Annotated in this window: 103 protein-coding genes and 1 riboswitch (2 of these 104 only partly in view); of the genes, 55 read left to right on the top strand and 48 right to left on the bottom strand. The window is 73.0% G+C overall.

Annotation, left to right across the window (positions count from 1 at the left end):
* The 3 genes from AB0H75_RS35990 to AB0H75_RS35980 all read right to left on the bottom strand — a co-directional run.
* Positions 1 to 1,756 carry the 5' portion of an HAD-IC family P-type ATPase gene (locus tag AB0H75_RS35990; RefSeq protein WP_367804119.1) on the bottom strand. The gene continues 410 nt to the left of window position 1, outside the view, so the window shows 1,756 of its 2,166 coding nt (coding positions 1–1,756); it begins with the start codon at positions 1,754 to 1,756; its stop codon lies beyond the left edge, outside the window.
* A 189-nt stretch (positions 1,757 to 1,945) separates the two neighbouring features.
* Complete coding sequence (gene plsX, locus AB0H75_RS35985) at positions 1,946 to 2,965, bottom strand: phosphate acyltransferase PlsX (protein WP_367804118.1); 1,020 nt, start codon at positions 2,963 to 2,965, stop codon at positions 1,946 to 1,948.
* Between the two features lie 150 nt (positions 2,966 to 3,115).
* Entirely contained in the window at positions 3,116 to 3,673 is a 558-nt protein-coding gene (locus AB0H75_RS35980; RefSeq protein ID WP_367804117.1) for a DUF1707 domain-containing protein, read from the bottom strand.
* Positions 3,674 to 4,311: 638 nt separating this feature from the next.
* Here AB0H75_RS35980 and AB0H75_RS35975 point away from each other — a divergent pair.
* Entirely contained in the window at positions 4,312 to 5,532 is a 1,221-nt protein-coding gene (locus AB0H75_RS35975; protein ID WP_367804116.1) for a hypothetical protein, read from the top strand.
* Positions 5,533 to 6,063: 531 nt separating this feature from the next.
* Here AB0H75_RS35975 and AB0H75_RS35970 read toward each other — a convergent pair.
* The 3 genes from AB0H75_RS35970 to AB0H75_RS35960 all read right to left on the bottom strand — a co-directional run bounded on the left by AB0H75_RS35970 (position 6,064) and on the right by AB0H75_RS35960 (position 8,188).
* Positions 6,064 to 6,237, bottom strand: coding sequence for a hypothetical protein (locus tag AB0H75_RS35970; RefSeq protein WP_367804115.1), 174 nt, complete (start codon positions 6,235 to 6,237; stop codon positions 6,064 to 6,066).
* 165 nt (positions 6,238 to 6,402) lie between these two features.
* Complete coding sequence (locus tag AB0H75_RS35965; RefSeq protein WP_367804114.1) at positions 6,403 to 7,260, bottom strand: ABC transporter ATP-binding protein; 858 nt, start codon at positions 7,258 to 7,260, stop codon at positions 6,403 to 6,405.
* A complete protein-coding gene (locus tag AB0H75_RS35960) occupies positions 7,253 to 8,188 on the bottom strand; it encodes an ABC transporter permease (RefSeq protein ID WP_367804113.1) in 936 nt (311 codons plus the stop codon). The genes AB0H75_RS35965 and AB0H75_RS35960 overlap by 8 nt, the downstream gene beginning before the upstream one ends.
* A gap of 606 nt (positions 8,189 to 8,794) precedes the next feature.
* On the opposite strand from AB0H75_RS35960, the gene AB0H75_RS35955 reads away from it, so the two are divergent.
* The 5 genes from AB0H75_RS35955 to AB0H75_RS35935 all read left to right on the top strand — a co-directional run bounded on the left by AB0H75_RS35955 (position 8,795) and on the right by AB0H75_RS35935 (position 14,363).
* Positions 8,795 to 10,303 (top strand): ABC transporter substrate-binding protein, encoded by a 1,509-nt coding sequence (locus AB0H75_RS35955; protein WP_367804112.1) that lies wholly within the window; start codon positions 8,795 to 8,797, stop codon positions 10,301 to 10,303.
* 124 nt (positions 10,304 to 10,427) lie between these two features.
* A complete protein-coding gene (locus AB0H75_RS35950; RefSeq protein WP_367804111.1) occupies positions 10,428 to 11,372 on the top strand; it encodes an ABC transporter permease in 945 nt (314 codons plus the stop codon).
* Positions 11,365 to 12,309 carry an ABC transporter permease gene (locus tag AB0H75_RS35945; protein ID WP_367804110.1) on the top strand — a complete coding sequence of 315 codons (945 nt, stop codon included), beginning with the start codon at positions 11,365 to 11,367 and terminating at the stop codon, positions 12,307 to 12,309. Before AB0H75_RS35950 ends, AB0H75_RS35945 begins: the two co-directional genes overlap by 8 nt.
* Positions 12,310 to 12,325: 16 nt before the next feature.
* Positions 12,326 to 13,363, top strand: a complete 1,038-nt coding sequence (locus tag AB0H75_RS35940) for an ABC transporter ATP-binding protein (protein ID WP_367804109.1) — start codon at positions 12,326 to 12,328, stop codon at positions 13,361 to 13,363.
* The gene (locus AB0H75_RS35935) at positions 13,350 to 14,363 is read left to right on the top strand and encodes an ABC transporter ATP-binding protein (RefSeq protein ID WP_367804108.1); all 1,014 of its coding nucleotides are present in this window, start codon (positions 13,350 to 13,352) and stop codon (positions 14,361 to 14,363) included. The genes AB0H75_RS35940 and AB0H75_RS35935 overlap by 14 nt, the downstream gene beginning before the upstream one ends.
* Positions 14,364 to 14,408: 45 nt before the next feature.
* On the opposite strand, the gene AB0H75_RS35930 is transcribed toward AB0H75_RS35935, so the two are convergent.
* The 5 genes from AB0H75_RS35930 to AB0H75_RS35910 all read right to left on the bottom strand — a co-directional run bounded on the left by AB0H75_RS35930 (position 14,409) and on the right by AB0H75_RS35910 (position 18,729).
* Entirely contained in the window at positions 14,409 to 15,602 is a 1,194-nt protein-coding gene (locus AB0H75_RS35930; protein WP_367804107.1) for a lipid-transfer protein, read from the bottom strand.
* Complete coding sequence (locus AB0H75_RS35925) at positions 15,599 to 16,018, bottom strand: Zn-ribbon domain-containing OB-fold protein (protein ID WP_367804106.1); 420 nt, start codon at positions 16,016 to 16,018, stop codon at positions 15,599 to 15,601. The genes AB0H75_RS35930 and AB0H75_RS35925 overlap by 4 nt, the downstream gene beginning before the upstream one ends.
* Before the next feature lie 25 nt (positions 16,019 to 16,043).
* Positions 16,044 to 17,213 (bottom strand): S8 family serine peptidase, encoded by a 1,170-nt coding sequence (locus tag AB0H75_RS35920; protein WP_367804105.1) that lies wholly within the window; start codon positions 17,211 to 17,213, stop codon positions 16,044 to 16,046.
* Entirely contained in the window at positions 17,210 to 17,776 is a 567-nt protein-coding gene (locus AB0H75_RS35915) for a hypothetical protein (protein WP_367804104.1), read from the bottom strand. The genes AB0H75_RS35920 and AB0H75_RS35915 overlap by 4 nt, the downstream gene beginning before the upstream one ends.
* A 146-nt stretch (positions 17,777 to 17,922) precedes the next feature.
* A complete protein-coding gene (locus tag AB0H75_RS35910; protein ID WP_367804103.1) occupies positions 17,923 to 18,729 on the bottom strand; it encodes an S-adenosyl-l-methionine hydroxide adenosyltransferase family protein in 807 nt (268 codons plus the stop codon).
* Between the two features lie 116 nt (positions 18,730 to 18,845).
* On the opposite strand from AB0H75_RS35910, the gene AB0H75_RS35905 reads away from it, so the two are divergent.
* Genes AB0H75_RS35905 through AB0H75_RS35895 form a run of 3 tightly spaced genes read left to right on the top strand, consistent with a single transcriptional unit; the run spans position 18,846 to position 20,572 of the window.
* On the top strand, positions 18,846 to 19,145 hold the full coding sequence (locus AB0H75_RS35905; protein WP_367804102.1) for a DUF3263 domain-containing protein: 300 nt from the start codon (positions 18,846 to 18,848) through the stop codon (positions 19,143 to 19,145).
* 51 nt (positions 19,146 to 19,196) lie between these two features.
* On the top strand, positions 19,197 to 19,952 hold the full coding sequence (otsB, locus tag AB0H75_RS35900) for a trehalose-phosphatase (protein ID WP_367804101.1): 756 nt from the start codon (positions 19,197 to 19,199) through the stop codon (positions 19,950 to 19,952).
* A 38-nt stretch (positions 19,953 to 19,990) separates the two neighbouring features.
* On the top strand, positions 19,991 to 20,572 hold the full coding sequence (locus AB0H75_RS35895; RefSeq protein ID WP_367804100.1) for a hypothetical protein: 582 nt from the start codon (positions 19,991 to 19,993) through the stop codon (positions 20,570 to 20,572).
* Between the two features lie 15 nt (positions 20,573 to 20,587).
* Here the strand turns inward: AB0H75_RS35895 and AB0H75_RS35890 are convergent, their stop codons facing one another.
* Positions 20,588 to 22,012, bottom strand: coding sequence for a trehalose-6-phosphate synthase (locus tag AB0H75_RS35890; RefSeq protein ID WP_367804099.1), 1,425 nt, complete (start codon positions 22,010 to 22,012; stop codon positions 20,588 to 20,590).
* Positions 22,013 to 22,043: 31 nt separating this feature from the next.
* Here AB0H75_RS35890 and AB0H75_RS35885 point away from each other — a divergent pair, with 31 nt between their 5' ends.
* From AB0H75_RS35885 to AB0H75_RS35860, 6 genes are all read left to right on the top strand, one after another.
* Positions 22,044 to 22,598 (top strand): RNA polymerase sigma factor, encoded by a 555-nt coding sequence (locus AB0H75_RS35885; RefSeq protein ID WP_367804097.1) that lies wholly within the window; start codon positions 22,044 to 22,046, stop codon positions 22,596 to 22,598.
* A gap of 79 nt (positions 22,599 to 22,677) precedes the next feature.
* Positions 22,678 to 22,819: riboswitch (SAM riboswitch) on the top strand.
* A gap of 13 nt (positions 22,820 to 22,832) precedes the next feature.
* On the top strand, positions 22,833 to 24,068 hold the full coding sequence (gene thrC / locus AB0H75_RS35880) for a threonine synthase (RefSeq protein ID WP_367804096.1): 1,236 nt from the start codon (positions 22,833 to 22,835) through the stop codon (positions 24,066 to 24,068).
* Between the two features lie 23 nt (positions 24,069 to 24,091).
* Positions 24,092 to 24,367, top strand: coding sequence for a MoaD/ThiS family protein (locus AB0H75_RS35875; protein ID WP_367804095.1), 276 nt, complete (start codon positions 24,092 to 24,094; stop codon positions 24,365 to 24,367).
* 240 nt (positions 24,368 to 24,607) lie between these two features.
* Positions 24,608 to 24,808, top strand: coding sequence for a cold-shock protein (locus tag AB0H75_RS35870; protein ID WP_020546479.1), 201 nt, complete (start codon positions 24,608 to 24,610; stop codon positions 24,806 to 24,808).
* 334 nt (positions 24,809 to 25,142) lie between these two features.
* On the top strand, positions 25,143 to 26,771 hold the full coding sequence (gene groL, locus AB0H75_RS35865; RefSeq protein WP_367804094.1) for a chaperonin GroEL: 1,629 nt from the start codon (positions 25,143 to 25,145) through the stop codon (positions 26,769 to 26,771).
* Between the two features lie 156 nt (positions 26,772 to 26,927).
* A complete protein-coding gene (locus AB0H75_RS35860) occupies positions 26,928 to 27,260 on the top strand; it encodes a hypothetical protein (protein WP_367804093.1) in 333 nt (110 codons plus the stop codon).
* A 63-nt stretch (positions 27,261 to 27,323) separates the two neighbouring features.
* Here the strand turns inward: AB0H75_RS35860 and AB0H75_RS35855 are convergent, their stop codons facing one another.
* The gene (locus AB0H75_RS35855) at positions 27,324 to 27,854 is read right to left on the bottom strand and encodes a YbhB/YbcL family Raf kinase inhibitor-like protein (RefSeq protein WP_367804092.1); all 531 of its coding nucleotides are present in this window, start codon (positions 27,852 to 27,854) and stop codon (positions 27,324 to 27,326) included.
* A 96-nt stretch (positions 27,855 to 27,950) separates the two neighbouring features.
* Positions 27,951 to 29,972 carry an AAA family ATPase gene (locus AB0H75_RS35850; RefSeq protein WP_367804090.1) on the bottom strand — a complete coding sequence of 674 codons (2,022 nt, stop codon included), beginning with the start codon at positions 29,970 to 29,972 and terminating at the stop codon, positions 27,951 to 27,953.
* Positions 29,973 to 30,170: 198 nt separating this feature from the next.
* On the opposite strand from AB0H75_RS35850, the gene AB0H75_RS35845 reads away from it, so the two are divergent.
* Positions 30,171 to 30,503, top strand: coding sequence for a hypothetical protein (locus tag AB0H75_RS35845; protein WP_367804089.1), 333 nt, complete (start codon positions 30,171 to 30,173; stop codon positions 30,501 to 30,503).
* A 230-nt stretch (positions 30,504 to 30,733) separates the two neighbouring features.
* On the opposite strand, the gene AB0H75_RS35840 is transcribed toward AB0H75_RS35845, so the two are convergent.
* From AB0H75_RS35840 to AB0H75_RS35830, 3 genes are all read right to left on the bottom strand, one after another.
* Complete coding sequence (locus tag AB0H75_RS35840) at positions 30,734 to 32,380, bottom strand: DNA repair helicase XPB (protein WP_367804088.1); 1,647 nt, start codon at positions 32,378 to 32,380, stop codon at positions 30,734 to 30,736.
* Positions 32,381 to 32,451: 71 nt separating this feature from the next.
* Positions 32,452 to 32,808, bottom strand: a complete 357-nt coding sequence (locus AB0H75_RS35835) for a hypothetical protein (RefSeq protein WP_367804087.1) — start codon at positions 32,806 to 32,808, stop codon at positions 32,452 to 32,454.
* 77 nt (positions 32,809 to 32,885) lie between these two features.
* A complete protein-coding gene (locus AB0H75_RS35830) occupies positions 32,886 to 34,376 on the bottom strand; it encodes a class I adenylate-forming enzyme family protein (protein ID WP_367804086.1) in 1,491 nt (496 codons plus the stop codon).
* Between the two features lie 314 nt (positions 34,377 to 34,690).
* Here AB0H75_RS35830 and AB0H75_RS35825 point away from each other — a divergent pair, with 314 nt between their 5' ends.
* A complete protein-coding gene (locus tag AB0H75_RS35825) occupies positions 34,691 to 36,049 on the top strand; it encodes a hypothetical protein (RefSeq protein ID WP_367804085.1) in 1,359 nt (452 codons plus the stop codon).
* 74 nt (positions 36,050 to 36,123) lie between these two features.
* Here AB0H75_RS35825 and AB0H75_RS35820 read toward each other — a convergent pair whose 3' ends face one another.
* Positions 36,124 to 38,475 (bottom strand): helicase-associated domain-containing protein, encoded by a 2,352-nt coding sequence (locus AB0H75_RS35820; RefSeq protein WP_367804084.1) that lies wholly within the window; start codon positions 38,473 to 38,475, stop codon positions 36,124 to 36,126.
* 45 nt (positions 38,476 to 38,520) lie between these two features.
* On the opposite strand from AB0H75_RS35820, the gene AB0H75_RS35815 reads away from it, so the two are divergent.
* The gene (locus AB0H75_RS35815; protein ID WP_367804082.1) at positions 38,521 to 39,288 is read left to right on the top strand and encodes a hypothetical protein; all 768 of its coding nucleotides are present in this window, start codon (positions 38,521 to 38,523) and stop codon (positions 39,286 to 39,288) included.
* A gap of 4 nt (positions 39,289 to 39,292) precedes the next feature.
* On the opposite strand, the gene AB0H75_RS35810 is transcribed toward AB0H75_RS35815, so the two are convergent.
* Positions 39,293 to 39,910 (bottom strand): TetR/AcrR family transcriptional regulator, encoded by a 618-nt coding sequence (locus AB0H75_RS35810; protein ID WP_367804081.1) that lies wholly within the window; start codon positions 39,908 to 39,910, stop codon positions 39,293 to 39,295.
* Positions 39,911 to 39,944: 34 nt separating this feature from the next.
* Positions 39,945 to 40,415: a hypothetical protein gene (locus tag AB0H75_RS35805; protein ID WP_367804080.1), complete on the bottom strand. Its 471-nt coding sequence runs from the start codon at positions 40,413 to 40,415 to the stop codon at positions 39,945 to 39,947.
* Between the two features lie 113 nt (positions 40,416 to 40,528).
* Between AB0H75_RS35805 and AB0H75_RS35800 the strand changes: the two genes are divergently transcribed.
* Together AB0H75_RS35800 and AB0H75_RS35795 are read left to right on the top strand one after the other, a co-directional pair.
* Positions 40,529 to 41,146: an HAD family hydrolase gene (locus tag AB0H75_RS35800; protein ID WP_367804131.1), complete on the top strand. Its 618-nt coding sequence runs from the start codon at positions 40,529 to 40,531 to the stop codon at positions 41,144 to 41,146.
* A gap of 90 nt (positions 41,147 to 41,236) precedes the next feature.
* A complete protein-coding gene (locus tag AB0H75_RS35795) occupies positions 41,237 to 41,632 on the top strand; it encodes a cold-shock protein (RefSeq protein WP_367804079.1) in 396 nt (131 codons plus the stop codon).
* Between the two features lie 21 nt (positions 41,633 to 41,653).
* Here the strand turns inward: AB0H75_RS35795 and AB0H75_RS35790 are convergent, their stop codons facing one another.
* Complete coding sequence (locus tag AB0H75_RS35790) at positions 41,654 to 43,228, bottom strand: MFS transporter (RefSeq protein ID WP_367804078.1); 1,575 nt, start codon at positions 43,226 to 43,228, stop codon at positions 41,654 to 41,656.
* Between the two features lie 187 nt (positions 43,229 to 43,415).
* On the opposite strand from AB0H75_RS35790, the gene AB0H75_RS35785 reads away from it, so the two are divergent.
* Positions 43,416 to 44,216 carry a DUF3027 domain-containing protein gene (locus AB0H75_RS35785; protein ID WP_367804077.1) on the top strand — a complete coding sequence of 267 codons (801 nt, stop codon included), beginning with the start codon at positions 43,416 to 43,418 and terminating at the stop codon, positions 44,214 to 44,216.
* Positions 44,217 to 44,359: 143 nt separating this feature from the next.
* Positions 44,360 to 47,395: a hypothetical protein gene (locus AB0H75_RS35780; RefSeq protein WP_367804076.1), complete on the top strand. Its 3,036-nt coding sequence runs from the start codon at positions 44,360 to 44,362 to the stop codon at positions 47,393 to 47,395.
* A 27-nt stretch (positions 47,396 to 47,422) separates the two neighbouring features.
* Here AB0H75_RS35780 and AB0H75_RS35775 read toward each other — a convergent pair whose 3' ends face one another.
* Together AB0H75_RS35775 and AB0H75_RS35770 are read right to left on the bottom strand one after the other, a co-directional pair.
* Positions 47,423 to 48,910, bottom strand: coding sequence for an alpha/beta hydrolase (locus AB0H75_RS35775; protein ID WP_367804075.1), 1,488 nt, complete (start codon positions 48,908 to 48,910; stop codon positions 47,423 to 47,425).
* A gap of 154 nt (positions 48,911 to 49,064) precedes the next feature.
* Positions 49,065 to 49,277, bottom strand: coding sequence for a DUF2530 domain-containing protein (locus AB0H75_RS35770; protein WP_367804074.1), 213 nt, complete (start codon positions 49,275 to 49,277; stop codon positions 49,065 to 49,067).
* Positions 49,278 to 49,361: 84 nt separating this feature from the next.
* Here AB0H75_RS35770 and AB0H75_RS35765 point away from each other — a divergent pair, with 84 nt between their 5' ends.
* From AB0H75_RS35765 to thpR, 4 genes are all read left to right on the top strand, one after another.
* Positions 49,362 to 50,816 (top strand): NCS2 family permease, encoded by a 1,455-nt coding sequence (locus AB0H75_RS35765; RefSeq protein WP_367804073.1) that lies wholly within the window; start codon positions 49,362 to 49,364, stop codon positions 50,814 to 50,816.
* Positions 50,817 to 50,956: 140 nt separating this feature from the next.
* Positions 50,957 to 51,409, top strand: coding sequence for a MarR family winged helix-turn-helix transcriptional regulator (locus tag AB0H75_RS35760; protein WP_367804072.1), 453 nt, complete (start codon positions 50,957 to 50,959; stop codon positions 51,407 to 51,409).
* A gap of 23 nt (positions 51,410 to 51,432) precedes the next feature.
* Positions 51,433 to 52,656 carry an MFS transporter gene (locus AB0H75_RS35755; RefSeq protein WP_367804071.1) on the top strand — a complete coding sequence of 408 codons (1,224 nt, stop codon included), beginning with the start codon at positions 51,433 to 51,435 and terminating at the stop codon, positions 52,654 to 52,656.
* Positions 52,657 to 52,690: 34 nt separating this feature from the next.
* Positions 52,691 to 53,248, top strand: a complete 558-nt coding sequence (gene thpR, locus AB0H75_RS35750; protein WP_367804070.1) for an RNA 2',3'-cyclic phosphodiesterase — start codon at positions 52,691 to 52,693, stop codon at positions 53,246 to 53,248.
* A gap of 97 nt (positions 53,249 to 53,345) precedes the next feature.
* Here thpR and AB0H75_RS35745 read toward each other — a convergent pair whose 3' ends face one another.
* Positions 53,346 to 54,314, bottom strand: coding sequence for an aldo/keto reductase (locus tag AB0H75_RS35745; RefSeq protein WP_367804069.1), 969 nt, complete (start codon positions 54,312 to 54,314; stop codon positions 53,346 to 53,348).
* A 75-nt stretch (positions 54,315 to 54,389) separates the two neighbouring features.
* On the opposite strand from AB0H75_RS35745, the gene AB0H75_RS35740 reads away from it, so the two are divergent.
* Positions 54,390 to 55,415, top strand: coding sequence for a hypothetical protein (locus AB0H75_RS35740; RefSeq protein ID WP_367804068.1), 1,026 nt, complete (start codon positions 54,390 to 54,392; stop codon positions 55,413 to 55,415).
* Positions 55,416 to 55,433: 18 nt separating this feature from the next.
* Here AB0H75_RS35740 and AB0H75_RS35735 read toward each other — a convergent pair whose 3' ends face one another.
* Positions 55,434 to 55,808 carry a hypothetical protein gene (locus AB0H75_RS35735; RefSeq protein ID WP_367804067.1) on the bottom strand — a complete coding sequence of 125 codons (375 nt, stop codon included), beginning with the start codon at positions 55,806 to 55,808 and terminating at the stop codon, positions 55,434 to 55,436.
* Between the two features lie 43 nt (positions 55,809 to 55,851).
* Here AB0H75_RS35735 and AB0H75_RS35730 point away from each other — a divergent pair, with 43 nt between their 5' ends.
* The 5 genes from AB0H75_RS35730 to AB0H75_RS35710 all read left to right on the top strand — a co-directional run bounded on the left by AB0H75_RS35730 (position 55,852) and on the right by AB0H75_RS35710 (position 60,618).
* Positions 55,852 to 56,523, top strand: a complete 672-nt coding sequence (locus AB0H75_RS35730; RefSeq protein WP_367804066.1) for an HAD family hydrolase — start codon at positions 55,852 to 55,854, stop codon at positions 56,521 to 56,523.
* A gap of 58 nt (positions 56,524 to 56,581) precedes the next feature.
* Positions 56,582 to 57,772, top strand: coding sequence for an L-2-hydroxyglutarate oxidase (lhgO, locus tag AB0H75_RS35725; protein WP_367804065.1), 1,191 nt, complete (start codon positions 56,582 to 56,584; stop codon positions 57,770 to 57,772).
* A 16-nt stretch (positions 57,773 to 57,788) separates the two neighbouring features.
* Complete coding sequence (locus AB0H75_RS35720; protein ID WP_367804064.1) at positions 57,789 to 58,481, top strand: response regulator transcription factor; 693 nt, start codon at positions 57,789 to 57,791, stop codon at positions 58,479 to 58,481.
* Between the two features lie 29 nt (positions 58,482 to 58,510).
* Positions 58,511 to 59,893, top strand: coding sequence for a sensor histidine kinase (locus AB0H75_RS35715; RefSeq protein ID WP_367804063.1), 1,383 nt, complete (start codon positions 58,511 to 58,513; stop codon positions 59,891 to 59,893).
* A 65-nt stretch (positions 59,894 to 59,958) separates the two neighbouring features.
* On the top strand, positions 59,959 to 60,618 hold the full coding sequence (locus AB0H75_RS35710) for a response regulator transcription factor (protein ID WP_367804130.1): 660 nt from the start codon (positions 59,959 to 59,961) through the stop codon (positions 60,616 to 60,618).
* Here the strand turns inward: AB0H75_RS35710 and AB0H75_RS35705 are convergent.
* Together AB0H75_RS35705 and AB0H75_RS35700 are read right to left on the bottom strand one after the other, a co-directional pair.
* Positions 60,585 to 61,322, bottom strand: coding sequence for a GntR family transcriptional regulator (locus AB0H75_RS35705; RefSeq protein ID WP_367804062.1), 738 nt, complete (start codon positions 61,320 to 61,322; stop codon positions 60,585 to 60,587). The two genes, AB0H75_RS35710 and AB0H75_RS35705, sit on opposite strands and share 34 nt — an antisense overlap.
* Positions 61,323 to 61,326: 4 nt before the next feature.
* Positions 61,327 to 61,779, bottom strand: a complete 453-nt coding sequence (locus AB0H75_RS35700) for a UTRA domain-containing protein (protein WP_367804061.1) — start codon at positions 61,777 to 61,779, stop codon at positions 61,327 to 61,329.
* A 125-nt stretch (positions 61,780 to 61,904) separates the two neighbouring features.
* Between AB0H75_RS35700 and AB0H75_RS35695 the strand changes: the two genes are divergently transcribed.
* The 3 genes from AB0H75_RS35695 (at position 61,905) to AB0H75_RS35685 (ending at position 65,862) form a co-directional block, all read left to right on the top strand.
* Positions 61,905 to 62,093 carry a hypothetical protein gene (locus AB0H75_RS35695; RefSeq protein ID WP_367804060.1) on the top strand — a complete coding sequence of 63 codons (189 nt, stop codon included), beginning with the start codon at positions 61,905 to 61,907 and terminating at the stop codon, positions 62,091 to 62,093.
* Positions 62,094 to 62,257: 164 nt separating this feature from the next.
* On the top strand, positions 62,258 to 64,039 hold the full coding sequence (locus AB0H75_RS35690; RefSeq protein WP_367804059.1) for an ABC transporter: 1,782 nt from the start codon (positions 62,258 to 62,260) through the stop codon (positions 64,037 to 64,039).
* On the top strand, positions 64,036 to 65,862 hold the full coding sequence (locus AB0H75_RS35685) for a YfjP family GTPase (RefSeq protein ID WP_367804058.1): 1,827 nt from the start codon (positions 64,036 to 64,038) through the stop codon (positions 65,860 to 65,862). The genes AB0H75_RS35690 and AB0H75_RS35685 overlap by 4 nt, the downstream gene beginning before the upstream one ends.
* A 15-nt stretch (positions 65,863 to 65,877) precedes the next feature.
* Here AB0H75_RS35685 and AB0H75_RS35680 read toward each other — a convergent pair whose 3' ends face one another.
* The 4 genes from AB0H75_RS35680 to tdh all read right to left on the bottom strand — a co-directional run bounded on the left by AB0H75_RS35680 (position 65,878) and on the right by tdh (position 69,621).
* The gene (locus AB0H75_RS35680) at positions 65,878 to 66,279 is read right to left on the bottom strand and encodes a hypothetical protein (RefSeq protein WP_367804057.1); all 402 of its coding nucleotides are present in this window, start codon (positions 66,277 to 66,279) and stop codon (positions 65,878 to 65,880) included.
* Between the two features lie 68 nt (positions 66,280 to 66,347).
* Positions 66,348 to 67,370 carry a LysR family transcriptional regulator gene (locus AB0H75_RS35675; protein ID WP_367804056.1) on the bottom strand — a complete coding sequence of 341 codons (1,023 nt, stop codon included), beginning with the start codon at positions 67,368 to 67,370 and terminating at the stop codon, positions 66,348 to 66,350.
* Between the two features lie 53 nt (positions 67,371 to 67,423).
* Entirely contained in the window at positions 67,424 to 68,593 is a 1,170-nt protein-coding gene (locus AB0H75_RS35670; RefSeq protein ID WP_367804055.1) for a glycine C-acetyltransferase, read from the bottom strand.
* A complete protein-coding gene (gene tdh, locus AB0H75_RS35665) occupies positions 68,593 to 69,621 on the bottom strand; it encodes an L-threonine 3-dehydrogenase (RefSeq protein ID WP_367804054.1) in 1,029 nt (342 codons plus the stop codon). Before tdh ends, AB0H75_RS35670 begins: the two co-directional genes overlap by 1 nt.
* A gap of 131 nt (positions 69,622 to 69,752) precedes the next feature.
* Between tdh and AB0H75_RS35660 the strand changes: the two genes are divergently transcribed.
* Positions 69,753 to 70,949 carry a Gfo/Idh/MocA family protein gene (locus tag AB0H75_RS35660; RefSeq protein ID WP_367804053.1) on the top strand — a complete coding sequence of 399 codons (1,197 nt, stop codon included), beginning with the start codon at positions 69,753 to 69,755 and terminating at the stop codon, positions 70,947 to 70,949.
* A 12-nt stretch (positions 70,950 to 70,961) separates the two neighbouring features.
* Positions 70,962 to 71,201, top strand: coding sequence for an RNA polymerase sigma factor (locus AB0H75_RS35655; RefSeq protein WP_367804052.1), 240 nt, complete (start codon positions 70,962 to 70,964; stop codon positions 71,199 to 71,201).
* A gap of 68 nt (positions 71,202 to 71,269) precedes the next feature.
* Here the strand turns inward: AB0H75_RS35655 and AB0H75_RS35650 are convergent, their stop codons facing one another.
* From AB0H75_RS35650 to AB0H75_RS35620, 7 genes are all read right to left on the bottom strand, one after another.
* Positions 71,270 to 72,346: an SPFH domain-containing protein gene (locus AB0H75_RS35650; protein WP_367804051.1), complete on the bottom strand. Its 1,077-nt coding sequence runs from the start codon at positions 72,344 to 72,346 to the stop codon at positions 71,270 to 71,272.
* Positions 72,347 to 72,348: 2 nt separating this feature from the next.
* Complete coding sequence (locus tag AB0H75_RS35645; protein ID WP_367804050.1) at positions 72,349 to 72,780, bottom strand: NfeD family protein; 432 nt, start codon at positions 72,778 to 72,780, stop codon at positions 72,349 to 72,351.
* Between the two features lie 71 nt (positions 72,781 to 72,851).
* A complete protein-coding gene (locus tag AB0H75_RS35640) occupies positions 72,852 to 74,048 on the bottom strand; it encodes an Ig-like domain-containing protein (protein WP_367804049.1) in 1,197 nt (398 codons plus the stop codon).
* A 79-nt stretch (positions 74,049 to 74,127) separates the two neighbouring features.
* The gene (gene fahA, locus AB0H75_RS35635) at positions 74,128 to 75,231 is read right to left on the bottom strand and encodes a fumarylacetoacetase (RefSeq protein WP_367804048.1); all 1,104 of its coding nucleotides are present in this window, start codon (positions 75,229 to 75,231) and stop codon (positions 74,128 to 74,130) included.
* Positions 75,228 to 76,031, bottom strand: a complete 804-nt coding sequence (locus AB0H75_RS35630) for a hypothetical protein (RefSeq protein ID WP_367804047.1) — start codon at positions 76,029 to 76,031, stop codon at positions 75,228 to 75,230. Before AB0H75_RS35630 ends, fahA begins: the two co-directional genes overlap by 4 nt.
* Positions 76,028 to 77,200, bottom strand: a complete 1,173-nt coding sequence (locus AB0H75_RS35625; RefSeq protein WP_367804046.1) for a homogentisate 1,2-dioxygenase — start codon at positions 77,198 to 77,200, stop codon at positions 76,028 to 76,030. The genes AB0H75_RS35630 and AB0H75_RS35625 overlap by 4 nt, the downstream gene beginning before the upstream one ends.
* Before the next feature lie 80 nt (positions 77,201 to 77,280).
* Complete coding sequence (locus AB0H75_RS35620; protein ID WP_367804045.1) at positions 77,281 to 77,910, bottom strand: IclR family transcriptional regulator; 630 nt, start codon at positions 77,908 to 77,910, stop codon at positions 77,281 to 77,283.
* 112 nt (positions 77,911 to 78,022) lie between these two features.
* On the opposite strand from AB0H75_RS35620, the gene AB0H75_RS35615 reads away from it, so the two are divergent.
* Both AB0H75_RS35615 and AB0H75_RS35610 read left to right on the top strand, forming a co-directional pair.
* Positions 78,023 to 78,658, top strand: coding sequence for a hypothetical protein (locus AB0H75_RS35615; RefSeq protein ID WP_367804044.1), 636 nt, complete (start codon positions 78,023 to 78,025; stop codon positions 78,656 to 78,658).
* Between the two features lie 88 nt (positions 78,659 to 78,746).
* The gene (locus AB0H75_RS35610) at positions 78,747 to 79,214 is read left to right on the top strand and encodes a hypothetical protein (protein WP_367804043.1); all 468 of its coding nucleotides are present in this window, start codon (positions 78,747 to 78,749) and stop codon (positions 79,212 to 79,214) included.
* Here the strand turns inward: AB0H75_RS35610 and AB0H75_RS35605 are convergent.
* A complete protein-coding gene (locus AB0H75_RS35605) occupies positions 79,199 to 80,473 on the bottom strand; it encodes an MFS transporter (RefSeq protein WP_367804042.1) in 1,275 nt (424 codons plus the stop codon). The two genes, AB0H75_RS35610 and AB0H75_RS35605, sit on opposite strands and share 16 nt — an antisense overlap.
* A gap of 155 nt (positions 80,474 to 80,628) precedes the next feature.
* Here AB0H75_RS35605 and AB0H75_RS35600 point away from each other — a divergent pair, with 155 nt between their 5' ends.
* The 6 genes from AB0H75_RS35600 to AB0H75_RS35575 all read left to right on the top strand — a co-directional run bounded on the left by AB0H75_RS35600 (position 80,629) and on the right by AB0H75_RS35575 (position 89,104).
* Entirely contained in the window at positions 80,629 to 82,296 is a 1,668-nt protein-coding gene (locus AB0H75_RS35600) for a fatty acyl-AMP ligase (RefSeq protein WP_367804041.1), read from the top strand.
* Positions 82,289 to 84,730 (top strand): MMPL family transporter, encoded by a 2,442-nt coding sequence (locus tag AB0H75_RS35595; protein ID WP_367804040.1) that lies wholly within the window; start codon positions 82,289 to 82,291, stop codon positions 84,728 to 84,730. Before AB0H75_RS35600 ends, AB0H75_RS35595 begins: the two co-directional genes overlap by 8 nt.
* Positions 84,727 to 86,112 (top strand): MFS transporter, encoded by a 1,386-nt coding sequence (locus AB0H75_RS35590; protein WP_367804039.1) that lies wholly within the window; start codon positions 84,727 to 84,729, stop codon positions 86,110 to 86,112. Before AB0H75_RS35595 ends, AB0H75_RS35590 begins: the two co-directional genes overlap by 4 nt.
* Before the next feature lie 10 nt (positions 86,113 to 86,122).
* Positions 86,123 to 87,319 (top strand): glycosyltransferase, encoded by a 1,197-nt coding sequence (locus AB0H75_RS35585; protein ID WP_367804038.1) that lies wholly within the window; start codon positions 86,123 to 86,125, stop codon positions 87,317 to 87,319.
* A gap of 55 nt (positions 87,320 to 87,374) precedes the next feature.
* A complete protein-coding gene (locus tag AB0H75_RS35580; RefSeq protein ID WP_367804036.1) occupies positions 87,375 to 88,661 on the top strand; it encodes a hypothetical protein in 1,287 nt (428 codons plus the stop codon).
* A gap of 110 nt (positions 88,662 to 88,771) precedes the next feature.
* Complete coding sequence (locus AB0H75_RS35575) at positions 88,772 to 89,104, top strand: hypothetical protein (protein WP_367804035.1); 333 nt, start codon at positions 88,772 to 88,774, stop codon at positions 89,102 to 89,104.
* Positions 89,105 to 89,151: 47 nt separating this feature from the next.
* Here the strand turns inward: AB0H75_RS35575 and AB0H75_RS35570 are convergent, their stop codons facing one another.
* Positions 89,152 to 90,216, bottom strand: a complete 1,065-nt coding sequence (locus AB0H75_RS35570) for an alpha/beta hydrolase (RefSeq protein ID WP_367804034.1) — start codon at positions 90,214 to 90,216, stop codon at positions 89,152 to 89,154.
* Positions 90,217 to 90,458: 242 nt separating this feature from the next.
* On the opposite strand from AB0H75_RS35570, the gene AB0H75_RS35565 reads away from it, so the two are divergent.
* The gene (locus AB0H75_RS35565) at positions 90,459 to 96,287 is read left to right on the top strand and encodes a beta-ketoacyl synthase N-terminal-like domain-containing protein (protein WP_367804033.1); all 5,829 of its coding nucleotides are present in this window, start codon (positions 90,459 to 90,461) and stop codon (positions 96,285 to 96,287) included.
* A complete protein-coding gene (gene ccrA, locus AB0H75_RS35560) occupies positions 96,284 to 97,597 on the top strand; it encodes a crotonyl-CoA carboxylase/reductase (RefSeq protein ID WP_367804032.1) in 1,314 nt (437 codons plus the stop codon). Before AB0H75_RS35565 ends, ccrA begins: the two co-directional genes overlap by 4 nt.
* On the opposite strand, the gene AB0H75_RS35555 is transcribed toward ccrA, so the two are convergent.
* The 3 genes from AB0H75_RS35555 to AB0H75_RS35545 all read right to left on the bottom strand — a co-directional run bounded on the left by AB0H75_RS35555 (position 97,572) and on the right by AB0H75_RS35545 (position 100,092).
* Complete coding sequence (locus tag AB0H75_RS35555; protein WP_367804031.1) at positions 97,572 to 98,840, bottom strand: PucR family transcriptional regulator; 1,269 nt, start codon at positions 98,838 to 98,840, stop codon at positions 97,572 to 97,574. The genes ccrA and AB0H75_RS35555 overlap by 26 nt on opposite strands.
* Positions 98,841 to 98,969: 129 nt before the next feature.
* Positions 98,970 to 99,170 (bottom strand): EF-hand domain-containing protein, encoded by a 201-nt coding sequence (locus AB0H75_RS35550; RefSeq protein WP_367804030.1) that lies wholly within the window; start codon positions 99,168 to 99,170, stop codon positions 98,970 to 98,972.
* 43 nt (positions 99,171 to 99,213) lie between these two features.
* Positions 99,214 to 100,092 (bottom strand): LysR family transcriptional regulator, encoded by an 879-nt coding sequence (locus AB0H75_RS35545; protein ID WP_367804029.1) that lies wholly within the window; start codon positions 100,090 to 100,092, stop codon positions 99,214 to 99,216.
* A gap of 62 nt (positions 100,093 to 100,154) precedes the next feature.
* On the opposite strand from AB0H75_RS35545, the gene AB0H75_RS35540 reads away from it, so the two are divergent.
* Positions 100,155 to 101,138, top strand: coding sequence for an aldo/keto reductase (locus AB0H75_RS35540; protein ID WP_367804028.1), 984 nt, complete (start codon positions 100,155 to 100,157; stop codon positions 101,136 to 101,138).
* A gap of 19 nt (positions 101,139 to 101,157) precedes the next feature.
* Here the strand turns inward: AB0H75_RS35540 and AB0H75_RS35535 are convergent, their stop codons facing one another.
* The gene (locus AB0H75_RS35535; protein WP_367804027.1) at positions 101,158 to 102,282 is read right to left on the bottom strand and encodes an FAD-dependent oxidoreductase; all 1,125 of its coding nucleotides are present in this window, start codon (positions 102,280 to 102,282) and stop codon (positions 101,158 to 101,160) included.
* Between the two features lie 52 nt (positions 102,283 to 102,334).
* Between AB0H75_RS35535 and AB0H75_RS35530 the strand changes: the two genes are divergently transcribed.
* A complete protein-coding gene (locus tag AB0H75_RS35530) occupies positions 102,335 to 103,033 on the top strand; it encodes a TetR/AcrR family transcriptional regulator (RefSeq protein WP_367804026.1) in 699 nt (232 codons plus the stop codon).
* 3 nt (positions 103,034 to 103,036) lie between these two features.
* Here the strand turns inward: AB0H75_RS35530 and AB0H75_RS35525 are convergent, their stop codons facing one another.
* Positions 103,037 to 103,558, bottom strand: a complete 522-nt coding sequence (locus AB0H75_RS35525) for a hypothetical protein (protein WP_367804025.1) — start codon at positions 103,556 to 103,558, stop codon at positions 103,037 to 103,039.
* 154 nt (positions 103,559 to 103,712) lie between these two features.
* Here AB0H75_RS35525 and AB0H75_RS35520 point away from each other — a divergent pair, with 154 nt between their 5' ends.
* Positions 103,713 to 104,645 (top strand): nucleoside hydrolase, encoded by a 933-nt coding sequence (locus AB0H75_RS35520; RefSeq protein WP_367804024.1) that lies wholly within the window; start codon positions 103,713 to 103,715, stop codon positions 104,643 to 104,645.
* 28 nt (positions 104,646 to 104,673) lie between these two features.
* Positions 104,674 to 106,335 (top strand): alpha-amylase family protein, encoded by a 1,662-nt coding sequence (locus AB0H75_RS35515; RefSeq protein ID WP_367804129.1) that lies wholly within the window; start codon positions 104,674 to 104,676, stop codon positions 106,333 to 106,335.
* A gap of 4 nt (positions 106,336 to 106,339) precedes the next feature.
* Here the strand turns inward: AB0H75_RS35515 and AB0H75_RS35510 are convergent, their stop codons facing one another.
* Entirely contained in the window at positions 106,340 to 106,936 is a 597-nt protein-coding gene (locus tag AB0H75_RS35510) for a TetR/AcrR family transcriptional regulator (protein WP_367804023.1), read from the bottom strand.
* A 66-nt stretch (positions 106,937 to 107,002) separates the two neighbouring features.
* On the opposite strand from AB0H75_RS35510, the gene AB0H75_RS35505 reads away from it, so the two are divergent.
* Positions 107,003 to 107,770 carry an alpha/beta fold hydrolase gene (locus AB0H75_RS35505; RefSeq protein ID WP_367804022.1) on the top strand — a complete coding sequence of 256 codons (768 nt, stop codon included), beginning with the start codon at positions 107,003 to 107,005 and terminating at the stop codon, positions 107,768 to 107,770.
* A gap of 36 nt (positions 107,771 to 107,806) precedes the next feature.
* Positions 107,807 to 109,558 (top strand): bifunctional UDP-sugar hydrolase/5'-nucleotidase, encoded by a 1,752-nt coding sequence (locus AB0H75_RS35500; RefSeq protein WP_367804021.1) that lies wholly within the window; start codon positions 107,807 to 107,809, stop codon positions 109,556 to 109,558.
* Here the strand turns inward: AB0H75_RS35500 and AB0H75_RS35495 are convergent.
* On the bottom strand, positions 109,530 to 109,895 hold the full coding sequence (locus tag AB0H75_RS35495; RefSeq protein WP_367804020.1) for a hypothetical protein: 366 nt from the start codon (positions 109,893 to 109,895) through the stop codon (positions 109,530 to 109,532). The two genes, AB0H75_RS35500 and AB0H75_RS35495, sit on opposite strands and share 29 nt — an antisense overlap.
* A gap of 31 nt (positions 109,896 to 109,926) precedes the next feature.
* On the opposite strand from AB0H75_RS35495, the gene AB0H75_RS35490 reads away from it, so the two are divergent.
* On the top strand, positions 109,927 to 110,148 hold the full coding sequence (locus tag AB0H75_RS35490; protein ID WP_367804019.1) for a hypothetical protein: 222 nt from the start codon (positions 109,927 to 109,929) through the stop codon (positions 110,146 to 110,148).
* On the opposite strand, the gene AB0H75_RS35485 is transcribed toward AB0H75_RS35490, so the two are convergent.
* Complete coding sequence (locus AB0H75_RS35485; protein WP_367804018.1) at positions 110,140 to 111,042, bottom strand: acyl-CoA desaturase; 903 nt, start codon at positions 111,040 to 111,042, stop codon at positions 110,140 to 110,142. The genes AB0H75_RS35490 and AB0H75_RS35485 overlap by 9 nt on opposite strands.
* A gap of 239 nt (positions 111,043 to 111,281) precedes the next feature.
* Here AB0H75_RS35485 and AB0H75_RS35480 point away from each other — a divergent pair, with 239 nt between their 5' ends.
* Positions 111,282 to 111,567 carry the beginning of an FAD-dependent monooxygenase gene (locus AB0H75_RS35480; RefSeq protein ID WP_367804017.1) on the top strand. The gene runs 1,031 nt beyond the window's last position, so only the first 286 of its 1,317 coding nucleotides appear in the window; the start codon lies at positions 111,282 to 111,284; its stop codon lies off the right edge, out of view.

Below are 111,567 nucleotides of genomic sequence, written 5' to 3'. Positions count from 1 at the left end.
CCAGGAAGAACGCCGGGATGCCGATGGTCAGGGCGTTGACCAGGGTCGAGTGGCGGGGCGCGAACGGGAACATCACCCCGGCCACGCCCACGGCCAGCGACAGCACGATGGCGTAGAAGGTCTTGGTGAGGAAGAGGTTGGAGACCCGCTCGATGTTGGCCAGCACCCGCCGGCCCTCGCCGACGACGTGCGGCAGGGTCGCGAACCTGTCGTCCAGCAACACCACCTGCGCGACGGCCTTGGTGGCCGGGCTGCCCGCGCCCATGGCGATGCCGAGGTCGGCGTCCTTGAGCGCCAGCACGTCGTTGACGCCGTCGCCGGTCATGGCCACGGTGTGGCCGCGTGCCTGGAGGGCGGTGACGAACTTGCGCTTCTGCTGGGGGCTGACCCGGCCGAAGACGGTGTGGCTGTCGAGCAGCTCACCCAGCTTCTCCTGGTCGTCGTCGGGAAGGGTGCGGGCGTCCAGGGCGCGGTGGCCGTCGGGGATGCCGAGGCCGGTGGCGATGGCGGCGACCGCCTCGGGGTTGTCGCCGGAGATGACCTTGACGGCGACGCCCTGCCGGGCGAAGTAGCGCAGGGTCTCGTCGGCGTCGGGGCGTACGCGCTGCTTGAGGGTGACGAGCGCGACGGGTTCGAGCGCCGCCTCGCCGTCGGGGCCGGGCAGCCGGTCGGCGCGGCACAGCGCGAGCACGCGCGCGCCGGTGGTGGCCAGCTCGGCGGCCCGGTCGTAGCCGTCGCCGTCACGCAGCAGGACGTCGGGGGCGCCGAGCACCCAGGCGCCGTGCTCGCCGAAGTCGGTGCCGCTCCACTTGCGGGCGGAGGAGAAGGGCACGCTCTCCCGGGCCGTCCAGCCGTCGCCGGGGGCGGCGAAGCGGGCGCGGATGGCCTGGGCGGTGGGGTTGGGCCGGGGGTCGGCGTGGGAGAGCGCCGCCAGGGCGTCCTCCACGGGGTGGCCGTCGCGCAGCGGCAGCACCTCGTCGAGGTCCATGCCGCCGGCGGTGAGGGTGCCGGTCTTGTCCAGGCACAGGACGTCCACCCGGGCCAGGCCCTCGATGGCGGGCAGCTCCTGGACCAGGCAGCGGCGCCGGCCGAGGCGCACGACGCCGACGGCGAACGCGATCGAGGTCATCAGCACCAGACCCTCGGGGATCATGGTGACGATGCCGGCGACCGCGCCGGTGATGGCGGTGCTGAAGTCGACCGAGCTGTTGAGCTGGCTGTAGATCAGCAGGGCGCCGATGGGGACGACCAGCCAGGTGATGTACTTGATGAAGTTGGAGACGCCCTCGCGCAGCTCGGAGTGGGCGAGATGGAACTTGCTGGCCTCCTCGGCGAGCCGGACGGCGTAGGCGTCGGTGCCGACCTTCGTGGCCACGAACGCCCCCGAGCCGGCCACCACGAAGCTGCCCGACAGCACCTGGTCGCCGGGCTGCTTGTGGACGGGGTCGGCCTCGCCGGTCAGCAGCGACTCGTCCGCCTCCAGCCCGTCGGAGCGCACCACCTCGCCGTCGACCAGCAGGCGGTCGCCGGGGCCGAGCAGGATCAGGTCGCCGAGGACGACGTCCTGCGGGGGGATCTCGCGTTCGGCGCCGTCGCGCCGCACCCGTACGGGTGCCTCGTTGATGACGGCGAGCTTGTCGAGCGTGCGCTTGGCCCGCAGCTCCTGGACGATGCCGATGAGCGCGTTGGCCACGATGACCAGCCCGAACAGGCCGTCCTGCCACTCGCCGAAGATCAGGATCAGCGCCCAGAGCACGCCGATGACCAGGTTGAACAGTGTCAGGACGTTCGCCCTGAAGATGGCGCTGAAGGATCTGCTGGAACGGCGCGGGACGTGGTTCGGTTTCGCCGCCGCCGCTTGAGCAGAAGAGAGCCCGTCCACCGTTGAGGTGAGCCCGACCACATAACCCCCTGTATCTGTGGATCGGACTCACAGACTACGGGGTCACCAGAGCCTGTGGGAGCGGTGTGATGCGGCTATTCTCTCGCCGATCCGGGCGACGATCCCATTGGCGGACAAATCGGAGGCGAGCTGGCACGCCGCGCTGATGGCCGGCGCCCTGGAGGAGCCGTGAGCGATCACCACGGTGCCGTTCAGCCCGAGCAGCACGGCCCCGCCGTACGCTTCCGCGTCGAGGCGGCGGCGCAGCTCGCGCAGGCGGGAGCGTTGCAGGGCGGCGCCCAGCCGGGCGACCGGGCTCTCGCCGAGGCTGGCGCGCAGCTCGGCGAAGGCGTAGCGGACCGCGCCCTCCATCGTCTTGAGCGCGACGTTGCCGGTGAAGCCGTCGGTGGTGATCACGTCCACCTTGCCGGTCAGCAGGTCGTGGCCCTCGACGTTGCCGGTGAAGCGCAGGCCGGGGGAGCTCTGGAGCAGCTCGCCCGCGCGCTTGGCGAGCTTGTTGCCCTTCTCGGGCTCGCTGCCGATGGTGAGCAGGCCGACCCTGGGCTCGGCGACGTCGTAGGCCAGCTCGGCGTAGGCGGCGCCCAGGTGGGCGAACTGCACCAGCATCTCGGGCTTGACGTCGGCGTTGGCGCCGGCGTCCACGAGCAGGGTCGGATGGGGGAGCGTGGGCAGCGCGACCGCGATCGCCGGGCGCAGCACGCCCTGCTGCGCCTTGAGCCGCAGCCGCCCGGTGGCGACCACGCCCGCGGTGGAGCCGGCCGACACCAGGGCGCAGGCGTCGCCGCGGCGGACGAGGTGGCAGGCGACCGCGATGCTGGAGCGGGGGCGGCGCAGGCTGGCCAGCGCGCCCTCGTTCATGGCCAGGGCCTCCTCGGCCCGGACGATGGGCACCTCTTTGGTGGCGTCGTGGTCGGCGAGCGCCTCGTAGAGCACGCGGGGGGAGCCGACGAGCACGACCGGCAGGCCGCGCTCGCGCACGGCGTGCACCGCGCCCGCCACGATCTCGTGCGGCGCGTGGTCGCCGCCCATGGCGTCCAGCGCGACGGGCTTGCTGTCGGACAATCCTCACCTCTACGGCATCGCGCCCGCCGTCACGGCATGGCCGGTACGCGGGCTCGGTACGTCCGCATCATTGGCGAGGCAGCTGCCAGGTTAACCGGCGGGTAGGGCTGCTGGTTCCCGCGCCGCGGCGCAGCCCTTCGGCCGGGCTCCTCAGCCGAGGTTCCAGTCCGTCTTCGCCCGGGACACGATGACCTTGGAGAAGGCCGACTTCCCGGTGACCCTGATGAGCGGCCCGTCCGCCTGCGAGCCGCCGGTCACCAGGCGCTTGCCGAAGACGGAGCCGCCCTCGTCCACGACGTGGGCGTTCTCGGGCACGCGTACGATCAGCTTGCTGAACCAGGCGTCGGCCTCCAGGGTGATCTCCCGGCCGGGGAGCACGGCGTCCGACAGGTCGATGACCAGGGCGCCGAAGCGCGCGGAGAGCTTGGTGTGGCGGGAGGCCACCCAGCGCCCCCTCCGGATGATCTTGCTGAACGTCGAGCCGATGACCTGCCGCTCGACGGCGGCGGGAACGCCGGACGCGGAGACCTCCGGCAGGTCCCGGGTCAGGGGGACGAGCTCGCCGACCGTGGTCGCCGAGTAGGCGACGTCGAGGCGGTCGGCGTGCTCGACGCTGGTGAGTCGTCCTGCGGCGAGTGCCTCGCTCAGGATCGCGGCCACCCGGTCGCGGTCGGCGTCCGAGGCGCGCAGCGTGGTTTCGTCGGTCACGAACGGGAGTCTACGACGAATCGCGATATGTCGCGAGTATCCGGCGCGCCCGCGTGAAGCCCCGGGAAATCCGGCTGAGGGTGCGCGCGGTCGCGACGGTGCCGCCCTTCAGGACGAACGCCTACGTCGTGGAGGAACTCGTGGACCGGCCGGCACCAGGTCGCCGGCCCGTGCCGCGCCGTCCGCGGCCCCTCCATTTCGAACCGGCCGGGGCGCCGCTGCCGGTCTGAACGGCCGCGCCGGATAATCCATCGCGCCCGGCTATTGCGCCGCGTCCCGGCCCGCGAACAATTGATTTCACGGCCTCCATTGTTCGCGGGCCGAGGGCGTTCCATATCAGCTGCTGGACGCGTTCACAAGCGCTCGTGCGCTATCGGAAACAAGACCCGCCTATTTCCCGTTTTGTCTCCCCGCTCAACGCTCCCCCTTTACTCGGTAACCGGCCTGCAAACCCCTGTCACATGGGCATTCATGCGCCTGCGGGCGATCACGCCGGGTGATACAACTGCTGGCGTAGCTCAGCCGGGACGGCACGCTTCGTGTGGTGCCCATAGCGTGCGCGCCGCGGCATACGGGGGTTATCGATTCGCATTTCCACCGCATTCGAGAGCGATCGATCACGAGCCGGGAAGGCAATCATGAATCGAGTAGTCAAGGCGGCGGTAGCCGCTACAGCATTCGGTCTGGCGGCGGCTCTGGCCGTTCCCGCCCAGGCCGAAGTCCGATACGACACAGCCAGGCACGCGCCCGCGGACGGCCCGGGCGGGGGCACCAGCGTCGCAGGCAGTCCCCTCGGAGGTCTCCTGGGCGGCCTGGCCGGAGGCGGGCTGGGCGGCGGGCTCCTGGGCGGGTTGCTCGGAGGAGGCAAGGCCAAGTCGGGCGGCCAGGTGAGCCGCGAGCTGACCGAGGCCGAGAAGGACGCCCTCGCCGAGGGCAAGCAGAACGGCCCGAGGGGCTGGGCCGAGACGGCCAACTCCGCCGAGGACGCCACGAGGGCCGGCCGCCCGATCCCCGAGCTGTCGCCGATCCTCAGCGGGATCCCGCTCGGCGGGGGCGGCCTGACCGAGTCGCTGCCCCTGCTGTCGGGCGCGAGCCGCATGGCGAGCCCGGCGGCCACCACCGTCAAGCAGAGCAAGGGCCAGCCCACGGTCAAGGACACCGAGCACGGCCCGTTCCACATCGTCACCGGCCTGGTCAGGAACAGCCTGGGCGCGATGAGCAAGCTGCAGAGCAACGGCATGCTGGACGGCGCGGCCCTGCCCGGCGCGCAGACCGGCGACGCCGCCGGCGGGCTGCCGGTCGGCGGCATGCACGGCCTGTCGGACCAGACCGTCAGCGGCCTGACCGGCGGCCTGACCGGCGGCGGCCTGACGGGCGGCCTGACCGGCGGGGGCCTTCCGCTGGAGGGGCTCCTCGGCGGCGGCTCGCCCCTGGGCGGCCTCATCGGCGGCGGCTCGCCGCTGGGCGGGCTGGGCGGGCTGACCGGCGCCCCGGCCGGCGCCCCGGCCGGCGGCCTGGCCGCGCCCGCGCGCGGCTTCGACTCCCTGTCGAACGGCGCCGCGCGGCTGGGCCTGGCCCAGGCCGCCCTGCGGGCGCTGCCGTACAAGAACAAGAGCGAGCTGGCCCCGGCCATCGGCCAGGTCGCGCCGGCCGAGTCGGCCGCGATGGCCGAGGCGCTGCCCGCCACCGCCCGCAACATGACCGTCGAGGAGCTGGCCCCGCTCGCCGAGGACGCCGGCGCCCTCGTCCAGACCAACGGGACCAAGGCCGTCGGCGGCTACGCCGACGTGATGACCGCTCTCGGATGGACCACCGACGCGCTGACGAGCTCGGTGCGGGACACCTGGAATCGCGGCTGAACGAGCGCGATGGAGGCGGTGATGAGCGCGGCCGGCCGAGGGCCGGCATGGCGGTTCGCGGGCGTCCTAGGTGCCAACGCTCGGGAACCGGTTGTGCCGGCGGCGAGGCGGTCTCGTTCCACCCCCCAGTGGTCCCCTGACGGCGTGATATCCCCCGGGCCGGAGCCTCCGGCCGGGACGCCGTCGCACTGAAGCGGCAGCTTCTCGGGACGCCCTCAAGGTGCCGGGCTACCGAGGCGCTGGCGCGCGTGGGTTACGAGCCTCCCGCGGCAAGCGGGCGGTCTCAATGACGGGCTCGGGCGGACGCGCCCTGGCCCGGGCTCGGGCAACGCCGTTTTCTTGCAGGGCAACGGCGCCCCCGGGCCCCGCCGCCGACCCGATCCGGGTCGGCGGCACTTCTTTTTTCCGGGGCGCCTTCCGGTTTTCCCGGGGCCGCCTTCCGGCGCCCCGCGGCCTCCGTGGCGCCTGTTGCCGCTGTACGGCTCTGAGACGGTCGTGGAGCGGCTCGTCGCTTTTCCGGGTCTTCGGGGCTCAGGGCAGGCGGACGCCCGTGCGGCGGGCTATCTGCGCCTGCAGCCTGGCCATCTGCCAGTGCAGCTCGATGAGTTGCTCGGCGAGCTGCATCCGCGGGATCTCGGACACGTCCTCGGTGGCCAGGTGGTCGATCGCGGCCGAAAGCTCGCCCATCGCGCGCCCCCACTCCATCACCGGTCCTCGGCTCGAATTGACGTTCGAATCCTAGCGGAACGCGCGGCCCGGTGTCAGTCTTCAGCCCCTCGCGCCGCGGGCGTTTCGCGCCCGGCGGGAAGCGGGGGCGCACACGCGAGAGCGCCGCGCCCGGCGGTGGGCGCGGCGCTCGCGGGCGGAGGGTCAGCCCTTGTTGTAGGCGGCGATGACTTCCTTGGGGTCGCCGTCCATGCGGATCTTGCCCTTGTGCAGCCAGATGACCCGGTTGCAGGTCTCCTCGATGACGCGCAGGTCGTGGGCGACGAGGAAGACCGTGCCGGCCGACTCGCGGATCTGCCGGATGCGCTCCTCGCTCTTCTTGCGGAACTCGCGGTCGCCGGTGGCGAGGGCCTCGTCGATGAGCAGGACGTCGTGGGTCTTGGCCGAGGAGATGGCGAAGCGCAGGCGGGCGCCCATGCCGGAGGAGTAGGTGGACATCGGGAGCTGCACGAACTCGTCGATGCCGGAGAAGTCGACGATCTCCTGGTATTTCTCCCGGACCTCGGCCGGGGACATGCCCATGGCGTAGCAGCCGAGCACGATGTTGCGCTCGCCGGTCAGCTCGCGCATGAGGGCCGCGTTGACGCCCAGCAGCGAGGGCTGGCCGTCGGTGTAGACGGCGCCCTTGTGCGGGGGCAGCAGGCCCGCGATGGCGCGCAGCAGGGTGGACTTGCCCGAGCCGTTGCGGCCCACGATGCCGATGGCGTCGCCGTGGTAGGCCACGAACGTCACGCCCTTGACCGCGTGGACCTCCTTCATCTGCGGGCGGCCCTGGCGCTTGATCAGGCGCGTGAGGGCGTTGACCGCGTTGCCCTTCTCGGCGTCGGAGGCCGCGCCGTAGACGCGGTAGACGATGTGGAGGTCGTCGACGATGACGGTCGGCGTGCCCGTGGGGACGTCGAGGGGGGATTTGCCCGTGGTCTTGGGGCGCGCCTTGGCGCCCTCGCCGGGGACGGCGGGCTCGTCGCCCTTCACTTGCTGCAGCTCCTTGGTCTCAGCCACGCCCGTACCTCTCCTCGGCCCGCCAGAAGTACCAGAAGCCGAATCCGAGAGCGAACACCGCCCAGAATACGCAAGACATCCACACCATTGTCGGCGGGTGCTGGCCGTACTGTGGATTGTGGCTCTTGATCAGGATCTCCCGCATCCACTCGATGTAGGAGGCCGCGGGGTTGAGGTACATCACGTCGGCCACCCACTGGGGCAGCCCGGCGGAGCCGACGACCTTGGCCTGGATCGAGAAGAAGACGCCCGAGGCGTACAGCCAGGTGCGCGTGATGAACGGCAGGAGCTGGTTGAGATCGCGCATCGAGGCGCCCAGACGGGCCACGACGAGCCCGGCCCCGATGTTGAACATCGTCTGCAGGAGCAGCACCACCGGGATCATGAGCCAGAACCAGGTGGGGAACTCCTGCGTGGCGACCACGAGCACGAGGAGCACGCTCATCGAGATGGCGAGCTGCTGCAACTCCTGGATCGTGTACGCCAGCGGCAGCGAGGCGCGGGGGAAGTGCAGGGCCCGGATCATCGACAGGTTGCCGGAGATCGACTTGGCGCCCGCGGTGACCGTGCGCTGCGTGTAGGTGAAGACGAACATCCCGGTCAGCAGGAAGGCCGGGTAGTTCTGGATGTTCTTGCTGCCGCCCAGGATGATGCCGAACATCACGAAGTAGATCGCGGCGTTGAGCAGGGGTGTCAGCACCTGCCACAGCTGGCCCAGGGTCGAGTTGGAGTACTTCGAGACGTTGCGCGAGGTCGCGTACGTCAGGATGAAGTGTCGCCGCTCCCACAGCTGGCGCATGTAGACAGGGAACCTCGGCCGCGCGATGGCACGGCGAAGCCCGTATCTCTTGGCGAGCTTGGCCAGCGGCTCCTGCCCGCTCCGGCCGCCCGCCTGGGCGTCCGCGACAGCGGATTCCGGCTGGCTCATGGCAAGGACTCTATTGGATCCAGGTCGATGGGGTGCCTGTCGCGCGGAACGGCGACAGACAGTTGGACGGTGTCTCGGAGACGTTGGGTTCCAAGGCGTCGTCAAGACCTGCTCAACCGTAGCCCAGGCGGGCGGGCCACAGCGGCTCGGACGCGCCCACTCTCCGATAGGGGGTATTTTTCATCGTCTGTTCACGTCCTGGTCGAACCGGTACCTGGGGGTTTGTACGATTTACTCCAGATCGGGCTCAATGTCTGTGACGCTGGATAGGCGTACGTGTGACCGAACTGCAACGCGCCAGAGACTCCCTGGTGGCAAGTAGTGAGGGATAGTCGCGATCGACTGGCAGGGCGTACAGCTGGCTTGACATTGTCGGCCAAACCCGGGGGGATACCAGGACCTCCCCGTGAGGCTGCTCACGAACACGCAGCTCAGCGCTGCACGCCCACTGTAGAGGGAGGAATTTTCTTTACCATGCGTGTTACTAAGGGCGCACAGATCGTCGCCGGTACCGCGCTGCTCGCCCTCGCGGTTGCCGCGTGTGGCGGCGGTGCCACGGAAAACGGCGGCACTGCCGCGGGCGGCGGCGCCGATACGCCGGTCCGCATGGAGCTCGGTGAGCCTCAGGAGCTGCTGGTTCCGTCCAACACCACCGAGTCCGAGGGCTCCGAGGTCCTCGCGGCCGTGTTCGACCCCCTCGTCACCTACGACGAGAACAAGAACCCCGTCGAGGCCGCCGCCGAGTCGATCACGACCGAGGACCAGAAGGTCTGGACGATCAAGCTCAAGTCCGGGTACACCTGGCACAACGGCGAACCCGTCGTGGCCCAGAACTACGTGGACGCCTGGAACTACGCCGCCAACCAGGAGAACGCCCAGAGCGCCGGCTACTTCTTCGGCCGCGTGGACGGCTTCGCCGACCTCAACCCGGGCGAGGGCAAGCAGGTCACCGCCAAGGGCATGAAGGGCCTGGAGGTCGTGGACGACACGACGTTCAAGGTCACCCTGACGGCGCCGTTCTCCCAGTTCAAGACCATGCTCGGTTACACCGCGTTCTACCCGCTGCCCAAGGCCGCCTTCGGCTCCGACGGCAAGGTGACGCAGCAGTTCGGCGAGCAGCCCATCGGCCAGGGCCTGTTCAAGGTCGACAAGCCCTACAAGAAGGGCACCGACCAGAGCATCGAGCTGTCCGTGTACGACAAGTTCCCGGGCAAGAAGCCGAGCAACTGGACCAAGCTGCAGTTCAAGCTCTACACCGACTCCGACGTCGCCTTCAACGACCTGATGGCCGACAACCTGGACATCCACGACTCGCTCGGCCCGGCGGCGATCGCCCAGGCCAAGTCCTCCCTCGGCGAGCGTTACCAGGACCAGCCGGACGCCGGCGTCGGCTACATCGGCGTGCCGCTGAAGTACAACGCCGACTTCAACAAGGTGGACGTCCGCAAGGCCATCTCGATGGCCATCGACCGGAAGACCATCGCCGAGACCGTCTTCTCCGGCACCCGCTCCCCGGCCGACGACTTCATCAACCCGGCCATCGCGGGCTACCGCCAGGGCGCGTGCAAGGCCTGCACGTACAACCCGGCCGAGGCCAAGAAGCTGTACGAAGCCGCGGGCGGCCCCAAGACGCTGGAGATCGGCTACAACGCCGACGGCCCGCACAAGGAGTGGATCGAGGCCGTCGCGAACAACCTCCGCGCCAACCTGGGCATCGAGGCCACCGCCAAGCCGTTCGAGAAGTTCGCCAGCATCCTGGACGAGCTGAAGGCCAAGAAGTACAAGGGCCTGTTCCGCATGGGCTGGGCCATCGACTACCCGTCGGCCGAGAACTACCTGACGCCCATCTTCAGCAAGGGCGCCATCGCGACCGGCTCGAACTACGGCGGCTACGAGAACGACAAGTTCGACGCCCTGATCGCCCAGGGCGACCAGGCCTCGTCGGTCGAGGAGGGCCTGAAGTTCTACCAGCAGGCCGACGACATCCTCAATGCGGAACTGCCGTACATCCCGGTGTACTTCTACCGGAACAACTCCGGCTACTCCACGAAGGTCAAGAATGTCCACATCAACCTGAACAACCAGGTCGAGTGGGCTGACGTCGAGAAGGCTTGACGTTGTTCCCGGGGGCGGGCGCGGACGCCGCGCCCGCCCCTGCAGGGGTAAGCGAGGAGGCGGCTCCCCGGCCGTACCCATAGGGTCGAGGGAGTGGCCTTCTCGCCATGTACGGGAGGCTTAAATGGGCCGTTACATCATCAGACGTCTGCTCCAGTCGATCCCCGTGTTGCTGGGTGCCACCCTGCTCATCTTCGCCATCGTCTTCGCGCTGCCCGGCGACCCCATCGCGGCGCTGGCGGGCGAGAAGCGGGCACTACCCAACATCGTCGCGATCCTTCGTGAGCAGTACCATCTCAATGATCCGCTGTTGCTCCAGTACTGGTACTACATCAGCGGCATCCTCTTCCGCGGCGACTTCGGCTCCACCTTCGCCGACATCCCCGTGACGCAGATCATCGCGGGGAAGATCCAGGTCACCATCAACCTGGCGATCACCGCGCTGATCATCGAGGCCGCCATCGGCGTGGGTCTGGGCCTGTGGGCGGCGCTGAAGCGCGGCAAGGCCATCGACACCATGATCCTCGCCTCGACGCTGCTGCTGATCTCGGTGCCGACCCTGGTGTCCGGATTCATCCTGCAGTTCATCCTCGGCGTGAAGCTCAAGCAGTGGACCGGGCTCGACGTCTTCCCGATCGCGGGCATCTCCGAGGGCTTCCGCAGCTACCTGCTGCCGGGCTTCGTGCTCGCCGGCGTGTCGATCGCGTACCTGACCCGGCTGACCAGGACCAGCCTGGCCGAGACGCTGCGCGCCGACTTCATCAGGACGGCCACCGCGAAGGGCCTGCCCCGGCGGCGGGTCGTCGGCCGGCACGCCCTGCGCAACGCGCTGATCCCGCTCATCACGTTCCTGGGCGCCGACCTCGGCAGCCTCATGGGCGGAGCGATCATCACCGAGAGAATCTTCAACCTGCCGGGCATCGGCAACCAGCTCTACATGTCGGTGTACCTCAGGGAGCAACCGGTGGTGGTCGGTATCGTGACCATGCTGGTCCTGGTGTACATCCTGGCCAACCTGGTCGTGGACGTGTTGTACGCAGTGCTCGACCCGAGGATCCGTTATGAGTGACTTCCGACCGGACGGGCCTGTCCTCGCACCCGAGGAGACCCCCGTACAGCAGCCGCAGAAGAAGGAGAAGGCGGCCAGGCCGGCCAGCCTGTGGTCCGACGCCTGGCACGACCTGCGGCGGCGGCCCATCTTCATCCTCTCGCTGATCATCATCGCGGTGCTGTTGCTGATGGCCCTGTGGCCGTCGCTGTTCAGCTCGGTCGACCCGTTCAACGCCAGGACGTGCGAGCTGGCCACGGCCCGCCAGGGGCCCAGCGCCGGTCACCCGTTCGGCCGCGACAACCTGGGCTGCGACCTGTACGCCCGCACCATCTACGGGGCGGCCAACTCGCTGATCATCGGCATCAGCACCACGGTGTTCGCCGCGATCATCGGCGGGCTCATGGGCCTGATCGCCGGCTACTTCGGCGGCGCCGTGGACAGCGTGGCCTCGCGCATCACCGAGATCTTCTTCGCCATCCCCAGCGTCCTCGGCGCGCTGCTCATCGGCTCGACCTTCCGTGACCAGGGGCTGGGCATCTGGCTGGTGGTCGCGGCGCTGACCGTGCTGGGCTGGCCGATGACGTTCCGGATCATGCGGGCGGCGGTCATCACCGCCAAGTCCCAGGACTACGTGGTCGCCGCCAGGGCGCTCGGCGCGGGGCCGGCCCGGATCATGTTCAGGCACCTGCTGCCCAACGCGCTCGCCCCCGTGATCGTCGTGGCGACGATCAACCTGGGCGGGTTCATCGCGGCCGAGGCCGCGCTGTCGTACCTGGGCGTGGGCGTGCAGCCGCCGGAGATCTCGTGGGGTCTCATGATCGCCGACGCGCAGCGCCGCTTCCTGGAGGCGCCGTTGCCGCTGATCTTCCCGGCGGTCTTCCTGAGCATCACGGTGCTCGCGTTCATCATGCTGGGCGACGCCGTGCGCGACGCGCTCGACCCGAAGCTCAGGTAGAAGGGGGGAGCGAACAGTGAGTAAGACGACGTCAGCGGACGTGTTGCCGGTCGAGGGAGGACTCGGCAACGAACCGCTGCTCGCGGTGGACAACCTGCACGTGGAGTTCCACACCAGGGCGGGGGTCGTACGCGCCGTCAACGGCGTGAGCTACACGGTCAACCCCGGTGAGACGCTGGCGGTGCTGGGCGAGTCGGGCTCGGGCAAGTCGGTGACCGCGCAGGCGATCATGGGCATCCTGGACATGCCGCCCGCGCACATCCCCAAGGGGGAGATCCGCTTCAAGGGCACCGACGTGCTCAAGCTGTCGGAGGAGGCCCGCACCCAGGTGCGCGGCCAGCGCATCGCCATGATCTTCCAGGACGCGCTCTCCGCGCTCAACCCGGTCTTCACCGTGGGCTGGCAGATCAGCGAGATGTTCCGGGTGCACCGGGGCATGTCCAAGGGCGAGGCCATGAAGAAGGCCGTCGAGCTGATGGACCGCGTCCGCATCCCGGCGGCCAGGCAGCGCGTCAACGACTACCCGCACCAGTTCTCCGGCGGCATGCGGCAGCGCATCATGATCGCGATGTCGATCGCGCTCGACCCCGAGGTGCTCATCGCCGACGAGCCGACCACGGCGCTCGACGTGACCGTCCAGGCGCAGATCATGGAGCTGCTGGCCGAGCTGCAGCGCGAGAGCCAGATGGGCCTCATCCTGATCACCCACGACCTGGGCGTCGTGGCGGACGTGGCCGACAAGATCGCCGTCATGTACGCCGGGCGCATCGTCGAGAACGCCCCCGTCCACGACATCTACCGGGCGCCCGCCCACCCGTACACCAAGGGCCTGCTGGACTCGATCCCCAGGGTCGATCTCAAGGGCCAGGACCTGTACGCGATCAAGGGCCTGCCGCCCAACCTGCTCGAACTGCCGACCGGCTGCGCGTTCAACCCCCGGTGCCCCTACCGGCAGGGCAACTGCGTGACCGACGTCCCCCCGCTGTATCAGATCAGCGGCACGCGCGGCAGCGCCTGCCACTACTGGAGGGAGGTCCTCGATGGCGATCGGTGACAAGATCCTGGAAGTGCGCGACCTGGTCAAGCACTTCCCGCTGACCCAGGGCATCCTCTTGAAGCGGCAGATCGGCGCGATCAAGGCCGTGGACGGCGTCTCGTTCGACCTGCACAAGGGCGAGACGCTGGGCATCGTGGGCGAGTCGGGCTGCGGCAAGTCCACGCTGGCCAAGGTGCTGATGGCGCTGGAGCGGCCGACGTCCGGCTCGGTGGTGATCAACGGCCAGGACATCGGCCGGGCCAAGGGCGCCGACCTCAAGCGCATGCGGCGCAACATCCAGATGGTCATGCAGGACCCGTACACCTCGCTGAACCCCCGGATGACCGTGGGCGACATCATCGGGGAGCCGTACGAGATCCACACCGAGGTGGCGCCCAAGGGCGACCGGCGCAAGAAGGTGCAGGAGCTGCTGGACGTGGTCGGCCTCAACCCCGACCACATCAACCGCTACCCGCACCAGTTCTCCGGCGGCCAGCGGCAGCGCATCGGCATCGCCCGCGGGCTGGCGCTCCAGCCCGAGATCATCGTGTGCGACGAGCCGGTGTCCGCGCTCGACGTGTCGATCCAGGCGCAGGTGATCAACCTGCTGGAGCGGCTGCAGAACGAGTTCGGGCTGGCCTACATCTTCATCGCGCACGACCTGTCCGTGGTGCGGCACATCTCCGACCGGGTCGGGGTGATGTACCTGGGCAAGTTCGTGGAGCTCGGCAAGGACGTCGAGATCTACGACCGGCCCGCGCACCCGTACACGCAGGCGCTGCTGTCGGCCGTGCCGGTGCCGGACCCGGAGGGGCGCGAGCAGCGGGAGCGGATCATCCTTCAGGGCGACCCGCCCTCGCCGGCCAACCCGCCGTCGGGGTGCCGGTTCCGTACGCGGTGCTGGAAGGCGCAGGAGATCTGCGCCGAGGAGGAGCCGCTGCTGCAGATCCGGCCGGGGACCACCCACGAGAGCGCCTGCCACTTCGCGGAGACGCACGACGTGGTGCACGTCGGCTGATCGGATCGTGGAAAGGGCCCTCCGGAGTCGTCCGGGGGGCCTTTCTCATCGGGTGACGACGATCGCGCTGCCGTGGCCGAAGAGCCCCTGGTTGGCCGCCAGCCCGGCCTTGGCCCCCGGGACCTGGCGGGGGCCCGCCCGGCCGCGCAACTGGTCGGCCAGCTCGCAGAGCTGGGCGATGGCCTGGGCGGGGATCGCCTCGCCGAACGAGGCCAGGCCCCCCGAGGGGTTGACCGGGACGCGGCCGCCCAGCGCGGTGACGCCGTCGCGCAGCAGCTTGCCGGCCTCGCCGGGCGGGCACAGGCCGATGTCCTCCACCCAGTCCAGCTCCATCGCCGTGGACAGGTCGTAGACCTCGGCCAGGGACAGCTCCGCCGGGCCGAGCCCGGCCTCCTCGTAGGCGGCGTGCGCGACGGCCGCGCGGAAGGGCCGCTCGGGCGGCGGGACGGCGGCGCAGGAGTCGGTGGCGAAGTCGGGCAGCTCCAGGAGCGTGCCGGGGAAGGTGGGGGTGACGGTCGAGACGGCGGCCAGGCGCACCAGGTCCCCGGCGGGGGCGTGGCGGCGGGCGTACGAGCGCGAGGCCAGCACCACGGCCGCGCCGCCGTCGGAGGTGGCGCAGATGTCCATCAGGCGCAGCGGGTCGGCCACCACCGGCGAGGCCAGCACCTCCTCCGTGGTGACGGCCCCGCGGTAGCGGGCCATCGGGTTGAGCGCGCCGGCGCGGGCGTTCTTGACCTTGACGGCGGCGAAGTCGTACGGGGTCGAGCCGTGCAGGGCCATGCGGCGGCGCGCGTACAGGCCGAAGTAGGCCGGGTTGGTGGCGCCGAGCAGGCGGAAGCGCAGCCAGTCGGGGTCGTCGGGGCGCTCGCCGCCCACCGGCTTGAAGAAGCCCTTCGGAGCCGAGTCGGCCCCGACGACCAGGGCGACGTCGCACAGCCCCGCCAGGATCCTGGTGCGGGCGAGGTCCACGGCCTGGGCGCCGGAGGCGCAGGCGGCGTAGCAGGAGGCGATCCTGGCGCCGGTCCAGCCGAGCGCCCTGGCGTAGGAGGCGCCGGCGACGAAGCCCGGGTAGCCGTTCCTGATGGTGTCGGCGCCGACGAGGTACTGGACGTCGGGCCAGGTGAGGCCGGCGTCCTGGAGCGCCGCGCGGGCGGCGGCGAGGCCGTACTCCAGGAAGGGGCGGCCCTGCTTGCCCCAGGGGTGCATGCCGGTGCCCAGCACCACGACGTCGCCGCTCACGAGGCCCGCCTCCACATCCACACCAGCGGCCCGTCGGCGAGCGGCCCCGCGGTGAGCTCCAGCTCCATGCCGACCTCCAGCTCGTCCACGGTCAGGCCGGCGACCTGGCCGAGCACCACGATGCCGCCGCCCTCCGCGCGCGGCCCGTCGAGCTCCACGGCCGCCAGCGTGACCGGCACGTACGGCCGCGCCGCCACGTAGGGCGCGGGCGGCGGGTACGCGGCGTTCGTGTACGACCAGACGCGCCCCCGCCGGGGCAGCCGGACGGCCTCCGTGCCGCCGCCCGCGCACCAGGGGTTGGGACAGGACCCGGGCCGGGGCGGGAAGCAGACGGTGCCGCACCCCGCGCACCGGGTGCCGAGCAGCACGGCCCCGTCGCCCTCCACGGCGAACCAGCCCTCGATCGCGTACGCCATGGCCGGAGTATCGCACAAGCGCTTGCTAGGGTGAATCCCCGCCGCGCCCCTTCCGCCGCCAGTGCGCCACCACCATCCGCACCGACAGGAACACCAGCAGCCCCACCATGCCCGCGACCACCGCCGTCCGGCCGGCGGGAGCGGGCGCGCCGGGCCCCGGCCCGAAGTACGGGCCCGGCCGGGCGGGCGGGGCGGCGGGCGCGCCGAGCCGGGCGGCCACGCGCAGCGCCAGCGGGGCGTCGGCCACCCCGTGCCCGTAGGAGCGGTCGTAGCCGCCCGGGGGACGCCTCCTGGTGCCCCGCTCGACGGCCGTGCGCACGTCGTGCGGCGAAAGGCCGGGGAAGGCCGACCTGACCAGGGCCACGATGCCCGCCACCAGGGCCGCGGCCGAGCTGGTGCCGTCGCCCACCACGTACGAGCGGGCCCCGTCGGCGGTGACGATCTCCGTGCCGGGCGCGACGACCGACAGGTAGTCCTGCCGGTTGGAGAAGCGGGCCACCCGGAACCGCCGGTCCACCGCGCCCACGGCGATCACCCCGGGGTAGGCGGCGGGGAAGTTCTTGCGGTTGACGGTGTCGCCGTCGTTGCCCGAGGAGGCCACCAGCACCGCGCCCCTGCCGAGCGCGTACTGGACGGCCTCCTCCTCGGCCGCCGAGCCCTCCCACGCCCCGCTGCCGCCGCCCAGCGACATGCTGATGACGCCGGCGCCGTGGTCGGCGGCGTACCGGATGCCCCGGGCGAGGGAGTCGCGCCCGTCGGGGGGCTGCCGGGCGCGCAGCGGGTCGCCGCTCTCCAGGGTGACCCTGATGGACAGGATCCTGGCGGCGGGGGCGACGCCGATGACGCCGTACAGGCGGCCGGGGCCGTGCCCGCGCCCGGCGATCAGGCCGGCCATCGCGGTGCCGTGGTGGCCCCACTGCCCGGAGCCCGGCGCGGCGCCGGTCAGGTCGGGGCCCTGGACGACGGCGCCCGCCAGGTCGGGGTGGCGGGCGTTGACGCCGGTGTCGAGCACGGCGACCAGCACGCCCTCGCCCCTGCTGTGCCGCCACGCCTCGGGCAGCCGCAGCGCGCCGAGCTGCCACTGCCCGGCGCGGGCGGACGCGCCGACGTCGTCGGCGGCGCCGCGGGCCGGGAGCACGAGCACGAGCACGAGCACGCAGGCGGCGGCCAGGAGGGCGGCGAAGAGGCGGCTCATCGGGTGAGCGCCCCCCGCAGGGTGGCCGCGAGCTGGAGCGCGATCTCGCGCAGCCGGGGCTCGGCCACCTCGCCCCGCCGGTACGGGCGGCCGTCGGCGTACCCGGCGGCCACCCCCACCAGGTAGGGCTCGCGGGAGCCGAGCAGCACCCCGGTGACGTACTGCCGCCGCCCGAACCGCGCGGCCGCCCCGCCGGGGAAGGCCACGGGGCGCACGGTGGGCGGCCGCGGCACGCTGCTCATGGCGGTGCTCCTGACGGCGCTCGTGGCGGGCCGGTCGAGCACGGCGATCCCGGCGGTGGCGACGTAGGTGCGGGTGCTGTCGGTGTAGGTGGCGCGCAGCGCGGTGCGGCAGGCGGCGGCCACCGCGCCGCGGTGGAAGGCGGCCGGGCAGGACGTCTCGGGGGCGATGCCGAGCAGCACGTACGTGACCCGCGCCCCGGACGGGCTGACCCCCGCGATCGCGGCGGGGAAGACCCGCTCGACCGGCCAGGTGTGCCAGCGCTCTGACACGGAGGGCTGGGGCGCCGGCCAGAGCGCGGCCACGAGGGCGAGGAGCAGCACAGCGGAGAGGTGGTACACGGCGGGTCTCGAGCGGGGAAGGAGGGACGCTCGACTTGACCGGCATTCTGACACGCGGCCACCGGTTCGATCCGACGCTTCGGTAAACAGTCCGATACGTGGAGTGATTCTGATTTGTGGCTTTGATGCTAATGCGTGGGCGAAAGTCGGACATGCGCACCCGGGGGCAGCCCCAGCCGCTGCGCCGCGTCGCCGCTGTTGACCGCGATCGCCACCAGCCCGGCCGAGTCCGCGAAGGCCACCAGCTCGCCCGGCGGCACCGCCGCGTACGTCTCGCGGTAGGGCAGCGAGAGCCGCCGCCGCCCGAGCCACACCCCCAGCGTGTCGCCGACCTCGACGCCGAGCGCCCGCAGGTCGCCGGCCGCGATCGACAACTGCGTGTTGCCGTAGCGGTCCACCGAGACCACCTCGCCCTCCACCGAGCCGTCGCGTAGCTGCGAGGTCGGCTCCGGCAGCGTCACCAGCCGGTCCAGCGGCACGGCGGGGCCCAGCTCGGCCGGGTCCAGGCCGCCCCAGAGCCGCCCCGCGACCGGCGCGAACACGTCACGACCCGGGAAGGTGGGCGACACCGGGTGCAGGAAGTGGGCCTCGTTGCGGATCTCGTACGCCGACCGGGCCCCGCCGCTGGCGCGCACCGCCCACGACAGCAGCCCGTTGTCCGGGCCGACGAACACCCGGCCGCCCGCCTCCACGGCCACCGCGCGCCGGCCGCCCCCGGTGCCGGGGTCCACCGCGCCGACGTGGACGCCGCGCGGCAGGTACGGGACGGTCTGGGCGAGGATCGCCGCGCCGCGCCGCACGTCCCCCGGCGGGACCAGGTGACACACGTCGATCACGCGGGCCTGCGGGGCGATCCCGGCGATCACCCCGTGGCAGGCGGCCACGTAGCCGTCTTCGAGTCCGTAGTCGGTGAGGAGCGTGATGACGGAGGTCACACTTCGTGACTGTACGTCCCCCGATCCGCCATGAACAGCCGCACTTCGCCCATTACGATGGGCCACGGGCCGCGTGCGTGCGACGAGAGCGCCCACGCCCCCAAGAGGAGGACACCATGGGAGCACCGCTCAACGGTGACAGCGCTGCCCAAGAGCCACCCCGACAGCCACTCACGGAACGCGACATCGAGCTCCTCGCCTTCGAGCGCCAGTGGTGGCGCTACGCGGGCGCGAAGGAGCAGGCCATCAAGGAGACCTTCGGGTTCTCCGCCACGCGCTACTACCAGGTGCTCGGTGAGTTGATCGACAGGCCGGAGGCGCTGGAGCACGATCCCATGCTGGTCAAGCGGCTGCGCCGGTTGCGCGCCACCCGCCAGCGTGACCGGGCGGCCAGACGGTTCGGCATGCGCCCCTGATCGGCTGGGTAAGGCAGCCGCGTGGCGAACATCCCTGGAATTGAAGCAATCTTGAAGGACCCCGCGGGGGCCGTGATCGGGCTCGACTTCGACGGAACCCTGGCGCCCATCGTGCCCGATCCGGCCGCCGCCGCGATCCATCCCGAGGCTCCCGCCGTCCTGGCCGAGCTCGGCGCGCACGTCCTGGCCGTGGCCATCGTGACGGGACGGCCGCCGGCCACCGCGCTGGAGCTGGGGCCGGGGCTGGCCGACGTGCCCGGGCTGGTCATCCTGGGCCACTACGGTTTCGAGCGCTGGGAGAACGGCCGGATCTCCGCGCCGCCACCGCCGCCCGGCGTGCCCCGGGTGCGGGCCGAGCTGCCGCTGCTGCTCGACTCGCTCGGCCTCCAGGACGTCGCGGTCGAGGACAAGGGCCGGGCCGTCGCGGTGCACACCCGCCGCAGCGCCGACCCCGAGGGCGCGCTGGCCGCGCTGCGCGAGCCGCTGGCCCGGCTCGCCGGGCAGCACGGGCTGGTGGTCGAGCCGGGCCGCCTGGTGCTGGAGCTGCGGCCGCCGGGCATGGACAAGGGCCACGCGCTCGGCATGTTCCTGGCCGAGCGGGACGCCCGGTCGGTGCTGTTCGTCGGCGACGACCTGGGAGACCTCGCGGCCTTCGACGCGGTGCGGGCCTCCGGCCTGCCCGGCGCGACCGTGTGCAGCGGCTCGGCGGAGGTGACCGCGCTGGCCGAGCAGGCCGACATCGTGGTGGACGGGCCGGACGGGGTGGTGGCGCTGCTCGCCGAGCTTGCGTCCGCTTTCAACCGTTGATGAGTGGTTTGCAAGTCGCGATCCCTAGAGTCGGGCGCATGTTCAAGCGTTCCCTCGCCGTCGCGGCCGCCGCCGCGGCCACCGTCCTGACCGCCGCCCTCCCCGCGCAGGCCGCCACCGCGCCCGCCCAGGCGCTCAAGCTGCGGGCCGGCCTGACCCTCTACATCCCCATCCGGTGGGTCGTCCACCGTTTCGGCGCCGACAACGTGCAGGTGGTGACCGGTAAGTGCGGCAAGCCGAAGGGCTGGGGCACGCCGGAGTGCGACGCCTTCTACATCCTCGGCCCGTCGTACATCAAGCGCGGGGCGGAGGGCTTCGGCCCCTACACGGGCAAGAACCCGTTCTACACGGCGAGCGACGTGCAGCCCTGCCCGTACGAGGACAAGTGGGGCGAGTCCATCGGCTCCAAGGTCACGCGCGGCCTGCGCCAGGTCGGGCCCGGCCACAAGGCCGCCTACAACGCCTGGAAGGCCACCTGCGTCACCTACGACCGCGGCACGACCAAGGGCCACTTCACCCAGCGCGAGTGGTATCTGCCGAAGAGCAAGATCCTCGTCGTCGACCAGTGGAACACGCCCGGCCTGGCCGACACGCTCAAGCACGCCGACTGGTCACGCTAGCGCCACGCCGACTGGTCACGCTAGCGCGTCGAGCTGGGCGGCGAGCCACTTCTGGGGTGGCAGGGCGGTGGCCGCGGCGCGCAGCTTGTCGCGCCGCGTCCGCCGCTCGTCCTCCGGCATGACCAGCGCCCGGTGCAGGGCGGTGGCCGTGCCGCTGATGTCGTAGGGGTTGACCACGAGCGCGTGCGGGCCCAGCTCGGCCGCGGCGCCCGCCTCCCTGGAGAGCACCAGCGCGCAGCGCGGCGACAGCACCGGGCCCTCCTTGGCCACCAGGTTCATGCCGTCGCGGATCGGGTTGACCAGCAGCACGTCGGCCATGCGGTAGGCGGCCAGCGAGCGCGGGTAGTCGTCGTTGACGTTGAGTATGAGCGGGTCCCAGTCCTCGGTGGCGAACTCGTCCTCGATCTCCTGGGCGCAGCGCTGCACCGAGGCGGTGTACTCGCGGTATTCGGGCAGGTCGTGCCGGCTGGGGTAGGCGAAGGCCAGGTGCACCACGCGGCCGTGCCACTCGGGATGGGCCGCCAGGAACTCGCCGTAGGCCGCCAGGCCGCGCACGATGTTCTTCGACAGCTCGGTGCGGTCGATGCGGACGATGAGGCTGCGGTCGCCGACCTGCTCCCTGATCGCCGCCATGTGCGACTCGACGTCGGGCTCGCGGGCCCGCTCCCACAGCGCCGCGCCGTCCACCCCCAGGCTGTGGACGCCGATCCGGGTGGTGCGGCCCTCGTAGGTGACGCTGCGGGCGGCGCGGTCCACCTCGGCGCCGAGCAGCGCCTCGCAGCAGTCCATGAACGCCGCCGCCCACCTCCCGGCCAGGAACCCGGCGTGGTCGGCGCCCAGGATGCCCTCCAGGACCTCGCCGGCCACCTCGTCGGGCAGCAGGGAGAAGTATTCGGGGGGCGCCCAGGGGGTGTGGCTGAAGTGGGCGATGCGCAGGTCGGGCCGCTCGGCCCGGAGCATGGCGGGAGTCAGCGTCAGGTGGTAGTCCTGGACCATCACCCGCGCGCCGTGCCCGGCCTCCTCGGCCAGGGCGAGCGCGAAGGCGCCGTTGTAGTCGCGGTAGGAGTCCCATTCGCGGCCGAAGCGGCCGCCGAAGTTGGGCGCGTTGGGGATGTCGTAGAGCAGGTGGTTGACGAACCACAGGGTGGAGTTGGCCACGGCGTTGTAGGCGCGGTGGAAGGTGGCCGCGGGGATGTCGAGCATGCGCAGCGGGCCCGTGTCGTAGCCGCCCTGGTCGAGCCGGCCGCCGGGGGAGGCGCGCACGGCGCTGCGGTCGTCGTCGGACAGCGCGGCGCAGACCCACAGCACGCCGTCCTTCTTGGCCACGCCGGACAGCCCGCTCACCAGGCCGCCCCCGCCGCGCCTCATGATGAGAACGCCGTCGTCGGAGACGGTGAAGGAGACCGGCCCTCTGTTGGAGGCCACCAGGACGCTGTTCATCGAAGCTCCCTTCGATCATAGGATCCCAGCTATGGCGCTTGATGAGCTAACCGAGGAACTCGCCCGATCCGCCGCAGCCGGAGATCATCGCGCGCTCGGCGAGCTGCTGGCCAGGATCGAGCCCGACGTGATGCGCCACTGCTCCCGGATCCTGCCCTATCACCAGGACGCGGAGGAGGCCTCACAGGACACCCTGCTGGCCGTGGCCCGCAACATCGGCCGCTTCGAGGGCCGCGCCAGGTTCAGCACCTGGCTGCACATCGTGACGGCCAACTGCGCGCGCACCACCTACCGGTCGCTGAAGCGCAGGGCCGCCGAGCAGACCTCCGAGGAGCTGCCGATGCAGAAGCCCGACGTGCGGCGGGTCAGCGTGATCGCCGGCTCCCGGCTCGACCTGCTCGACGCGATGGAGGCGCTGGAGGCCGACAAGCCCGACCTGGCGCAGGCGCTGGTGCTGCGCGACATCGTGCAGCTCGACTACAACGAGGTGGCCGAGCAGCTCGGCATCCCCCTGGGCACCGCGAAGTCGCGCATCCACCAGGCCCGCAAGTACGTCCAGGCGGTGCTGGGTGACGACTATCGCTGAGACGGGTTGTCCCACATGTTGAGACGGGTGGTAATTTCGGACAGTTGATTGGGTAGAGTCCAGTTCAACAACTTCATATTGCTCATCCAGAGGGGTGGAGGGACCGGCCCTGCGAAGCCCCGGCAACCCTCCCGGCTTTCGACTCGCGACCTGGCGAGGCCGACCGGGACAAGGTGCCAATTCCGGTTCGCGGTCAAGGTGGCCGCGGGCGAAGATGAGGGAAGGCCTCGCTTCATGTCGCACGACTTTGGTCCTGCCGTCGCTCTGTCCTGCCGCGAGTGCGGCGCCCGCTACCCGCTCGGGCCCAGCTTCGCGTGCCTGGAGTGTTTCGGGCCGCTGGAGGCGGCCTACGAATACGGCCGGGTGACCCGCGAGGACATCGCCGCGGGCCCGGCCAACATCTGGCGCTACCGGGCGCTGCTGCCCGTCCCGGCCGACGTGGCCACCAAGCCCAACATGAACCCGGGCTGGACGAAGCTGGTCAGGGCCGGCAACCTCGGGCGGGCGCTCGGCCTCAGGTCCCTGCACGTCAAGGACGACTCCGGCAACCCCACCCACTCCTTCAAGGACCGGGTGGTCGCCATCGCCGTCGAGGCGGCGCGCACCTTCGGCTTCCACACGCTGTCGTGCTCCTCCACCGGCAACCTCGCGGGCGCGGTCACCGCCGCGGCGGCCCGCGCCGGGCTCGACGCCTGCGTGTTCATCCCGGCCGACCTCGAAGAGGCCAAGATCGCGATGGCCCGGGTGTTCGGCGGCAAGCTGATCGGCATCGACGGCACCTACGACGAGGTCAACCGGTTCTGCTCGGAGCTGATCGGCGACCCCCTGGGCGACAAGTGGGGGTTCGTCAACGTCAACCTGCGGCCCTACTACGCCGAGGGCTCCAAGACGCTCGCGTACGAGATCGCCGAGCAGCTCGGCTGGCGGCTGCCGGAGCAGATCGTCATCCCGATCGCCTCGGGCTCGCAGCTCACGAAGATCGACAAGGGCTTCAAGGAGCTGATCGCGCTCGGCCTGGTCGAGGAGACCCCCTACAAGATCTTCGGGGCGCAGGCGGCCGGGTGCTCGCCGGTGTCGGCGGCCTACAAGGCCGGGCACGACGTGGTCCAGCCGGTCAAGCCCGACACCATCGCCAAGTCGCTGGCCATCGGCAACCCGGCGGACGGGCCGTACGTGCTGGACATCGCCCGGCGCACCGGCGGGGCCGTCGAGGACGTCACCGACCCCGAGATCGTGGCCGCCATCAAGCTCCTGGCCTCGACCGAGGGCATCTTCGCCGAGACCGCGGGCGGGGTGACCGTGGGCGTGCTCAAGAAGCTCGTCGAGGCGGGGCGGCTCGACCCCGAGGCCGAGACCGTGGTGCTGAACACCGGGGACGGGCTGAAGACGCTCGACGCCGTCGCCGGCGAGTCGTCGCGGCCCACCGCCGTGATCAAGCCCTCCCTCGACGCGTTCCGCGCGGCTGTCTGACAACCAGGAAAGGCGAGATAACCATGAGCGTTACTGTGCGGATTCCCACCATTCTGCGCACGTACACCGGCGGAAACGCGGAAGTGAGTGGCGACGGCGCGACTCTTCGTGACGTGCTCGCCAAGCTCGACGCGGACTACCCGGGCATCGGCGCGAGAATTCTGGATGAATCGGGCAAGATTCGGCGTTTCGTCAACGTTTACGTTGGGGAAGAGGACGTCCGTTTCGTCGAAGGTCTCGACACTCCCACCCCACAGGGCGCGCAGATCTCCATCATCCCGGCGGTCGCCGGCGGCTGAGTGCTCCACGGCATGACGGGAGGCGCCCCTAGTGGGCGCCTTCTGCTTTTCCAGAGCTATTCAACCTTGAAGTACCTTCCCTGCGAACAAATGCGCTGTTTGTGGATTGACACTGTTGCCAAACCCCGTGCCACAGGTATGGTCGAGGCGATCGTCTGACTGATTTAGCTATAAGTCAGGCGATTACGGGTCTCGCGGTGGAATGGGCGAGATCTGTAGCCCCAGTAAGAGGAGTCGGAAGTGGCGCAGGGCACCGTCAAGTGGTTCAACGCGGACAAGGGCTACGGCTTCATCGCGGTAGACGGTGGTAAGGATGTATTCGTCCATTACTCAGCGATCCTGATGGACGGGTACCGCTCTCTCGAACAAGGCCAGCGGGTCGAGTTCGAGATCACGCAGGGCCAGAAGGGACCGCAGGCCGAGTCTGTCCGCGCGGTCTGATTCACGTCACTGGTATGCACCGGCGGCTTCGCGCGGCAGCGCAGTCCGTGCGACCCCGCCACCCTCGTATTCGTCGATCGACGGCGGGCCACCCGGTGAGCGGCCCGCCGTCCCGGAGCAGGCGGCTGACCTGGGAGGCCACTCCGTCGGAGGGTCGTTCGCTTGCACTCGGCAGGGTAGAGTGCTAAACAGTTCGTTGGCACTCTGTGTGGCAGAGTGCCAATGACTCGGGATCGAGACGATGGGGTCTGCCGAACGGAGATGCAGGCCCTTGCCGTCGCGGGCGTCGGCTCGGTCCAGGACACGCCACCCTGCATCTGGGAGGTCTAGCCTTATGGCAGCCAAGATGATCGCGTTTGACGAGGACGCCCGGCGCGGTCTCGAGCGCGGGATGAACCAGCTCGCCGACGCCGTCAAGGTGACCTTGGGCCCCAAGGGCCGCAACGTCGTGCTGGAGAAGAAGTGGGGCGCCCCCACGATCACCAACGACGGTGTATCCATCGCCAAGGAGATCGAGCTCGAGGACCCTTGGGAGAAGATCGGCGCCGAGCTGGTCAAGGAAGTCGCCAAGAAGACCGACGACGTCGCTGGTGACGGCACCACCACCGCCACCGTGCTCGCCCAGGCGCTGGTGCGCGAGGGTCTGCGCAACGTCGCCGCCGGCGCCAACCCGATGGCCCTGAAGAAGGGCATCGAGGCCGCCGTCGAGCGCGTCAGCGAGGAGCTCTCCAAGCTGGCCAAGGACGTGGAGACCAAGGAGCAGATCGCCTCCACCGCCTCCATCTCCGCCGCCGACCCCGAGATCGGCTCGCTCATCGCCGAGGCGATGGACAAGGTCGGCAAGGAAGGCGTCATCACCGTCGAGGAGAGCAACACCTTCGGCCTGGAGCTGGAGCTCACCGAGGGTATGCGGTTCGACAAGGGCATGGTGTCGATGTACTTCGTCACCGACTCCGACCGCATGGAGGCCGTCCTCGAGGACCCGTACATCCTGATCGTCAACAGCAAGGTCTCGGCCAACAAGGACCTGCTGCCCCTGCTCGACAAGGTCGTGCAGTCCGGCAAGCCGCTGCTGATCATCGCCGAGGACGTCGAGGGCGAGGCCCTGGCCACCCTGGTGGTCAACAAGATCCGCGGCCTGTTCCGCTCCGTGGCCGTCAAGGCCCCGGGCTTCGGCGACCGCCGCAAGGCCATGCTCAACGACATCGCCATCCTCACCGGTGGCCAGGTCGTCGCCGAGGAGGTCGGTCTCAAGCTGGAGAACGCCACCCTCGACCTGCTGGGCCGCGCGCGCAAGGTCGTCGTCACCAAGGACGAGACCACGATCGTCGACGGTGCCGGTGACGCCGAGCAGATCTCCGGCCGGGTCAACGAGATCCGCGCCGAGATCGAGCGCACCGACTCCGACTACGACCGCGAGAAGCTCCAGGAGCGCCTCGCCAAGCTGGCCGGCGGCGTCGCCGTCATCAAGGCCGGCGCGGCCACCGAGGTCGAGCTGAAGGAGCGCAAGCACCGCATCGAGGACGCCGTCCGCAACGCGAAGGCGGCCGTCGAGGAGGGCATCGTCCCCGGCGGTGGCGTGGCGCTGCTGCAGGCCGGCGCCAAGGCGTTCGACAAGCTGGAGCTCGCGGGCGACGAGGCCACCGGTGCCGCGATCGTGCGCAAGGCTCTGGAGGAGCCGCTCAAGCAGATCGCGGTCAACGCCGGTCTCGAGGGCGGCGTCGTGGTGGAGAAGGTCCGCAACCTCACGCCGGGTGAGGGCCTCAACGCCGCCAGCGGCGAGTACGTCAACATGTTCGAGTCGGGCATCATCGACCCGGCCAAGGTGACGCGCTCCGCGCTGCAGAACGCCGCCTCCATCGCGGCGCTCTTCCTCACCACCGAGGCCGTCATCGCCGAGAAGCCCGAGAAGGCTCCCGCCGCCCCCGCCGGCATGCCCGGTGGCGGCGACATGGACTTCTAGGTCTTTTCGCGACGTCGAGTACAAGGGCGGCCCGGGTTTTCCGGGCCGCTCTTGTTTTCGTTGACCTGCCATGACGTTTCGCGATTGATTCGCCACTCCGAGTGAGGAAGCGTGTGTGCGGACACGCCTCACGAGGCTTCACGAAAGGAGTAGCGGATGTTCTCCCGCAGCACGCGCTTTTCCGGCGTCGCCCTGGTCTCGCTGGCCGCCGCGCTCGCGATGGGCGCTCCCGCCCGCGCCGACGACAGGATCACCTCGGCCATCCAGCTTCCGCGGGAGCTGAGCCTCTGCGGGCCGGGCGGCGGCCTGGGGCTGCCGGTGGTCGGCGCCCTGCTGGCGCCGGCCACGGGATGCGGCGGGCCGGCCGTCTCGGTGCAGGCCGAGCCGGCCCCGATGAACGCGCTGGAGCACCGGGACTGGCTGGAGGAGGCGGCCGCCGCTGACGAGCTGCCGCCCCAGACGCGGTGGAGCATCGACTGGACGCCCTGAGCCGGCCGGGGGACGCCCCCAGCCGGCCGGTGGACGCCCCCCGCCGGCCCGCGCGAGCCGGGCTCAGACGCTGTAGACCGGGATGACGTGGCCGCGGGCCAGGGTGTTGGCGGTGATGTTGAAGCCGACCACCGCCGGGCTGGCGTCGCCGTCCACGCCCAGCTTGTCGACGCTCAGGGCGTGGACGGTGAAGACGTAGCGGTGCGGGTCGCCGGGCGGCGGGGCGGCACCGCCGAACGCCTTGAGCCCGTAGTCGTTGCGGGCGTGCACCGCGCCCTCGGGCAGCCCCTTGAAGTCGGGGCCGGTGCCCGCGCCCCTCGGCAGCTCGGTCACCGAGGCCGGCAGGTCGAACAGCACCCAGTGCCAGAACCCGCTGCCCGTGGGGGCGTCGGGGTCGTAGCAGGTGACGGCGTAGCTCAAGGTGCCGGCGGGCGCGCCGGACCAGCGGAGCTGGGGCGAGACGTTCTGGCCGGTCATGCCCCAGTCGTTGAAGACGTGCAGGTCGCTCAGCCGCTCGCCGTCCTGGATGTCGTCGCTCTCGACCACGAGCGCGGGGACCGACGGCAGGTGTTCATGTGGCAGCGGTGCTGGCACGGCATCCTCCTAGGTAGAGAGCGTTCCTGCCCGCCATCCTAGAAGCGGCCGGGCCGGGCCCCCGTCAGGCCGCCGGTTCCCCCCGCGCCGTGCCGCTCAGCCCGTCAGCTCGGCGGGCAGCGGCTTGTCGTGCAGGACCGTGAGCGAGGTCACCGCGCGGGTCAGGACCACGTACAGGCGGGCCAGGCCGCGGGGCTCGGCGGCGACGATGTCGGCGGGCTCGACGACGATCACGTGGTCGTACTCCAGGCCCTTGGCCAGGGTGGCGGGGACGACGAGCAGGCGGTGCTCGCCGTCCTCGGCGACGTCGGGGTCGAGTACGGCGTGCGGGTGGGCGGACAGCGCCCGCGAGACCTCGGCGACCAGCGCGTCGGGGACGATGACGCCGATCGAGCCCTCCCTGGCCAGGGCCTCGGCGGCGGCCTCGGCCACCCGCCCGCCGATCGGGCCGCCGGAGCGCACGCTCAGCGAGCCGGCGCCGGGGCGCAGGGAGCGCGGCGCGGCCAGCCCGGGCGCGACGGACGGCAGGAGGCGGGCGGCGAAGTCGAGCACCTCGCGCGGCACGCGGAAGCCCAGCGTCAGCTCGGTGACCGCGCCCTCGCTCTGGCCCAGGTGCTCAAGGACGGCCTCCCAGGAGCTGGTGGACCAGGGCGTGGTGCCCTGCGCCAGGTCGCCGAGGACGGTGGCCGAGCCGTTGCGGCAGCGGCGGCCGAGGGCGCGCAGCTGCATCTCCGACAGGTCCTGGGCCTCGTCGATCACCAGGTGGCCGAGGGACGGCGTGCGTTCCATGAGGTCGCGCAGCTCGTCGAGGAGCGCGGCGTCGGCGGCCGACCACTTGGCCGACTTGTGGCTCCGGTACGGCTTCCGCCAGAGGAGCATTTCCTGCTCGTCAGGCGACAAGTCGCCTTTAGCGGCTTTAGCGAGAAATTCCGGATCCGACAGCAACCGGTGCAGCACCTGCTCCGGCGTCAGCTTCGGCCAGACCGCGTCCACGAGCTGCTTGACCGGCTTCGACCGGGCCACGGCGTCCTGCACCCGGTCGTCGGGCGACTCGCCGCGCTGCTCCATCCGCACCAGCACCATGTGCGCCAGCCGCTGCGCCAGCGCCGCCCGGCCGGGCAGGTAGCGGGTGGTGCCGCGCAGGGAGGCGACGATCTCGCGCACCTCGTGATCGGCCACCCGGTAGCGGTAGGCGCCCTTGGTGAACACCACGCCCTCCTCCGGCTTCACGATGTGCAGCCAGAGCGCGCGTTCCAGCACCGCCGCCATCCGGGCGTCACCCTTGACCGCGGCGACCATCGGGTCCTCAGGGGCCGCGTGCTCGCCGAGCAGGCCGGCCACCGTCGTCTGGTCCACCTTGACCTCGCCCAGCGCGGGCAGGACCGAGGAGATGTAGGACAGGAACGCCCGGTTGGGCCCCACGATCATCACGCCGGACCTGGCCAGGCGCTCGCGGTGGGTGAACAGCAGGTAGGCGGCCCGGTGCAGGCCCACCGCCGTCTTCCCGGTGCCGGGGGCGCCCTGGACGCAGACCGTGCGGGCCAGGGCCTCGCGGACGATCTCGTCCTGGTCGGGCTGGATCGTGGCCACGATGTCGCGCATCGGGCCGGTGCGCGGGCGCTCGATCTCCTCGGTGAGGATGCGCGAGGGGCCCAGCTCGACGTCCGCCTCGCCCAGGGGCTCGTCCTCGTACGCGGTCAGCGCGCCCCCGTGGTAGCCGAAGCGGCGGCGGCGTACGACGCCCATCGGGTCGGTGGGGCTGGCCTGGTAGAAGGCGCGCGACACCGGGGCCCGCCAGTCGATCACCAGCGGCCTGCTGTGGCCGTCGTGGACGTGGCGGCGGCCGACGTGGATCGTGCCGGGCAGGTCGTCGCCGGACTCGCGGTCGAGACGGCCGAAGAACAGCGGGGTGTCGGGATGGTCGGCCAGGGCGGCGACGCGCTGGTCGAGGAGGGACTGGAGGATCTGCTGCGAGACCCAGTCGCCGGCCGCGTCGGCCGAGAGGGACTGGGCGTGGGCGCGCATGGCGGCCAGGGCCGCTCTGGACTCGGCCAGGTGCCGCTGCTCGGCGGCGAGGACGTCGGCGGGTATGTCGGGGGCCAGCTGGTGTGCGGGCATGCGAAAGCGCCTCCCTTGTCGGTGACGGAGGTGGTCTAGGCAGCGAATCGGCCAGTCTAATCGGGGCGGGCGAACGCTTCAAAAGGATTTGGCCGCCCGCCGCCGCCGACCGCCGCCGCCCGCCGCTCGCCGCCGCCGGGCGCTGTCGGGCGACGGCGGGCGCGGTTGGGAGTTCCGGGGGGCGGGTACGACGAGGAGGTGGCGCGGGTTCAGCTTCGGTTCTCGCCGATCATTCCCACGATCGCGAGCTTCCTGCTCGCGGCGCTCTGGGGGCTGTCGGTGTTCGCGGGCTGGGGCCTGGAGGCGTTCTGCTCCGGCGAGCGGGCCTGCTCGGAGCGCCTGACCACGGTCTCCGCGGTGTCCGGCCTGTTCGCCGCGCTGGCCGCGGGCGGCACGGCGGCCGCCTGGCTGCTGCCGGTGGCGCGCCACGACGTACGGGTGTTCGGGCGGCTCATGGGCGCGGGCGTGGTGGCGTGGGTGGTGGCTGAGGGTGTGTTGTTCCTCGGCGGGCTCCTGGTACGCCAGTCCTGAGTTGTGACATAGGCATCCATATCCTCAGCTGAGGTATCAACCCCGGAATAGCGAAAATTCGGGCATATCAGGTGGGTTTGCCGGATCATGAGGGTATGTCGCAGGCGGCGTGATAATACGCAGGTAAGGGGGGTGGTTCGATTGTCGACGACCCGCGGAGTCTCGTGGACGTGACACCACGCTGACAGCTCGGCCGCTCGCGCGAGCGGCCGAGCTCCCCTCCCGGCGGGCTACACCCCGCCGAGCACGTCGTCGGCGTCGATGATCTGGTAGGCGTAGCCCTGCTCGGCCAGGAAACGCTGCCGGTGCGCCGCGAACTCCTGATCGACGGTGTCGCGGCTGACCACGGTGTAGAACCGCGCGCCCCCGCCGCCGGCCTTGGGCCGCAGCACCCGTCCGAGCCGCTGGGCCTCCTCCTGCCGTGAGCCGAACGTCCCCGACACCTGGATGGCGACGGACGCCTCCGGCAGGTCGATCGAGAAGTTGGCGACCTTGGACACCACCAGCACCTGGATCTCCTTGTCGCGGAAGGCCTGGTAGAGCCGCTCGCGCTCCTTGACCCGGGTCTCGCCCTTGATGACCGGCGCGCCGAGGTGCTCGCCGAGCTCGTCGAGCTGGTCGATGTACTGGCCGATGACCAGCACCTGCTCGCCCGCGTGCCGCCGCACCAGCGCCTCGGTGACCTGCGTCTTGGACGGCGTGGTGGCGCAGAAGCGGTAGCGCTCCTCGGACTCGGCCATCGCGTACGCCAGCCGCTCCTCGTCCGTCAGCGTGACGCGTACCTCGACGCAGTCGGCCGGCGCGATCCAGCCCTGGTTCTCCATCTCCTTCCAGGGCGCGTCGTAGCGCTTGGGGCCGATCAGCGAGAACACGTCGCCCTCGCGCCCGTCCTCGCGCACCAGCGTCGCGGTGAGCCCCACGCGCCGCCGGGCCTGGAGGTCGGCGGTCATCCGGAAGATCGGCGCGGGCAGCAGGTGAACCTCGTCGTAGACGATGAGCCCCCAGTCGCGCGCGTCGAACAGCTCCAGGTGGCTGTAGACGCCCTTCCGCCTGGTGGTCATCACCTGGTAGGTGGCGATGGTGACCGGGCGGATCTCCTTCTTGGTGCCGCTGTACTCGCCGATCTCGTCCTCGGTCAGCGAGGTGCGCTTGAGCAGCTCGGTCTTCCACTGGTGGGCGGAGACGGTGTTGGTGACCAGGATGAGCGTGGTGGCCTGGGCGTGGGCCATGGCGGCCGCGCCCACGATGGTCTTGCCGGCGCCGCAGGGCAGCACGACCACGCCGGAGCCGCCGTGCCAGAAGGCGTCGGCCGCCTCCTGCTGGTAGGGGCGCAGCGCCCAGCCGTCCTGGGTGAGCGTGATGGGGTGGGCCTCGCCGTCCACGTAGCCGGCGAGGTCTTCGGCGGGCCAGCCCAGCTTGAGCAGGGCCTGCTTGACGTTGCCGCGGTCGCTGGGGTGCACCGCGACCGAGTCGGCGCCGATGCGCTCGCCCAGCATCGGCTGGATCTTCTTGGAGCGCAGCACCTCCTCCAGCACCGCGCGGTCGCTGGAGGTGAGGACCAGCCCGTGGACCGGGTCCTTCTCCAGGCGCAGGCGGCCGTAGCGCGCCATCGTCTCGGCGATGTCCACGAGCAGCGCGTGCGGGACGGGGTAGCGGCTGTGGCTGATGAGCGCGTCGATGACCTGCTCGGCGTCGTGCCCGGCGGCGCGGGCGTTCCACAGCGCCAGCGGGGTGACGCGATAGGTGTGCACGTGCTCGGGGGCGCGTTCGAGCTCGGCGAACGGCGCGATGGCCTTGCGGCACGCGTCGGCCTGGTCGTGGTCGACCTCGAGCAGCAGTGTCTTGTCCGACTGGACGATGAGCGGGCCGTCGTTCACGGACCATCCCTTCCTACGGTTGACCCTTGTCCAACACGGCCGGCGGCGAGGAAAGTCCCGGGGGACGGGCGTCAGTCGTCGAGATAGCCGTTGAGACCGAGAAAGAGGAAAAGGCCGAGCGTGAGCACGAAGCCGAGCCCGAACAGGACCCAGCTCCACATCACCATGCTACGTGCCGTGCCGGGGTCGGTGCTCGAACGGCTGATCGCCAGCCCGGCGAGGACCGCCCCGGGGATGCCGAGCAGGTTGCAGCAGGAGACGATGGCGATCAGGTTGAGCACGAGCGAGACGATGGCGTTGGCGCTCGGCCCGTCGCGGCGCGGAGGCGGCGGATAGCCGTAGCCGTAGCCGTAGCCGGGCGGGGGCTGCTCGCCGTAGGGAGCGCCGTAGGGTTGGTACGGGTATCCCGGCGGGTCCTGCTGGGTCATCGTCACCTCCAGACACGTCAACACCTACCACGAAACCGAGACGTGCCCGACCTCGTTCCGCGATCTCGGCATGACCCTCAGAGCCGGGCTCGCACGGCCTTCCTGTCGAGCTTGAGCACGCTGGTGACCGGGACCTCCTCGACGAAGCGGATCTCGCGCGGGTACTTGACCCGGCCGACGCGGTCGCGGGCCCACTCGACGAGCTCCTCGGCGCTGGCCGCGCCGTCCGGTTCGAGCTGCACGAACGCCACGACCTCCTCGCCGAGGCGCGGGTCGGGGCGGCCGACCACGCAGGACCGGGCGACGGCGGGGTGCTGGTCGAGCGCGTACTCGACGTCGCGAGGGAAGACGTTGAAGCCGCCGCGGATGATGAGGTCCTTCTTCCTGTCCACGACGTAGAGGTAGCCGTCGTCGTCCATGCAGCCGAGGTCGCCGGTGCGCAGCTCGGCGCCGGCCGGCTCGTCGCGGACCAGCGCGGTGCCGTCGGGGTCGGGCTCGTGCTCGCCCCAGTAGCCGAGCATCAGCGACTCGCCCGAGACGCAGATCTCGCCGACGTCGCCGGGCTCCGCCGGCTCGCCTGAGGAGTCGCGGATGGTGACGGTGTAGCCCGGCAGCGGCAGGCCGACGCTGCCGGGCCGGCGCCTGCCGGGCGGGTTGAAGGTGGTGACCGCGCAGGTCTCGGTCAGGCCGTAGCCCTCCAGGATCCGCACGCCGGGCATCCGGCGCTCGAACTGCTCCAGCAGGTCCCTGCCGAGCGGGGCGGCGCCGCAGGTCAGATGGGACAGCTCGGGCAGCGGGTGCGACTCCAGCGGCTCGGCCAGCAACATCTGGATCATGGCGGGCACCACGGTGCCGTAGTGGACGCGCTGCTCGGCGGCGAGCTTGAGGAACTGGCCGGCGTCGAACCAGCGCATGAGCACGGCGTGCTGCGGCTCGGTGGCGTGCATCCAGGCGATCGTGACGATCAGCCCGTACGAGTGGGACAGCGGCACCGGCACGATGACGCGGTTCCTGCCCTCCTGGTGGGAGGTGTCCCAGACGGCCTTGCCGACCTGCCACAGGCCGCGGTGGCTGAGCATGACGCCCTTGGCGCGGCCGGTGGTGCCGCCGGTGTACATGAGGGCGGCCAGGTCGCCGGGGTCGCGCCCCACGGGGCCGCGCTCGGGGCCCCGCTCCAGCTCGGCGGTGTCCACGTGGACCGGGATGTCCACGCCGGCGGCCCGTACGGTCTCGGCCAGCTCGGGCGAGGTGACGACGGCCGAGGCGCCGCTGTCGAGCAGGACGTGCCGCAGCTCATCGGCGCCCATCAGGAACACCAGCGGCGTCACGACCGCGCCGGCCGCCCACAGCGCCTGGTAGAGCAGCGGCACCTCGGGCGAGTTGGCCATCATCACGGCCACGCGGTCGCCGGGCCGCACGCCCGCCTCCGCGAAGCCGCCGCACATGCGCCGCGCCCGCTCGGCGAGCGCGGTCCTGCGGTGCCAGATCCCTTCGTAGTACATCGAGTCGTGGTCGTCGAAGCGGCTCCACGACTCCTCGGCCAGTCGGCCCAGCGTTTGCTCGGTCACATGCACAACCTGATCCGCGCGGGCGCGCGCCGTCAAGCCTCGGCGTTCCTGACTGGACGTGTGGAGGACGCCATGAAGGCCAGTAAATGAAGATAAATCTGTCTTTATGTTCATTCTAGTTTTCAGGTCAGCCGAGATCGTGTAAAGGTGGGAGGGCTGGGACACGCGTGCCGTCCCCCGGTGTGGGAAGCGCGGGAATCTCCTGGTCAAGCGGCGTGGTGACGCAGCGCGACGGGCTCGTGCGAGAAGTAGGAACTCGTTGTTGCAAGATATTTTCTGTAGAAAAGTTTCGCGTCAACCACCGAGGTGACTTCGTGACCGACACGCCTCAACCGGGCGGGATCGACCTCGACGACATTAAGCTCGCTCAACGCCGTTCGGCCATCAACGAGCGGCTGCGGGCGAGCGTCCTCCCGGTCGCCAGGGACCTCACCCGGAGGGAGGCCGACGCCCTGCTGCGCTCCTACCTGGAGCCGGCCTGCTTCCCCGGCGCGGTCCGCCGGCTCGCCGCCCGCCACCTGCTCGTCCTCGTCGGCGAGGAGGAGATCGGCAAGCGGCTGGGCGGGCTGGCGCTGCTGTCGCGCATGTCGCTGGCCGAGAGCACCATCACCGTCCTGTCGCCGGCCCGCACCGCCGCCGAGCTGCTGAGCGGCACCGACTACGAGCCCGGGCGGGCGTACCTGCTGCACGACTGGATCGCCCCCAGCACCGACAGGACCGAGCTGGTCAACCTGGCGCGCAAGCTGGCCGAGCTGGGCTCGTACCTCGTCGTCACCAGGAACGGCGCGCCCTCGCCGGCGGTCGAGGTCGAGCAGCCGTGGAGCCCGCCCGATCCCGGCGAGCTGTTCGACCTGTGCCTCAGCACGTACGACCTGCGCGCGGGCGTGGCCCCCGACGTGCTCGCCAGGGCCAGGGGCCGGGCCGCGGAGCTGCCCACGCCCGCGCGGGTCGTCCGGCTGGCCGCCGGGCTCGCGCCGGGCGGGGAGCGGGCGGGCGAGGAGGTCGCCGCCTGGTTCGACACCAAGCCGGCCATGCGCGAGGTGCTGGCCGTGGCGGCGCTGGCGTTCGTCCAGCCGCTGCCCGAGGACGCCTTCGCGGCGCGGCTCGCCCGGCTCGACCGGCTCCGGCAGGAGCCCGACGGCGGCCCGCCCGCGCTGCCCGGCCGCCACCCGCTGATCGCCGTCGCCGGGGGCCAGGTCGCCTTCCGCGAGCCGCGGCACCGCGGGCAGGTGCTGGCCGAGCTGGCCGCCCGGTACGGGTTCTGGCTATGGCAGCCGCTGCGGGTCTGGGTGCGGACGCTGGCCGCCGAGGAGCCCCGCGTGCGGACGCGGGTCGCCGAGGGCGTGGCCGCGCTGGCCGCGCACGCCTTCAAGGAGGTCCGGCACGAGTTTTTGGAGGCGTGGGCGGCCGGTACGGCGGGGGAGCGGCTGGCGGCGGCCGACGCGCTGTCGTTCATGTGCGCCGACGACGCCCTCGCCCCCCAGGCGCTGCGGACCGCGCTGGACTGGGCCGCCGACCCCTGCCGGGCGCCGACGGCCGCCGCGGCGCTGGGCGGCGGCCTGTCGGTGCGCTACCCGGCCGACTGCGTCGCGGCCCTGCGGCGGCTGGCCGGCGGCCACGGGCCCGCCGCGCCCGTGGCGGCCCACTCGCTCGCGCTGCTCGCGACCTGCTGAAGGCCCCGCTGCGCTGGAGGCCGGCGCGCTGGAGGCCGGCGCGCTGGAGGCCGCACCCGCTGGAGGCCGCCGCGCTAGAGGTTCGCCACGCCCGTGATGCGGTGCAGCGCGAAGCGGTGGACGGCGGCCCTGGTCTCGTCGTACGCCGTCAGGTAGCCGCCCTCCATCCTGGCCGGCTCCAGGATGCGCGAGGTGGCGTTGCCCTGCGAGTCGAGGTAGCCGATCCACACCCGCACGCCCTGCTTGATCGCCTCCTGCAGGGCCGAGATCGTGGCCGTCGCGGGCCCGCGCGGGAGCTGGCCGTCCGGGGCGGCCACGGGCTCGCGCCGCGCCAGGTGGGCCGCGTCGCCCGCGCGCAGCGCCCGCACGGCCGCCGTCGCCACCTCAGGATCGACGCCGTTGGACGCGGTCACCGCGCGCGCCGGCGCGGCCCCCTCGGTCCTGCGGCTGTCGAGCTGGGAGATGATCACGTCGCCGTCGAGCGACTCGGCGACCGGGGCGTAGCCCATCGCGCGCAGCGAGTCGACCAGCGCCGCCCGCGACGAGCGGGAGGCGATGACCGTCGGGGCCAGCCGGCGCAGCCGCAGCGCGGCCGAGCGCCGGTCGGCGGTGATCTGGTCGAGCAGCGCCGGGTCGTCGCAGCGCACGTACGCGCCGGCCGTGCCCACCCGGATCCGCCCGTGCCGCCGCGCCACGTCGCTCACCAGGTAGGACAGCGCCTGGGGCACCGGCGTGGCCGAGTGGCGGGCGAGCATCGCCAGCAGCTCCTCGCCGCCGTGCCCCGCGTCGAGCGCCCGGCGGATCGACTGCTCGCCGAACCGGTAGACCGTGGCCCCGCCCTTCGACTCCACGTCGGCCGTGAGCGTCATCCACCGGTTGAGCTCGCTGGTCAGCGGCCCCGGCGCGACGGCGGTCAGATCGGCCTGGAGCAGCACGTGATCGACCGGCTCCGGCAGCAGCGGCGCCAGCGCGCCCGCCGCGTCGCCGCCCTCCAGCAGCGCCCGCCCGTGCCCGGACAGCGCGCCCAGGCCGGTCACCCCGACCTGCTCGGCCTCGCGCAGCGTGAACTCGGTGAGCTGCTCGCGCAGCGGCCCGCGGCGGCGCGGCTGCTCCCACGCCAGGCGTTCCAGCACCGCGTCGCGGGCGGGTGCCAGGCCCGGCGCCGCCGCCAGCACTCCCAGGGTCGCCGCGCGCACCCCGGGCGCGGCCGGGCGGCGCAGGTCGGCGTGCAGGGCGTTGAGCGGGCGGTCCCGCTCGTCGCGGTCGCCGACCAGGCCGGGCACGCGGTCCATGTGCAGCCAGGCCGCGGCCAGCGCCACCCAGCGCTCGGCGGTGCCCCGGACGCGCCACAGGTCGTAGCCGGAGGTCGGCAGCCACTCGCCGTCCACGCCGCCGCCCGCGGCGACCAGCCCGGCGGCGTGCGCCACCTCGACCACCAGCGCCGTCACCCACTCCGGCAGGTCCAGCTCGCCCGCCGCGCGCTTCAGGTCGCGGACGCCCAGCCCGCCGGTACGCAGCACGCCCGGCGGGTCGACGCTCCACCGCTCGCACAGCTCCTCGACCGACCGGACGAACGCGAACGCCTGCCCGGCCGCCGTACGGTCGGCCAGCTCCCGGTCGCGCTCGCTGCCCTCCAGCGGCGGCGGCGCGGCCAGCAGGCCGCGGTGCACCCGGCCGCCGCGCAGGTACAGGCCCACCTCGCGGGGCAGCGTCACGCTCTCCTCGCCGGTCGCCGCGAGCAGGCCGCGGGCCAGCAGCTCCTCGATGGGGGAGCGGGCGGTGGCGAGGCGTACCTCGCGGCGGGCGTTCGGCACCCGGCCGGTCGGCGGGCCCCAGGCGAGCTGGTCGAGCGCGGCCCGCGCCTCCGCCGACACGGACGCCACCAGCGGGGCGGGGTCGGCCAGCGCCGCCGCCAGGCGCTCCTTGCCGGTGCCCGCGGTGCCGGGGACGAGGTCGTCGGCCATCTCGTCGAGCTGCTCGGGCGGGTGGTGCCGGAACGCCTCGGCCGCCGGCGGGCCCAGCCCGGCCGGGTCCTCCAGCACCTTGCGGACGCCGGGGCCGAGGTCGAGCGCGTCGTCGGGGCCGTAGACCAGGGCGAGGTCGCGCAGCCGGTCGAGCGCCACCGACAGCGCGGGCTCGGGGTCGTGACCCGGCGCCTCCTCCGGGTGCGGGGCGAGGGCCGCGGCGACGAGGGCGCGCAGGCGGTCCTTCGGCGTCGGGCCGGGGAAGGCGGCCAGCGTCTCGACGACGGCCAGCGTGAAGCGGTCGAGCCGGTCGAGCGCCCTGCCGATCGCCGACGGGCTCGCCGCGCGCGAGGCCAGGCCCTCCAGGTGCGCGGGCACCGGAGTGATCAGCTCGGGACGCGCGGAGACGAGCGCCCGCAGCTGGTCGTCGGTGCGCCCCCTGATCCACTCCGTGAACTCCATCGTTGCCATGGTATGTCCCCCCTGATTGGGGCAGCATTGCTGGACGTGATAGAGCACGCGGACCAGCTCGTGCTGAACTACGTCTCCAAGGCCGCCGACGCGGCCCACGGGGTGTTGCGCACCGAGCAGCGGCTGGACTTCGCCCGGCGGCTGCGGGCCAGGATCGAGGCCGAGCGGGGCGGCAGCGGGAGCCCGCGCGAGGTGGCGAGGGTGCTGGCCCGGTTCGGCGATCCGGCGGCGCTCGTGGAACGCGAGGCCCGCAGGCTCGCCGGGGACACCCGGCGGTTCCCGGCGATCGTGGACGATCCGGGCGGCTCGGCGGGCGGGCGTGGCGCGGGGGAGCACCGGATGGGCGGGGAGCCCGGCCGGGGGCTGCCGTTCGCGGGGCTGCGCAGGGTGGCCATGTCCTCCGCCAATCCCCTGGCCACCGGCGGCCGGGACGCCAGGACCGTCGTCAAGGAGCGGCCACGCGAGGTCCTCGCGCTGATGGTCCTGGTGGCGGCCGCGCTGCTGGTGCCGTTCGGCCTGCCGACGCTGGCGATCTTCCCGGTGCCGCTGGTGGTGTGGGCGGCGGGCACGGCGATCGTGCTGCTGAGCGAGAGCTGGGACGCCCGCGACCGGTTCCTGGGCGCGGGCGCGCCGCTGCTCGGCTACGCGGTCGGCGGGGTGCTCGTCGGCGGCCTGCGGGTGGGCGCCGAGCCCGGGTTCGAGCGGTTCATGACCGAGTTCTGGGCCGTGAGCGGCACCACGTTCATGATCGGCACCGCGCTCGGCGTGCTCTGGCTGGGCTACCGGCTGCTCGACGACCTCTGAGCCGTCAGGCGACCGGCGCGGGGCTCGGCAGCAGGCCGACGGCCAGGCGTACCCAGGCCGCCACGAACTGCTCCTTGTCCGCGTGACCCGGCAGCTCGCCCACCGTCTCCTGGAAGAGCCGGTAGTGCACGACCGCGCCGCCGAGCACGGTGGAGATGGCCGGCCAGTCGAGCTTGACGTCGCGGTATTCGGGCTGCGCCTGGAACCAGGTGACGATCGCGTCGAACATGGGTTGCAGCAGCCCGTCCCGGACGACGGCGACCAGCTCGGGGAACTGGCTCAGGTCGCGGAAGAAGACGCGGGTGAGCTTCGACTCCTCGCGCACCTTGGCCAGCCCCGCCCGGCAGATGTGCGACAGCCGCTCCTCCAGGTCCGCCGAGGACTCCATGGCGCTCAGCTCGGCCATGCTCTCGGCCACCTGGCCCCTGGTGCGGGCGGCGTGCTCGTTGACGGCGGCGGCGAGCACCTCGTACTTGGACTTGAAATGCCGGTAGAGCCCTCCGGCGCCGGGAGACAGCCCTGAGGCGGCCTCGATCTCGGCCACGGATGTGGCGGAGTAGCCCCGCTCGGCGAACAGCCGCAGGGACTCATCGATGATCCGCTCACGGGTGGATCTGGTCATGTCTATCCTGATACCTCCGTAAGGAGAGTAGTCGTTACGGAGCGGCGCGCCGGATCAGGCTCGCCAGAGCGGCGCCGGCGACGAGCCAGACGACGGCGGCCAGACCGTAGTTGACCAGGGCCGTCCAGCGCGGGTCGGCGAGCTGGAAAAGGTTCGCCAGGCCCAGCGAGAGCGGCCCGGCCAGCGCCTCCACGAGCTGGTACCAGGCGTTGGCCGGGTTGGCGCGCAGGGCGGTGAACAACGCGTACAGCACCAGGGCGAGCGCCGCGACCCTGGCGGCGAGCCGGACGAGGGCGGCCGCGAGGGCCACGCCGCGCTGCCAGGGGGTGGGCGCGGTGCGGGCGGGCCTGGCGGGACGGTGCGGGCGGGCGGCGGGAGTGGAGGAGGCGGCGGGAGTGGAGGGGGCGGCGGGAGTGGTGGAGGCGGCGGGAGTGGTGGAGGCGGCGGAGGCGGTGGAGGCGACCAGGCGGTCTCCGGGGCGCGGGGATTCGGGGGTGTCGGTCATGGCCGCTCCTCTCCGATAAGTAATTCCTTTCTTCTCATTCCTACGGTCCCACAACAAGGGCCGTCAGGGGTGTTGTCGGGGTCGCGGGGAACGTTTGGCATCCTGCATGGGTGATGAGATCAGTGGGTTTCGACCTTGACATGACTTTGGCGGATACGCGCGTGGGCATAGCGGCCGTTTACGACGAGCTGTCGGCGCGTTTGGGGGTGCCGATCGACAGCGCGGCCGTCGTGGCGAGGCTGGGGCCGCCACTGGAGATGGAGCTGGCCAACTGGGTGCCGGCGGCGCAGGTCCAGGCCGCGGCGAAGCTGTACCGGGAGATTTATCCGGATATAGGAGTTCCCGTACACACGGCCATGAAGGGCGCGCACGACGCGATCGCCGCCGTACGCGCGGCCGGCGGCCGGGTCATCGTGGTGACCGGCAAGAACCAGCGCGACGCCGTCGGCACCGTCGAGGTCCTCGGCCTGGTCGTGGACGAAGTGGTCGGCTCGCTTTTCGGTGCGGACAAAGGCCCGGCACTCGCGCGGTTCGGCGCCGCCGCCTATGTTGGTGACCATGTCGCGGACATCGAGGCGGCCCGCGCGGGCGGCGCCGTGAGCGTGACCGTCGCGACCGGCCCCTACACCGTGGAGGAGCTGCGCGAGCACGGTGCCGACGTGACGCTGGCCGACCTGACCGAATTCGCCGCTTGGTACACCCGTTGGTGTCAACACGATGAGGGCCGCTAATTCCCCGGCAATTACCCGGTCGCCCCGGCGCCCTTCGGGGCATAACCTACATCCATCATCCTTTTTCGACTGTTTGAACGAGGTCCTCCTGTGCCGAGTGGCAAGGTCAAGTGGTACGACGCCGACAAGGGATTCGGCTTCCTCACCCGCGACGACGGCGGTGAGGTCTTCGTGCATTCTTCCGCGCTGCCCACCGGTGCCGGCCCGCTGAAGCCGGGCCAGAAGGTGGAGTTCGGCGTCGCCGAGGGCCGCCGTGGCCAGCAGGCGCTGTCCGTGCGCATCCTGGAGCAGCCGCCGACCCTGGCCAAGCCCAAGCCCAAGGGCAAGCGGAAGAAGCCGGACGAGATGGTCGTCATCGTCGAGGACCTCATCAAACTGCTCGACGAGGTCTCGGGCACCTACCGGAGGGGCAAGCACCCGGACACCGCGCACGCCAAGAAGATCGCCCAGGTGCTGCGCGCCCTCGCCGACGACCTCGACGCGTAGCGGGCGGCGGCCCCCGGCGGGTCAGCCGTGCGGGTTGGTCAGGGGTTTGGTGGAGTCGAGCGCGTCCCCGCGCCCGGAGAGCCCGTGACCCTGGTGCCCGGAGGGCCCGTGACCCTGATGCCCGGAGGGCCCGTGGTCCTGCTCGGGGGCCGCGGGCGACGGGTACTCGGCCGTGGGGGCGTCGGCCGCGGCGAGGCGCGTCCGCCTGGCCCTGGCGAACACCAGCCAGCCCAGCGCCGCGGCCAGCACCACCGCCAGCGACACCAGCCCGGCGAACGGGTCGCGGGCCAGCGAGAACACCAGCCCGACCAGCCCGCCGAACACCCACGCGAGCTGCAGCACCGCCTCGACCACCCCGAACGTGGACGAGCGCACCTCCTCGCCGATCTCGCGCTGGACGATCGCGTCCAGCGCGAGCTTGCCCAGCTCCTGCGCGAACGCGGTGATCAGCGAGACCGCCAGCGCCGCCCACACCCCGAACAGGACCGCCGTCACGACGGTGGTCACCACGGTCACCGCCAGCGTGGCCAGCACGATGAGCTGGGGCGCGTGGTTGCGGGTCCAGTTGGCCACCGCGGCGCCCGCCAGGCCGCCGAGCCCGGCCGCGCCCGCCAGCAGCGCGATCGTCCTGGGCACGTCGAAGAACGACTCCGCCCGCTGCCCCAGCCACGGCACCGCCTGGTCCTGCACCAGGAACAGCAGGAAGAACAGCAGGAAACCGGAGAAGACCCGGATGGCGAGGTTGGCCCAGACCGCCTCGGCGACCGCCGGGCCGACCTTGAGCAGCGTGCGCCAGCGGTGCTTGGTGCCCTCCTCCTCCAGGTCGGGGGAGTCGACGTGCCGGGGCAGGCGCACCGCGGCGACCCCGAGCAGCAGGAAGGCCACCATCGCCACGCGCAGCGCCACGGCGCTGCCCAGCCACGCGGTCAGCCCCGCGGCCAGCGGCACCGCCGCGCCCGCCGCGACCAGCGTGAACAGCGCCACCCGGGCGTTGGCCGACACCAGCGTGATGTCGGCGGGCAGCACGTTCGGCATGATCGCCGCCCGCGACACGTTGTACGCCTTCGACAACACCAGCACGCCCAGGGCGCCGATGAACAACGTCGGCAGGTCGCCGGGCCCCACGGCGGCCGCCATCGCGAAGCAGAGCAGCCCCCGCCCGAACAGCGTCCCGGCCATGACGTAGCGGCGGCCGGACCTGAGCCGGTCGAGGATCGGCCCGACGAACGGCGCCAGCAGCGCGAACGGCAACATCGTGATGACCAGGTAGAGCGCCACGGCGCCGCGGGCCTCGCCGACCGGCACACCGAAGAAGACCGTGCTGGCCAGCGCCACCGTCACCAGGGCGTCACCGGCGCTGTTGCCCGCCGACAGCTCGATCAGGCGGCCGAGCCCGGTGCGGCCGGCGCCGCCCGCGTACGTCAGCCGCCGCGTGGCCCTGCCCACCGACCGCGCGCCCCTGGCGGTCGCCCGCCCCGCCCGCGCGGTGCCCCCGGCCGTGGCCCGCCCGGCCCGGGCCGTGGCCCGGCCCGCGTCGGCGATCCCGCGCCCCACGCGCCGCGCGATGCCGCGCGTCCGGTCCCAGCCTGCGTCCACGCTTACCAGTCTTACCCGATTCGTCTCCCGAGTCGGCGGAGGGCCCGCGCCGGGACCCGCCGCCGCTCCGAGGCGAAGGGCCGCCGAGCATTCGGGGCGGGAGATCCGCCGTTCTCGGCCCGTCCAGGTCCGGCGATGGGTGAGAATGAAGTGTGAGCGAACAGCACCTTTCGCCGGAGGCGGCCCGATGAGCCGCACCAGGGCCCGCGTCCCCGCTCCCGACCAGGCTTGCGCCGAAGCGGTCGAGCTGGCGCGCGCCGCGGCCGAGGAGCTCGCGCGGCCGGGCCGGCCCGGCGAGCACCTGGGCTTCGAGAGCGAGGGCGACCGCGTCGTCACCCACTACTTCGCCTGCCTCGACCGCGCCTACCGCGGCTGGCGCTGGGCGGTCACGGTCACGCGGGCCTCGCGGGCCAGGAAGGTGACGGTCAGCGAGGCCGTGCTGCTGCCCGGCACGGGGGCGCTGCTCGCGCCGGAATGGCTGCCGTGGAGCGAGCGGCTGCGCCCCGGCGACCTCGGCGTGGGCGACCTGCTGCCGGTCGCCGACGACGACGACCGGTTGGCGCCGGGTTTCACCGAGGTCGACGACGACGCCGACCATCAGGCGCTTTTCGAGTACGGCCTGGGCCGGGCCCGTGTGCTCTCGGCCATCGGCAAGGACCGGGCTGCCAGGCGCTGGCACTCGGGCGAGCACGGGCCGCATACGCCGATCGCACACGCCGCTCCCGCGCAGTGCTCCACCTGCGGCTTTTACTGGCTGCTCACGGGTGGGCTGCGGCAGATGTTCGGGGTCTGCACCAATGAGTACGCCCCCGACGACGGCAAGGTGGTCTCCGCCGACCACGGCTGCGGCGCCCACTCCGAGGCCGCCGTGCTGCCGCCGCCCGTGGAGCAGGCCATCCCGATCCTCGACGACCTGGGCTACGACCTGATGGAGGAGGAGGCGGGCTCGGTCGACGAGTCCGCCACGGAGGAGCTCGGCCACTCCTGACCGGGTGCCCGGCCGGCGGGGCGGCGGCCGGGTTTCCTGTCGCCGGGGCCGCGGCCGGGTTTCCTGTCGGCGGCCGGGTTTCCTGTCGCCGGGGGCCGCTAACCTACCCTGGCCCATCCACCACCTCATCAGGATCGTGATCGATGACCGACACCTTTGGCTGTGACCGGATGCGGGCCGCCGTCCTCGACGCGTGGACCGCCTCGCCCGCCAGGTTCCGCGAGGACGCCAACGCCGAGGAGGACTTCGCGCTCGGCGGCTACCGCGACCGGCTGATCGTCGAGCTGGCGCAGAACGCCGCCGACGCGGCGCTGCGCGCGGGCGTGCCAGGGGTGCTGCGGCTGACGCTGCGCGGCGACGTGCTCACCGCCGCCAACACCGGCGCGCCGCTCGACGCCACCGGCGTGCAGAGCCTGTCCACGCTGCGGGCCTCCGGCAAACGCGACGAGGCGGGCGCCGCGGGGCGGTTCGGCGTCGGGTTCGCGGCGGTGGTCTCGGTGACCGACGCGCCGTCCATCGGCTCGCGCGGCGCCGGAGCGGTCCGCTGGTCCCGTACGGACACCGCGGCCCTGGTCGCGGAGATCCCCGCGCTCGCCGGCGAGCTGGCCGACCGGTCGGGGCACGTGCCGCTGCTGCGGCTGCCGTTCGAGGAGCCGCCCCTGGTCGACATCCCCGAGGGCTTCGACACGCTTGTCCGCCTGCCGCTGCGCGACGTGGCCACGGTCGAGGCGGTGCGCCGCATGCTGGCCGAGACCAGCCCGGCGCTGCTGCTCGGCCTGCCCGCGCTGGAGCTGATCGAGATCGAGCTCGACGGCGCGGTGCGCAGGGTCGTGGCCGACGGCTGGCACGTGGTCTCCGACTCCGGCGAGTTCACCCCCGAGCAGGTGGCCGAGCTGTTCGCCGACCGTCCCACGGAGGAGCGGGCCCGCCCCTTCTGGTCGCTGCGCTGGGCGGTGCCCGTCACCGGTGCCGGCGAGCCGGGGCCGCTGCCCGAGACCGTGCCGCCCGTCGTGCACGCCCCCACGCCCAGCGACGAGCCGCTCGACCTGCCCGCGCTGCTGATCGCCTCGTTCCCGATGGCCACCGACCGGCGGCACGTCGCCAAGGGGCCGCTGGCCGACTTCCTCGTCGAGCGGGCCGCCGACGCCTACGTCCGGCTGCTGCGCGAGCTGCCGCGCACCTCCAAGCTGCTCGACCTGGTGCCCTCGTTCATGGGCAAGGGCGAGCTGGACGCCCGGATCCGGCGGTCCGTGCTCGACCGGCTGCCGGGCACGCCCCTCCTGCCCGCGCTGTCCGCGCCCGCGCCGGCCGTGCAGGCGCCCTCGTTCGCCGACGCCGAGGTCTACGGGCCCGACGCCGAGTGGCGGGTCGAGCACCCGGCGCCCGAGCCGGAGGACGGCGGCTGGGTGGTCAGCGGCCGCCAGGCGGCCGTGCTGGCCGCCGGGTCGGCGGAGCTGCTGGCCGCGGTCGCCGACTTCGTGCCCGGCCTGCTGCCCGCCGGCTGGCCGCCGCGCCATCCCGCCATGACCGCGCTCGGCGTGCGCAGGGTCGAGCTGTCCGACGTGGTCGACCTGCTGTCGGGCGAGGCCGCGGAGGCGCGCGAGCCGTCGTGGTGGCGCGCGCTGTACGAGGTGCTGCCCGCCGACGACCCCGAGTCGCTGGGCGCGCTGCCGGTGCCGCTGGCCGACGGCCGGATGGTGCGCGGGCCGCGCGGCACGCTCATCCTCGCCGACGGCGGGGCCGAGCTCGACCTCACCCCGCTCGGGCTGCGCATCGTCCATCCCGAGGCCGCCCACCCGGCGCTGCTGCGGCTGGGCGCCGCCGAGGCCACGCCGCGCACCGTCCTGGAAGACCCGCTGACCAAGGCCGCCGTCGCGCAGTCGCTCGACAGCCCCGATCCCGAGCCGGTGGCGCGGGCCGTGCTCTCGCTCGTCGAGGCCGCCGCGCTGGCGCCGGGCGAGCTGCCGTGGCTGGCCGAGCTGGCCCTGCGGGGCGCCGACGGCGAGCTCTACCCGGCCGGCGAGCTGATGCTGGCCGACGGGGAGCTGGCCGGCGTGCTGGAGCCCGGCGGGCACCTCGGGGTGGCCGCCGCCGAGCTGGAAGAGACCTACGGGCCGCGGGTGCTGGCCGCGGCGGGCGTGCTCGACGGGTTCGCCGTCGTCCACGACGAGGACGTGCTGCTCGACCCCGACGAGTGCGACCACGACCTCGACGGCGAGGACGACTGGCTCGACCACGTGCTCGACCTGCTGCCCGACCTCGCCGTGCCGCCGCTGATCCCCGAATTCACGGCGGTGCGCGACCTGGAGCTGGTGGCCGACTGGCCGGCCGCGCTGGCGCTGCTCGCCCGGCCGCCGCTGCGGGCCGCGCTCCACCCGCTGCGCGTCGCGGGCGTCGAGGTGCCGTCCTACACCGCGTGGTGGCTGGCCCACCACCCGGTGCTGGGCGGGCGCAGGCCGCTGGAGCTGCGCCTGGCCGGGGCCGACCCGCTGTTGCAGGGCCTCTACGCCGACGCGCCCGCCGGGCTCGACGACGCGGCGCTGGCCATGCTCGGCGTGCGCACCACCCTGCCCGAGCTGCTGGCCTCCCACGGCGGCCCCGAGGAGCTGCTCGACCTCATGGCCGACGAGGCGATCGAGGTCGACCGGGCCCAGCTGCGGGCCCTGTGGGTGGCGCTGGCCGGCGTGGACCCGTCGCGGGTGGCGCCGCCGTCGCGGGTGCGGGCGGTGCTGCGCGGCTCGATCGTGGTGGCGGCGGCCGAGGACGCCGTGGTCGTGGAGGCGCCCGACCTGCTCCAGCTCGTCGCCGACCGGCCGCTGGTGCTGGCCCCGTACGACCTGGCCGAGTCGCTGTCGGAGCTGCTCGACCTGCCGCTGGCCGGCGAGCTGACGACGGGGGAGGTCACCTCGGAGGGCGAGGTGCGCCAGGTGCCCGCCGAGGTGCGCTCGCTGCTGCCGGCGGCTCCCGGCACGTACGTCGAGCACGAGAAGCTGCTGGTGGACGGCGTCGAGTGCGCGTGGCGCTACTTCGAGGGCACCGTCCACTGCACCGGCGTCGACGGGCTGGCCCGCGGGCTCGCCTGGGCCACGGGCCAGTGGGGCGACCGGCTCGCGGTGGCCGCCCTGCTCCGCGACCCGGGCGCGGTGCCGCTGCTGCTGGCCGAGGCCGACCTGTCCTGAGCGGGGCTCCGCCGGGCGGGCCGCCCCCTATGCGGGGCAGCTCGCTCCGGCGGCGGGCGTCTCGCCCTTCAGCAGGTAGGCGTCCACGGTACGCAGCACGCAGGCGTCGCCGCTCAGGTAGGCGCCGTGGCCCTCGCCCTCGTAGGTGACCAGCACGCCCGTCCTGAGCTGCTTCGTCAGCGCGGTGGCCCACGGGTACGGCGTGGCGGGGTCGCCCTTGCCGCCGATCACCACGATGGGCGCGGAGCCGGTCGCGTCGATGTGCTTGGCCGCGTCGTCGCCCGGCACCGGCCAGTGGGCGCACGGCCCGGCCGCCGTGCTGTCGGCCGCCAGGATCGGGAAGATCTTCCTGATCCGCTCGTTGATCCTGGCGGTGTCGGCGGCGGTCGGGCGCTCGTCGGTGTCGGCGCAACTGACGGCCTGGAGGCTGGTCATCATCGTGGTGTACGTCCCGTCCGGGCGGCGGCCGGTGTAGGAGTCGGCCAGGGCCAGCAGCTCCTTGCCGTCGCCCTTGACCGCCGCGGCGACGGCCCGCTCCAGCAGCGGCCAGGTGGACTTGGCGTACAGCGGGGTGATGACGGCGAGCTGGGCCAGGGCGTGGGTCAGCTCGCGGTCGCCGACCTCGATCGGGCGCTCCTTCAGGCGCTCCAGCAGGTCATCCACCGTGCGCTCGACGGCGGCCGGGTCGGCGCCGAGGTCGCAGCCCTGCGCCACGCAGCTCCGGGCGAACGCCTCGAAGGACCGCGCGAACCCGGTGGCCTGGGTGACGGCCCGCTCCTCGAAGGTGACGGTCGGGTCGTAGGCGCCGTCGAGCACGAAGCGGCCGACGCCGCGCGGGTGGAGGGTGGCGTAGACGGCGCCGAGGTGGGTGCCGTACGACATGCCGAAGTAGTTCAGCTCGGGGTCGCCGAGCGCGGCCCTCAGCAGGTCGAGGTCCTTGGCGGCGCTGACCGTGCCGACGTGCGGCAGGACCTCGCCGGAGTCCTTGGCGCAGGCCGCCGCGAACTCCCTGGCCGGCCGGTCGCCGCCGGCGGCGGACTCGGCCTCCAGCAGCTTCTCCACCTGCCCGCCGCAGGTGACGCCGGCGCTGCGCCCAACGCCGCGCGGGTCGAAGCTGACCAGGTCGTAGCGGGTGCCGAGGGAGGCGAACGCGCGGGCGGCCAGGGCGAGGGTGTCCACGCCCGACGCGCCGGGGCCGCCGAAGTTGAACACCAGGGAGCCGAGCCGGTCGCCGGTGGCCCTGACCCGGATCAGCGCCAGGCCGATCTTCTTCCCGCCGGGCTCGTCGTGGTCGAGCGGGACCTGGACGGTGCCGCACTCGAAGCCGGAGGTCGGCGGGAGCGCCTTGCCGTCCGGGCCGGTCAGGTCCGTGCAGGGGCGCCAGGCGACGGTGCCCGCGGCGGGCGGGCCCGGGGACCGCGGCGGGCTCTGCGACGTCGTGGCCGGGCGGTCGGCGGTGCCGCATCCGGCGAGGAGCGCCGCGCCCAGGAGGAAGATCGCGAAAGGCTTCTTCATGCTGACAACGATGAGGTGTCGGGCATGAGCTGATGTAGTGGGAGCTGCCATCACTTGCGGATGACTTCGGCGAACGCCCGGAGATGACGAATGTCAGGTGCGGCCGGTGCAGGTGCGGCCGGTGCCAGGTGCGGCGGCGTCAGGTACGGCCGCGTCAGGTACGGCGGCGGACCACCCACATGCCGAGGAAGCCGAAGGCGACCCCGGTCGCGCACGTCCAGATCCACCACGAGTTCTCCGGGGCGGGCCGGAAGATCAGCAGGGCGACCAGGGCGACGGCCCACACCGCCGTGCCGACGCCGACCGCGGCCACGTCGTTGGTTCTGATCGGCTCGGGGTTGGGGTGCCACTCCCGCTGTTGCTTCACGTGGTCCAGCCTAGCTTCCAATAGGGTCTCGATCTCATTACTGACACTTTTCGCAGTTCATCCCATACTGTCACTCTTCGCCTCGTGAGCGACACACGTACCACCGAACCCCGAAGCGCGCTCGATCGCTTCTTCGCGATCTCCGCGCGGGGCTCGACCGTCTCCCGCGAGGTCAGGGGCGGTCTGGCCACCTTCTTCACGATGGCGTACATCGTGGTGCTGAACCCTCTGATCATCGCCACCGGCAAGGACGTCGACGGCCAGTACATCGGCGACGGCAGCGCGCCGAACATCGCGCTCGTGGCCGCCGGCACCGCCTTCGTGGCGGGCGTGATGACGATCCTCATGGGCGTCGTCGGCAAGGTGCCCTTCGCGATGGCGGCCGGGCTCGGCCTCAACGCCTTCGTCACCTTCAACATCGCCACCGTGATGAGCTGGGAAGAGGCCATGGGCCTGGTCTTCCTGGAGGGCGTCATCATCGCGGTCCTGGTGCTGACCGGGCTGCGCACGGCGGTCTTCCACGCCATCCCGGCCCAGCTCAAGACCGCCATCAGCGTCGGCATCGGCCTGTTCATCGCGCTGATCGGCTTCGTGGACGCCGGCTTCGTGCGCAAGGCCGAGGGCACGCCCCTGGAGCTGGGCATCGGCGGCAGCCTCACCTCCTGGCCCATCTTCGTCTTCGTCGTGGGCCTGCTCGCCACCGTCGCCATGGTGGCGCGGCAGGTGAAGGGCGCCATCCTCATCGGCATCGTCGGCACCACGATCCTGGCGATCGTCGTGGAGGCCGTCGCCAAGCTGGGGCCGTCCTCGCCGGACAACCCCGCCACCTGGCGGCTCAACCAGCCCACCGTGCCCCAGGAGGTCTTCGGGTTCCACAACCCGCTCACGCTGTTCACCGAGTTCGACCCCCTCGGCGGCTTCAGCCGGGTGTCGGTGCTGCTGGCGGTGCTGTTCGTCTTCACGCTGCTCATCACCGACTTCTTCGACACCATGGGCACGATCGTCGGCGTCGGCCGGCAGGCGGGGCTGGTGGGGGAGGACGGGACGCTGCCGCGTACCAAGCAGATCCTGCTCGTGGACTCGATCGGCGCGGCGGCGGGCGGCGCGGGCTCGGTCTCCTCCAACACCACCTACATCGAGTCCGCGGCCGGGGTCGGCGAGGGCGCTCGTACCGGCCTTGCCAGCGTCGTGACCGGCGCGTTGTTCCTGGTGGCCATCTTCTTCGCGCCGCTGGTGACCGTGGTGCCGTACGAGGCGGCCGCGCCCGCGCTGGTCGTCGTCGGCTTCCTCATGATGACCGCGATCCGCGACATCGACTGGAGCGACTACGAGATCGCCATCCCGGCCTTCCTCACCATCGTCATCATGCCGTTCACCTACTCGATCTCGAACGGCATCGGCGCCGGCTTCATCAGCTACGTCCTGATCAAGGCCGTGCGCGGCAAGGCGCGGGAGATCCACCCGCTGCTGTGGGGGGTGACCGGGTTGTTCGTCCTGTACTTCGCGATCGGCCCGATCCGGGTGCTGTTCGGAGTCTGAACCCGTCGCCCGTCACGAGTCCCGGGGCCGCTCCGCACGCGCGGGGCGGCTTCGGGGTATCAAGGGGTGAGACATCTTGTTCGTCAGGTTCGTCAGGGAAATATCTCGCCCTGCGCTATAGTTAGCAAAGGTAATGACTCATGCTAACCAACACCCCACCCAAGATGGACCTGCGAAGCGACGCGGGTCTGGCCTCGGTCCTGCGCGTCTCCTTGACCCGGCTGAACCGGCGTCTGCGGCGGCAGGCGGCAGCGCACTCGCTGACGCCCACGCAGTTCGCGACGCTCGCCGCCGTGGAACGGCATTCCGGGATAACCCCCGGCGAATTGGCCGAGCTAGAGAAGGTGCAACCACCCTCGATGACGCGCGTGATCGCCGCGCTAGAGGAGCGCGGCCTGGTCTCGCGTACCCCGCACCCGACCGACCGGCGCCAGGTGAGCGTGACCGTGACCGAGTCCGCCGAGAAGCTGCTGAAGGAGGAGCGCCGCCGCAAGGAGGCGTGGCTGACGCAGCGGCTGAAGGAGCTCTCGCCGGAGGAGCGGTCGATCCTGCGGCAGGCCGCGCCGATTCTGGAGAAGCTCAGCAGGATATAGAGCCCGAGCAACCCAGGACCGGGATGTTCCGGTCGCTCAGGATTCGCAACTACCGCATGTTCGCGGCCGGGGGCATCGTCTCCAACGTCGGCACCTGGCTGCAGCGCACCGCCCAGGACTGGCTGGTGCTCGACCTGACCCACGGCAGCGCGGCGGCGCTCGGCACGGCGACCGCGCTGCAGTTCCTGCCGATGTTGTTGTTCGGCATGTTCGGCGGGGTCATCGCCGACCGCTACGCCAAGCGGCCGATCCTCATCGCCGCCCAGAGCCTCATGGCCCTGCTGGCGCTCACCATCGGCCTGCTGACCATGACGGGCTCCGCCCAGGTCTGGCACGTGTACGTGATGGCGTTCCTGCTCGGCCTGATCTCCTGCGTGGAGGTGCCGACCCGGCAGGCGTTCGTGGTCGAGATGGTCGGCCGCCAGGACCTGCCCAACGCGATCGCGCTCAACAGCTCCATCTTCAACCTGGCCCGCGTGGTCGGCCCGGCGCTGGCCGGCGTGCTGATCTACGTACTCGGCGGCACCGGCCCGATCTTCCTGATCAACGCGCTGACGTTCGGCGCGGTGATCTCCTCGCTGGTGTTCATGCGTGCCTCCGAGCTGAACCTGTCCGAGCCGGTGCCCCGGGCGAAGGGGCAGCTCAGGGAGGGCCTGCGGTACGTCGTGCGGCGCGAGGAGCTGCTGCTGCCGGTGCTGCTCATCGGGTTCGTGTCGATGTTCTCGCAGTCGTTCTCGATGTCGATCGCGCTGATGGCGCGCGAGGTGTTCAAGGCGGGCGCGTCCTCGTTCGGGCTGGCCTCCAGCATGTTCGCGGTGGGCGCGCTGGTCGGCGCGCTGCTGGCGGCGCGGCGGGCCCGGCTGACGAAGAAGGTGCTGTTCGCGGGGGCGATCGGGTTCGGGGTGTTCCAGATCGCCACCGGATTGGCGCCGTTCTACCCGGTGTACCTGCTGCTGCTGGTGCCGACCGGCATCGCGCTGATCACCATCAACACGGCCGCCAACGCCAGCGTGCAGCTCGCCACCTCGCCCGACATGCGCGGCCGGGTCATGGGCATCTACATGCTGGTCTTCACCGGCGGGGCACCGCTCGGCGCGCCGCTGGTCGGCTGGCTGTCGGAGCTGGGCGGGCCGCGTACGGGCGTGATCCTGTCCGGCGCGCTGGTGCTGGTCGGCACCGGCCTCGCGGTCGTGGTGACGCGGCTGATCAGCCGCAGGGTCGCCCGGCCCGGCCTCGTCATGGCGTGATCACCGGCCGGCGCCGTTGGCACAATGGGACGGCATGAGGCTCTTCGCGGCCCTGGTGCCGCCCGGCGAGGTGCTGGACGAGATCGAACGCGCGATCGCGCCGCACGTCGGGCGGGTGCCGGGGCTGCGCTGGCCCGGCCGGGCCACCTGGCACATCACGCTGGGCTTCTTCGGCGAGGTGCCCGAGCGGGCGCTGCCGGAGCTGGAGACCCGCCTGGCCCGTGCCGTGGGCCGGCACCAGGTGCTCGACCTCGCCTTCAGCGGCTTCGGCGCCTTCTCCTCGCCCCGCCGGGCGCGGGTGTTCTGGGCGGGCGTCACCGGCGACCCGATGACCAGGCTCGCCGACTCCGTACGGGCCGGCGCCCGCCGCGCCGGGGCCGCGCGGACCGACACGAAGCCGCTGCACCCGCACCTCACGCTGGCCCGCGCCAGGACCGAGACGGATCTCCGCCCGCTGGTGGAGTCGCTGTCCGGGTTCAGCGGCTCGCCCTGGCGGGCGGAGCACGTCCGCCTCGTACGCAGCCACACCGGGCCCCAGGTGAGGTACGAGTCACTCGCCGAATGGGCGCTCGCACCCGCCGGGCGGGGTTAGGCTCCAGGACGTGGATCGTCCTCGCCCCTGGCTGCTGCCCCTGGTGCTCGGCCTGCTCCTGCTGATCGTGGTGCTCGGCGCGCTGCTGACCTGAGCCCTACCAGGCGTAGTCCTCAGGGGCCGTCCGGTGGCCGGGGAAGATCTCGTCGAGGCGGGCCAGCACGGCGTCGTCCAGCTCGATCTCCAGCGTGCGCATGCTGCCTTCGAGCTGCTCCAGCGTGCGCGGGCCGATGATCGGCGCGGTGACCGCCCGCTGCTTGAGCAGCCAGGCCAGGCCCACATGCGCGGGGTCCTCGCCCAGCTCGTCGCAGAGCTTCTCGTACGCCTCGATCTTGTCGCGGTGCTTCTCCAGCTCCCTGATCATCTGGTCGCTCGCCGAGCGGCCCTTGTCGATCTTGCGCAGCACGCCGCCCAGCAGGCCGCCGGCCAGCGGGCTCCACGGGATCACGCCGAGCCCGTAGTCCTCGCAGGCGGGCAGCACCTCCAGCTCGACCGCGCGGGTGAGCAGGTTGTAGTGGGACTGCTCGCTGACCAGGCCGAAGAAACCGCGCCGGGCGGCGGTCTCCTGAGCCTTGGCGATGTGCCAGCCGGCGAAGTTCGAGGAGCCGGCGTAGATGATCTTGCCCTGCTGGCGCAGGACCTCCATCGCCTCCCAGAACTCGTCGAACGAGGTGTCCCGGTCGATGTGGTGAGCCTGGTAGATGTCGATGTAGTCGGTCTGCAGGCGCTTGAGCGAGGCGTCGCAGGCCCGGCGGATGTTGAGCGCCGACAGCTTCTGGTCGTTGGGCCAGTCGCTCATCTTGCCGTACAGCTTGGTCGCGATGACGGTCTTCTCGCGCCGCCCGCCGCCCTGGGCGAACCACCGGCCGACGATGTTCTCGGTGATGCCCTCGCCCAGCTTCCAGCCGTAGACGTTGGCGGTGTCGAAGAAGTTGATGCCCAGCTCCAGGGCCCGATCCATGATCGCGAAGGAGTCCTCCTCCGAGGTCTGCGGGCCGAAGTTCATGGTGCCGAGGCACAGGGGGCTGACCGCGAGGCCGCTGCGTCCGAGGTTGACATAGTCCATGACTTCCACCCTAAAGACCTGGAGCGCGCTCCAGGCCAGACGCCTCCCGGCACGCCGGTGGGGCATGATGGCGGCGTGGGGGATGTCGTGATCCGATTGCTGGCCGCCGTGGCGGCGACGTGCTGCCTCGCCACCGCGCCCGCCCAGGCGGCCGCGGGCGGCGACGACGAGAGGGCGCGCAAGCTCTTCACGTTCCAGGACCCGAGGATCACCGAGTCCAGCGGGCTCGCCGTCTCGCCGACGCACGAGGGCGTCTACTACACCCACAACGACAGCTCCGCCGCCCCGACGTTCTACGCCGTGGACGGCGACGGCCGGACGCGCGCCACCTACCAGGTACGCGGCGCGCAGGCCCGCGACTGGGAGGCGATGGCCGCCACCAAGGACCCGCGGACCGGGCGCGGCGTGTTGTGGTTCGCCGACATCGGCGACAACCTCGACGGCGCCTGGCCCGACGTGTCCGTCTACAAGGTCATGGAGCCGCGCACGATCGGCGACGCCACGCTGCCCGCCGTCCGCTACCGCTTCCGCTACGCCGACGGCGCCCGCAACGCCGAGGGCATCATGGTCGATCCGCGCACCGGGCGGCTGTACGTGGTGTCGAAGGAGTTCGCGGGCGGGGTCTACGCCGCGCCGCGCAAGCTGCGCGCCGACCGCACCAACGTGCTGCGCAAGGTCGGCTCCGCCGCCGCCCCCGTCATGGCCACCGACGCGGCCTACGCGCCCGACGGCTCCTCCTACGTCATCCGCACCTACTTCTCCGCCACCCTCTACAAGCCGTCCGGCGAGCAGCTCGCCAGGGTGACGATGCCGGAGCTGCGGCAGGCCGAGTCGATCGCGTACACCGCGGACGGCAAGGCCCTGCTCACCGGCAGCGAGGGGCCGAAGAGCCCGGTCTACCGGGTGCCGCTGCCCGCCCGCGCCACCGCCGCCGCCACCGCCGGGAGCGCCACGCCCACCCCCAGCCCCACGAGGGCCGAGCCGCGGGCGGCGTCGGAGACGACCGACAGCGGGCTGTCGTGGAAGGACGTGCTGGTGTGGCTCGCGGCGGCGCTGACGGCCATCGGGGTAATCACCTTCATCGCCCGCCGCACCGCCTGACCGGCCGCCTCTCCGGCGTCAGCGCTCGTTCCGCATGGTCGCGGTGAACAGGTCGCCGCGCAGCGCCCGCTCCACCGCCTCGACCGACCGCGACAGCCGCACCAGGCGCGGGCCCTCCTGCCGGTAGGTGTCGAGCACCGCCTCCACGGCGTGCGGGGGCAGGTGGCCCTTGAGGTCGAGGGCGGCGGCGCGGTAGCCGGCGCGGGCCGCCTCGACGGCCGACCGGACGTGGTGGCGGGCCATGCTGGCCAGCGCCACCGGATGGCGGCGGAGCACCTCGTACGCGCGGTAGTCGGGCGGCACCGCGTCGAGCAGCCAGGCGACCGCCGAGCTCTCCCAGTCGGGGACGCTGGGCGGGCGCACCTCGGCGGGCCACTCCGGTGGGAGGTACATGAGGCCATCGTACTCACGTTCGATTTGCGGTATACAGGGTGGAGTGACCATCCGGCCGAAGGTGATCGTCCTCGACGCGATGGGCGTCCTGTACCGGGACGGCGACGTCCAGGGGCGGGTGCTGATCCCCTACCTGCGTGCCCACGGCTGCGGGCGCGGCGAGCGGGAGATCCGGCACGCCTACCGCACGGCCACGCTGGGCGGCATGACGACGGACGAGTTCTGGGCCTTCGCCGGGCTGGCGGGGGAGGGGCGCGACGAGCACTACTGCCGGCGGCACCGGCTCACCGGCGGCGTGCCGCGGGCGCTGGCCGAGCTGGTGGCCGACGGGCTGGAGCCGGTCTGCCTGAGCAACGACACCGCGCCCTGGTCGGCGCTGGTCCGCCGCCGCTTCGGGCTGGAGGAGCGCATCCGGCGCTGGTTCGTCAGCGCCGACCTGCGGGCCCGCAAGCCCGATCCGGCCGCCTACCTGGCGGTGCTGGACGCGATGGGCGTCGCCGCCGGGGAGGTGGTGCTCGTGGACGACCGTCCCGCCAACCTGGATCCGGCGCGCTCGCTGGGCATGCGGACGATCCTCTTCAGGAGTGACGACACCGGCGCGCATCCCGGGGGCGAGCACCCGGCCGTCGGGACGATGGCGGAGCTGGTGGCGGCAGTGCGCATGGATGCGGGGCGCACGGATTCGGGGGGCATGGGTTCGGGGCGCGCGGATTGATGCCGGGGTCGTCGCTGGGATATGGCGGGAACGGCCGGTAAGCCGGGAAAATCGTCGTGTGACGGAGAAGATCGGGATCGTGGGCGCCGGGATCGTCGGGCTGGCCGTGGCGCGCGAGCTCGCCGCCACCCGCGGCGCCGAGGTGACGGTGCTGGAGAAGGAGGACGGCGTCGCCGCCCACCAGACCGGGCACAACAGCGGCGTCGTGCACGCGGGCATCTACTACCCGCCGGGCTCGCTCAAGGCCAGGCTGTGCCGGGAGGGCGTGGCGCTGCTCAAGGAGTACTGCGCAGAGCACGGGCTGCCGTACGAGGAGGTGGGCAAGCTCGTCGTGGCGAGCACCCGCGCCGAGCGGGCGCGGCTGGCCGAGCTGGCCGCGCGGGCGCGCGCCAACGGCGTGCCGGGCATCGCCGAGCTGGACGCGCTGGGCCTGCGCGAGATCGAGCCGCACGCGGTCGGCGTCGCCGCGGTCCACTCGCCGCACACCGCGATCTGCGACTTCCCCGCCGTGGCCCGCCGCCTCGCCAGGGACGTGGCGGAGCTGGGCGGGTCCGTACGCCTCGGGCACCCGGTGCGCGCGGTCCGCGAGCGGGCGGGCGGCGTCCAGGTGCTGGCCGCCCGGCGGACCTTCACCTTCGACCGCCTGGTGGTCTGCGGCGGCCTCGGCACGGACGCGGTGGCCGCCATGACGGGGCATCCGGGGGAGGTGCGGATCGTCCCGTTCCGCGGCGAGTACTACGCGCTCAAGGGCGTGGCCAGGGAGCTGGTGCGCGGGCTGATCTATCCGGTGCCCGATCCGCGGTACCCGTTCCTGGGCGTGCACCTGACCCGGACGGTCGGCGGCGAGGTGCTGGTGGGGCCGAACGCCGTGCTGGCGCTCGCGTACGAGGGCTACAACCGCCGCAAAATGGGAAATGTCCGGCAAATTCTTGGCTGGCCGGGAACGTTGCGCATGGCCCGGCAACATTGGCGCACCGGGCTCAAGGAGATCCACGGCAGCCTGGTCAAAGGGGCCTTCGTCCGGGCCGCCCGCCGCTACGTGCCCGAGCTGGGCGCCGCCGACCTCGTCCGCGCCCCCGGCGGCGTCCGCGCGCAGGCCGTGGCCAGGGACGGCCGGCTGGTGGACGACTTCGTGGTGGACGTGCACGGCAACGTGGTCCTGGTACGCAACGCCCCGTCTCCTGCCGCGACGTCCAGTCTGGCGATCGCCAGGCATATTGCGGGAATTGTCCCAGCACTCGTCCGATAAGGGCATCCTTGTGGTGATGGAATCACGCCTGCTGATCGTCGAGGACGACCCCAACATCCTCGAACTCCTCGCCGCGAGCCTGAGGTTCGCGGGTTTCGACGTGACCACGGCCAGGAACGGCCTCGACGCCGTCGCCGCCGTGCAACGGCACCGTCCCGACCTCGTCGTGCTCGACGTCATGCTGCCCGACCTGGACGGTTTCGAGATCGTCAAGCGGCTGCGCGGCGGCGGGCTGCACACGCCGGTGGTGTTCCTGACCGCCCGCGACGAGACCGAGGACAAGATCCGCGGCCTCACCATCGGCGGCGACGACTACGTGACCAAGCCGTTCAGCCTGGAGGAGGTCGTCGCGCGCATCCACGCGGTGCTCCGCCGCACCAGCGGCGACCAGCCGGCCGCGCCGCCCCGGCTGACGTTCGCCGACATCGAGCTGGACGAGGAGAGCCACGAGGTGTGGCGCGGCGGCACCGCCGTGGCGCTGTCGCCCACCGAGTTCAAGCTGCTGCGCTACTTCATGACGAACGCCGGCCGCGTCCTGTCCAAGCCGCAGATCCTCGACCACGTGTGGGACTACGACTTCCGGGGCGAGGTGGGCATCGTCGAGTCGTACGTGTCCGTGCTGCGCCGCAAGATCGACAACCGCAGTCCCCGCCTCATCCACACCCTGCGGGGCGTGGGATACGTGCTGCGCCTGCCACCGAGCTCCTGATGCGCCGGCTGCCGCTGAGGATCAAGCTGATGGCGTCCATGCTGGCGCTGCTCGGCTTCGGCATGGTCTTCATCGGCCTGGTCAGCGTGTCGGTGCTGCACGGTTACCTCCTCGACCGGGTGGACGGCCAGCTCCACCTGCTCACCGAGCGCATGCACAAGAAGGTCGTCAACGACTGGCGCAAGGACAGGGAGACCCCCGAGCGGCCCATCCTCATCGAGTCCGACGCGATCGTCCTGGTCAAGGAGCCCGGCGGCACGTTCGTGCCCATGCTCGACGACCGCGACGTGGACCTCAAGCCCAAGCCGGTGCTGTCGTCCGCGCCCGGCGCCGACGCCTACACCGCCCGCGCGGCCAGCGGCGACGGCGAGTGGCGGGTGCTGGAGAGCCAGGTGCGGCGCACCTCGCTCGTCGTCGCGGTGGACCTGGAGGAGGTCGACGCGATCACCAGGCGGCTGGTGCTCATCGAGCTGCTGGGCGGCGGCGGCAGCCTGCTCATCCTGGCCGTCGTGGGCGTCACCATCGTACGGCGCAGCATGCGGCCGCTCGGCCAGATCAAGCGCACCGCCGAGGCCATCGCCGCCGGCGAGCTGGGCCGGCGGGTCCCCGACGGCGACCCCCGCACCGAGGTCGGCAGCCTGGCCAGGTCGATCAACGGCATGCTGGCCCAGATCGAGACCGCCTTCGCCGCCCGCTCGGCCTCCGAGGAGGCGGCCCGCCGCTCCGAGGACCGCATGCGCCAGTTCGTCGGCGACGCCTCCCACGAGCTGCGCACCCCGCTCACCTCCATCCGCGGCTTCGCCGAGTACGCCCGCCAGAACCCCGGCGCCGACCCCATCGAGCTGATGCAGCGCGTGGAGAAGGCCGCGGGCCGGATGAGCCTGCTGGTGGACGACCTGCTCCTGCTGGCCAGGGTGGACCAGCAGCGGCCGCTGCGGATGCGCCCGGTGGACATGCTGGCCCTGGCCGCCGACGCCGTCCAGGACGCCCGCATCATCGCCCCCGACCGGACGATCAAGCTGGACGTGGTCGGCGGCGCGGCCCTGATCGTCTCCGGCGACGAGGTCCGCCTGCGCCAGGTCGTCAGCAACCTGGTCACCAACGCCATCGTCCACACCGAGCCGGGCTCGCCGATCATCGTCCGGGTCGGGGCGGGCACGGAGAAGGTCTTCCTGGAGGTCGCCGACCACGGGCCCGGCCTCACCCCCGAGCAGGTCGAGCGGGTCTTCGAGCGCTTCTACCGGGCCGACTCCGCCCGCTCCCGCCGCCGCTCCGCCGAGGACCGGGGCAGCGGCCTGGGCCTGGCCATCGTGCAGGCGCTCGTCGAGGCCCACGGCGGCGAGGTCACCGTGACCAGCACCGTCGAGAACGGCTCCACCTTCCGCGTGGAACTCCCACTCGCCTTGGAGTGACCCTTCAGCTAACCCTCAGGTCGCTTTGTCACTCTAAGTAGGTGACGAGACCCGAGGCGCTGATCATGGTGGTGGACGACGAGCCCAGCATCAGGGATCTGCTCTCCGCCAGCCTGCGCTTCTCCGGATTCGAGGTGCTGACCGCCGCCGACGGTCAGGAGGCCGTCGAGGTGGCCGAGCGCGTCTCGCCCGACCTGGTCGTGCTCGACGTGATGCTGCCCGACCTGGACGGCCTGGAGGTCGCCAGGCGCATCGACGCGCCGGTGCTCTTCCTGACCGCCCGCGACGCCACCGAGGACAAGATCGCCGGACTGCGGGTGGGCGACGACTACGTGACCAAGCCGTTCAGCCTGGAGGAGGTGCAGGCCCGCATCCGCGCCGTGCTGCGGCGCACCCGCACCGAGGGCGCCCCCGCCAGCCGCCTCAAGGTCGCCGACCTGGAGCTGGACGAGGACGCCCGCGAGGTGTGGCGGGCCGGGCGCCAGGTGCGCCTGTCGCCTACCGAGTTCAAGCTGCTGCACTACTTCATGGTCAACGCCGGGCGGGTGCTGTCGAAGGCGCAGATCCTCGACCACGTCTGGAACTACGACTTCGGCGGGGACGCGGGCGTCGTGGAGTCGTACGTGTCCTACCTGCGGCGCAAGGTGGACGACGTGGAGCCCCGGCTCATCCACACCCTCCGCAGCGTCGGCTACGTCCTCCGCGAGCCGCCCTCCTCCGGCTGACCGGCGTACGACAGCTCGTACAGATGGCCGCCCTTGACCAGGATCGAGACCTCGACCGGCCGCTGGGAGTCGCTGTAGACCACGCGGAACTGCCGGAAGACGGGCACGTCCGCGGGCAGGTCGAGACCTTCGGCCTCATCGACGGTCGGCTGCCGTACGGAGATCCGGTCCTCGAAGCGCCGCTCCGGGAAGCCGAGGTCCGCGAGTGCCCGGGGCGCGCCGCCGGGGATCTTCCCGCAGCCGCCCAAGGGGCTGCCGGCGGCGATGTCGAGCGGATAGTACGACCACGACAGCTCCACCGGCTCACCGTCGTGCAGCATCAGGCGGTGACGCAGGATGACGCTCTCGCCGTCGGGCGTGGCCAGTGCCGCCGCGACGTCATGCGGCGGTGTCGTCTCGCCCACCTGGAGCAGCTCGTAGCCGTAACCACCCGTGGCCGGCGGCTTGTAGGCGGTGGCCTCGACGACGAACTGCCGGCGTTCCCGGACGAACACCCCCTTGCCGGCATGACCGCGTACGAAGCCCTCGTCCTTCAGGGACTGAAGGGCTCGCTGGATCGTCGCGTTCGCCGCCTCGAACCGGGTGACCAGCAGCGGCGTCGAGGGCAGCCGCTCGCCCGGCCGCAGCGCACCGGACATGATCTCGGCTCGCAGCTCCGCCGCGATCTGCTGGTGACGAGGACGTGGGTCGGGGCGCCTTGCCAAGGTGTCAGATCTCCTTGCCGATGGTCATCTCGTACCGCAGTTCGCGCCCGTCGGCGATCATCGTCATCACGGCGGCCTCGTACGGTGTCCCGGCGCTCGTCCGCGAGACCCTGGTGAGGACCAGGACCCAGTCCAGCGGGCCGAGGCCGAGGGCCGCCCGCTCGGGCTCCGCCGGGGGACGGGCGGTGATCCGCTCCTCGACCTTGTGCGGCCGGAAGCCGAGCTCGGCCAGCAGGGTGACGGCTCCGCCGGGGATCTTACGGGCCTCGGCGAGTCCGGTGCCGAGCCCCAGGACGTCGGCCACCGCCCGCGGCGGGCGGATCTCCTCCACACCGAGCAGTTGATTCGTCCCGGCATGACCGTGGGCTTCAGCTTCTTCCGTCCAGGCGTCACGGTCGCCCGGGCGGCGGGGCCGCACGTAAGGGGTGGAGACGCTGGCCCAGCCCGTGTCCGACATGAGGTCCTCCACCGAGATCGAGATCCAAGGCGCCGCCGGCATGCCACCGTACCGCTTCCGCGTGGTGACGCTCCGAGTGAATCACCCCTCATCCGTGGTCCCGTATCGAAGGAGGAGTGACCTGCGTGGAACAAAACCCCTACTCGGGCGGAGAGGCCGCACGGGCCGAGCTTCTGCAGGACTGGACGGACCGGCAGCTCGCGACGCTGCGTCACACGTACCCAGCCTGGGAGATCGAGCGTGAGGACGACCTCGGGCAGGTGTGGCAGGTGGTCCTGCTGCACAACGCGCGTTCTCGCACCGGCCCGCTGTGAGCGACATCCGGTGGGAGCGGTACGTATCCCGGTGCCCGTACTTGCGGGTTCGGAGGACGTCCTGCTGCGGCGAGTACGAGCCGGCCTCCGAGGGAGGTCTGTACTTCGTCCTCCGGCATCGCTGTGACCGGTGAAGCGGGCTCTGCGTGGGTAGCGTGTGGCGTATGGACCTGCTGGGCGCGTTGGAGGCGTTGCGCCGGCCGCTGGACCGCGAGCTGTTCCCGCTGGCGATCGGCGAGGCGGCGGCGGATCGGCGTGCCCTGCGCGAGCTGACCGGGCAGCTCGACGACTACCTGCTGCCGCGGCTGCGGGCGCTGGACGCGCCGCTGCTCGCCGTGGTCGGCGGCTCCACCGGCGCGGGCAAGTCCACGCTGGTCAACTCGCTGGTCGGCGCGGACGTGGCCGAGCCGGGCGTGCTGCGGCCCACCACGCTGACGCCCACGCTCGTGGTCAACCCGGCCGACCGGCCCTGGTTCATGGGGCAGAACGTGTTGCCCGGCCTGTCGCGCGCCACCGGCGAGGGGCCGGGGGCGCTGCGCGTGGTGACCTCCGGCGCGCTCGGGGCCGGGCTGGCGCTGCTCGACGCGCCCGACATCGACTCCGTCGTCACCGCCAACCGGGAGCTGGCCGCGCAGCTCCTGGCCGCCGCCGACCTGTGGTTGTTCGTCACCACCGCCGCCCGCTACGCCGACGAGGTGCCGTGGAGCTTCCTGCGCTCGGCCCGCGAGCGCAGCACGGCGCTGGCGGTCGTCCTGGACCGGGTGCCGCCGGAGGCCGTGGAGCCGGTCGCCCGCGACCTGGCCCGGCTGCTGGCCGCCAACGGGCTCGACGGCACCCGGCTGTTCACCGTCCCCGAGGCGGCCCTGCCGAGCGAGAAGGCGCGGCTGCCCGAGGAGTCCGTGCGGCCCGTCGTCGCCTGGCTGCGCGGCCTGGCCGAGGACGCCGCCGAGCGGGCCCGCGTGGTGCGCCAGACGCTCTCCGGCGCGCTCGACAGCCTGGAGACCCGGGTGCCCGCCCTGGCCACGGCCGTCGCCCGGCAGCAGGCGGGCTTCGAGGGGCTGCGCTCGATCGTGTCGGGCGCGTACGCGGGCGGCCTGGCCGACTTCGACGAGGGCATCCGCGACGGCTCGCTGCTGCGCGGCGAGGTGCTGGCGCGCTGGCAGGACTTCATCGGCACCGGCGACCTCATGCGTTCCCTGGAGAGCCGGGTGGGCTGGCTGCGTGACCGGATCGTCGGGTTCTTCACGGGACGGGTGCCCGAGGCGCGGCTCAAGGAGGCCCTGGAGACCGGCGTCGAGGCGCTGATCAGGGGCGCCGCGGACGGCGCCGCCGAGCGGGCGCTGGAGGGCTGGTCGGCGGCGCCCGGCGGGGCGGGCCTGCTCGACCGGCTCGGGGCCGTCGAGTCCGCGCGGCTCGGCCGGGCCTCGCCCGACCTCGGCAAGCGGGCCGAGACCGCGGTGCGGGGCTGGCAGGAGTTCGTGCTGGACCTGGTGCGGGCCGAGGGCGGCGAGCGGCGGACCGCGGCCCGGGTGGCGTCGTTCGGGGTGAACGGGGCCGGCCTGCTGCTCATGCTGGCCGTCTTCGCCTCCACGGGCGGGCTGACCGGGATCGAGGTGGGCATCGCGGGCGGCACCAGCGTGTTGTCGCAGAAGCTGCTGGAGGCGGTCTTCGGCGACCAGGCCGTCCGTACGCTGACCGTGACGGCCCGCGAGGACCTGCGCGAACGGGTCAAGGCCCTGCTGGCCGAGGAGGCCGCGCGCTTCACCGCCCTCCTGGAGGCCGTCGAGCCGCCGGCGGGCACAGCGGCGGAGCTGGAGGCGGCACTGGGCGAGGTCCGCGCCCAGCGCCACACCCTTCCGGCGCCGGCCGCCACCCCGGAGCTGCCGGCCACCACCCTGGAGCTGCCGGTCCAGCCGGGTCCTGGACGCGAGGGGGAGAGCCGGTGAAGCTGCTGCGGCGCAAGGAGGGCCCGTCCCTCGACACGCGGGTGTCCGCGCTGCTGGAGGCGGCCGCCCTGGGCGAGGGACGGCTGCCGGAGGAGCCGGTGGCCGCCGCGCGGGCGGTGGCCGAGCGGGCCGGGGCACGCAGCGGGCTGTCCCTCGACCACACCGTGGCCGCGCTGGCCGGCGCGACCGGCAGCGGCAAGTCGTCCCTCTACAACGCGCTGGCCGGCGAGGAGCTGGCGGCCGTCGGCGTCACCCGGCCCACCACCTCCACGGCCCAGGCCGCGCTCTGGGACGGGGAGAACGCCGGGCCGCTGCTCGACTGGCTGGACGTGCCGCGCCGCCACTCCGCCACCGATCCCGACATGTCAGGACTCGTTCTTCTTGATCTGCCCGACCACGACTCCATCCGGCTGTCCCACCGCCTGGAGGTGGACCGCCTGGTCGAGCTGGTGGACCTGCTGGTGTGGGTGGTGGACCCGCAGAAGTACGCCGACGCCGCGCTGCACGAGCGCTACCTGCGCCCGCTGGCCGGGCACCGCGACGTGATGCTGGTCGTGCTCAACCAGGTGGACCGCCTGCCGCCCCAGGCCGCCGAGCGCTGCCTGCGCGACCTGCGCCGCCTGCTGGACGACGACGGCCTGGCGGACGTCCCGGTCCTGCCCGTCTCGGCCCGCACCGGGGCCGGGCTGCCCGAGCTGCGTGCCCTGCTCGGCGAGCGGGTCGCAGCCCGCAGGTCCTGGTCGGCCCGCCTGGCCGCCGACGTCACCGCGGCCGCCGCCCGGCTGGACGGGCAGGCGGAGGACGTCCCGGTCGCGCCGAAGGGGCTGGACCGGGAGCTGACGGCGGCGCTGGCGCGGGCGGCCGGGGTGCCGCTGGTCGTGGAGGCCGTGGCGAAGGGGCACCGGCACCGGGCGGTCGTCGCGACCGGCTGGCCGGTCACCCGTTGGATGCGCCGCTTCCGGCCCGACCCGCTGCGCCGGCTGCGCCTCGGCGCCATGCCCGCCGGGAGGAGGCGGGGCGAGCTCCCGGCGGCGCGCCGCCCGGCGCTCGGCGGTCCGGGTCTCAGCGGCTCGGGACAGGGTGGTCCGGGACAGGGTGGTCCGGGTCTCAGCGGCTCGGGACAGGGTGGTCCGGGACAGGGTGGCTCGGGGCTCAGCGGCTCCGGGCCTGGCGGTCCAGGGTCCGGTGGCTCGGGGCCTGGCGGCTCGGGGCGGGGTGGCTCGGGTGAGGGGGCCGGGATCGTCGGTCGGACGTCCGTGCCGGCCGCGTCCGCCGTGCAGCAGGCGCAGGTCGAGACCGCGCTCAGGGACGTCGGCGAGGCCGCCGCGACCGGGCTGCCCGCCCCCTGGGGGCAGGCGGTCCGCCAGGCGGCCCGCTCCCGCGCCGCCGAGCTGGCCGACGCGGTGGACCGGGCCGTCGCCACCACCTCCCTGGACGCCACCCGGCGCCCGCGCTGGTGGAGCGCCGTGAACGCGCTGCAATGGCTGGTCTTCGCGGCCATGCTGGCGGGCGCGCTCTGGCTGGGCGTGTTGTTCGGGATGGACTACCTGCGCCTGCCGCAGCCGCCGCTCCCCACCGCCGGCCCGATCCCGTGGCCCACGGTCCTGCTGGCGGGCGGGGCGCTCGCGGGCGTGCTGGTCGCGCTGCTGTCGCGGGTGCTGGCCTGGCTGGGCGGCCGGCGCCGGGCCCGCCGTACGGCCAGGGCGCTGCGGGCGGCCATCGCCCAGGTCAGCCAGGACCTGGTGGTGCGGCCGGTGGAGGAGGAGCTGGACCGGTACGCCCGCTTCACCGAGGCGGTACGGCTCGCCCGCGCCGAGGTGTGAGGGAAGGTGGCGGGGTCAGCCGCAGTGCTCCCAGCCGCTCTCCCACCACGTGCTGCCGTACGTGCCGCCCCACTTGACGCACTTGCCGGCCGCGCTCGCCTTGACCGGGCCGGCGTAGTAGCGGAAGTTGCCGTCGTTCACCTGGCCCGGCGAGCCGTACACCCAGAGCACCGCGCGCACGTACGTGCTGTTGCCCGCCGCGCCCGTCTTCCACGTCACCACGCAGTTGCTGGAGCCGTTGTAGAGCAGGTACGTGACGGCGCTGGAGCCGTAGGCGTGGCTGTCGATGACGTGGTAGCTGCCGCCGCCGCACGCCTCGATGGGCGTGGACGCCGCCGCGGCCGGTCCGCTCATGGTCACCGACGCCGCCAGCGCGGCCGCCAGGCCGAGGGAGAGGGTCGCGCTTCGTTTGATCATGCCCACTCGGGGGTTCCTCCTGGTTCGTCCTAAGAGGTGATCAACGATAGCGACCTCACTCCCCGGGGTTACTCCGGGTCAGGGGTGACGGCGAGCGGGGCGGCGACCTCGCGCAGGGCCGACAGCAGCGGCCGGACGACCGGATGGGAGTCGGCGCCCCGGCGGACGGCGGCGAAGACGCGGCGCTCGGCGGGCCCCGGCGTGCGGCGCACCACCACACCGGCCGGCGCCAGGTCCCGCGGCGCCAGGTCCCCCGGCGCCAGGTCACGCGGCGCCAGGTCACGCGGCGCCGTGCCTCCCGGCGCCGTGCCCCCCGGCGCCGTGCCCCCCAGCGCCATGTCCCGTAGCGCCAGGCGCGGTACGAGTGCCACCCCCGCCCCCGCTCCGACCAGCGCCACCACGGCGCGGAAGTCGTCGGAGCAGTGGGCGACGTCGGGCGTGAAGCCCGCCTGCTGGCAGGCGAACGTGATGACGTCGTGGACCGGATTGCCCGGGTAGGGCCCGATCCAGGTCTCGGCCGACAACGACCCGAGCGTGGCCGAGCCCGCCAGCGGATGGTCGCGGGGCAGCACCAGGTCGAACGGCTCGGCGTACAGCGGCAGCCGCGACAGGCGGCGGTCGGCGGCGTCGGGCGCGCCCCGGTACTCGACCGCGACGGCCAGGTCCGCCTCGGAGTCCAGCAGCATGGCCAGGGCCTGGTCGCCCTCGGCGTCGAGGACCCGCACCTGGATGCCGGGCGCGCTCGCGCGCAGCGCGACGATCGCGGGGGAGAGCACGGCGCTGATCGCCGTGGCGAAGCAGGCCACGGTGACCTCGCCGGCCTCGCCCGCGGTGTAGGCCGCCACCTCGGCCCGGGCGCGTTCGAGCTGGGCGAGCACCTCGTTGGCGTGGCCGAGCATGATCCGGCCGACGGCCGTGAGGTGCACGCCGCGCCCGTCGCGGGTGAACAGCCGGTGCCCCACCTCGTGCTCCAGCGCCACGAGCTGCTGGGACACGGCGGACGGGGTGAGGTGCAGCGCCGCCGCCGCGGCGGTGACCGTGCCGTGGTCGGCCACCGCACGGAGCGTGCGCAGCCGCCGCGTGTCTATCACGGGGCGAGCATACTTACCCCCGCCTGCCTCCGCTCAGCCCCGCTGACCTCCGCTCATCCCCGTGCCTGGACGAAGGCCGCCACGGCCCGGTCCACGTCCTGCTCGCCGTGCGCGGCCGAGAGCTGCACCCGGATGCGCGCCTGCCCGTGCGGCACCACCGGGTAGGAGAAGCCGATCACGTAGATGCCCAGGTCCAGCAGGCGCTCGGCCATCGCCCCGGCCTCGGCCGCGTCGCCGATCATGACCGGCACGATCGGGTGGTCGCCGGGCAGGATGTCGAAGCCGGCCTCGGTCATGCGCGCGCGGAAGCGGGCGGTGTTGGCGCGCAGCCGCTCGCGGGCCTCGTTCGAGGTCTCCAGCAGGTCGAGGATGCGCAGCGAGGCGGCGGCGATGACGGGGGCCAGCGAGTTGGAGAACAGGTAGGGGCGCGAGCGCTGGCGCAGCAGCTCGCAGATCTCCTTGCGGGCCGCGACGTAGCCGCCGCTGGCCCCGCCGAGCGCCTTGCCCAGCGTGCCGGTGATGATGTCGACCCGGTCGGTGACGCCGTGCAGCTCGGGCGTGCCGCGGCCGGTGGGGCCGACGAAGCCGACGGCGTGGGAGTCGTCCACCATGACCATGGCGTCGTAGCGGTCGGCCAGGTCGCAGATCTCGCGCAGCGGGGCGAGGTAGCCGTCCATCGAGAACACGCCGTCGGTGACGATGAGCCGCCGGCGCGCGTCGGACGCCTCCTTCAGCCGGGCCTCCAGCTCGGCCATGTCGCGGTTGGCGTAGCGCAGGCGCTGGGCCTTCGACAGGCGGATGCCGTCGATGATGCTGGCGTGGTTGAGCGCGTCGGAGATCACCGCGTCCTGGGCGTCGAGCAGGGTCTCGAAGACGCCGCCGTTGGCGTCGAAGCACGAGCTGTAAAGGACGGTGTCCTCCATGCCGAGGAAGTCCGACAGCCGCGACTCCAGCTCCTTGTGCACCTCCTGGGTGCCGCAGATGAAGCGTACCGACGCCATGCCGAACCCCCACCGGTCCAGCGCGTCCTTGGCCGCCGCGATCACCTCGGGGTTGTCGGCCAGGCCCAGGTAGTTGTTGGCGCAGAAGTTCAGCACCTCGCGCCCGGCCACGCTGACCTGGGCGCTCTGCGGGGTGCCGATCACCCGCTCGGGCTTGAGCAGCCCGGCCTCGGTGATCTCGTCGAGTGTCGTACGCAGCTGCTCGCGCACGTTCGTGAACATCAGGCGCTCCAATCCAGGATGACCTTGCCGGTGCGGCCGCTCGCCGCGGTGTCGAAGGCGGCGTCGAAGTCGCGGTAGGAGAAGCGGTCGGTGATGACCGGGGACAGGTCGAGGCCCTTCTCCAGCAGGACGGACATGTTGTACCAGGTCTCGAACATCTCCCTGCCGTAGATGCCCTTGATGGTGAGCATGGACGTGACCACCGTGGCCCAGTCGATCGCGAACTCCTCGGCGGGCAGCCCCAGCATGGCGATCTTCCCGCCGTGCGTCATGTGCGCGATCATCTGCCGCACGGCCGCCGGGTTGCCGGACATCTCCAGCCCGACGTCGAAGCCCTCGCGCATGTGGAGCTGGCTCATGCCCTCCTCGATGGAGGAGCGGGAGACGTTGAGGGCGAAGGAGACGCCGAGCTTGCCGGCCAGGTCGAGCCGCTCGTCGCTGACGTCGGTGATCATCACGTTGCGCGCGCCGACGTGGGTGGCGACGGCCGCCGCCATCAGGCCGATCGGCCCGGCGCCGGTGATCAGGACGTCCTCGCCGACCAGGGGGAAGGACAGCGCGGTGTGGACGGCGTTGCCGAACGGGTCGAAGATGGCCGCCACGTCGGGATCGACCGGCACGCGGTGCACCCAGACGTTCGCGGCGGGCAGGGTGAGGTATTCGGCGAACGCGCCGTCCCGGTTGACCCCGAGGCCGACGGTGTTGCGGCACAGGTGGCGGCGGCCGGCCATGCAGTTGCGGCACTTGCCGCAGACCAGGTGGCCCTCGCCGCTGACCAGGTCGCCGACGGCGACGTCCTCGACGCCGGGCCCCACCTCGACCACGTGGCCGGAGAACTCGTGCCCGACGACGAGCGGCAGCGCCAGCGTGTGCCTGGCCCAGTCGTCGTACTTGCGGATGTGCAGGTCGGTGCCGCAGATGCCGGTGCGCAGCACGCGGATCTTCACCTCGCCCGGGCCGGGCTCCGGCTCCGGCACCTCGACCAGCCACAGGCCGGGCTCGGCCCTCTCCTTGACCAGCGCTTTCATGGCTCCCACTCCCCCCAGGTCGAACCTAACGCACTGTGCCCGTTCCACTCGCGAGGTGTCCATCGAGGAGTTCTTAAGTGCCCCCACAGCTCCGCTTCACGCCGCCGCGCGAACAGGCACAATGGCCCTTTGTGAACGATCTGCGCATTGGAGTCATCGGCCTCGGCCTCCGTACCACCATCGCCCTGGCCGCCCACCGCCCCGGCGGCGGCTCGGTCGTGGCCGCACTCTGCGACTCCGACCCCGCGGCGCTCAAGAGGCAGGCGGCGCTCTTCGAGCAGGCGGACTTCCTGACCGAGGACTACCGCGCCCTGCTCGACCGCCCCGACCTCGACGCGGTCATCGTCAACACCCCCGACGACACCCACGAGCGCATCGCCATCGACTGCCTGGAGGCCGGCAAGGCCGTCTACCTGGAGAAGCCGATGGCGATCACGGTGGACGGCTGCGACGCCGTGCTGCGCGCCGCCCGCCGCACCGGCACCCGCCTGTACGTCGGTCACAACATGCGCCACATGGGCGTGGTCCGGCTGATGCGCGACATCATCCGCAAGGGCGTCATCGGCGAGCCGAAGACGGTCTGGGTGCGCCACTTCATCTCCTACGGCGGCGACTACTACTTCAAGGACTGGCACGCCGACCGCACCCGCACCACCGGCCTGCTGCTGCAGAAGGCGGCCCACGACCTCGACGTCGTCCACTGGCTGGCCGGCGGCTACACGACCAGGGTCAACGCCTTCGGCGAGCTCGCGGTCCACGGCGACCTGCCGCGCCGCGCCCCCGGCACCCCGCGCCCTGAGGGCTGGCTGCGCGAGTACGAGTGGCCGCCGACGGCCCGCCGCGACCTGCACCACGTGGTGGACGTCGAGGACGTCTCGGTGATGAACATGCGCCTGGACAACGGCGTCGTCGCCGCCTACCAGCAGTGCCACTTCTCGCCCGACTACGTGCGCAACTACACCGTCATCGGCACCGAGGGGCGGCTGGAGAACTTCGGCGACGGGCCGGGCGACACGGTCAAGGTCTGGAACACCGGGCCGACCGGGTACCGGGAGGACTGCGACATCGCGTACAAGGTGCCGCCCGCGCAGGGCACGCACGGCGGCGCGGACGGCCAGATCGTGGCCGAGTTCAGCAGGTTCGCCCGGGAGGGCGGGGCGACCGACACCTCGCCGGTGGCGGCGCGCATGAGCGTGGCGGCCGGCTACATGGCCACGATGTCGCTGCGCGACGGCGGCATGCCGTACGACGTGCCGCCGCTCGACCCGGAGCTGGCCGCGTACTTCGAGAACGGGCAGACGGAACCGGGGAGCGCCCCCGGACAGTAGACATGTGTGGACATGTCACTACGGGCCCGCATCCGTGACGGGGATCAGGCCGCCTTCGCCGAGCTCTTCGACGCCTGCGCCAAGTCCGTCTACAACCACGCCTTCCGCCTGACCGCCGGCTGGCCGGCCGCCGAGGACGTGATGGCGCTGACGTTCCTGGAGGTGTGGCGGCTGCGCGGCCGGATCGACCCCGAGGGCGGCTCGCTGCGGCCCTGGCTGCTCGGCATCGCCACCACCGAAGCCGAACGCTGACTCACTCACCCACCGACCCGCGGCGGCCCGGCGTCCCGCGCGGGAACGCCGGGCCGCCGGCGGGTGGGTCAGCGTTCGGCCTCGGTGGGCTTGCGGTCCAGGTCGGGGAAGGGGGACGGCTCCTGGACGCCCGGGGTGAGCTGGCGGGGGCCCTTGGGGTCGGCCTCCTGGGCGTCGGCGACGGCCTCGGCGGCGGCCTCCGCCGCGCGGGCGGCGTCCTCCTCGGCCGCCGAGCTCTCCGGCGCGGTCTCCTCGCGCGTGGCCGCCGAGCGCGGCAGCGCCTCGGTGAACGCCTTCGACACGCCCGTCAGCGCCGAGGTGACCTCGCTCGGGATCACCCAGAACGTGTTGCCCTCGCCCTGCGCGAGCTGCGGCAGCACCTGGAGGTACTGGTAGGCCAGGAGCTTGGGGTCGGGGTCGTTGCGGTGGACGGCCTGGAAGACCTGGTCAATGGCGCGCGACTGGCCCTCGGCCTCCAGGATCGCGGCGGCCCTGGAGCCCTCGGCACGCAGGATGCGGCTCTGCTTGTCGCCCTCGGCCGTGAGGATCTGCGACTGGCGCTGGCCCTCGGCGGTCAGGATGGCGGCGCGCTTGTCACGCTCGGCCCGCATCTGCTTCTCCATCGCGTCCTTGATGGTCTTGGGCGGGTCGATGGCCTTGATCTCGACGCGGTTGACGCGGATGCCCCACTTGCCGGTGGCCTCGTCGAGCACCCCGCGCAACTGGCTGTTGATGGTGTCGCGCGAGGTCAGCGTCTTCTCCAGGTCCATCGAGCCGACGACGTTGCGCAGCGTGGTGACGGTGAGCTGCTCGACGGCCTGGATGTAGTTGGCGATCTCGTACGCGGCCGCCCGCGGGTCGGTGACCTGGAAGTAGAGGACCGTGTCGATCTCGACGACCAGGTTGTCCTCGGTGATGACCGGCTGCGGGCGGAAGGACACCACCTGCTCGCGCAGGTCGATCACGGGATAGACCCGGTCGATGTACGGGATGACGAAGTTGAGCCCGGGCTTGAGCGTGCGGTGGTAGCGGCCGAGCCGCTCGACGTTGCGTGCCCTGGCCTGCGGGACGATCCGCACGGCCTTGAGGACGGTGAAGACGGCGAACAGGATGACGAAGATACCGACCAGCAAGAGCGGATCCATGCCTACTCCCGGGGATATACGAGGGCTGTCGCCCCCTCGATCTCGATGATGTCGACGGTGGCCCCCGCGGGGATCACGAGTGTCTCGTCGTAGGCGCGTGCCGACCACTCCTCGCCCCCGACGCGGATGCGCCCCTCGCGCCCCGTCACGTCCGAGATCACGTAGGCGGGCCTGCCGACGAGGGCTTCGACCCCGAACCGCTGGAGCTGCGGCTGCTTGACGTGGCGCATGGCCAGCGGCCTGACGACCACGAGGCCGGCCGCGGAGGCGGCGGCGAAGAAGAGTAACTGCAGGGGCACGGGCAGCCCGATGGCGGCGGTCGCGGCGGTGAGGAGGGCGGCCGCGCCGAGCAGCCCGAGGGCCGCCGTGAAGGTGAACAGCTCCGCCACGCCGAGGACGACGGCGAGGATTACCCAGATGACCCATTCATCCATGTCCGGCCCTCCTGTTGACACAACGGGCCCGTTCGGTGGGTGGTTCCCCTCCCTCTACCGTAATCCCCGATTCACCGCCGCGGCACCCTCTCACCTGCGGGGTCGGCCGCGCGCAGGGCGCTGCCCTGGATCCATCTCTCCCAGGGGAGCTGCCAGAAACCCCAGCCGTTGTCCCATGCGAGCGGGCGGTCGGTGCCGGTGATCGTGACCGGGTCGCCGCGCAGCGAGGTGGCGTAGAACCAGGCGGCCTGGTCGGGGCGGGCGTTGACGCAGCCGTGGCTGACATTTTGACGGCCCTGGGCCCACACGTTGTCCTTGGCGTGGACGTACTCGCCGCTGTTGGAGATGCGGACGGCGTGGTCGATGAGCAGGTCGTAGAAGCCGGGGTCGCCCTTCTGCCGGCCGGGGGAGACCATGCGGACCGGGTTTCCCTTGTCCATCGTCAGGTGGATGCCGCTGGTCGTGGTGTATTCGCGGGTGGTGGCCATGCCGGCGCTGATGGCCATGCGCTGCGCGATGCGGCCGTCGCGCTCGACGGTCATCTGGTGCGTACGCGTGTCGACCGCGCTGGTCTGCCTGCGGCCGACCATGAACTCGAAGGTGGTGTCGGCGGCTCCGTAGACGCCGTCGGACGGGCGCACCCCGGCCAGGTGGGCGGTGACGGTGACCCGCTGCCGTGGGGCCCAGAAGCGGCGGGTGCGGTAGACCACCCGGGTGTCGCCGACCCAGTGCCAGGCGCCGGCGGCCGGGCGCCCCGCCCTGACCTCCAGCGCCCGCTCGACGGCCGCCCGGTTGGCGACGGGGCGGTCGAAGTCGAGGATGACCGGCATGCCGACGCCGACGGTCTCGCCGGGCAGCGGCGTGGTGGCGGCGATGCCGAGGGTCTGCTCGGCCGGGCGGGTGCGGAAGCGGCCCATCGCCACCGTGGCCGGGCCGCGCGCGCCCTTGGCGGTGGCGGCCACGGTGTATTCGGTGGCGGGCTTGAGTGTCCAGTCGGAGCGCCAGATCCGGCGCTCGGCGTCGAGCCTCCCCGGCACCGACTCGCCGCCCGCGTACGCCGTCACCTTGGTCAGCGTGCCGCCGGAGGCCCGGATCACCAGGCCACGATCGGGCCGGGCATGGGTGCTGTCGAGGGCGGGCGCGATCTGCACGACCGGCGGCGTGGCGGGTGTCTCGGCGGTCACCGGGCCGCAGCCGCACAGGGTGAACGCCAGCCACACCAGCCACACCGGGAGGAGGGCGGGACGAGGCATCGCGGCACGCCGCATGAGAGGGAGCTCCTGCTTGTCCGAGGGAAGGGTGCCTCCCAGGATAGCGGCGGGTCACCGATCGAGCACCTTGAGTCACCTATACGACGGTTCCGGACACCTCCCCCAAAGTCAGGTCGCCGGCCGTGGCCCGGATCGTCACGGTGTCGCCGTCCTCCAGGAACGTGCGCGTCTCGCCGTTCGCCAGCTTGATCGGGTCGGTGCCGTTCCAGGTCAGCTCGATGAGCGAGCCGCGCTCGCCGCGCTCGGGCCCGGAGATCGTGCCGCTGGCGAACAGGTCGCCGGTGCGCAGCGAGGCGCCGTTCACGGTCAGGTGGGCCAGCATCTGGTCGGGCGTCCAGTACATCGCCGCGTACGGCGGCCGGGCGACGACCTCGCCGTTGAGCAGGATCTCGACGGTGAGGTCCAGCCCCCAGTCGGCCTTCCTGCGCAGGTAGGGCAGCGGCTCGGGGTCCTGGGCCCGCCCCGGGATCCGGGGCAGCGCCTCCAGCGGCGTCACCCACGGCGAGACCGACGTGGCGAACGACTTGGCCAGGAACGGCCCGAGCGGCCGGTACTCCCAGGACTGGATGTCGCGCGCGCTCCAGTCGTTGACCAGCGTCACCCCGAACACGTGATCCTCGAACGCCCCGGCGGGCGTGCCCATCTCGGTCGGCACGCCGATCACGAAGCCCAGCTCCGCCTCGACGTCCAGCTTCCTGCACGGCCCGAACTCGCCGGCGCCGAGCTGCCCGCTGGGCCGCCGCACCGGCGTGCCGGACACCACGACCGTGCCCGACCTGCCGTGGTAGCCGACCGGCAGGTGCCGCCAGTTGGGCATCAGCGGCTCGGCGTCCGGCCGGAACATGCGGCCGACGTTGCTCGCGTGCTCAAGGGAGCAGTAGAAGTCGACGTAGTCGGCCACCTCGAACGGCATGTGCAGCTTCACCTGCTCCAGCGGGAGCAGGTGCGGCTCGGTGACCGGCAGGTCGTTGGTCAGCTTCTCGCGGATGAGCGCCCGGGTGTCCCGCCAGGCCGCCGGGCCCCTGGCCATGAACGGGTTGAGCGACGGCGCCGCGAACACCTCGTCGTGCAGCGCGGCGGTCAGGTCGAGCACCCGGTCGCCGTAACGCACCCCGACCCGGGGCGGCTGCCCGGGGGCCGAGAAGACCCCGTAGGGCAGGTTGTCGATCCCCCAGCTCACCGGTCCTCCTCCAGCAGCCCCAGCGTACGCAGGTCCTCGACGGGCGTGTGGGTGCTGCACGAGCCGTAGCTCACCAGCAGCCGCCGCGCCCGCTTGGCGGTCTCCTCGGGCACCTCGCGCGCCATCCGCACCAGGTGCCCCACGTCGGTCGTGCGCAGGACGTGGGCCGGGTCGCGCCCCTCGACCGCCTCGCACACGGCCAGCAGCAGGTTGAGGAACCCGTGCCGGTCCACGCCGAGCGAGGGGTCGAAGTGCCGCACCGCGTGGTGCAGCCCGGCCGTCGCCTTGAACGGCACGTCGTGGTCCACGCAGGACCTGATGAACAGCGCCAGGTGCTCCACCGGCGGGAACGCCTCGGCGCTCGGCCCGCCGCAGCGCACCTTCAGCCCCGTGCCCTCGGGCAGGTCGGGGGCCGGCTTGCGCGGCTCGACCTCGGCGAACAGGCGTACGCCCGCGGGCAGGTCCAGCCGCTCGGCCAGCTCGCGGACCGCCATGCCCGCCGGCAGCGGCGTCTCGACCAGGTCGACCGGCAGGTCGCCGAAGCCGGGCAGCGGCCGGGCGCGGGAGATCGTGGCGTCCAGGGTCTCGGCGTCCAGGATGAGGCCGACGCGGCGCGGCCGGTGCTCCTGGTCGCGCAGCCGTTCCAGGCGGCCGGCCGGGCACAGGAAGCGGTGCGTGAGCACCGGGTCGCCGCTCTCCAGGTCGCGCCGGTTGCGGGCGAGCGCCTCGTCCATGTGCAGGGACGTGGGCGGGAACAGCCCCGCGTCGTCCACCAGCGCGGCGTACAGGGTGGCGCTCATCGGGCCCACGTCCAGGCGTAGCCGGGGTCCTCGCAGGCCAGCGCGGCCTGGCCGAGGTCGAGCGGGCGGAAGGTGTCGACCATGACGGCCATCTCGCTCGTGGTGGTGACGCCCTTGGCGACCGCGTCGATGACCGCCTCCACCGCGCCGGGCTGCGGCCCGTGCGTGAACCCGGCCGGGTGCAGCGAGATCGAGCCGACGTCGATGCCCGAGCCCTTGCGCGCCGAGTAGTCGCCGCCCACGTAGAACATGAACTCGTCGGAGTCCACGTTGTGATGGTTGTACGGGATCGGCACGGCCTCCGGGTGGTAGTCGAGCGGCCGCGGGCAGAACGAGCACACCACGAACCCCGGCCCCTCGAACGTCTGGTGCACCGGCGGCGGCGCGTGCGTCTTCTTCACCACCGGCTCGAAGTCGTTGATGTTGAACGCGAACGGGTACAGGTAGCCGTCCCAGCCCACCACGTCGAACGGGTGGTGGCGGTAGACCAGCCGGGTCAGCCCGCCGCGCGTGCGCACCAGCACCGGCACCTCCTCGCCCTCGGCGAGCAGCGGCTCGGCGGGGGCGCGCAGGTCGCGCTCGCAGTAGGGCGCGTGCTCCAGGAACTGGCCGTACTGCGACAGGTAGCGCTTGGGCGGCCTGATGTGCCCGGCCGCCTCGATGGCCAGCACGTTGACCGGGCCGTGCGGCACCCAGCGGTGGATGGTGCCGGTCGGGATGACGACGTAGTCGCCCTCGCCGGCCTCGATCGCGCCGTAGGTGGACTCGAAGCGCACCCGGCCGCTCTGGACGTACACGCACTCGTCGCCCATCGAGTTGCGGTAGAGCTCGCTGGGCCGGTCGCTGGTGGCGTACGACAACCGGACGTCGGCGTTGCCCGCCAGCGCCATGCGCCCGGCGACCAGGTCGCCCGCGCTGGAGAGCTCCCGCGTGCGGAAATGGCGCGGCGACAGCGGCAGGTTGGGCTCCAGGCGCGCGCCGCCGGAGGCCGGCTCGACGGCCTCGGCCTTGACGATGGCGGTCGGCAGGTGGCGGTGGTAGAGCAGCGAGGAGTCGGACGAGAAGCCCTCCTCGCCCATCAGCTCCTCGGCGTAGAGCCCGCCGTCCGGACGCCTGAACTGCACGTGGCGCTTGCGCGGCACCTCTCCCACGACCCGGTAGTACGGCATCCCGGCCCTCCATGGCTGTCCGACTATCGGACGTATGTGTCCTCTATGTGTGAATACCGTCCGTCATGGGCCGTCGGATGTCAACCCAGGGCCGCCGACAGCTCGGCGGCGGCCGCCACGACGCGCGGCCCCGTGGACTCCTCCAGCGGCCCGAACGTCACCACCCCCACCGACGCCTCCAGCCACGGCAGGCCGCCGACCGGCGCGGCGACGCCTCGCGCCCCCTCCTGCAACTGCCCCTCCGTGACGAAGTAGTCACCCCGCCCCTCGCGCAGCGCCAGGATCGCCCGGCCGGCCGCGCCCAGCGCCAGCGGATGCCGCGAGCCCTCCCGGTAGGCCACGTGCATGTCCGTCCAGGACGGCTCCACCACCGCCACGGCCAGCCCGTCGTCGCCCTCGGCCACGGTCAGGTGGGCGGTCGCGCCCACCTCCTCGGCCAGCCGCCGCAGCGTCGGCACCGCCGCCGCCCGCAGCAGCGGCTGCACCGCCCGCGCCAGCACCAGCACGCCGAACCCCAGGTGGACCCGCCCCTCGGCGTCGCGGCGCACGAACCCCTCGCTCATCAGCGTGGTCAGCAGCCGGTACACCACGGGACGGCTCAGCCCCAGCTCGCCCGCCAGCTCCGTCGGGGTGCGCCCGCCCTTGCCGTCGGCGAGCAGCCGGAGCAGGCGGAGCCCGCGCTCCAGGGTCTGGGCGGATTCAGCGGCCATGCCGACGATTATCCCGGCACGTCCCCGTCCGGCGGCGTCGCCCGGTGAAGCTGACCGGTGACGCTGCGCGTCGAGAGGGGTACGTAGGGGATAGAGAAGCCAGGGGGTAAAGATGCGGCAAAGGTGGGTTTTCCTGCTCGCCGGTATGGCCATGTGCGGGTTGGCCGCCGCGGTGCCGTCCATCACCGCTCCGCTCGCGCCCATGACCCTGGTGGCCCGCAGGACCCCCATCCACACCCCCAGCGGCGCCCTGGTCGAGAGCACCTTCTACCTCACCGAGGGCATCGAGGTCGCCCAGCAGCTCCTGCCCACCGCCAAGGGCGTCGCCTTCCGCCCCGCCTACCTCGCCGTCGGCGTCCGGGTGGACCAGGGCGGCCGCCTGTACGGCAAGCCCCAGCGCCGCGGCACCTACGTCGCCGACGTCCAGCTCTGCTCCGGGTCCTCCTGCGAGGAGGAGCAGGTCACGCTCGTGGTGCTCGGCAACATCCCCTGGGAGCCGCGCGAGCTGACCTTCCCCGGCCGGGCCGGCGTCCCGCTGGACGGCGAGATCGGCGTCAACGGCGGCCCGCCCGGGGTGATCCCCACCTTCACCGTCACCGACTACGCCAGGCTGCCCGAGGGGGTGAGCATCGGCCCCGACGGCCACGTGGGCGGCGTCCCGGCCGCAGCGGGCATCTCGGAGGTGCCGGTGCGGATCTGCGTGGCGGGCAACTGCGCGGGCGTGGTGGTCCGGCTCATCGTCGTCTGACCCCCTGTCGCGGGGTAGGGCGCGCCTCACCGCTATCGGGGGGAAGGCGGGCATGACCTGCGGGTTCTCCCGCAGGAGACTCGTTCGCATGGACACCGTCACCGTATCCCGGGAAACCGCCGCCCCGCCGCCCGTCGTGCACGCCGCCGCCCTGCTCTGGATGGCGGCGGTCGCGTTCGGCGCCTTCGAAGCCGTCCTGATGATCACCCGGCTGCTCCTGGAGGGCACCGCCACGCTCGTCGAGCTGCTGCCCCAGGCCGGGTTCCGGCTGGCGGTCCTCGCCGGAGCGATCTTCCTGGCCCTGCGGCTGCGCCGCGGTCACAACTGGGCGCGCTGGACGCTGGCCGCCACCCTCGGCGTGTTCGGCACGCTGTCGCTGGTGATGGAGCCGATCCAATGGCTGCTGGACGGCGGCTCCGTCACCGGGGCGATGGCCGGGCTGGACGCCTGGGGCTGGGCCTTCGCGCTCAGCCGGACCCTGCACGTGCTGGCCGTGCTGGGAGCGGTGGTGCTGATGTTCCAGCCCAGGGCCAACGCCTACTACGCCTCGGCCTGAACCTGCGCCGGTGCGGAGGCGGGCGCGGGGGCCGCGGCGGGCGCGCGCAGGTTCCGTACGCCGGGGGCGAGCAGCGCGGCCAGCGTGGAGACCACGATGATGGCGGCGCAGCCGAGCAGCGACGCCTCCACGCCGAACTCCTCCGCCGCCCGCCCGGCCAGCAGCAGCCCGATCGGCCCGAACATCAGCGACCCGAGCATGTCGTACGAGCTGACCCGCGACAGCGCCTCGGCCGGCACCTCCTGCTGCATCGTGGTCTGCCACAGCACGCCGAACACGTCGAAGCACACCCCGAGCACGAACGCCCCCGCGACGGCCGCCCACAGCGGCGCGTCCACCCCGAGCAGCAGGTACGGCAGCGCGGGCGGCAGGCACAGCAGCACCGCCACCAGGATCGGCCGCTTCGGCCGCAGCCGCATCGAGACCAGCACCCCGGCGATCATCCCGATGGCCTCGCCCGCCAGGAACGCCGACCAGGCCACCGGCCCGCCCAGGCGCTCCTTGGCCAGCAGCGGCCCGAGCACGCCGTGGCCGGCCTCGAACGCCATGACCATCAGCGAGAACTGGGCCACCACGACCCAGATCCACTGCCGGCTGCGGAACTCCCGCCAGCCGTCCCGCAGGTCCGCCAGCACCGAGTGCCGCTCGGCTCCCGGCCGCCCGCTGTCCTCCATGCGCAGCAGTGCGACGGCCAGGCCCGCCACGCCGAACAGCGCCCCGCTGACCACCAGCGACCAGCCGCCGCCGAACAGCACCACCGTGCCGCCGCCCAGCACCGTCCCGGCCACCCGCGAGGAGTTCGCGCCGAGGCCGAGCAGCGCGTTGCCGGACTGCAGCCGGTCGGGCGGCACGACGTCCGGGATGATCCCGGTCAGGGCGGGCAGCGCGAGCGAGGTCGCGATCCCGGTCAGCGCCGCCGCCACCAGCAGCACGGGCATCGGCGTCCAGCCGGCCAGCATCATGATCCCCAGCGTGGCGTACCCGGTGGCGGCCAGCAGCTCGCCGGCCATCATCACCCGCTGCCGGGGCATCCGGTCCGCGATCACGCCGCCCACCAGCATGAACACGATCATGGGCAGCGAGGCCGCGGTGAGCACCACGGACAACGTGCCGGCGGTCGCGCCCGGCAGCTCCAGCACGCCGAACGCCAGGGCCACCGGAGCGAAGGCGCTGCCGAGGACGGAGAGCGTCCGCCCGGTCAGCAGCAGCGCGAACCGGCGATCCCGGAGCAGCCCGAGATCGCGAGCGTAACTGTGCATCGGTAACCCCCTACAAAACGGTCAAAGCCTCCCACCCTTCCGCAGGTCTTGTCACTCGATATAAAAGCGCGGGGGCGGAATGTGCGGAGGGATGGCAAGAACCGCGCCGGGCTTCTCCCGTAACTTGCTAGGTCCCTCCGGCGAAGGGACCCGGCATGGCCGACGACCTGTTGATCGCGCGGGTGGCGCGGTGGGCGCGGGAGGCTCCGGACGCGCCCGCCTACACGTTCGTGGACCACCTCGGCGACGGCTCCCGGCGGACGTACACGTGGGCGCGGGCCGACCTCAAGGCCAGGGCGCTGGCGGTGCGGCTGCGCGAGCTGGCCCGGCCCGGCGACCGGGTCGCCGTGCTCGCGCCCTCCGGGCTGGACTACGTGGTCGCCGTGCTCGGCGCGATGTACGCCCGGCTGGTCGCGGTCCCGCTGTTCGCGCCCGGCCTGCCCGGGCACGCCGAGCGGCTGGCGCGGGCCTTCTCCGACGCCGGGCCCGCCGCCGTGCTCACCACCACGGCCGCCCGGCCCGCCGTCGCCGCGTTCCTGGACGGCGCCGCCCCGCCCGGTGCGGGCCTGCCCGTGGTCGCGATCGACGCCGTCTCCGACCTGCTCGCCGACGAGTGGGAGCCCGAGCCGATCGCCCCCGGTGACCTGGCCTACCTCCAGTACACCTCCGGCTCCACCCGCGCCCCCGCCGGGGTCGAGATCACGCACGGCAACCTCACCGCCAACGCCGCCCAGCTCTGGGAGGTCTTCCGGGCCCGGCCCAGGACCTCGGTGGCGGTGCTGTGGCTGCCGCTCTTCCACGACATGGGGCTGGTCGCCACCGTCGCCATGCCGATCATGGGGGCCAACCGGGCGGTGTTCATGGACCCGGTGGCGTTCGTCATGAGCCCGGTGCGGTGGTTGCGGCTGCTGTCGGAGCACGACGACGTCTACACCGGCGCGCCCAACTTCGCCTACGAGTACACCGCCGCCCGCGTCCGCCCCGAGGACCGGGCCGGGCTGGACCTGTCCGGGGTGCGGGTCATGCTCAACGGCGCCGAGCCGGTCCGGCCGGGCGCGATCGCCGCCTTCGACGCCGCCTTCGCCGGGTGCGGGCTGCGGCCCGAGGCGCACACGCCCGCGTACGGGCTGGCCGAGGCCACCGTGTTCGTGTCCGCGGCCGACCGCGACGAGCGGCCCGTGGTGACCGCCTTCTCCCGCGACGCCCTGCGCGAGGGCCGCGCCGTGCCCTGGACCGAGGGGGCGGCCAGCCACCTGGTCGCCTGCGGCCGGCCGCACGGGCAGCGGGTGCGGATCGTCGGCGACGCCGGCGACCTGCCGGACGGGCACGTGGGCGAGATCCGGGTCCAGGGGCCGAACGTGGCCCGCGCCTACTGGCGCGACCCGGCCCGCAGCGCCGAGGTCTTCGGCCCGGACGGCTGGCTGCGCACCGGCGACCTCGGCGTGTGGCACGACGGCCGCCTGTACGTCACCGGCCGGATCAAGGACCTGGTCATCGTGGACGGCCGCAACCACTACCCGCAGGACATCGAGGTCACCGTCCAGGAGGCGCACGAGGCGGTGCGGCGGGACCGGGTGGCGGCGTTCGCGGTGCCGGGCGAGGACACCGAGCGGCTGGTCGTGGTGGCCGAGCGGTCGCGGCGCGGGCGGGGCGCCGACCCCGAGGAGGTCGGGCGGGCGGTCCGGGCCGCCGTCCGGGTGAGACACGACCTGCCGGTGCACGACTTCGTGCTGGCCGAGGCCGGCACCGTGCCCCGCACCTCCAGCGGCAAGATCGCCCGGCGCGCCTGCCTGCGGGCGTACCTGGAGGGCGCCCTTGTTTGAGCGCGCGGGCCGCCTGGTCTACCGCGGCAGGTGGACGCTGCTGGTGCTGAGCCTGGCGGCGGCCCTCCTCGTCGCGCCGCTCGGCATGGAGCTGTTCGGGCGGATGGCCGACGGCGGCTTCGAGGACCCGCGCGCCGACTCCACCACCGCCGCCCGCTGGAGCGACGACTGGTACGGCGCCCGCGCCCCCGACGTCGTCGTCCTCTACCGGCACCCGACGGTCGCGGCCCGCGACCCCCGCTACAGGAAGGCGGTGCACGACTCGCTGCGGGCGCTGCCGGCCGAGCACGTGCGGGGGCTGGTGACGTACTGGACGGCCGCCTCGAAGCGGATGGTGTCGCGGGACGGGCGCTCGACGTACGCGCTGGTCACCCTCAAGGGCGACAAGCAGGCCGCCTACGCCGCGATCGCCGACCGGCTGCGGCGCGTCAAGAACCTCCAGGTCTCCGTCGGCGGCCCGGTGCCGCTGCTGAAGGAGCTGAACGACCAGACCGCCGCCGACCTGGCCCGCGCCGAGGCCATCTCCATGCCGGTGCTGCTGGTGCTGCTGGTCGTGGTGTTCGGCAGCCTGGTGGCGGCGGGGCTGCCGCTGCTGGTGGGGGCGTTCGCGGTGCTCGGCGCGCTGGTGCTGCTGCGGCTGCTCACCGAGGTCACCGAGGTCTCGGTCTTCTCGCTCAACGTCGTCACCATGCTCGGGCTCGGGCTGGCCGTGGACTACTCGTTGTTCGTGCTGAAGGCGTTCAGGGAGGAGATCGCGGCGGGGGCGTCGAGCGAGCAGGCCGTGGTGCGGACCGTGGCCACCGCCGGGCGCACGGTCGCGATCTCCGGGCTGACCGTGGCGACGGCGCTGCTCGGGCTGCTGCTGTTTCCGCAGATGTTCCTGCGCTCGATCGGGCTCGGCGCGGCGGCGGTGGTGCTGGTCGCGATGGGCGCGGCGCTCGTCGTGCTGCCCGCCGTGCTCGGCATGCTCGGGCCGCGCGTGAACGCCCTCCGGCTCACCCCCGACCTCGGGTACGGCGGGCGCGGCGGCGGCATGTGGCACGCCGTCGCCTCCAGCGTCATGCGGCGGCCCCTGCTCTACCTGGGCGGCGTGGCCGCCGTGCTGGTGGCGCTGGCCGGGCCGTTCCTGCACGTCGAGTTCGGCAACGTGGACCACCGCGTGCTGCCCGCCACCTCCGAGAGCCGCCGGGTGGCCGAGACCGTGGACCGGGACTTCGCGCGTAACTCCATGGCCGCCGTGGACGTCCACGTCCTGGTCGAGCGCTCCTTCGCCGAGCCGCCCGCCCGGCCGGGCCCGCTCGGGCAGGGGTACACCCCGATCAGCGCCGTCACCCCCGTCACGCCCGGGGACGCCGGGCCGCTGGCCGACCGGCTGCGCCGGCTGCCCCACGTGACCGGCGTGGACGTCGCCGGCCTGTCGCAGGACAACGGAGCCGTGCGGCTCGCCGTCCGCTACGACGTGGACCCCATGTCGCGGGAGGCGCGGGCGCTGGTCACCGCCATCAGGACGCTGTCGCCGCCGGAGCCGAACGTGCGGCGCGTGGTGGTCGGCGGGCCGACCGCCGCGCAGCTCGACCTCATGGACAGCCTCACCGCGCGGCTGCCGTGGATGGCCCTGGTCGTGGGGTCGGTGACCGGGGTGCTGCTGTTCGCCGCCTTCGGGTCCGTGGTGCTGCCGGTCAAGGCGCTGCTGATGAACGTGTTGTCCATCGGGGCGTCGTTCGGGGTGATCGTGTGGGCGTTCCAGGAGGGGCACCTGGCCGGGGTGCTGCACTTCACCTCGACCGGGACGATCGAGGCGACGGTGACCGTGCTGATCCTGGCCGTGGTGTTCGGGCTGTCGATGGACTACGAGCTGTTCCTGCTGTCACGGGTGCGGGCCGAGTGGCTGCGGACCGGGGACAACACCGCCGCCGTGGCCGCCGGGCTCCAGCAGACCGGTGGCGTCATCACCAGCGCGGCGCTGCTGCTGCTGGTGGTCATCGGGGCCTTCTCGACGGCCGGGATCACGATCGTGAAGCTGCTCGGGGTGGGGTTGTTCGTGGCCATCGTGGTGGACGCCACGCTGGTGCGGGCGCTGCTGGTGCCCGCCACGATGCGGCTCATGGGCGGCGCCAACTGGTGGCTGCCCCGGCCGCTGCGCGCCCTGCACCGGCACGTCGAGCTGCGCGAGGCCCCGCCCGCGAAGCTGCGCGAGGCCCCGCCCGCGACGCTGCGCGAGGCCCCGCCCGCGACGCTGCGCGAGGCCCCGCCGGCGACCTCCGGGGCCGGCACCGGTCCGGTGCCGCTGCCGGCCCGCGGGGACGGGGACCCGGAGCCCGGCCGGCCGGGGGAGGGCGGGTCGCGGTGGGTGCGGATCGCCGGGGGACGGGACCGGGTGGTGCGGGCCACGCCCGACGGCACCGGCTGGACCTGGGTGGAGGTGGACCGGTGAGCGGGCCGGCGGGCGGCCTCGCCGCCGCGCGGGTGGACGGGCGGTGGCTGCTGGCGGCCGTCGGGCTGGCCGGGTTCCTGACCACCCTCGACAACACGGTCGTCACCGTCGCGCTCCCCAGCATCCAGCACGACCTCGGCGCGAGCCTGGCCGCCCTGGAGTGGGTGGCCACCGGCTACCTGCTGACGTTCGCGGGCCTCATGCCCGCCGGCGGCCGGCTGGCCGACGTCTGGGGGCACCGCGGGACCCTGCTGGCCGGGCTGGCCCTGTTCACCGTGGCCTCGCTCGCGGCCGGGCTGGCGGCCACGATCCACCTGCTGGTCGCCGCCCGCCTGGTCCAGGGGGCCGGGGCGGCGCTGGTGCTGCCCGCGACGCTCGCCGTCCTGGCCGGGCAGGAGGAGCGGCGGCGCTCCGCCGGGGTGGCGGTCTGGATGGCGTCCGGCGCGGGCGCGCTGGCGCTCGGGCCGGTGGCCGGCGGGTACCTGAGCCAGCACGCCCACTGGAGCTGGGTGTTCCTCCTCAACGTGCCGCTGGGGGCCGCCGTCGTCGCGCTCGCCGCCGTGGCCGTGCCCCCCTCGGCGGTGGTCGCACGGTCGCTGGACGCGCCGGGCGTGCTGGCGTCGGCGGCGTTCCTGGCGGCCGGGACCTTCGCCCTCGTCCACGGCGGCGAGCACGGCTACGGCTCGCCGGCGGTCGCCGCCGCGCTGGCGGTCTGCGCCGGGGGCGGGGCGGCGTTCGTGCTGGTGGAGCGGCGGGCCGCCGATCCCATGGTGGACCTGCGGCTGTTCGCGGTGCGGGCGTTCGCGGGCGGGGTGGCGGCGCAGGTGTTGTGGGGGCTGGGCGTCAATGGGGTGTTCTTCTACACGGCGATCTTCCTTCAGGAGGTGCTCGGGTTCACGCCGACCGGGTCGGGGCTGGCGTTCGTGCCGCTCGCGCTGCTCGTGGTGCTGGTCACGCCGCTGGCCCCGACGGTGGAGCGGCGGCTGGGCGCGGGGCCCACGGTGGCGGCCGGGCTGGTGCTGGTCGCGGGCGGGATGGCGGCCGCGGCGACGCTGGAGGCCGGCGACGGGTGGGGGCGGCTGCTGCCCGCCGTGTGCGCGATCGGCATCGGCTCGGCGCTCACGATGCCGCTGGGCTCCGCCGTGCTCGGCGCGGTGCCGCCGGAGCGGGCCGGGGTCGCGGGCGGGGTGTTCTCGGTCAGCAGGGAGGTCTCCGGGCTGTTCGGGATCGCCGGGACCGGGGCCGTCGTGCACGCGGCCGGGAGCTTCGCCACCGGGTACGCCGCCGGCCTGCTGGTGGCGGCCGGGCTGGTGCTGGCCGGCGCGCTGATCGCCGTACGGACGCTGGACGGGCGGGCGCCCGGCGGGCGGGAGCCGAAGTGAGGGCGCCGGGATGAGGGTCGCGGTGCTGGCGCTGGGGTCGCGGGGCGACACGCAGCCGTCCGCCGCGCTGGCGCTGGAGCTGGCCCGGCGCGGGCACGCGGCCACGCTCGTGGCGGCGGCCCGCTACGCCGCGCTGGCCGGCCCCGGCGTGCGCCTCGCGCCGCTGAGCGTGGACCCGGTGGCCGTCCTCGACAGCGACGAGGGGCGGGCGTGGCTGGACGGCGGGCCCCTGGGGTTCGTACGCGGCCTCAGGACCGTCGTCGAGCCGCTGGCCGCCAGGCTGGTCGCCGAGGTGGACGCCGCCTGCGCGGGCGCGGACCTGGTGCTCGCCCCCGCGCTCGGCGCGTTCGGCCGGCACCTGCGCGAGCGGCACGGCGTGCCGTACCGGATCCTGCAGTTCCAGCCGAGCGAGCCGACCGGCGAGTTCCCCAACCCGCTGCTGCCGCTCGCCACCCTCGGCCGGCTCGGCAACCGGGCCTGCTACGCGCTGGTCGAGCGCCTGGGCTGGCTGGTGCTCGGCCGCATGGTGAACCGGCTGCGCGCCGAGGTGCTGGGGCTGGGGCCGCTGCGCGGCAGCCCGTTCGCGGCCGACCGGCGGGAGCGGGTGCCCGTCCTGTGCGGGGTCAGCCCCCTGGTGGTGCCGCGCCCCCGCGACTGGCCCGGCCACGTGCACCTCACCGGCTACTGGCGGCTGCCCGGCCGGGACGTGCCGCCGGAGGTGGCGGACTTCCTGGCGGCCGGGCCGCCGCCCGTCTTCGTGGGGTTCGGCAGCATGCCCTGCCCGGAGCGGACGGCCGAGGAGGTCGTCGCCGGGCTGCGGCTGGCCGGGCTGCGGGGGATCGTCCAGGGGCTGCCGGTCGAGGCGGGCGACGACGTGCTGCCGGTGGGGGAGGTCGCGCACGACCGGCTGTTCCCGCGCGTGGCGGCCGTCGTCCATCACGGCGGGGCCGGGACCACCGGGACGGCGCTGGCGGCGGGCGTGCCGAGCGTCGTCTGCCCGTTCTTCTCCGACCAGCCCTTCTGGGGGCGCCGGGTGGCGGCGCTCGGGGCCGGTCCCGCGCCGCTGCCGGCCCGGCGGCTCGGCAGGCGGGAGCTGGCGCGGCGGCTGCTGGCCGTGCCGGAGCACCGGGAGCGGGCGGCCGGACTGGGCCGGCGACTCAGGGTGGAGAACGGTGTCCGGACAGCGGTCGATCTTATTGAACGATGATGATCGTCCCGATATGGTGCGAATGACGACGATCGCCCCCAGGAAGTCAGGTGCCATGCGACAGCGGCTGCGGCAGCTCCTCGTCCTCGGAATCGCCCTCTCCTTCCTCGGGATCGGCGTCCCCGCCTGGTCGGCGGACGATCCACGTAGCTGCAACGACCTGCTCTCCAGCGACACCCCCGCGTACGTGGTCTGCACCTGGATGGCCACCCCCGAGGAGGCCGCCGACATCGCCAAGTTCTGGCTCGGCAACGACGGCCAGAACATGATCGACTCCGGCCCGCAGGGCACGATCAGGCTCGACTGCAACGACCCCGCCAACCAGTGCGCCGTGGACGGCGACAGCGGCGGCGACGGCGAGGCGCACGACCCGGGCGACCCGGACGTCGAGGGAGCCGAGGACGGCGGCACGCCCGAGTGCCGGAACGGCGAGGAGTGCTACACCGACGGCAGCGAGATCAGCGCCGCCGACAAGGCCGCCGCCCAGCAGAGCGCCGCCGGCCAGGCCGCGACCGCCGCCGCCCCGACCGGCCTGCGCCTGTGGATCGAGACCGAGCTGGCCGACGACTACAAGGCCGGCACGCTCGACGAGGCCGTCAAGAAGGCCGCCGCGCTGGCCGCCGCCCAGCCCGGCGTCGTCGGCATCCGCTTCACCTCGCAGCTCGGCTACAACCAGACGTTCGCCGACGCCGACGAGATCGACAAGTTCGTCGCCACGGCCGCCACCGCCCTGCGCGCCGCCGCCCCCGGCCGCAAGCTGTCGGTGCACACGCTGATGCCGGTGCTCGGCTGCGGCGCGAACGACGCCTGCAAGACCGAGATCGCCAAGAAGTACCCGCTGCTCGACCCCGACCGCGCCGGCGCCTGGCTGGCCAAGGGCTACGTGGACCAGCTCGCCCTCGACAACGCCCTGCTGTCCACCGCGTACACCACCTGGAAGATCGACGCCGCCGAGGCCCAGCGCAACCAGTCGATCCAGATCCGCGGCCGCGCCTGGGACGCCTACGCCCAGATCGCCGTCGAGGACTCCACGATCACCAGCGCGCTCACCGCCGAGCAGGCCACCAAGGCCCTGACCGACCGCGTCGCCGCTCCCCTCCAGGAGGACGCCGCCGAGACCGTCACCCTGTGGACCCGCTGGCAGGACGCCCAGGGCCAGGTCACCCGCGCCTACGGCGCGAAGTGGGCCGCCAGCCCCGCCTGGGACCAGCTCAAGAAGCTCGGCTCGGTCCGCGCCCGCCTGGCCACGGTCTACGACCCGGCCACCCCCGAGGTGGACCTCGCCACCGACCTGAAGAACCTGTCCGAGGTGTTCGGCCAGGTCTACCTGCACGCGGCCTGACCCGCGCGCTACCCCGGCAGTCGTTGCCCGCGCGGGGCGGGCGTGAGAGTTTCGGTAACCGACGGGGGTTATCCGACTCACACGCATCCGACTCACAAGGGGGCTCCGCCATGACGGAGAACTTCGCCGAACTGCCTGCCTCGCAGTCCGTGCGGCTGATCGACTTCGAGGAGGCGCGGGTCGTGCCGGGGATCGTTCCCGGCACGTTCATCCTGGTCGTCAACGGCACCAAGCCGTACCTCACCATGCAGGTCGAGCTGTCGCCGCTCGTCTACATCAGGCAGCCCGAGCACTGGGGGATCGAGGTCGTCGGGCGGGTGCGCGGCATCGGCCTGCCGGCGACCGCGCCCTACTCGGTGTCGCTGCCGCTGGACGGCGTCCTCGGCACCAAGGGGATCGAGGTGATCGGGGCGGGCAGCCGCAAGACGTTCGACGTGCCGTAAGGACGCGCCGCGCGGCGGGCCGGGCGCGGGCCGCGCGCCCCCGCCCGTCACCCGTCGCGCAGCCCCAGCGCCCGCACGATCATCGGGTACGACCGCTTGAACTCGCGCGTCCAGTACGGCCAGGTGTGTGTGCCGTCGCCGTAGAGGTGGAAGGTGTGCGGGATGCCGAGCCGCTTCAGCCGGGCGCTGAGCGCCCTGGCGGTGTAGGCCGAGATCGGCTCGCCCAGGTGGGCCGCGTTCCAGGGGGCGTCGGGCGCGTCCAGCGGGCCGTTGAGCGAGGTGCTGCCGCTGGACATGTAGATGCTGGTGCCCCGGAGCCCGGCGGCGAGGGCGAGGGGGTCGTTGGCGGCCCACACCTTCTTGTTCCGCCGCGGGTCGCCCCACAGCGCCAGCGGGTCCTGCTTCTCGCTGGCCTGGGCGTTCATGATGATCGCGGGGATGCCGGGCAGCCGGGTGGCCATGATCCCGCTGTAGGCGCCGGCGAAGCGGAACATCCGGGGGTGGGCGGCGGCGTACTTCATCGCGCCGTACGCGCCCATCGACAGCCCGGCGACGGCCCGCCGGGTGCCCGCCCGGTAGCCGATCTCCAGCAGCCGGCGCACCTCGTAGGTGTGGAACGTCGCCCACTTCGGCGGCCCGCCCCGGCCGGCGTTGTACCAGTCGGAGTAGTTGCCCGCCCGGCCCGCCTCCGGCATGACGACGATGGCGTCCAGGTTCGCGGTGAACGTGGACACGTCCGTCATCCGGGTCCACGAGGTGTAGTCGTCGGCGCCGCCGTGCAGCAGGTACAACACCGGCCACGTCCGGCCGGCCGTGCGCGACCAGCCGCGCGGCAGGAGCAGGCGGACCGGCGTGAGCCTGCCGACGGACGGCGAGGAGATGAGCAGGTCCAGCGTGCGGGCGTCGAGGCGGCGCTCGCTGACCACGCGGGCGGGGCCGGGCAGCGCCTTCTGGCCGGGGGCGTACCCGGTGGTGGGGGAGGGGGCGGCGGTCCGCTGCCGCCGGGGCGGGTCGTCCTCGCCGGCGAAGGACCAGTCGGGGTCGGCGCGGGCGGGGGACGCGCACGCGAGCAGCAGCGCCGTCACCGTGGCCAAGGCCGCCAGGGCACGCATGGGGAGCCCCCTTCGCTGTGGGTGCAGGCGAGGGTAGGGCCCGGCGGGGAGGGGCGGCTATGACGTGGCGCAACGAAATGGGGCCGCCCGTTGTGGCCCTCGGGACAAAGTCCGGGGCGATTGTCACCGGCGTGACAAAACGGAACGGAGGAATGTTCCGTCCGGCCGTGACGCCCGCGCCGCGCCGCTGAGTAGGGTGGCCGATCACCCCGGCCCCGGCGCACGCGGAGTGTTTCGTGGACATGGCCAGTGAGCGAGAGATCCGGAGTTTCCTCACCGAGCGGCTCGGCGGGCAGGTGGACCCCGACCGGCCGCTGGAGGAGCACGGGCTGTCCTCGCGCGAGGCCGTCGCGGTGGCGGGCGAGCTGGGCGAGCTGCTGGGCCGCGAGCTGAGCCCCACGCTCGTCTGGGAGCACCCGACCATCAACCGGCTCGCCCGCGCGCTGTCGGCCCCGCGCGAGGGGGCCGAGGCGACCGGCCCGGCGGGGGAGCCGGTCGCGGTCATCGGCGTCGGCTGCCGCCTGCCGGGCGCGCACGGCCCGCGGGCGTACTGGGAGCTGCTCCTGGGCGGCCGGGACGCGGTCGGCGAGGTGCCCGAGGGCCGGTGGGAGTGCTTCGACGACGGCTCCGCGCGGACCCGGGAGGTGCTGGCGGGCACCACCAGGCACGGCGGGTTCCTGGCGGACGTGGCCGGCTTCGACGCCGCGTTCTTCGGCATCGCGCCCGGCGAGGCCGCCGTCATGGACCCGCAGCAGCGCCTGCTCCTGGAGACCGCGTGGGAGGCGCTGGAGCACGCGGGCCACGCCCCGAGGTCGTTGTCCGGCAGCCGCACCGGCGTGTACGCCGGCCTGTCCGCCACCGAGTACGCCTACCTGACCGGCGCCGACCTGGCCGCCGTGGACGCCTGGACGGCCACCGGGGCCGCGTCCAGCATCGCCGCCAACCGGCTGTCGTACCTGCTGGACCTGCGCGGCCCCTCCCTGGCCGTGGACACCGCCTGCTCCTCCTCCCTCGTCGCGACCCACCTGGCGGTCGCCGGGCTGCGTGCCGGCGAGTGCGACCTGGCGCTCGCCGCCGGCGTGAACCTCCTGCTGTCGCCCCTGGTCACCGTGGCCTTCGACCGGGGCGGCGGCACCGCGCCCGACGGCCGCTGCAAGGCGTTCGACGCCGCGGCGGACGGCATGGTGCGGGCCGAGGGCTGCGGCGTCGCCGTGCTCAAGCGCCTGGCGGACGCGGTGCGCGACGGCGACCGGGTGCTGGCGGTGATCAGGGAGAGCGCGACCAACCAGGACGGCCGCTCCAACGGCCTGGTCGCCCCCAACCCGGAGGCGCAGGAGGCGCTGCTGCGCCAGGTGTACGGCCGCCTCGGCCGGGGGCCTGACTACATCGAGGCGCACGGCACCGGGACCTTCCTCGGCGACCCCATCGAGGCCCGGGCCATCGCCGCCGCCGTCCCCGGGCCGGTGCTGCTGGGCTCGGTCAAGACCAACCTGGGGCACCTGGAGGCGGCGGCCGGCATCGCCGGGCTCATCAAGACCGTGCTCGCCCTGCACCACGGGACGATCCCGCCCAGCCTGCACTTCCGCACCCCCAACCCGCACATCCCGTGGGAGCGGCTGCGCGTGGTCACCGCCCCGACCCCCTGGCCGCGCGGCGACGGGGCACCGGCGCGGGCCGGGGTGTCGGCGTTCGGGTTCGGCGGGACCAACGCCCACGTCGTCCTGGACGCCTTCCCCGCCCAGGAGGGCGACCAGGATGGCGGGCCCGCCGACCGGGCCAAGCACGTCTTCCTGCTCACGGACGCGACCCCGGAGCGGGTCGAGCGCCACGCCCGCGTCCTCGCCGCCCGGCCGCCCGCCGCCGACCTGGCGGACGTGGCCCACACCCTGGCCAGGCGGGCGGGACGCGGGCGGGTGGCGGCCGCCGTGGTGGCGGGGGACGCCGGCGAGCTGGCCGAGCGGCTGCGCGCCGTGCGGCCCGCCGAGCGCGTGCCCGCCGAGGGCCCCGTCTGGGTCTTCAGCGGCTACAGCCCGCACCGGCCCGACCTGGAGCTGTACGCCCGCGAGCCGGCCTACCGCCGCACCATCGACCGGCTGGCCCCCCTGCTGCGCGAGGAGGCGGGCATCGACGTCCACGACCCGGCCGCGTCGGGCGTGGCGGCGCTCCAGCCGATCATCTTCGCCACGCAGCTCGCGCTGGCCGAGACGTGGCGGGCGTACGGGTTCGAGCCCGCCGCCGTGATCGGCCACTCGATGGGGGAGGTGGCCGCCGCCGTGGTGGCCGGCGGGCTCGGCGCCGAGGACGGCGTGCGGGTGATCTGCGCGCGGGCCCGGCTGCTCGGCGGGCTGGGCGGCGGCGGGGCCATGGCGGTCGTCGAGGTCGTTGCCGGGGAGGTGCCGGACGACCTGCACGTGGCCGTGTACAGCTCGCCGGCGCAGACCGTGGTGACGGGGGAGCCGGAGCGGGTGGCGGAGTTCGCCGCGTCGGTGGCGGCGCGGGGGCTGTTCGCGCGGACGCTGACGGCCGAGGGGGCGGGGCACTCGCCGCAGGTGCGGCCCCTGGTGCCGGTGCTGCGCGAGGCGCTGGGCGGGATCGCGGGCGGCAAGCCCGCCGTCCCCTACTACTCGCCGGTGTTCGAGGACCCGCGTGAGACGCCGACGTTCGAGGCGGCGTACTGGGCGGCCGGGCTGCGCCGCCCGGTACGGCTCATGCAGGCCGTCCAGGCGGCGGCCGGCGACGGGCACACCCTCTTCACCGAGCTGGGGCCCCGGCCGCTGCTGTCCGGGGCGCTCCGCGACACCCTGCCGGCCGCCGCCCGGATCACCGAGGGCCCCTTCCACGACCAGGTCGCCGCCGCGGCCCTGTCCGTGGTGCCGCGCACGCGCGGGCGGCTGGCCGACGTGCCGCACTCGCCCTGGCAGCACGTACGGCACTGGGCCGCGCCGGCCCGCCGCGCGGCGGGCCACCCGCTGCTCGGCACGCACGTCGAGACCCCCTCCCGGCACTGCTGGACCACCACCCTGGACGACCTCGCCGACGCGCCCTGGCGGCTGCCGCCCGGCGAGTGGCACCGCGACGGCCACCCCGTGCTCCCGCCCGCCGTCCTGGACCGGCTGGCCCGCGCCGCCGCGGCCGAGGTCCACGGCGAGCCGGACGTCCACGACGTCGCCCTCCACGCCCACCTGCCCCTGCCCGCCCGGGTGACGGTGACCCTGGCGGGCGGGCGCGTCGAGCTGTCGGCCAAGAACGCGGCGGGCGCCTGGACGCTCCACGGCAGCGCCACCCTCGGCCCGGCGCCGGCGGCCCCGGAGCCCCCGCCGGACGGGACGGCCCCGGCGGGCCGGGCCGCCGCGGACGCCCCGGCGGGCGGGGGCGCCTGGCCGCCTGACGGTCCCGTTCCCACCCGGCTGGACGCCAAGCTCGTCGCGCGCTCCTGGGTACGCGTGCCGCCGCCGCCCGAGGCGGGCGCGGCCCGCGCGTGGCGCGTCCTGGACGGCGAGGAGGACCCGCGGGCCGCCCGCCTCGCCGCCCTGCTGCCCGAGCCCTCCCCTGGGGCGCCCGAGCACGTCCTCGTCCTGCCGCCGCGCGGTCTCGACCCGGCGGCCGCCCAGCGGGTCGTGCTCCAGGTGGCCGGCCTGGTCCGGCAGGGGGCCCGGGTCACGATCGGCACCGAGCGGGCCCAGCCCGTACGCGCCGGCGAGCCCGCCGACCCCGGACCGGCCGCCCTCCGCGCGCTGGTCAGGGTCCTCGCGCTCGAACACCCCGGCGCCCGCGCCGCGCTCGTGGACTACGACGACCTCGCGGCCCTGGCCAGGGAGCTGTCCGGGGACTCCGGCGAGGACGAGGTGGCCTGGCGCGCGGGCACCCGCCACGCCGCCCGCCTGCGCCGCCTCCCCCTCCCGCCCTCCGCCCGTCCGGGTCCCGTGGCCGGGCCCGGCGCGTACGTCATCACCGGCGGCCACGGCCACCTCGGCCGCCTGGCCGCCCGCTGGCTGGCCGCCCGCGGCGCCACCCGCGTCGTCCTGAACGCCCGCACCCCGCACCCGGGCGGCACGACCGTCACCGGCGACCTCGCCGCCCCCGGCACCGCCGAGCGCCTGGTCGCCGCCGCCACCGAGGGCGGCCTGCGGCTGCGCGGCGTCATCCACGCCGCCGGCGTGCTCGGCGACCGCCTGATCGCCGACCTCGACCCCGGCGGCCTCGCCCGCGTCTGGTCCGCCAAGGTCACCGGCGCCCAGCGCCTCCACGAGGCCACCAAGGACCTCGACCTCGACTGGTGGGTGGCGTTCTCCTCGGCGGCGTCGCTGCTCGGCTCCCCTGGCCAGGCGGCCTACGCCACCGCGAACGCCTGGCTGGACGCCCTGTGCGAGCGCCGCCGCGCCGAGGGGCTGCCCGCCCTGAGCGTCAACTGGGGCCCGTGGGCCGGCACCGCCGCCCCCGCCACGCCCGCCGTGGAGCCCCTGACGGCCGAGGAGGGCATGGAGGCCCTGGAGGCGCTGCTCCAGCGCGACCTGCCGGCCGGGGTGGTCAAGCTCGACCCCGCCCGGGCGGTGACCCTGTTCCCGGAGCTTCCCAGCATTCCGTACTTCTCGGACCTCGCCGAAGCCCCGCCCCGGCCCGCGTCCCCGCCGTCCGCCCCGGGCGCTTCGGCCGCCCCGGCCGCTCCGTCCGCCCCGGCCGCTCCGGTCCTCGCCGGCCTCCCGCCGGACGAGGCCCTGGCCGCCGTCACCCGCACGATCGGGGAGCGTGCCGCCGCCGTCCTGGGGCTGGACCCGTCCCGGCTGGAGGGCGGCGCCGTCCTGACGGACCTCGGCCTGGACTCCCTGGCCGCCACCCGCCTGCGCGGCACGATCGAGCACGACTTCGGCGTCCACGTCCCCACGGCCCCGCTGCTCAAGGGCGGCACCCTGGACGCCCTGTCCCGGACGGTGGCCGAGCGCCTGGGCCTCGCGGAGCCCCCGGTGGAGCCCAGGGACGCCGCCGAGCGCGAGGTCACCCGCGTCCTGGCGGACCTGCTCGGCCGCACCCCGTCCGTCACCGAGCCGCTGGCCCCCGACGTCCTGGAGAGGGCCCACGCCCTCCTGAGCCGGCGACCGACCGCCGAGCCCGCCACCGGGCCCGCCGCCGAGCCCGCCACCAGATCCGCCGCCGAGCCCGCCACCGGACCCGCCGCCGAGCCCGCCACCGGACCCGCCACTGGACCCGCCACTGGGCCCGCCACCGCCGCCGACCTGGCGGAGGCGATCCGGCGGGCCGACGAGGCCGAGGCCGGCCGCGGCACCCTCCGCCCCCTGACCCAGGCGGCCTCCGGCCCCCCGCTCTTCCTCGCCCACCCCGCGGGCGGCACCACCGGCGTCTACACCCTGCTCGCCGCCCGCCTGCCCGCCCCCGTCCTCGGCCTGGAACGCCTCGACCTGCCGGGCATCCCCGCCCGCGCCGCCGAGTACGCCCGCGCGATCAGGCGGGCCGCGCCGCCCCCGTACCGCCTGGGCGGCTGGTCGTTCGGCGGCATCCTGGCCTTCGAGACCGCCCTGCTGCTCGGCGAGGACGACGTCGAGCTGCTCGCGATGATCGACGCCGGCCTGCCCGACGAGGTCCCGCAGCCGCGGCTCAGGCAGCTCCAGGCCCGCCGCTACGCCGCCTTCGCCGCCTACCTGACCAGGACGTACGGCACCCCGATCCCCCTGGACGCGGCCGAGCTCGAACCCCTCGACGAGCCGGCCCAGCTCGCCCTCGCCGAGGCCAGGATCGCCGGTTCTGGCGTCCTCGCCACCCTGCCCCCGGCGATCCTGCGCCACCAGCTCACCTCCCACGACGACACCCGGGCCATCGAGCGTTACCGCCCCGCCCGCCCGTACCACGGCCGCGCCGTCCTCTACCGCTCCACCGACCCCGCCCCCTGGGCCGTCGAGGACCCCCGCTACGCCCACACCGGCGACCCCGCCCGCGGCTTCGCCCCGTACGCGCCCCGCCTGGAGATCGTCGAGATCCCCGGCTCGCACCACCTCAACCTGCTCGACCCTCCACACGTCGAGGTCATCGCCGAGCACCTGAAGGGACTCCTCTCGTGAACACGACAGCACTCGCCGAGGCGGTGGTGGCCGGAGCCGCGCCCGCCGAGCTGGAGCACCTGGACGTGCCCGCCACCTACCGCGCCGCCCACCTCCGCAAGGACGAGGTCGGCCTGTTCGACCAGGACGAGCCCGACAAGGACGTCCGCCGCACGCTGCACGTCGGCGAGGTGCCGATGCCCGAGCTGGCCCCGGACGAGGTGCTGATCGCCGTCATGGCCAGCGCGATCAACTACAACACCGTGTGGTCGGCGATGTTCGAGCCGGTGCCGACGTTCGCGTTCCTGGAGCGGTTCGGGCGCAGCGACCCCCGGCACGACCTGCCCGTGCACGTCCTCGGCTCGGACGCGGCCGGCGTGGTCGTCCGCACCGGCCGGGCGGTGCGCCGCTGGCGGGTCGGCGACCGGGTGGTCACCAGCCCCGCGTACGTGGACGGCGAGGACCCGGTCGTCCAGCACGACGGCATGCTGGCCGGGGACCTGCGCGCCTGGGGCTTCGAGACCAACTTCGGCGGCCTGGCCGACTTCGCCGTCGTCAAGGCCACCCAGCTCCTCGCCAAGCCCCGGCACCTGAGCTGGGAGGAGGCGGCCTGCAACATGTTGTGCGCCTCGACGGCGTACCGGATGCTGGTGGGGGAGCGCGGCGCGCGCATGAAGCAGGGCGACGTGGTGCTGCTGTGGGGCGCGACGGGCGGCCTCGGCGGCTACGGCGTGCAGCTCGTCAGGAACGGCGGCGGCATCCCGGTCGGCGTCGTCGGCACCCCCGAGAAGGCCGAGCTGCTGCGCAGGATGGGCTGCCCGCACGTCGTGGACCGCTCGCAGCTCGACGGCGGCCTGGGCGACGAGAAGGGCTGGCGGCGGCTCGGCGCCGAGGTCAGGCGGCTGGTGGGCGAGGACCCGGCCATCGTGTTCGAGCACACCGGACGGGAGACCTTCGGCGCCTCGGTGTACGTCGCCCGGCGCGGCGGCGCGGTGGTGACCTGCGGTTCCTCCAGCGGCTACGCCCACGAGTACGACAACCGGCACCTGTGGATGAAGCTCAAGCGCATCATCGGCTCCCACGGGGCGAACTACCAGGAATGCCACGAGGTGAACCGGCTCATCTCGCTCGGCATGGTCCATCCCACGCTCTCGGCCGCGTACCCGCTGGAAGGGGCGGCCGAGGCGGCCCGCGCCGTGCAGCTCAACCGGCACGTCGGCAAGGTCGGCGTGCTCTGCCTGGCCCCCGCCGAGGACCTGGGCGTCGAGGACCACGCCCTGCGCGAGCGCGTCGGCGAGGACCGGCTCAGGCTCTTCCGGCAGCCCCTCTGACCGTGCCGTTCACCGGGCCGTTCACCGGGCCGTTCACCGTGCTGCCGCCCGCCGTGCCGCCCGCCGGGCTGTTCAGCGCCTGGCGGGCGCGCAGCGCGATCTCCAGCTCGAAGCGCACGTCCGGGTCGGCCAGCTGCTCGCCGTACAGCTCCTCCAGCTGGCGCAGCCGGTAGCGCACGGTCTGCGGGTGGACGTGCAGCCGGGCGGCCACCTCGCCCGCGCCCCGCCCGTGCCGCAGCCAGGCCAGCAGCGTCTCGGCCAGCCGGTCCTGCTGGTTGGGGCGCAGGTGGGCGAGGGGCGCGAGGCGTACCTCGGCCAGGGCGCTGACCAGCTCCTCGTCCTTGAACACCACCAGCGTCGCCAGGTGCTCCTCGCAGCGGATCAGGCCGCGCGGCAGCACCCCGCGCCGCGACAGCTCCAGCGCCTCCCTGGCCCACCGCAGGGACGTCCCCGCCGCCGCCAGCGGCACCGCCGGCCCGATCGCGCCCCAGTAGCCGCGCAGCCCGTGCTCCAGCATCTGCGCCTGCCCGGGGCCGCTGGGGTCGGGCACCAGCAGGCACGGCACGGTCCGCTCCAGCCCGGCCAGCACGTCGGGCGGCAGCGCCGGCATCCGGTACGCGACGCCGGGCAGCCCGCCCGGCAGCCCGCCCGGCAGCCCGCCCGGCAGCCCGCCCGGCAGGTCGTCGAGGGCGACGCAGGCGACCGTCCTCGGCAGCCGCCACCCCGCCGCCTTGGCCAGCTCGGCGATCGCCTCGGGGCCCGCGGCGGGCTGGCTGAGCAGCAGGTCGAGCAGCCGCCCGCGGCGCCGCTCGATCTCCCCGGCCGCCCGCGCCCTGGCCTCCTCGAAGCCCTCGGCCGCGGCGTCGGCGAGCTGGTCCAGGTAGACGAAGATGGTCTCGCCCAGGTCGTACAGGGACTGGGGCGACAGCCCGAGCGGGTCGGCGATCTCCGTGAGCCGCCGCCACCCGACCCGCGCGCCGAGCCGGAGGGCGGTCTGGAGCGGCTCCAGGTTGCGCCCCTCGGCGGCCTCGCCCTTGCCGATCATGCGGAACGGCTCGGGGTCCCACGGGGCGTCCGGGTTCTCGACGCGGTCGATGAAGCCCTCGACGGCCTGCTCGACCGCCGTCCGGACGACCTTGATGTAGAGCTCGTCCTCCGGCCGGGCGTACTCCGGGATCCGGCTCTGGATCTCCTCGACCACCTCGTCGGAGACCCGGCCGATGCCCGACCTGAGGGTTCGCACGATGCCCGCGGGTGTACGGCTCTCGCGTGGGTCACTCTTGTTGGCCATCGTCCCTCCTGCCGCCATTGTGACCCAGGCGACAGAAGTTGTGTAGCAAATGCTTGTTTTATCACTTCCGGCTAGACCGGATCACCGGTCCACGAAAGCCCCGAACTCCTCGACGTCGATGAGCCCGTCCCCGTCCTTGTCCAGCTTGCGCACGCCCTCCTGCGCCGCCTCCAGCGTCACCGGCTGGCCCAGGATCTCCATGAGCCGGACGAGCTCCTCGGCCGAGATCCGGCCGTCCTTGTCGACGTCGATGAGGTCGAAGGTGATCGCGTAGTCACTCATCGGGGGCCTTTCTCCTGTGCTGATCCGGTACGGATATTCGCGTTCAGACCTTAGTGGCGACCTGTCGTAGCGCGTTGATGAATGCCACGACTTGCGGGCTCCTGTCACCCTCCCGCCACGCGATCGCCAGTTCCCCGGGAGCCAGCCCCGTAACCGGCCGGTACGCCATTCCCGGCCGGTTGTAGAGCCGCGCGTTGCCCTCCGCCACGAGCACCACGCCGAGCCCGCTGATCACCGCCTCGAACACCTCCTCCGGCGTGTTGGCGGTGAAGCCCACCACCGGCTCGTCGTCCCGCGCGTCCAGGGCGAGCCAGAAGTCCCGCAGCGGCCCGGCCGCCGGGGGCAGCGCGATGAACGGCTCGTCCCGCAGCGCCGCGAACGGCACCTCCGCCAGCGCCGCCAGCGGGTGATCGGCCGGCATGGCGACGCCCCTGTCCTCGGTGGCCAGCACGTACGTGCCCACCCCGGCCGGCACCGGCAGCCAGAGGAACGCCACGTCGGAGGTGCCATCGGCCAGCCCGCCGGACGGGTCGTCCCAGCCGACCAGCCGTAACGACACCTCCCACCCCGGCATCGCCGCCCGGAAGCGCCGCAGCGCCGCCTGCTGCAACCCCCGCCCCACGGCGGTCTGCATCCCGATCACCAGCGTGCCGGTCGGCGCCGCCGCCCGCGCCTCCTCCACCCCGGCCGCCCACCGCTCCAGCAGCTCCCGCGCGACCGGCAGCAGCACCTCCCCCTGCCGGGTCAGGACGACCCCGCCGTGCACCCGCTCGAACACCTCGAACCCGAGCTGCCGCTCCAGCGCCCTGAGCTGCTTGGACAGGGCCGGCTGCGACACGAACAGCCGCTCGGCCGCCCGCGTGACGTTCAGCTCCTCCGCCACCGCCACGAAGTACCGCAGATCCCGCAGATGCACATCCATAACCAGTGGTTATCACAACAGCTCTTGGACACGTCCCGCCCGCCGGGGGCACCATCGACGCCATGAAGACACGCCGCCTCGCCAACCTCCAGGTCCCCGCCATCGGCTACGGCGCCATGGTGCTGTCCCCGGGGATCTACGGCGACATCGACGACACGCGCGCGGCCGCCGCGCTCAAGGCGGCCCTGGACGGCGGTGCCACCCACGTGGACACCAGCGACGCCTACGGCGCCGACGGCCACAACGAACGCCTCGTCGGCCAGGCGATCAAGGGCCGCAGGGACGAGGTCGTGCTGGCCACCAAGTTCGGCCTGGCGATCCCCGAGGGCGAGCCCAGCCGCCCGTACCCCGTCGGCTACGCCTTCCGCGAGCTGCGGGTGAACGCCGAGCCCCGCCTGGTCCGCCGCTACGCCGAGCGCAGCCTGCGCAACCTCGGCACGGACGTCATCGACCTCTACTACCTGCACTACCCGGACCCCGGCGTGCCGATCGAGGACACGGTCGGCGCCATGGCGGACCTGGTCCGCGACGGGCTCGTCCGGCACGTCGGCCTGTCCAACGTCACCGCCGCCCAGTTGCGCGCCGCCCACGCCGTCCACCCGGTGACCGCCGTCCAGAACGAGTGGTCGATGTGGCGCCCGATCGCCCCCGACCTGCTCGCGGCCGCCCGCGAGCTGGGGGTGGGCCTGGTCGCCTGGAGCCCCCTGGGCAACGGCTTCCTGACGGGCACGGTGGAGACCCTGTCCGGCGAGGACGACTTCCGCCACAACGCCCCCCGCTTCTCGGCCGAGAACCTCGCCGCCAACAACGACCGCTACGCCCCCGTCCGCGCGCTGGCCGCCCAGCTCGCCATCACCCCGGCCCAGCTCGCCCTGGCCTGGCTCCTCCACCAGGACGAGCACGTGGTCGCCATCCCGGGCAGCCGCACCCCGTCCCACATCGAGGAGAACCTGTCGGCCGCCGACCTCACCCTGCACCCGGACACCCTGGCCCGCGTGGACGAGGCCCTGTCCAGGATCGAGGTGACCGGCGGCACCCTCCTCTGAGCAGCTCCGGGAAGCACGGCTACTGGACGTCGTCGAAGAGGGCGATCGCGGCGGCCGGGTCCGGGCTCACGAGGCGGTCGAGGCCCTCCGTCGCGAAGGACGCCCACCTGGCGGCGCGCGGCCACATCCGCTCCTCGAAGGCGCGGACGGCCTTGTCCAGGGCGGCGGGGTCGGCGGGGTCGGCGCCGAGGATCGCCTCGGCCAGCTCGGCGCCCTCCAGCATCGCGAGGTTCGCGCCCACCCCGAGCGGCGGCATCAGGTGGGCGGCGTCGCCCAGCAGGGTCACGCCGGGGACGTGGGCCCAGGTCGTGGGGACGGGCATGGTGTGCAGGGGGCGGGGGACGAAGGCGGTCCCGTGGCGGAGGAGGTCGAGCAGCGGGTCGGCCCAGCCGTCGTAGAGCGCGAGCAGGTGGGAGCGCACCGCCGCGGCGTCGGTGAGGTCCAGGCCCGCGTGCCAGTCCTCCGGCGCGCGGAACTGGGCGTACACCTTGACGTGGCCGCCGCTGTTGCGCTGGGCGGTGAGCGCCAGGTCCGGGCCGTACACCGACATGGAGCCGTCGCCGATCAGGCGGGCGAGGCCGGGGTGGCGGGTGTCGACCTCGTCGAGGGAGGTCTCCACGGCGGTGACGCCGGTGTAGCGCGGGACGGCCGGCGTGAGGGCCGGGCGTACCCGGGACCAGGCGCCGTCCGCGCCGACCACCAGGTCGAACTCCTCTTCCCGCCCGCCGGGGAAGCGGACGCGCGCCCGGCCGCCCGCCACCGGGACGACCTCGCTCACGCGCCGGCCCCACCGCACGTCGAGGGGGCCGAGCAGCAGATCGCGCAGCCGGCCGCGGTCGATCTCGGGATGGGCGGTGTCGTCGGGGCCGGGCGGCCAGTCGCGGAGCACGGCGCCGTCCGGGGACAGGATGCGCATGGCCTGGCCCTCGGGGCGGGACAGCGCGCGGAACCCGTCCAGCAGCCCGGCCTTGTCCAGCGCGAGCTGGCCCATCCCCCGGTGCAGGTCGAGCGTGCCGCCCTGGGGGCGGGCGGCGGGTGAAGGGTCGCGTTCGTGGACGGTGACGGGGTGGCCGTGGCGGTGCAGGACACGGGCGAGGGTCAGGCCGGCCGGGCCGGCTCCCACAACGGCGATACGGTGTCTCATGTCGATACACTGTATTTCTCAATACAGCGTATCGCAACAGTACGATGTATCCATGACTGTGTGGGACCGTCCGGAGCCGCCGGCGCGCCCCACCCCCGTGCCACTCGACCGCGAGCGCATCGTCGCCGCCGCCGTCGAGCTGGCCGACGAGGGCGGGCTGGAGGCGGTGTCGCTGCGCAAGGTCGCCGCCCGGCTCGACGCCGGCCCGATGCGGCTGTACGGCTACATCTCCACCAAGGAGGAGCTGCTCGACCTCATGGTGGACGCGGTGTACGCCGAGATCCTCCCGCCCGCGCCGCCCCCCGACTGGCGGGCGGCGCTGCGTACCCTCGCCCACCGCACCCGGCAGGCCGCCCACCGCCACCCCTGGCTGGCCGACCTGCTCGGCGGCCGCCCCGCCCTGGGCCCCAACGCCCTCGCCGTCGGCGAGGTCTCGCTGGCCGCCCTCGACGGCCTGGCCGGCCTCGACGTCATGGTGCGCGCCGTGGAGACCGTCAACGCCTACGTCACCGGCGCGATCCGGCGCGAGATCGCCGACCTGCGGGCCGAGCGCGCCACGGGCCTGTCCAAGCGTGACTGGCAGCGCGCCCACGGCCCGTACGTGACCAGGATGCTGGACACGGGCCGCTACCCGACGCTGGCCAGGGTCGTGCGGGACGGGCCCGAGCCGCGCGTCGAGGAGTCCTTCGACGCCGGGCTCGACTGGGTGCTGGACGCCGTGGCCGCCAGGCTCTCCCGCCCTCCGGCCTGAGGGTCAGGAGATCGGGTAGCTCTTCCAGGTCACGTCCGAGGACAGGTGGAGCCTCGTGGCGCAGTTGGGGACGGACTTCGAGCCGACCCCCGGGAAATCCACCTCCTCCGGGCTCAGCACGACCAGCAGCGGGACGACCGGCACGGGGGAGCCCTGCTGCGTCGCCCGCAGGTCGGTGGCGAAGGCGTCGATCTCCCGCCGGAGCCGGCGCACCGCGTCGTTGCCCTCGTTGTCGCAGATCCACAGGGTGTAGACCGGCGGGCGCTGCGGATCGGCGGTGCCGGAGCCGCGGTTGTAGACGACGTCGTACCGGCGTCCCCTGCGGCGGGGGCGGGGCACCTCGCACTCGTAGTCGAGGTCGGTACGGCCGCCCGTGGTGAGCTGCCAGTGCAGGAACTGCACGATCGACCACTGGTCCCACGCGTCGCCGCCCCGCAGCCGCCGGGCGAAGTCGATGGCGTTGCCGTCGTAGGTCATCCAGGCCATGAGGTCCTGGGTCAGTTCGTTGAGCGTGATGGTCTGCACGATGATTCGCCCCTTCGGGCACTCGGCTCCACGACTGCTCATCCCAGTAAATGCCGATCCCAGCCGGATGCCCATCCCCGGCCCGCGAGCGGGTCCCCCGTTCCCGGCGGCGGGATCGCTAGCATGAGCCGAAACCGATCGGCAGGAGGCTCAGGTGCCCATCCCGGTGATCCTCGACTGCGACCCCGGCCACGACGACGTCTTCGCGATCTGGCTGGCCGCCGGGCACCCGGAGATCGACCTGCGCGCGATCACCACGGTCGGCGGCAACGGCCGGCTGTCGCACACCACCTACAACGCCAGGGTGGTGGCGGGGCTGGCGGGCGTCACGAAGGTGCCGATCGCGGCGGGCGCGCCCGGCCCGCTGATGCGGGCGCTGTCCCCGGCCGAGTGGATCCACGGCGGCAACGCGCTCGGCGGCCCCGAGCTGCCCGTCCCGGAGGTCGAGGCCGACCCCCGCCCGGCCATCGAGCTGATCAGGGACACCCTGGACGCCGCCGCCGAGGACGTGACCATCGTCGCGACCGGCCCGCTGACCAACATCGCGATGTTCGCCCGGATCTATCCCGACCGGCTGTCGAAGGTCCGGGAGATCGTCTGGATGGGCGGCTCCACCGGCAGGGGCAACGTCACCCCGTACGCCGAGTTCAACGCCTGGTGCGACCCGGAGGCCGCGGCGATCGTGCTGGAGTCCGGCCCGCCGTTCACCATGATCGGCCTGAACGTCACCCACCAGGCCCTCGTCACCCGCGAGGTCATCGCCCGCATCGGGGCCGTCGGCACCCGCGCCGCCGCCTTCGGCGTCGAGCTGCTTAGCTTCTACAACTCCACCTACGAGACCGATCAGGGCATGCCCGAGGCGCCGCTGCACGACCCGATCGCGGTCGCCCTGGTCGCCGAGCCCACGCTGGTCACCACCGTGCGCACCCGCGTGGACGTCGAGCTCGACGGCACCGAGACCGCCGGCGCCACCAGCGTGGACCTGCTCGGCAAGCTCAAGCGCGAGCCGAACGCCCGCGTGGCCACCGGCCTGGACGTGCCGCGCTTCTGGGAGCTGCTGGAGCAGGCCATGCGATCGCTCGCGTGAATCGCCCGGTGAGGGGTAGTCGGTGCCGATGCGACTGACGTACACCTCCGACGTCTGGTGGAAGAACGCCGTCGTCTATTGCCTGGACGTGGAGACCTTCAAGGACGGCAACGGTGACGGCGTCGGCGACTTCCGCGGGCTCACCCAGCAGATCGACTACCTCGCCGGGCTCGGCGTGACCTGCCTCTGGCTGATGCCGTTCTTCCCGACCCCCAACCGGGACGACGGGTACGACATCACCGACTTCTACAGCATCGACCCGCGCCTCGGGACGCTGGGCGACTTCGTGGAGTTCATGCGCACCGCCCACGACCGGGGCCTGCGCGTCATCGCCGACCTGGTGGTCAACCACACCTCGGACCAGCACCCCTGGTTCAAGGAGTCGCGCAGCAGCAGGGACTCGCCGCTGCGCGACTGGTACGTCTGGTCCGACAAGGCGGAGCCGGACGACCCGAGCATGGTGGTCTTCCCCGACAAGGAGAACTCCATCTGGCAGTGGGACAAGGGCTCCCGGCAGTACTACCTGCACAGTTTCTACAAGCACCAGCCCGACCTCAACGTGGCCAACCCGGAGGTCAGGGACGAGATCACCCGCATCCTCGGGTTCTGGATGGAGCTGGGCCTGTCGGGTTTCCGGGTGGACGCCGTGCCGTTCCTCATCGAGAACGTCGATCCGAAGCTGCCCGACCCGCACGCCTTCCTCCAGGACCTGCGGGCGTTCATGACCAGGCGCAAGGGCGGCTCGATCCTGCTCGGCGAGGTCAACGTGCCGTACCCGGACTTAGTGCGGTACTTCGGTGACGGGCTCGGCGACGAGGTCACCATGTGCTTCGACTTCATCAGCATGCAGAAGGCGTGGCTGTCGCTGGCCCGCCAGGACGCGCGCCCGCTCGCCGAGGCCCTGCGCGAGCGGCCCGAGCCGCCCCAGGACTGCCAGTGGGCCATGTTCCTGCGCAACCACGACGAGCTGACCCTCGACAAGCTGACCGACGAGGAGCGGGAGGAGGTCTTCCGCGCGTTCGGGCCGGAGAAGGACATGCAGATCTTCGGCCGGGGCCTGCGCCGCCGCCTGCCGCCGATGCTCGGCGGTGACCTGCGGCGCATCAAGATGGCCTACAGCCTGCTGTTCTCCCTGCCCGGTACCCCCGTGATCTTCTACGGCGAGGAGATCGGCATGGGCGAGAACCTGGAGGAGGAGGGCCGGATCGCGGTCCGCACCCCCATGCAGTGGTCCAGGGACGGCGGCTTCAGCCCGGCCGAGCCGGTGCGCGCGATCCCCGAGGGCCCCTTCGCCCCCGACCGGGTCAACGTGGCCGACCAGAAGCGCGACACCGCCTCGCTGCTGCGCTGGTTCCAGCTCCTGGTGGAGCGCTACCGGGAGTGCCCGGAGCTGGCGTGGGGCACGTACACCGTGCTGGACGCCGGGCACGACGCGGTGTTCGCGCACCGCTGCGACGCCGACGGGGCCTCGGTCGTGGTCGCGCACAACCTGTGCGACACCGCCGTGGACGCCGAGCTGACGCTGCCGGGGCTGGAGGGCCAGCAGCTCACGGACCTGCTGGAGGACGGCACCATCGAGGTGGTGGAGGACGGCAGGGTGACGGTGGCGCTGGGCCCGCACGGCTGCCGCTGGCTGCGCGCGTCCCCGCCGGAGGTCGCCCCCGAGGACGCCTCCGTCAAGTTCCAGTGACCCGTCACGCCCCGCCGGGCGACGGGTAGGCCGCCATGGCGAGGGCGGCGATGCGCCGCAGCTCGGCGCGTCCCGCCCCGTCCCTGGACTGGGTGGACATGCCCTGGATGACGGCGGCGTAGAAGGCGGCCAGCCCGGCCGTGTCGGTGCCGGCCGGCAGGCGGCCGGCCGCCAGGTCGTCGTCGATGCGTTTCTTCAGCGCGGCCTTGGCCTGCTTGCGCAGGTCGCGCAGCAGCTCCTCCACCTCGGCGGACTCCGGCCCGCAGTTGACCGCCGCCGAGATGACCAGGCAGCCGCGCGGGTGCTCGTCGGTGGCGTACTCGTCGGCCGACTCGCGCAGCACCCGCTCGATCGCCTGCCGCCCGGTGGGCTCCTCGGCCAGGGCGCGGGTGGTGAAGGCGCCGTAGGTGCGCTGGTAGTGGGTCACGGCCTCCTCGAACAGGCGGCGCTTGTCGCCGAAGGCGGCGTACAGGCTGGGTGGCCTGATCCCCATCGCGGCCGTGAGCTCGGCGATCGAGGTCGCCTCGTAGCCGTGCCGCCAGAACGCCAGCAGGGCGTGCTCCAGCGCCGCGTCCCGGTCGAATGCCCTCTGTCTGGCCATGTGCTCATTCTATAGCGATCGCTATGCTATCTTTCTGTAGCGAGCACTACAGAAAAGGAGCGCAGCATGCCCATCGCACAGCACCCGGCGGGTCCCGTCCACTACGGCCGGACGGGCCAGGGCCCCGGGCTGGTCCTGGTCCACGGCACCGGCGGCGACGCCGTCACCAACTGGGCCCATCTCGTGCCCGGCCTGGCCGACCTCCGCACCGTCATCACCCCCGACTACGCGGGCAGCGGCGCGAGCGCCGACCCGGGCGGCGACCTCACGCTGGACCTGCTCGCCGGGCAGGTGGCGGCGGCGTTCGAGGAGCCGTCCGACCTGGTGGGCTTCTCGCTGGGGGCGGCCGTGGCCGCCGCGGTCGCCGCCGAGCGGCCGGAGCTGGTCCGCCGGCTGGTGCTGATCGCGGGCTGGACGCACCTGGCCGACGACCGCCTCGAACTCGGCCTGCGCACCTGGGCCAGGCTGGCGCGCACGGACCCCGAGAGCTTCGCCGCCTACGGGCCGCTGCTGGCCTTCAGCCCCGGGTTCGTCCGCGAGGCCGGCGTCGCGACCCTCCTCGGCGAGCCGCCGCGCGGCACGCTGCGCCAGATCGAGCTGGACCTCCGCGTGGACCTGCGCGACCTGCTCCCCAAGATCACCGTGCCCACGCTGGTGATCGGCAACACCCGCGACTACCTGATCCCGGTCGAGCACGCCCGCGCCCTGCACGCCGCGATCCCCGGCAGCGAGTACGCCGAGCTGGACGCCGGCCACGTGGTCCTGCACGAGCGTCCGGCCGAGGTCACCGCCCTGATCCGCGACTTCATTCAGCGGGAGGTTCCGGAATCGTAATCGCCGAGTGATTTGTCCCGATTACCCTCCAGGCACATGCAGACCAAGAAGCTCGCCCTCGCCGGGGCCGCGGCGCTGACCGCGCTGGCCCTGGTGGCGCTCCCCGCCCAGGCCGGGCCCCCGAAGACGGTCACCGTCACCGTCATGGGCACGTCCGACCTGCACAGCAACGCCCTGAACTGGGACTACTTCAAGGACGCCACCTACACCGACAGCGCGGGCAACAGCGTCGGCCTGGCCAAGGTGTCCACGCTGGTCCAGAAGATCAGGGCCGAGCGCGGGGCGGACCACACGCTGCTGTTCGACTCGGGTGACACCATCCAGGGCACCCCGCTGGCGTACTACTACGCCAAGGTCGAGCCGATCACCGAGACCGGCCGGACCCACCCGATGGCCAAGGCCATGAACGCCATCGGCTACGACGCCGTGACCCTCGGCAACCACGAGTTCAACTACGGTCTGCCGCTGCTGGCCACCTGGATCAGGCAGATGAAGGCCCCGGTGCTCGGCGCGAACGCCGTCCACGCCAGGTCGGGGCTGCCGGCGTACAAGCCGTTCGTCATCAAGACGATGAAGGTCGCCGGCGAGAAGCCGATCAGGGTCGGCGTGCTCGGCCTCACCAACCCCGGCGTGGCCATCTGGGACAAGGCCAACGTCGAGGGCAGGCTGCGCTTCACCGACCTGGTCGAGTCGGCCAGGAAGTGGGTGCCGGTCATCCGCGGCCTCGGCGCGGACGTGGTCGTCGTGACCGCGCACGCGGGCGACAACGGCATGTCCTCCTACGGCGGCGACCTGCCGGTCGAGAACGCCTCCGCGATGGTGGCCGAGCAGGTGCCGGGCGTGGACGCGGTGCTGTTCGGGCACGCCCACAACGACGTGCCGCAGAGGTTCGTCACCAACAAGGTCACCGGGCAGCAGGTGCTGCTGACCGAGCCGGGCAAGTGGGGCCAGCGGCTGTCGCGGCTGGACTTCCAGCTCGCCAGGCAGCACGGCAGGTGGGTGGTGACCGGCAAGTCCTCGACCACGATCAACACCAACACCGTCGAGGAGGACCCGAAGATCGTCGCGCTGCTGAAGCCGCAGCACGACACCACGGTCGGCTACGTCAACAAGGTCGTGGCCAAGTCGGCGCAGCAGCTCTCGGCGGCCGAGTCGCCGTACAAGGACACGCCGATCCTCGACTACATCCAGCGGGTGCAGACCGAGACGGTCAAGCAGGCGCTGCCGGACAACACGCTGCCGGTGTTGTCGATCGCGGCCCCGTTCAGCCGCTCGGCGCTCTTCCCCGCCGGTGACGTCCGCGTCCGGGACGTCGCCGGCCTGTACGTCTACGACAACACGCTGCTGGCGATCAAGCTGACCGGCGCCCAGATCAAGGACTACCTGGAGTACTCGGCCAGGTACTTCAACCAGCTCGCGCCCGGCGACCCGGTGGACGTCACCAAGCTGACCAACGCCTCCGGCATCCCGGACTACAACTACGACCAGCTCTCGGGCGTGTCGTACGACCTCGACATCAGCAAGCCGGTCGGCCAGCGCGTCGCGAACCTGACCTACGACGGCCGGCCGGTCCCGGCCGACCAGGAGTTCGTGGTCGCGATCAACAACTACCGGCAGTCGGGCGGCGGCGGCTTCCCGCACGTCACCACCGCTCCCGTCCTGTACAACGCGCAGGTGGAGATCCGGCAGGCGCTCATCGAGTACGCCACCGCCAGGGGCACCATCGACCCGGCCGACTTCGCCGCCCAGAACTGGCGGCTCACCAGGGACGGGGTGCCGCTCTTCTAGGGCCGCCCCCTAGAGGTACGAGGGCCCGGTCACCCGGTGCCGGAAGGTCCACCACACCCATCCCTGGGCGGGCCACCAGGAACGGGACGAGCACCAGGACCACCGGCACCAGGACCGGGCCCGACGTGCCCGGCTCCAGGGGCAAGCGCAGCCCCGCCGGCACCCCGGCGGCCGGCAGCGCCGCGAACGCCAGCCCGTGCGTGCCGAACAGCGCCGCCAGCGGCAGCAGCACGTCGAGCGCGTTCGGCCGCACCGACGCGTTCAGCAGACAGGTGGCCAGGGTGCCGGCCGCGACGGCCGCGACCACCGCGAGCACACCGGCCGACGGCCTTCGCATGCCTTCCATACTGGACGGGTACGGAGGGTGGATGAGTACGAAGGACGACCTGCGCGAGGTCGAGGAGACCCTGGCCCGGCTGCGCGCCGAGAACCACGACATCCGCGAGCAGATCCGCGACATGGGCGCGACCGACCAGACCGAGAAGTCGGCGGTGATCAGCCAGGCGGACGAGCAGGCCGAGCTGATCGCCGACCTGGAGCGCCGCCGCGACGCCCTGCTCGCCCGCCTGCTGGAGGAGGGATCAGCGTAGCGGGGCGCCGATCTCGTGCAGGTGGCCCAGCGCCTGCCGGTAGGAGGCGAACAGCCCGGTCTGGAGGTAGCTGACGCCGATCTCGGCGCAGTACTGCTCCACGATGGGCTGGGCGCGGCGCAGGTTGGGCGCGGGCATGTGGGGGAACAGGTGGTGCTCGATCTGGTAGTTGAGCTGGCCGAGCGCGATGTCGCGGAGCGGCCCGCCCCGGACGTTGCGCGAGGTGAGCACCTGCTTGCGCAGGAAGTCGAGCTTGTCCTCCTTGGTCAGCACGGGCATGCCCTTGTGGTTGGGCGCGAACGTGGCCCCCAGGTACAACCCGAACAACCCCTGGTGCACGGCCAGGAACACCAGCGCCTTGCCCGGCGAGAGCAGCGCGAAGACCGCCCCGAGGTAGGCCGCGGCGTGCGCGGTCAGCAGCGCCAGCTCCGTCCACCGCCGCCGCGCCGACGGCTTGAACAGCGCCTTGAAGCTGGCCACGTGCAGGTGCCACGCCTCCAGCGTGAGCAGCGGGAAGAACCAGAACGCCTGGTGCCGGGCGACGAAGCGCGGCAGGCCGCGGCTCCTGCCGATCTGCTCGGCCGAGAAGACGATGACCGCCGGCGACACGTCCGGGTCGTGGTCCTCGTGGTTGGGGTTGGCGTGGTGGCGGTTGTGCTTGGCGTTCCACCAGCCCCAGCCGAGCCCGACGGCGAGGTCGCCGATCAACAGGCCCGCCACGTCGCTGGGCCGGCGGGTGCGGAAGACCTGCCGGTGGCCGAGATCGTGGGCGAGGAAGCCGAACTGCGCGAACACCACCGCCAGCAGCGCGGCCACCAGCACCTGCCACCACGAGTCGCCCACCAGGACGAACAGCGCCCAGGCGGCGGCGTAGACGATCGCGAGGACGGCCATGCGGGCCGCGTAATAAAAGGGACGCCGGTCCAACAGGCCGGCGTCCGATATGCGGCGGGCTAGTCGGGCGAAGTCACTTCCCCGAGCTTCCAGCGTGCCAGGACTGACCACAGATCTCCCTCTTCTCGGTGCTCGATGCTCAACCACCATGACGCATTTCTCCTCCTCATGGGAAGCCCGGCAGCGGCCGGCAGCGATCAGGCAGCGATCCGGCAGCGGCCCCCGGCATCCTCATGCCCATGACACACGTGACAATCGTCGGCTCCGGGCCGACCGGGCTGACCCTGGCCATCGAGCTGGCCCGCCGCGGCGTGGACCTGCGGATCGTGGAGCGCTCGCCCGAGCCTCCCGGCGGGGTGCGCGGCAAGGGCCTGCAACCCCGCACGCTGGAAGTCCTCGACGACCTCGGCGTCATCGACGAGATCCTGGCCACCGGCCGCGCGTACCCGCCCCTGCGCTCCTACCAGGGCGACCGGGTGGTGTGGGAGGGCCGGATGGACGAGCCGCGCGAGCCGTCCCCCGGCA

It is taken from the genome of Nonomuraea sp. NPDC050783 (assembly GCF_040802095.1).
Lineage (GTDB): Bacteria > Actinomycetota > Actinomycetes > Streptosporangiales > Streptosporangiaceae > Nonomuraea.
Note: the sequence above shows the minus strand (reverse complement) of the source record. Positions and strands in the feature narration are given on the sequence as shown.

What these genes read in the sequence shown, in the direction of transcription:
- AB0H75_RS35530 (WP_367804026.1), top strand. Translation starts at nt 102,335, where the DNA reads ATGACTGTGTGGGACCGTCCGGAGCCGCCGGCGCGCCCCACCCCCGTG.
- AB0H75_RS35690 (WP_367804059.1), top strand. Translation starts at nt 62,258, where the DNA reads ATGGACCTGCTGGGCGCGTTGGAGGCGTTGCGCCGGCCGCTGGACCGC.
- AB0H75_RS35785 (WP_367804077.1), top strand. Translation starts at nt 43,416, where the DNA reads ATGAGCCGCACCAGGGCCCGCGTCCCCGCTCCCGACCAGGCTTGCGCC.
- AB0H75_RS35640 (WP_367804049.1), bottom strand. Translation starts at nt 74,048, where the DNA reads ATGCGGCGTGCCGCGATGCCTCGTCCCGCCCTCCTCCCGGTGTGGCTG.
- AB0H75_RS35645 (WP_367804050.1), bottom strand. Translation starts at nt 72,780, where the DNA reads ATGGATGAATGGGTCATCTGGGTAATCCTCGCCGTCGTCCTCGGCGTG.
- AB0H75_RS35700 (WP_367804061.1), bottom strand. Translation starts at nt 61,779, where the DNA reads ATGTCGGACACGGGCTGGGCCAGCGTCTCCACCCCTTACGTGCGGCCC.
- AB0H75_RS35735 (WP_367804067.1), bottom strand. Translation starts at nt 55,808, where the DNA reads ATGTACCTCCCACCGGAGTGGCCCGCCGAGGTGCGCCCGCCCAGCGTC.
- AB0H75_RS35935 (WP_367804108.1), top strand. Translation starts at nt 13,350, where the DNA reads ATGGCGATCGGTGACAAGATCCTGGAAGTGCGCGACCTGGTCAAGCAC.
- AB0H75_RS35540 (WP_367804028.1), top strand. Translation starts at nt 100,155, where the DNA reads ATGAAGACACGCCGCCTCGCCAACCTCCAGGTCCCCGCCATCGGCTAC.
- AB0H75_RS35860 (WP_367804093.1), top strand. Translation starts at nt 26,928, where the DNA reads ATGTTCTCCCGCAGCACGCGCTTTTCCGGCGTCGCCCTGGTCTCGCTG.
- AB0H75_RS35625 (WP_367804046.1), bottom strand. Translation starts at nt 77,200, where the DNA reads ATGCCGTACTACCGGGTCGTGGGAGAGGTGCCGCGCAAGCGCCACGTG.
- AB0H75_RS35715 (WP_367804063.1), top strand. Translation starts at nt 58,511, where the DNA reads ATGGCGTCCATGCTGGCGCTGCTCGGCTTCGGCATGGTCTTCATCGGC.
- AB0H75_RS35585 (WP_367804038.1), top strand. Translation starts at nt 86,123, where the DNA reads ATGAGGGTCGCGGTGCTGGCGCTGGGGTCGCGGGGCGACACGCAGCCG.
- AB0H75_RS35970 (WP_367804115.1), bottom strand. Translation starts at nt 6,237, where the DNA reads ATGGAGTGGGGGCGCGCGATGGGCGAGCTTTCGGCCGCGATCGACCAC.
- AB0H75_RS35500 (WP_367804021.1), top strand. Translation starts at nt 107,807, where the DNA reads ATGCAGACCAAGAAGCTCGCCCTCGCCGGGGCCGCGGCGCTGACCGCG.
- AB0H75_RS35570 (WP_367804034.1), bottom strand. Translation starts at nt 90,216, where the DNA reads ATGCGTGCCCTGGCGGCCTTGGCCACGGTGACGGCGCTGCTGCTCGCG.
- AB0H75_RS35490 (WP_367804019.1), top strand. Translation starts at nt 109,927, where the DNA reads ATGAGTACGAAGGACGACCTGCGCGAGGTCGAGGAGACCCTGGCCCGG.
- AB0H75_RS35485 (WP_367804018.1), bottom strand. Translation starts at nt 111,042, where the DNA reads ATGGCCGTCCTCGCGATCGTCTACGCCGCCGCCTGGGCGCTGTTCGTC.
- tdh (WP_367804054.1), bottom strand. Translation starts at nt 69,621, where the DNA reads ATGAAAGCGCTGGTCAAGGAGAGGGCCGAGCCCGGCCTGTGGCTGGTC.
- groL (WP_367804094.1), top strand. Translation starts at nt 25,143, where the DNA reads ATGGCAGCCAAGATGATCGCGTTTGACGAGGACGCCCGGCGCGGTCTC.
- AB0H75_RS35850 (WP_367804090.1), bottom strand. Translation starts at nt 29,972, where the DNA reads ATGCCCGCACACCAGCTGGCCCCCGACATACCCGCCGACGTCCTCGCC.
- AB0H75_RS35510 (WP_367804023.1), bottom strand. Translation starts at nt 106,936, where the DNA reads ATGGCCAGACAGAGGGCATTCGACCGGGACGCGGCGCTGGAGCACGCC.
- AB0H75_RS35655 (WP_367804052.1), top strand. Translation starts at nt 70,962, where the DNA reads ATGTCACTACGGGCCCGCATCCGTGACGGGGATCAGGCCGCCTTCGCC.
- AB0H75_RS35515 (WP_367804129.1), top strand. Translation starts at nt 104,674, where the DNA reads ATGCGACTGACGTACACCTCCGACGTCTGGTGGAAGAACGCCGTCGTC.
- AB0H75_RS35820 (WP_367804084.1), bottom strand. Translation starts at nt 38,475, where the DNA reads ATGGAGTTCACGGAGTGGATCAGGGGGCGCACCGACGACCAGCTGCGG.
- AB0H75_RS35650 (WP_367804051.1), bottom strand. Translation starts at nt 72,346, where the DNA reads ATGGATCCGCTCTTGCTGGTCGGTATCTTCGTCATCCTGTTCGCCGTC.
- AB0H75_RS35895 (WP_367804100.1), top strand. Translation starts at nt 19,991, where the DNA reads ATGTTCAAGCGTTCCCTCGCCGTCGCGGCCGCCGCCGCGGCCACCGTC.
- AB0H75_RS35760 (WP_367804072.1), top strand. Translation starts at nt 50,957, where the DNA reads ATGCTAACCAACACCCCACCCAAGATGGACCTGCGAAGCGACGCGGGT.
- AB0H75_RS35580 (WP_367804036.1), top strand. Translation starts at nt 87,375, where the DNA reads ATGCGACAGCGGCTGCGGCAGCTCCTCGTCCTCGGAATCGCCCTCTCC.
- AB0H75_RS35875 (WP_367804095.1), top strand. Translation starts at nt 24,092, where the DNA reads ATGAGCGTTACTGTGCGGATTCCCACCATTCTGCGCACGTACACCGGC.
- AB0H75_RS35805 (WP_367804080.1), bottom strand. Translation starts at nt 40,415, where the DNA reads ATGACCGACACCCCCGAATCCCCGCGCCCCGGAGACCGCCTGGTCGCC.
- AB0H75_RS35945 (WP_367804110.1), top strand. Translation starts at nt 11,365, where the DNA reads ATGAGTGACTTCCGACCGGACGGGCCTGTCCTCGCACCCGAGGAGACC.
- AB0H75_RS35535 (WP_367804027.1), bottom strand. Translation starts at nt 102,282, where the DNA reads ATGAGACACCGTATCGCCGTTGTGGGAGCCGGCCCGGCCGGCCTGACC.
- AB0H75_RS35975 (WP_367804116.1), top strand. Translation starts at nt 4,312, where the DNA reads ATGAATCGAGTAGTCAAGGCGGCGGTAGCCGCTACAGCATTCGGTCTG.
- AB0H75_RS35800 (WP_367804131.1), top strand. Translation starts at nt 40,529, where the DNA reads ATGAGATCAGTGGGTTTCGACCTTGACATGACTTTGGCGGATACGCGC.
- AB0H75_RS35810 (WP_367804081.1), bottom strand. Translation starts at nt 39,910, where the DNA reads ATGACCAGATCCACCCGTGAGCGGATCATCGATGAGTCCCTGCGGCTG.
- AB0H75_RS35605 (WP_367804042.1), bottom strand. Translation starts at nt 80,473, where the DNA reads ATGCACAGTTACGCTCGCGATCTCGGGCTGCTCCGGGATCGCCGGTTC.
- AB0H75_RS35885 (WP_367804097.1), top strand. Translation starts at nt 22,044, where the DNA reads ATGGCGCTTGATGAGCTAACCGAGGAACTCGCCCGATCCGCCGCAGCC.
- AB0H75_RS35755 (WP_367804071.1), top strand. Translation starts at nt 51,433, where the DNA reads ATGTTCCGGTCGCTCAGGATTCGCAACTACCGCATGTTCGCGGCCGGG.
- AB0H75_RS35720 (WP_367804064.1), top strand. Translation starts at nt 57,789, where the DNA reads ATGGAATCACGCCTGCTGATCGTCGAGGACGACCCCAACATCCTCGAA.
- AB0H75_RS35565 (WP_367804033.1), top strand. Translation starts at nt 90,459, where the DNA reads ATGGCCAGTGAGCGAGAGATCCGGAGTTTCCTCACCGAGCGGCTCGGC.
- AB0H75_RS35710 (WP_367804130.1), top strand. Translation starts at nt 59,959, where the DNA reads ATGGTGGTGGACGACGAGCCCAGCATCAGGGATCTGCTCTCCGCCAGC.
- AB0H75_RS35680 (WP_367804057.1), bottom strand. Translation starts at nt 66,279, where the DNA reads ATGATCAAACGAAGCGCGACCCTCTCCCTCGGCCTGGCGGCCGCGCTG.
- AB0H75_RS35890 (WP_367804099.1), bottom strand. Translation starts at nt 22,012, where the DNA reads ATGAACAGCGTCCTGGTGGCCTCCAACAGAGGGCCGGTCTCCTTCACC.
- thpR (WP_367804070.1), top strand. Translation starts at nt 52,691, where the DNA reads ATGAGGCTCTTCGCGGCCCTGGTGCCGCCCGGCGAGGTGCTGGACGAG.
- AB0H75_RS35495 (WP_367804020.1), bottom strand. Translation starts at nt 109,895, where the DNA reads ATGCGAAGGCCGTCGGCCGGTGTGCTCGCGGTGGTCGCGGCCGTCGCG.
- AB0H75_RS35955 (WP_367804112.1), top strand. Translation starts at nt 8,795, where the DNA reads ATGGAGCTCGGTGAGCCTCAGGAGCTGCTGGTTCCGTCCAACACCACC.
- AB0H75_RS35905 (WP_367804102.1), top strand. Translation starts at nt 18,846, where the DNA reads ATGGGAGCACCGCTCAACGGTGACAGCGCTGCCCAAGAGCCACCCCGA.
- AB0H75_RS35630 (WP_367804047.1), bottom strand. Translation starts at nt 76,031, where the DNA reads ATGAGCGCCACCCTGTACGCCGCGCTGGTGGACGACGCGGGGCTGTTC.
- AB0H75_RS35600 (WP_367804041.1), top strand. Translation starts at nt 80,629, where the DNA reads ATGGCCGACGACCTGTTGATCGCGCGGGTGGCGCGGTGGGCGCGGGAG.
- AB0H75_RS35775 (WP_367804075.1), bottom strand. Translation starts at nt 48,910, where the DNA reads ATGAAGAAGCCTTTCGCGATCTTCCTCCTGGGCGCGGCGCTCCTCGCC.
- AB0H75_RS35610 (WP_367804043.1), top strand. Translation starts at nt 78,747, where the DNA reads ATGGACACCGTCACCGTATCCCGGGAAACCGCCGCCCCGCCGCCCGTC.
- AB0H75_RS35950 (WP_367804111.1), top strand. Translation starts at nt 10,428, where the DNA reads ATGGGCCGTTACATCATCAGACGTCTGCTCCAGTCGATCCCCGTGTTG.
- AB0H75_RS35920 (WP_367804105.1), bottom strand. Translation starts at nt 17,213, where the DNA reads ATGAGCCGCCTCTTCGCCGCCCTCCTGGCCGCCGCCTGCGTGCTCGTG.
- AB0H75_RS35505 (WP_367804022.1), top strand. Translation starts at nt 107,003, where the DNA reads ATGCCCATCGCACAGCACCCGGCGGGTCCCGTCCACTACGGCCGGACG.
- AB0H75_RS35960 (WP_367804113.1), bottom strand. Translation starts at nt 8,188, where the DNA reads ATGAGCCAGCCGGAATCCGCTGTCGCGGACGCCCAGGCGGGCGGCCGG.
- AB0H75_RS35670 (WP_367804055.1), bottom strand. Translation starts at nt 68,593, where the DNA reads ATGTTCACGAACGTGCGCGAGCAGCTGCGTACGACACTCGACGAGATC.
- AB0H75_RS35575 (WP_367804035.1), top strand. Translation starts at nt 88,772, where the DNA reads ATGACGGAGAACTTCGCCGAACTGCCTGCCTCGCAGTCCGTGCGGCTG.
- AB0H75_RS35780 (WP_367804076.1), top strand. Translation starts at nt 44,360, where the DNA reads ATGACCGACACCTTTGGCTGTGACCGGATGCGGGCCGCCGTCCTCGAC.
- AB0H75_RS35835 (WP_367804087.1), bottom strand. Translation starts at nt 32,808, where the DNA reads ATGACCCAGCAGGACCCGCCGGGATACCCGTACCAACCCTACGGCGCT.
- AB0H75_RS35745 (WP_367804069.1), bottom strand. Translation starts at nt 54,314, where the DNA reads ATGGACTATGTCAACCTCGGACGCAGCGGCCTCGCGGTCAGCCCCCTG.
- AB0H75_RS35615 (WP_367804044.1), top strand. Translation starts at nt 78,023, where the DNA reads ATGCGGCAAAGGTGGGTTTTCCTGCTCGCCGGTATGGCCATGTGCGGG.
- AB0H75_RS35925 (WP_367804106.1), bottom strand. Translation starts at nt 16,018, where the DNA reads ATGGCGTACGCGATCGAGGGCTGGTTCGCCGTGGAGGGCGACGGGGCC.
- AB0H75_RS35620 (WP_367804045.1), bottom strand. Translation starts at nt 77,910, where the DNA reads ATGGCCGCTGAATCCGCCCAGACCCTGGAGCGCGGGCTCCGCCTGCTC.
- AB0H75_RS35545 (WP_367804029.1), bottom strand. Translation starts at nt 100,092, where the DNA reads ATGGATGTGCATCTGCGGGATCTGCGGTACTTCGTGGCGGTGGCGGAG.
- AB0H75_RS35550 (WP_367804030.1), bottom strand. Translation starts at nt 99,170, where the DNA reads ATGAGTGACTACGCGATCACCTTCGACCTCATCGACGTCGACAAGGAC.
- thrC (WP_367804096.1), top strand. Translation starts at nt 22,833, where the DNA reads ATGTCGCACGACTTTGGTCCTGCCGTCGCTCTGTCCTGCCGCGAGTGC.